The organism is Enterobacter cloacae complex sp. P12RS (genome assembly GCF_014895875.1).
Taxonomy (GTDB): domain Bacteria; phylum Pseudomonadota; class Gammaproteobacteria; order Enterobacterales; family Enterobacteriaceae; genus Enterobacter; species Enterobacter bugandensis.
This window is the reverse complement of sequence record NZ_JADBQO010000028.1, coordinates 55,196-143,678: the sequence shown is the minus strand read 5'-3', so window position 1 is coordinate 143,678 and position 88,483 is coordinate 55,196. Positions and strand designations below refer to the sequence as shown.

76 protein-coding genes, 1 tRNA gene and 1 other RNA gene (1 of these 78 only partly in view) are annotated in these 88,483 nt (G+C 56.0%); 25 read left to right on the top strand and 53 right to left on the bottom strand.

Annotation, left to right across the window (positions count from 1 at the left end; genetic code table 11):
* Window positions 1-107: 107 nt before the first annotated feature.
* Window positions 108-1,361, bottom strand: coding sequence for an N-acetylmuramoyl-L-alanine amidase AmiC (amiC, locus tag IM284_RS16595; RefSeq protein WP_014885071.1), 1,254 nt, complete (start codon window positions 1,359-1,361; stop codon window positions 108-110).
* Window positions 1,362-1,587: 226 nt separating this feature from the next.
* Between amiC and argA the strand changes: the two genes are divergently transcribed.
* The gene (gene argA / locus IM284_RS16590) at window positions 1,588-2,919 is read left to right on the top strand and encodes an amino-acid N-acetyltransferase (RefSeq protein WP_014885072.1); all 1,332 of its coding nucleotides are present in this window, start codon (window positions 1,588-1,590) and stop codon (window positions 2,917-2,919) included.
* Window positions 2,920-2,940: 21 nt separating this feature from the next.
* On the opposite strand, the gene recD is transcribed toward argA, so the two are convergent.
* The 12 genes from recD to rppH form a co-directional block, all read right to left on the bottom strand.
* The gene (gene recD, locus IM284_RS16585; RefSeq protein WP_045260899.1) at window positions 2,941-4,761 is read right to left on the bottom strand and encodes an exodeoxyribonuclease V subunit alpha; all 1,821 of its coding nucleotides are present in this window, start codon (window positions 4,759-4,761) and stop codon (window positions 2,941-2,943) included.
* Window positions 4,758-8,300 (bottom strand): exodeoxyribonuclease V subunit beta, encoded by a 3,543-nt coding sequence (gene recB / locus IM284_RS16580; RefSeq protein ID WP_047367468.1) that lies wholly within the window; start codon window positions 8,298-8,300, stop codon window positions 4,758-4,760. The genes recD and recB overlap by 4 nt, the downstream gene beginning before the upstream one ends.
* A complete protein-coding gene (ptrA, locus tag IM284_RS16575; protein WP_047367467.1) occupies window positions 8,297-11,179 on the bottom strand; it encodes a pitrilysin in 2,883 nt (960 codons plus the stop codon). The genes recB and ptrA overlap by 4 nt, the downstream gene beginning before the upstream one ends.
* A gap of 139 nt (window positions 11,180-11,318) precedes the next feature.
* Complete coding sequence (recC, locus tag IM284_RS16570) at window positions 11,319-14,693, bottom strand: exodeoxyribonuclease V subunit gamma (RefSeq protein ID WP_047367466.1); 3,375 nt, start codon at window positions 14,691-14,693, stop codon at window positions 11,319-11,321.
* A gap of 12 nt (window positions 14,694-14,705) precedes the next feature.
* Window positions 14,706-15,029, bottom strand: coding sequence for a prepilin-type N-terminal cleavage/methylation domain-containing protein (locus IM284_RS16565; protein ID WP_041908385.1), 324 nt, complete (start codon window positions 15,027-15,029; stop codon window positions 14,706-14,708).
* Window positions 15,014-15,415, bottom strand: a complete 402-nt coding sequence (locus IM284_RS16560) for a DUF2509 family protein (RefSeq protein ID WP_047367465.1) — start codon at window positions 15,413-15,415, stop codon at window positions 15,014-15,016. The genes IM284_RS16565 and IM284_RS16560 overlap by 16 nt, the downstream gene beginning before the upstream one ends.
* Entirely contained in the window at window positions 15,412-15,972 is a 561-nt protein-coding gene (locus IM284_RS16555) for a prepilin peptidase-dependent protein (protein ID WP_045260904.1), read from the bottom strand. The genes IM284_RS16560 and IM284_RS16555 overlap by 4 nt, the downstream gene beginning before the upstream one ends.
* Window positions 15,963-16,427 (bottom strand): prepilin peptidase-dependent protein, encoded by a 465-nt coding sequence (locus IM284_RS16550; RefSeq protein ID WP_047367464.1) that lies wholly within the window; start codon window positions 16,425-16,427, stop codon window positions 15,963-15,965. Before IM284_RS16550 ends, IM284_RS16555 begins: the two co-directional genes overlap by 10 nt.
* A 184-nt stretch (window positions 16,428-16,611) precedes the next feature.
* Window positions 16,612-17,406 (bottom strand): thymidylate synthase, encoded by a 795-nt coding sequence (gene thyA, locus IM284_RS16545; protein WP_047367463.1) that lies wholly within the window; start codon window positions 17,404-17,406, stop codon window positions 16,612-16,614.
* A 6-nt stretch (window positions 17,407-17,412) separates the two neighbouring features.
* On the bottom strand, window positions 17,413-18,288 hold the full coding sequence (lgt, locus tag IM284_RS16540; RefSeq protein ID WP_028014284.1) for a prolipoprotein diacylglyceryl transferase: 876 nt from the start codon (window positions 18,286-18,288) through the stop codon (window positions 17,413-17,415).
* Window positions 18,289-18,480: 192 nt separating this feature from the next.
* Complete coding sequence (ptsP, locus tag IM284_RS16535; protein WP_028014285.1) at window positions 18,481-20,727, bottom strand: phosphoenolpyruvate--protein phosphotransferase; 2,247 nt, start codon at window positions 20,725-20,727, stop codon at window positions 18,481-18,483.
* A gap of 12 nt (window positions 20,728-20,739) precedes the next feature.
* Complete coding sequence (gene rppH, locus IM284_RS16530) at window positions 20,740-21,270, bottom strand: RNA pyrophosphohydrolase (protein WP_013098553.1); 531 nt, start codon at window positions 21,268-21,270, stop codon at window positions 20,740-20,742.
* Window positions 21,271-21,953: 683 nt separating this feature from the next.
* On the opposite strand from rppH, the gene mutH reads away from it, so the two are divergent.
* The 3 genes from mutH to IM284_RS16515 all read left to right on the top strand — a co-directional run bounded on the left by mutH (window position 21,954) and on the right by IM284_RS16515 (window position 24,165).
* Entirely contained in the window at window positions 21,954-22,646 is a 693-nt protein-coding gene (gene mutH, locus IM284_RS16525) for a DNA mismatch repair endonuclease MutH (RefSeq protein WP_028014286.1), read from the top strand.
* Window positions 22,647-22,774: 128 nt separating this feature from the next.
* Window positions 22,775-22,993: a YgdI/YgdR family lipoprotein gene (locus IM284_RS16520; protein ID WP_014885085.1), complete on the top strand. Its 219-nt coding sequence runs from the start codon at window positions 22,775-22,777 to the stop codon at window positions 22,991-22,993.
* Window positions 22,994-23,124: 131 nt separating this feature from the next.
* Window positions 23,125-24,165 carry an NADP(H)-dependent aldo-keto reductase gene (locus tag IM284_RS16515; protein ID WP_028014287.1) on the top strand — a complete coding sequence of 347 codons (1,041 nt, stop codon included), beginning with the start codon at window positions 23,125-23,127 and terminating at the stop codon, window positions 24,163-24,165.
* 45 nt (window positions 24,166-24,210) lie between these two features.
* Here the strand turns inward: IM284_RS16515 and lplT are convergent, their stop codons facing one another.
* Both lplT and aas read right to left on the bottom strand, forming a co-directional pair.
* Entirely contained in the window at window positions 24,211-25,404 is a 1,194-nt protein-coding gene (gene lplT, locus IM284_RS16510; RefSeq protein WP_047367462.1) for a lysophospholipid transporter LplT, read from the bottom strand.
* On the bottom strand, window positions 25,397-27,556 hold the full coding sequence (aas, locus tag IM284_RS16505) for a bifunctional acyl-ACP--phospholipid O-acyltransferase/long-chain-fatty-acid--ACP ligase (RefSeq protein WP_047367461.1): 2,160 nt from the start codon (window positions 27,554-27,556) through the stop codon (window positions 25,397-25,399). Before aas ends, lplT begins: the two co-directional genes overlap by 8 nt.
* Window positions 27,557-28,179: 623 nt before the next feature.
* Here aas and galR point away from each other — a divergent pair.
* Complete coding sequence (galR, locus tag IM284_RS16500; RefSeq protein ID WP_028014290.1) at window positions 28,180-29,196, top strand: HTH-type transcriptional regulator GalR; 1,017 nt, start codon at window positions 28,180-28,182, stop codon at window positions 29,194-29,196.
* Here galR and IM284_RS16495 read toward each other — a convergent pair.
* Complete coding sequence (locus tag IM284_RS16495) at window positions 29,157-29,642, bottom strand: GNAT family N-acetyltransferase (protein WP_193055845.1); 486 nt, start codon at window positions 29,640-29,642, stop codon at window positions 29,157-29,159. The genes galR and IM284_RS16495 overlap by 40 nt on opposite strands.
* A 220-nt stretch (window positions 29,643-29,862) precedes the next feature.
* Between IM284_RS16495 and IM284_RS16490 the strand changes: the two genes are divergently transcribed.
* Complete coding sequence (locus IM284_RS16490) at window positions 29,863-30,900, top strand: LacI family DNA-binding transcriptional regulator (RefSeq protein ID WP_028014292.1); 1,038 nt, start codon at window positions 29,863-29,865, stop codon at window positions 30,898-30,900.
* On the opposite strand, the gene lysA is transcribed toward IM284_RS16490, so the two are convergent.
* The gene (gene lysA, locus IM284_RS16485; RefSeq protein WP_047367459.1) at window positions 30,870-32,132 is read right to left on the bottom strand and encodes a diaminopimelate decarboxylase; all 1,263 of its coding nucleotides are present in this window, start codon (window positions 32,130-32,132) and stop codon (window positions 30,870-30,872) included. The two genes, IM284_RS16490 and lysA, sit on opposite strands and share 31 nt — an antisense overlap.
* Window positions 32,133-32,254: 122 nt before the next feature.
* On the opposite strand from lysA, the gene IM284_RS16480 reads away from it, so the two are divergent.
* On the top strand, window positions 32,255-33,181 hold the full coding sequence (locus IM284_RS16480; RefSeq protein WP_045260912.1) for a LysR family transcriptional regulator: 927 nt from the start codon (window positions 32,255-32,257) through the stop codon (window positions 33,179-33,181).
* On the opposite strand, the gene IM284_RS16475 is transcribed toward IM284_RS16480, so the two are convergent.
* Complete coding sequence (locus IM284_RS16475; protein ID WP_047367458.1) at window positions 33,176-33,868, bottom strand: aspartate/glutamate racemase; 693 nt, start codon at window positions 33,866-33,868, stop codon at window positions 33,176-33,178. The genes IM284_RS16480 and IM284_RS16475 overlap by 6 nt on opposite strands.
* A 133-nt stretch (window positions 33,869-34,001) precedes the next feature.
* Between IM284_RS16475 and IM284_RS16470 the strand changes: the two genes are divergently transcribed.
* A complete protein-coding gene (locus tag IM284_RS16470) occupies window positions 34,002-34,325 on the top strand; it encodes a cupin domain-containing protein (protein ID WP_028014296.1) in 324 nt (107 codons plus the stop codon).
* 37 nt (window positions 34,326-34,362) lie between these two features.
* On the opposite strand, the gene wzz(fepE) is transcribed toward IM284_RS16470, so the two are convergent.
* The 6 genes from wzz(fepE) to IM284_RS16440 all read right to left on the bottom strand — a co-directional run bounded on the left by wzz(fepE) (window position 34,363) and on the right by IM284_RS16440 (window position 41,438).
* Window positions 34,363-35,487, bottom strand: coding sequence for an LPS O-antigen length regulator Wzz(fepE) (wzz(fepE), locus tag IM284_RS16465; RefSeq protein WP_028014297.1), 1,125 nt, complete (start codon window positions 35,485-35,487; stop codon window positions 34,363-34,365).
* 186 nt (window positions 35,488-35,673) lie between these two features.
* Window positions 35,674-37,089 (bottom strand): sugar porter family MFS transporter, encoded by a 1,416-nt coding sequence (locus IM284_RS16460; RefSeq protein ID WP_028014298.1) that lies wholly within the window; start codon window positions 37,087-37,089, stop codon window positions 35,674-35,676.
* Window positions 37,090-37,402: 313 nt separating this feature from the next.
* Window positions 37,403-38,164: a 2-dehydro-3-deoxy-D-gluconate 5-dehydrogenase KduD gene (gene kduD, locus IM284_RS16455; protein ID WP_003862835.1), complete on the bottom strand. Its 762-nt coding sequence runs from the start codon at window positions 38,162-38,164 to the stop codon at window positions 37,403-37,405.
* Window positions 38,165-38,227: 63 nt separating this feature from the next.
* On the bottom strand, window positions 38,228-39,064 hold the full coding sequence (gene kduI / locus IM284_RS16450; RefSeq protein WP_047367457.1) for a 5-dehydro-4-deoxy-D-glucuronate isomerase: 837 nt from the start codon (window positions 39,062-39,064) through the stop codon (window positions 38,228-38,230).
* Window positions 39,065-39,299: 235 nt separating this feature from the next.
* Window positions 39,300-40,478 carry an acetyl-CoA C-acetyltransferase gene (locus IM284_RS16445; protein ID WP_028014300.1) on the bottom strand — a complete coding sequence of 393 codons (1,179 nt, stop codon included), beginning with the start codon at window positions 40,476-40,478 and terminating at the stop codon, window positions 39,300-39,302.
* A 93-nt stretch (window positions 40,479-40,571) separates the two neighbouring features.
* On the bottom strand, window positions 40,572-41,438 hold the full coding sequence (locus IM284_RS16440) for a LysR family transcriptional regulator (protein ID WP_045629969.1): 867 nt from the start codon (window positions 41,436-41,438) through the stop codon (window positions 40,572-40,574).
* A 104-nt stretch (window positions 41,439-41,542) separates the two neighbouring features.
* Here IM284_RS16440 and IM284_RS16435 point away from each other — a divergent pair, with 104 nt between their 5' ends.
* Both IM284_RS16435 and IM284_RS16430 read left to right on the top strand, forming a co-directional pair.
* Window positions 41,543-42,004 carry a multidrug/biocide efflux PACE transporter gene (locus tag IM284_RS16435; protein WP_041908370.1) on the top strand — a complete coding sequence of 154 codons (462 nt, stop codon included), beginning with the start codon at window positions 41,543-41,545 and terminating at the stop codon, window positions 42,002-42,004.
* Window positions 42,005-42,123: 119 nt separating this feature from the next.
* Window positions 42,124-43,353: an amino acid permease gene (locus IM284_RS16430; RefSeq protein WP_047367456.1), complete on the top strand. Its 1,230-nt coding sequence runs from the start codon at window positions 42,124-42,126 to the stop codon at window positions 43,351-43,353.
* A 36-nt stretch (window positions 43,354-43,389) separates the two neighbouring features.
* Here the strand turns inward: IM284_RS16430 and IM284_RS16425 are convergent, their stop codons facing one another.
* On the bottom strand, window positions 43,390-43,662 hold the full coding sequence (locus tag IM284_RS16425) for a GNAT family N-acetyltransferase (protein WP_047367455.1): 273 nt from the start codon (window positions 43,660-43,662) through the stop codon (window positions 43,390-43,392).
* 10 nt (window positions 43,663-43,672) lie between these two features.
* Window positions 43,673-43,903, bottom strand: coding sequence for a 4Fe-4S mono-cluster protein YjdI (gene yjdI, locus IM284_RS16420; protein WP_041908367.1), 231 nt, complete (start codon window positions 43,901-43,903; stop codon window positions 43,673-43,675).
* A 178-nt stretch (window positions 43,904-44,081) separates the two neighbouring features.
* On the opposite strand from yjdI, the gene IM284_RS16415 reads away from it, so the two are divergent.
* The 6 genes from IM284_RS16415 to IM284_RS16390 all read left to right on the top strand — a co-directional run bounded on the left by IM284_RS16415 (window position 44,082) and on the right by IM284_RS16390 (window position 51,977).
* Entirely contained in the window at window positions 44,082-45,722 is a 1,641-nt protein-coding gene (locus IM284_RS16415; protein WP_047367454.1) for a sensor histidine kinase, read from the top strand.
* A complete protein-coding gene (locus tag IM284_RS16410; RefSeq protein ID WP_075206212.1) occupies window positions 45,706-46,401 on the top strand; it encodes a response regulator in 696 nt (231 codons plus the stop codon). The genes IM284_RS16415 and IM284_RS16410 overlap by 17 nt, the downstream gene beginning before the upstream one ends.
* 168 nt (window positions 46,402-46,569) lie before the next feature.
* Window positions 46,570-47,658 carry an ABC transporter substrate-binding protein gene (locus IM284_RS16405; RefSeq protein ID WP_047367453.1) on the top strand — a complete coding sequence of 363 codons (1,089 nt, stop codon included), beginning with the start codon at window positions 46,570-46,572 and terminating at the stop codon, window positions 47,656-47,658.
* 79 nt (window positions 47,659-47,737) lie between these two features.
* Entirely contained in the window at window positions 47,738-49,507 is a 1,770-nt protein-coding gene (locus IM284_RS16400) for an iron ABC transporter permease (protein WP_045260923.1), read from the top strand.
* On the top strand, window positions 49,500-50,570 hold the full coding sequence (locus IM284_RS16395; RefSeq protein WP_047367452.1) for an ABC transporter ATP-binding protein: 1,071 nt from the start codon (window positions 49,500-49,502) through the stop codon (window positions 50,568-50,570). The genes IM284_RS16400 and IM284_RS16395 overlap by 8 nt, the downstream gene beginning before the upstream one ends.
* Before the next feature lie 276 nt (window positions 50,571-50,846).
* Window positions 50,847-51,977: a PAAR domain-containing protein gene (locus IM284_RS16390; protein WP_047367451.1), complete on the top strand. Its 1,131-nt coding sequence runs from the start codon at window positions 50,847-50,849 to the stop codon at window positions 51,975-51,977.
* Window positions 51,978-52,454: 477 nt separating this feature from the next.
* Here the strand turns inward: IM284_RS16390 and IM284_RS16385 are convergent.
* Window positions 52,455-52,528 (bottom strand) — tRNA-Gly (locus tag IM284_RS16385).
* 80 nt (window positions 52,529-52,608) lie between these two features.
* Window positions 52,609-53,352: an amidase activator ActS gene (actS, locus tag IM284_RS16380; RefSeq protein WP_041908359.1), complete on the bottom strand. Its 744-nt coding sequence runs from the start codon at window positions 53,350-53,352 to the stop codon at window positions 52,609-52,611.
* A 163-nt stretch (window positions 53,353-53,515) separates the two neighbouring features.
* Here actS and idi point away from each other — a divergent pair, with 163 nt between their 5' ends.
* Window positions 53,516-54,058: an isopentenyl-diphosphate Delta-isomerase gene (idi, locus tag IM284_RS16375; protein WP_041908358.1), complete on the top strand. Its 543-nt coding sequence runs from the start codon at window positions 53,516-53,518 to the stop codon at window positions 54,056-54,058.
* A gap of 38 nt (window positions 54,059-54,096) precedes the next feature.
* On the opposite strand, the gene lysS is transcribed toward idi, so the two are convergent.
* From lysS to xerD, 5 genes are all read right to left on the bottom strand, one after another.
* Entirely contained in the window at window positions 54,097-55,614 is a 1,518-nt protein-coding gene (lysS, locus tag IM284_RS16370) for a lysine--tRNA ligase (protein WP_014885130.1), read from the bottom strand.
* Window positions 55,615-55,623: 9 nt separating this feature from the next.
* A protein-coding gene (prfB, locus tag IM284_RS16365) for a peptide chain release factor 2 (protein WP_100170824.1) occupies window positions 55,624-56,722 on the bottom strand; the annotation gives its coding sequence in 2 pieces (ribosomal slippage) (window positions 55,624-56,646 and window positions 56,648-56,722; 1,098 coding nt in all).
* A 90-nt stretch (window positions 56,723-56,812) separates the two neighbouring features.
* Window positions 56,813-58,546: a single-stranded-DNA-specific exonuclease RecJ gene (gene recJ, locus IM284_RS16360; RefSeq protein WP_047367440.1), complete on the bottom strand. Its 1,734-nt coding sequence runs from the start codon at window positions 58,544-58,546 to the stop codon at window positions 56,813-56,815.
* A gap of 5 nt (window positions 58,547-58,551) precedes the next feature.
* A complete protein-coding gene (dsbC, locus tag IM284_RS16355) occupies window positions 58,552-59,265 on the bottom strand; it encodes a bifunctional protein-disulfide isomerase/oxidoreductase DsbC (RefSeq protein WP_028014319.1) in 714 nt (237 codons plus the stop codon).
* A 28-nt stretch (window positions 59,266-59,293) separates the two neighbouring features.
* On the bottom strand, window positions 59,294-60,190 hold the full coding sequence (gene xerD / locus IM284_RS16350) for a site-specific tyrosine recombinase XerD (protein ID WP_028014320.1): 897 nt from the start codon (window positions 60,188-60,190) through the stop codon (window positions 59,294-59,296).
* A gap of 101 nt (window positions 60,191-60,291) precedes the next feature.
* Between xerD and fldB the strand changes: the two genes are divergently transcribed.
* Window positions 60,292-60,813, top strand: a complete 522-nt coding sequence (gene fldB, locus IM284_RS16345) for a flavodoxin FldB (protein ID WP_041908355.1) — start codon at window positions 60,292-60,294, stop codon at window positions 60,811-60,813.
* Window positions 60,814-60,819: 6 nt separating this feature from the next.
* On the opposite strand, the gene IM284_RS16340 is transcribed toward fldB, so the two are convergent.
* On the bottom strand, window positions 60,820-61,230 hold the full coding sequence (locus tag IM284_RS16340) for a protein YgfX (RefSeq protein ID WP_028014322.1): 411 nt from the start codon (window positions 61,228-61,230) through the stop codon (window positions 60,820-60,822).
* Complete coding sequence (sdhE, locus tag IM284_RS16335) at window positions 61,211-61,477, bottom strand: FAD assembly factor SdhE (protein ID WP_010435322.1); 267 nt, start codon at window positions 61,475-61,477, stop codon at window positions 61,211-61,213. Before sdhE ends, IM284_RS16340 begins: the two co-directional genes overlap by 20 nt.
* 294 nt (window positions 61,478-61,771) lie before the next feature.
* On the opposite strand from sdhE, the gene ygfZ reads away from it, so the two are divergent.
* Window positions 61,772-62,752 carry a tRNA-modifying protein YgfZ gene (gene ygfZ / locus IM284_RS16330; RefSeq protein ID WP_028014323.1) on the top strand — a complete coding sequence of 327 codons (981 nt, stop codon included), beginning with the start codon at window positions 61,772-61,774 and terminating at the stop codon, window positions 62,750-62,752.
* Between the two features lie 87 nt (window positions 62,753-62,839).
* On the opposite strand, the gene IM284_RS16325 is transcribed toward ygfZ, so the two are convergent.
* Window positions 62,840-63,499, bottom strand: coding sequence for a hemolysin III family protein (locus IM284_RS16325; RefSeq protein ID WP_023331242.1), 660 nt, complete (start codon window positions 63,497-63,499; stop codon window positions 62,840-62,842).
* A gap of 265 nt (window positions 63,500-63,764) precedes the next feature.
* Between IM284_RS16325 and IM284_RS16320 the strand changes: the two genes are divergently transcribed.
* Both IM284_RS16320 and bglA read left to right on the top strand, forming a co-directional pair.
* Window positions 63,765-64,496, top strand: a complete 732-nt coding sequence (locus IM284_RS16320) for a MurR/RpiR family transcriptional regulator (RefSeq protein WP_047367439.1) — start codon at window positions 63,765-63,767, stop codon at window positions 64,494-64,496.
* A 116-nt stretch (window positions 64,497-64,612) separates the two neighbouring features.
* Complete coding sequence (gene bglA / locus IM284_RS16315; protein ID WP_028014326.1) at window positions 64,613-66,046, top strand: 6-phospho-beta-glucosidase BglA; 1,434 nt, start codon at window positions 64,613-64,615, stop codon at window positions 66,044-66,046.
* Between the two features lie 51 nt (window positions 66,047-66,097).
* Here the strand turns inward: bglA and IM284_RS16310 are convergent, their stop codons facing one another.
* The 8 genes from IM284_RS16310 to IM284_RS16275 all read right to left on the bottom strand — a co-directional run bounded on the left by IM284_RS16310 (window position 66,098) and on the right by IM284_RS16275 (window position 76,120).
* Window positions 66,098-66,841 (bottom strand): SDR family oxidoreductase, encoded by a 744-nt coding sequence (locus tag IM284_RS16310; RefSeq protein ID WP_028014327.1) that lies wholly within the window; start codon window positions 66,839-66,841, stop codon window positions 66,098-66,100.
* A 68-nt stretch (window positions 66,842-66,909) separates the two neighbouring features.
* On the bottom strand, window positions 66,910-69,783 hold the full coding sequence (gene gcvP, locus IM284_RS16305) for an aminomethyl-transferring glycine dehydrogenase (protein WP_041908353.1): 2,874 nt from the start codon (window positions 69,781-69,783) through the stop codon (window positions 66,910-66,912).
* 118 nt (window positions 69,784-69,901) lie between these two features.
* Entirely contained in the window at window positions 69,902-70,291 is a 390-nt protein-coding gene (gene gcvH / locus IM284_RS16300) for a glycine cleavage system protein GcvH (RefSeq protein WP_008499718.1), read from the bottom strand.
* A gap of 23 nt (window positions 70,292-70,314) precedes the next feature.
* Complete coding sequence (gcvT, locus tag IM284_RS16295) at window positions 70,315-71,409, bottom strand: glycine cleavage system aminomethyltransferase GcvT (RefSeq protein ID WP_045260935.1); 1,095 nt, start codon at window positions 71,407-71,409, stop codon at window positions 70,315-70,317.
* A 397-nt stretch (window positions 71,410-71,806) separates the two neighbouring features.
* Window positions 71,807-73,009 carry an FAD-dependent 2-octaprenylphenol hydroxylase gene (gene ubiI / locus IM284_RS16290; RefSeq protein ID WP_047367438.1) on the bottom strand — a complete coding sequence of 401 codons (1,203 nt, stop codon included), beginning with the start codon at window positions 73,007-73,009 and terminating at the stop codon, window positions 71,807-71,809.
* A gap of 12 nt (window positions 73,010-73,021) precedes the next feature.
* Entirely contained in the window at window positions 73,022-74,200 is a 1,179-nt protein-coding gene (ubiH, locus tag IM284_RS16285; RefSeq protein WP_047367437.1) for a 2-octaprenyl-6-methoxyphenyl hydroxylase, read from the bottom strand.
* Window positions 74,197-75,510: a Xaa-Pro aminopeptidase gene (gene pepP / locus IM284_RS16280; RefSeq protein ID WP_120247341.1), complete on the bottom strand. Its 1,314-nt coding sequence runs from the start codon at window positions 75,508-75,510 to the stop codon at window positions 74,197-74,199. Before pepP ends, ubiH begins: the two co-directional genes overlap by 4 nt.
* Window positions 75,511-75,541: 31 nt before the next feature.
* Window positions 75,542-76,120 (bottom strand): YecA family protein, encoded by a 579-nt coding sequence (locus IM284_RS16275; protein WP_028014333.1) that lies wholly within the window; start codon window positions 76,118-76,120, stop codon window positions 75,542-75,544.
* 167 nt (window positions 76,121-76,287) lie between these two features.
* On the opposite strand from IM284_RS16275, the gene zapA reads away from it, so the two are divergent.
* The 3 genes from zapA to IM284_RS16260 all read left to right on the top strand — a co-directional run bounded on the left by zapA (window position 76,288) and on the right by IM284_RS16260 (window position 77,463).
* Window positions 76,288-76,617 (top strand): cell division protein ZapA, encoded by a 330-nt coding sequence (zapA, locus tag IM284_RS16270; protein ID WP_006811891.1) that lies wholly within the window; start codon window positions 76,288-76,290, stop codon window positions 76,615-76,617.
* A gap of 41 nt (window positions 76,618-76,658) precedes the next feature.
* Window positions 76,659-76,842, top strand: a non-coding RNA gene (gene ssrS, locus IM284_RS16265) — 6S RNA.
* Window positions 76,843-76,866: 24 nt separating this feature from the next.
* Window positions 76,867-77,463 (top strand): 5-formyltetrahydrofolate cyclo-ligase, encoded by a 597-nt coding sequence (locus tag IM284_RS16260; RefSeq protein WP_047367436.1) that lies wholly within the window; start codon window positions 76,867-76,869, stop codon window positions 77,461-77,463.
* A 96-nt stretch (window positions 77,464-77,559) separates the two neighbouring features.
* On the opposite strand, the gene serA is transcribed toward IM284_RS16260, so the two are convergent.
* Complete coding sequence (gene serA / locus IM284_RS16255) at window positions 77,560-78,792, bottom strand: phosphoglycerate dehydrogenase (protein WP_041908347.1); 1,233 nt, start codon at window positions 78,790-78,792, stop codon at window positions 77,560-77,562.
* A 266-nt stretch (window positions 78,793-79,058) separates the two neighbouring features.
* Entirely contained in the window at window positions 79,059-79,718 is a 660-nt protein-coding gene (gene rpiA, locus IM284_RS16250) for a ribose-5-phosphate isomerase RpiA (RefSeq protein ID WP_003860091.1), read from the bottom strand.
* A 127-nt stretch (window positions 79,719-79,845) separates the two neighbouring features.
* Between rpiA and argP the strand changes: the two genes are divergently transcribed.
* A complete protein-coding gene (argP, locus tag IM284_RS16245) occupies window positions 79,846-80,739 on the top strand; it encodes a DNA-binding transcriptional regulator ArgP (RefSeq protein WP_003860089.1) in 894 nt (297 codons plus the stop codon).
* 43 nt (window positions 80,740-80,782) lie between these two features.
* Here the strand turns inward: argP and IM284_RS16240 are convergent, their stop codons facing one another.
* The 7 genes from IM284_RS16240 to tkt form a co-directional block, all read right to left on the bottom strand.
* On the bottom strand, window positions 80,783-81,514 hold the full coding sequence (locus IM284_RS16240; RefSeq protein ID WP_028014336.1) for an oxidative stress defense protein: 732 nt from the start codon (window positions 81,512-81,514) through the stop codon (window positions 80,783-80,785).
* 92 nt (window positions 81,515-81,606) lie between these two features.
* Window positions 81,607-82,242, bottom strand: a complete 636-nt coding sequence (gene argO, locus IM284_RS16235) for an arginine exporter ArgO (protein ID WP_047367435.1) — start codon at window positions 82,240-82,242, stop codon at window positions 81,607-81,609.
* A 145-nt stretch (window positions 82,243-82,387) separates the two neighbouring features.
* Window positions 82,388-83,242 carry a small-conductance mechanosensitive channel MscS gene (gene mscS, locus IM284_RS16230; protein WP_003860082.1) on the bottom strand — a complete coding sequence of 285 codons (855 nt, stop codon included), beginning with the start codon at window positions 83,240-83,242 and terminating at the stop codon, window positions 82,388-82,390.
* 186 nt (window positions 83,243-83,428) lie between these two features.
* Window positions 83,429-84,508: a class II fructose-bisphosphate aldolase gene (gene fbaA / locus IM284_RS16225; RefSeq protein ID WP_008499731.1), complete on the bottom strand. Its 1,080-nt coding sequence runs from the start codon at window positions 84,506-84,508 to the stop codon at window positions 83,429-83,431.
* Between the two features lie 92 nt (window positions 84,509-84,600).
* Window positions 84,601-85,764 (bottom strand): phosphoglycerate kinase, encoded by a 1,164-nt coding sequence (pgk, locus tag IM284_RS16220; protein ID WP_028014337.1) that lies wholly within the window; start codon window positions 85,762-85,764, stop codon window positions 84,601-84,603.
* Window positions 85,765-85,813: 49 nt separating this feature from the next.
* Complete coding sequence (gene epd / locus IM284_RS16215) at window positions 85,814-86,833, bottom strand: erythrose-4-phosphate dehydrogenase (protein WP_047367434.1); 1,020 nt, start codon at window positions 86,831-86,833, stop codon at window positions 85,814-85,816.
* 325 nt (window positions 86,834-87,158) lie between these two features.
* Window positions 87,159-88,483, bottom strand: partial view of a transketolase gene (gene tkt / locus IM284_RS16210; protein ID WP_047367433.1) — the 3' portion only. Its footprint extends 667 nt past the window's final position; 1,325 of the gene's 1,992 nt are visible here — the last part of the coding sequence; its start codon lies beyond the right edge, outside the window — the gene reads right to left on this strand; it ends in the stop codon at window positions 87,159-87,161.

Sequence of the window (88,483 nt, the reverse complement as noted above, 5' to 3'; positions counted from 1 at the left end):
AATCCGGCCCCCGCAACCAACACTTCTAAAAACAATAAACACCCTTAAGGGTGTTTTTTTGTATCTGCCGTTTGTGAATTTGCCGGGCATTTCACCCGGCTAAAAACCTACCCGCGCCGCGCCAGCGTCGCCCCGTCTGAGAAATACGCCCGTATCCCCGCCAGAATCGACTCCGCCACCTCCTGCTGGAACTTTGCCGTCTTGAGCTTACGCTCTTCTTCAACGTTACTGATAAACGCGGTTTCTACCAGAATGGACGGGATATCCGGTGCCTTCAGCACCGCAAACCCGGCCTGCTCAACGCTGTTTTTGTGCAGCTTATTGATGTTCCCCAGCTTGCCCAGCACCGCTTTACCAAACTTCAGGCTGTCGTTAATGGTCAGGGACTGCACCATGTCGAACATGGTGTGGTCGACGTAGCGGTCGCCGCTTTTGCTCACGCCACCGATCAGGTCCGAGGCGTTTTGGGTGTCCGCAAGGTATCGCGCCGCGGTACTGGTCGCGCCCTTGGTTGAGAGCGCAAACACCGACGAGCCGCTCGGCTGGCGGCTGGTAAAGGCATCCGCATGGATCGAGACGAACAGATCGGCACGCTGCTTCTGCGCTTTCGCCACCCTCACCTTCAGCGGAATAAAGACATCCTCATTGCGCGTCATGTAGGCGCGCATATTGCCCTCTTTATCAATTAACGCCTTCAGACGACGGGCAATTTGCAGCACCACGTCTTTTTCACGCGTATGGTATTTCCCCACCGCACCGGAGTCTTCGCCGCCGTGGCCGGGATCGAGCATGATCACAATCGGACGATCGCGCCCTGCTTTCCCCGGCTGCGGGCCGCTTTGCGCAGGCGGCACCTGACGCTGAAGATCGCCTTTGTTGTAATCCTCCAGCAGGGCGAGAAGCGGATCCTGAATATCCGTCGCATTCGCCGGGTAAAGATCCATCACCAGACGCTCTTTAAACGTCGCGACAGGCGCCAGGGCGAACAGCTGCGGCTTAACGTTCTGCTTAAGCTCAAACACCATGCGCACGGTTTGCGGATCAAACTGACCGACGCGCGCCGATTTAATAAACGGATCGTCACCGCGGATCTGCGCCGCCATGCCTTTCAGCACGGAGTTGAGGTTCACCCCTTCGAGATCCACCACCACGCGTTCAGGGTTGCTGAGGGCAAATTGCTTATATTTCAGCACGCGATTGGATTCAACCGTCACGCGCGTATAGGTCGACGACGGCCAGACGCGCACCGCCACCACCTGACTCGTGGCGGCAAGACCGACCTGGCTGACGCTAAGCAACCACATTGCCCCGGCCCCTTTTAACAAACGGCGGCGGCTTATTGCTGAATTGGATCCCGACATGCTTCTCCCGAGCAAGAAAACAAACTGATATACAAAAGTGCAGATTGACCGAAAACTTTAACGAATGACGCATAAACTGTCATCTATAAAAGGGTAAACAATCATACGTTAACGCACGGATTACTTATTAATTTCTGTAGGTCGCAGAAAATTTGCACTTGCACACGCGCCCACAATCGAATAAAAATACATAAATTACGAATAAACATTCATTAAGGGTTGTGCCATGGTGAAGGAACGTAGAACCGAACTGGTCCAGGGATTCCGCCATTCTGTTCCCTATATCAACGCCCACCGGGGAAAAACGTTTGTCATCATGCTGGGCGGCGAAGCCATTGAGCATGAAAATTTTTCCAGCATCGTCAATGACATTGGCCTGCTGCACAGCCTCGGGATCCGCCTGGTGGTGGTCTATGGCGCGCGCCCGCAGATCGACGCCAACCTGGCCGCTCACCACCACGAGCCGATTTACCACAAACATACCCGCGTCACGGATGCCAAAACCCTGGAGCTGGTGAAGCAGGCGGCGGGTCTGCTGCAGCTGGATATCACCGCTCGCCTGTCGATGAGCCTGAACAACACGCCGCTACAGGGCGCGCATATCAACGTCGTGAGCGGCAACTTTATCATTGCCCAGCCGCTCGGCGTGGACGATGGCGTGGATTACTGCCACAGCGGCCGCATTCGTCGTATTGATGAAGAGGCCATTCACCGTCAGCTCGACAGCGGTGCCATTGTCCTGATGGGGCCGGTGGCGGTTTCCGTAACCGGTGAAAGCTTTAACCTGACGTCCGAAGAGATTGCCACCCAGCTGGCGATCAAGCTGAAGGCGGAAAAAATGATTGGGTTTTGCTCCTCCCAGGGCGTCGTAAACGATGAAGGGGTGATTGTGCCGGAACTCTTCCCGAATGAAGCGCAGGCCCGCGTTGAAGCGCTGGAAGCCGAAGGGGATTACCACTCCGGCACCGTCCGCTTCCTGCGTGGCGCCGTGAAGGCCTGCCGCAGCGGCGTGCGCCGTAGTCACCTGATCAGCTATCAGGAAGACGGAGCTCTGCTGCAGGAGCTGTTCTCCCGCGACGGTATTGGCACCCAGATTGTGATGGAAAGTGCAGAGCAGATTCGCCGCGCGACCATCAACGATATCGGCGGCATTCTGGAGCTGATCCGTCCGCTGGAACAGCAGGGTATTCTGGTTCGTCGCTCCCGCGAGCAGCTGGAGATGGAGATCGACAAATTCACCATTATCCAGCGCGATAACCTGACCATTGCCTGCGCCGCCCTCTATCCGTTCCCGGAAGAGAAAATCGGAGAAATGGCCTGCGTGGCGGTGCACCCGGATTACCGCAGCTCTTCACGCGGCGAAATGCTGCTTGAGCGCGTGGCGGCACAGGCGCGTCAGATGGGGCTGAGCAAGCTGTTCGTCCTGACGACGCGCAGCATTCACTGGTTCCAGGAGCGCGGGTTCACGCCGGTGGATATTGATTCTCTGCCGGAAACGAAGAAAGAGATGTACAACTATCAGCGCCGTTCGAAAGTGCTGATGGCCGACCTGGGGTAATCCTTTCTTTGCCGGCGTCGTTCATAGGGAGTCAAATATCGCGCTCAGCCCGCTTCGGCGTTCCGTGCGAGTGGCAATCGCCTGTACCAGCACCCGTTCATCGGTATACAGCGACAGGCGCTGACGCGCGCGCGTAATGGCGGTATAGATCAGCTCGCGAGTAACGACAGGGGAAAGCTGTGTGGGCAGGATAAGTGCCGCATGGTTAAACTCAGAACCCTGGGATTTATGCACCGTCATCGCCCAGGCAGTTTCATGCTCGGGCAAACGGCTCGGCTGGAAGGACTTCACGCTACCGTCCGGCATCTGGAACCAGACGCGAAGCCCCTGCCCGCGATCGAGCGCAATCCCGATATCCCCGTTAAACAACCCCAGCGCGCTGTCGTTGCGGGAGATCATCACCGGCCGGCCTTCATACCAGCGCGAGTGCGGAGTACGGTTGATTTTACGCTTTTGCGCCAGCAGCTGTTCCAGCCTGTCGTTCAGGCCGCTGACGCCAAAGGGCCCTTCCCTCAACGCGCAGAGCAGCTGGTATTCGCCAAACGCGGCAATGACCTGCTCCGGCGTGCTTTGCTGCTGTACGCCCGTCAGAAAATGTTGGTACCCCAGCAGGGCGTCATCCAGCATCGCCTGATACTCTTCCCCGGTTTGCAGCGATTTTTTCTCAATATCGGTAAAGGTACCGTCAAATACCGCACAGGTAGCGTGCCGGTCGCCCCGGTTCACCGCCGCCGCAAGCTGACCAATGCCGGAATCGCTGCCAAAACGGTAGCTTTTTTGCAGCAGACACAGGCTGTCGCGCAGCGCCCCCGCAAGTAAATGGTTTTCAGCCGCGAGCGAACATCCGGTCAGGCGCGCCAGCTCCTCAGCGCGTTCAGCGGTATACCCCAGGCTGGCATAGGTGCAGATATCGCCCAGCACGGCCCCGGCCTCAACGGAGGCAAGCTGATCGCGGTCGCCGAGGAAAATGACGCGCGCGTGCGGCGGCAACGCATCAATCAAACGCGACATCATCGTCAGGTCAATCATCGATGCTTCATCCACCACCAGCACGTCCAGATGCAGCGGGTTACCGGCATGGTAGCGCAGACGCTGGCTACCCGGCTGCGCGCCGAGCAAGCGGTGCAGCGTGCTGGCTTCGTTAGGGAAAAGCGCAAGCCGCTCCCCGGTGAGCGGCAGTTTTTGCAGCGCGCCGCCTAACGACTCCGTCAGACGTGCAGCCGCTTTACCGGTGGGTGCCGCCAGGCGGATACGACACTTTTGCTCACCCGATAACTGAATCAGCGCGGCAAGCAGCTTAGCCACGGTGGTCGTTTTACCGGTGCCCGGCCCGCCCGAAATCACCGATATCCGCCGCGTTAACGCCACTGCTGCCGCCACTTTCTGCCAGTCTGTCTCGTCGTCAGAGGTAAACAGCGTATCCAGCGTTTGCCGGAGCAGTGCTTCATCGCACGGGAGCGGAGCATTGGTCTCGCTGAAAAAGCGCGCCACCGTCAGTTCGTTACGCCACAGCCGGTTCAGATACAAACGTTCGCCCGTCAAAATCATTGGCGTACCGGTATCGGCGCTGCTGACGGCGGGAGAGCGGAGTAATATTTCTTGCCAGTCCACTGCCTCACCCAGAAGCGCGAAACACGCCTGTAAAGCCGGCGGCATTTTCTCATCCACCACCAGACGTGAAAGCGGCAGACAGACATGCCCTTCTCCCGCATCTTTACTCAGGATCGCCGCGGCAAGCATGACGGCAGGCTCTTCGCCCGCCACCATCATGGCAAATTGTACGTCCAGGTGGCGAAGTGCACGTTGTTCAATTGCGTCCAGCAGTAGCGCCTGCATCGTCATGCTACTTCCTCCGTGCTTGCAGCAAACAGGTTATCCATCTTTTCAATCAACTCCACAGCCGGGCGGGTGCTGAAGATACCCGAACGCGGGTCGTTAGCATCCACGCCGCGCAGAAACAGGTAAATGACGCCGCCAAAATGATCTTCATAGCGATAATCGGCCATGCGATGGCGCAGGTAACGGTGCAGCGCCAGGGTGTAAAGCTGATACTGCAGATCGTAGCGATGCATTTGCATCGCTGAGGCCATCGCCTGCTGGGTATAGGCTTCGCTGTTTGCCCCCAGCCAGTTCGATTTGTAATCCAGCAGGTAGTAGCGCCCTTCGTGGCGGAAAACCAGGTCGATAAAGCCTTTCAGCATCCCCTGCACCTGGCGAAAATTCAGCGGCGGACACCCGGCGGATAACGGATCGTACTCGCGGATCAGCGCATCAAGCGCCTCGGCCCTGAGCGGGCTGGCGATGGGGAGGTAAAACTCCATCTCCACCTGCTTATCTTTGGCGGTCAGCTGGCTCAGCGAGATCCCCTGCACCGTGAGCGGCGCGTGCAGAACAGCGCGGATCCATTCAGTGAGAACCGGCTGCCACTGTGCGTCGTAGCCGCCGCTCTGTAACATCTTCAGCACCCACTCTTCTGATACCGGCTGGGTAAAATCCAGCTCTTCAAACAGGCTGTGCAAAAACGTGCCCGGCGAGGCGCCGCGCGGAAACTGATGCGGCGTGAGCGCCGGCTCGACGGGCACGCTCCCGGCCCCAGCGGCATCCACGTCCAGTTTTGGCATCAGATCTTGCGCAATACTCTGTCCGTGCTGCTGTAAACCGGAGTAACTGGTGACGCGCCAGTCGTCAGTGATTGTGCGAGCCACCTCGCGGGCATGCAGCGCTGACTCTCCCTGCTCCGGCGTCTGCCAGCGGCTGCTGTCGGGCTGGGAGGGAATATGCAGGGCAACATGCTCTGAGCAAAGTGATTCGATGCACTGGCGCAGCCCTGCGGCATCTTTAGGCTCGCCGCGCTGAATAAGCCGCCCCAGCGCGCTCAGATGAAAATCACTCTCGCCGCTCTTTTCGCCACGGCGACGGAACAGCGGCGCGACGCCCAGGGAACAGTGCCAGACCGAACGGGTCAGCGCCACGTATAGCAGGCGCAGGTCTTCCGCGAGACGCTCCGCTTCGGCCAGCTCGACGCTGGACTCCGCGTTGCTGAGGTCGAGTACCGCTTCGAACGACTCGCGATCGTGGTAAAAAGCCTGGTCCTGTACGCGATAATTGGCGATAAACGGCAGCCAGACCAGCGGATACTCCAGGCCTTTCGACTTGTGAATGGTGACGATCTGCACCAGATGTTTATCGCTCTCGAGGCGCATCTGCTGGCTGGAAGAATTGCTGTTAGGGTCGGCAATCTGCTGGGCCAGCCAGCGCACCAGAGCATGCTCGCTCTCCAGCTGCGTACCCGCTTCCTGGAGCAGCTCGCTGATGTGCAAAATATCGGTCAGACGGCGCTCGCCGCCCGCTGTCGCCAGCATGTTTTCCGCAATGTGACGATGTGCCATGAGCTCGCGCACCATCGCCATCACGCCGCGCTTCTGCCATTTTTCACGGTAGCGCACAAACTCTTCTACCACAGCATCCCACGCGGATTCGTCAGTATTAAGCGCATCAATGTCACGCGCATTCAGCCCGAGCATCGCGCTCGCTAAGGCGCTGCGGAGCGTGCTTTCACGCTCCGGGGCCAGCACAGCCTGCAGCAGCCATAGCATCTCGAGGGCTTCCAGCGTTTCAAAAACGCTGTCGCGGTTGGAGAGGTAAACGGACGGTATATTCAATAGCGTCAGGGCGTCGCGGATAAGCGCGGCCTCCTGACGGCTGCGCACCAGCACCGTGATATCGGATGCCTTTACCGGGGCTGGTTTATCCTCCTTCCACAGCAGCGCATCGCCGCGCGCGCCTGCGCTGAGCCAGTCCCTAATTTGCGCCGCACAGTGCTGGGCCATAGCATTTTGATAGTCCGCGACGCCCCAGCCTTCCCCATCAAGTAGCCAGAAGTTCATGGCTGGCTGAGTTTCGCCATTAACCTCGAAGCGCAACGCGGTATTTTTAGGGGCGAACTTGACCGGCTGGAAAGGGATCTCCCGGAACATAAACGCCGTATCCATGCGGCTGAAGAGCGCATTGACGCTTTCCACCATGCCGGGAGAAGAGCGCCAGTTGGTTTCGAGCGTGTAGTGCGCGTTAACCTCGCTGCGGGCTTTCATGTAGGTGAAAATATCCGCACCGCGGAAGGCGTAAATGGCCTGCTTAGGATCGCCGATTAACAACAGCGCGGTGCCGGGCTGCTGGCGCCAGATACGGCGGAAAATGCGGTACTGCTGTGGGTCGGTGTCCTGAAATTCGTCAATCATTGCCACCGGGAAGCGGGTGCGAATCGCGGCGGCAAGCGCTTCGCCATTCTCACTGCACAGCGCCGCATCAAGTCGGCTCAGCATATCGTCGAACCCCAGCTCGCCCCGGCGACGCTTTTCACGCGCGACGGCGTCGCGGATCTCCGTCATGGCGCGAGCGATCATCAGATCGTTGAGCGTCAGGGGCTCCGCCAGCAGGGTTTCAATCGCCAGAAACAGGGGATGTTCAGGCACGATGCCGTCGGCTTTGGTCCGCTCAACCAGGAAACGCCGGGAGAATTTCTCCAGCGCATCCGGGAGCTGGTAACCGCGCGTCTCTTCCTGCGCCCACGCGCTGATCTTCTCGATCCATTTGCCCTGGTTGCCGCGATTGAACTTACGTCGATCGATCCCGGAATTCTCGATGATCCCGTCAATCTCACCGACTGACTCAATCCATTTTTGTTTGATGTCGGCAATTTTAGCGATGATTTTTTCATGGCGTGAGGCCAGGGTTTCATCCGCCGGGGGCGGAGATTTGATGACCGGCGCTTCCCCCTGAAGATAACGATCGATGGCGCGCAGCAGTGCTTCGGGCCCCTTCCACAACGCATGTACCGCTTCCGCAATATCCCGCTGTAACGGATAGCAGTGGCGACGCCAGAAATCCGCGCAGGCCTGATAGCGAAGCACGGATTCATCTTCAATAAGCTGCTGCTCAAACAGCATGCCGGATTCAAACGCATTCAGGCTCAGCATGCGCTGGCAAAAACCGTGAATGGTGAAGACGGACGCTTCGTCCATCTGCCTTTCTGCGAGGAGCAGCCACTGGGCTGCCTGTTGCTTATCGGCAATCTCTTCCAGAAGGCTCGCGTAGAGAGGGTTATCCGTGCTCTGGCGCAGACAGGCGATGCGCAGTTCGTGGATATTGGTCCGAATACGGCCGCGCAGCTCAGCGGTGGCAGCCTCGGTAAAGGTAACAACCAGTAGCTCTTCAACGCTCAAAGGACGAGGAAAAGCGGCGTTACCGCCAAGCCCTAACAGCAGGCGCAGATAGAGCGCGGCGATGGTGAAGGTTTTTCCCGTTCCCGCTGAGGCTTCAATCAATCGTTCACCCTGCAGAGGTAAACGTAAGGGATCAAGGGACTCAGCGGTATCGGTCATTCTTTCTTACTCCAGGGCATAGATTGCTGCAACGCGCTGACGCTCTTCCAGACTTTCCAGCCTTTCGGGTTCACGTAGTCCGTTTTCCCGTTCTGGCTACCGGAAACCTGAGACAGGATAGTGATGCCCTGCGGCTTAATCACGGCCTGATGGAAGAAATCGGCAGCCTTCTGCGGCGTCAGCTGTTTTATCTCGGCCACTACTTTATCACGCGAATCAAATTTCAGATTACCGCGATCGAAATCTTTGCTCAGCTGTGACGCCTCTTCGCCCAGCGTCTGCGGCGGCTGCATCACCTGCGCGATGACGGCCTGCTGGATCTGAGCAAACTCTTCCGGCTTCATGGCCCGCAGTTTTGCTTCCACCTGCGGGAAGAACGCCTGATAGCGGTGCCAGAGATAGGCCGGCTGTTTGTCGCTGCTTTGCAGCAGGAAGCCCAGCCCCCATTGACGCCCCACGTTCATTGAGAAAGCAAATACCGCATAGCCAAGCTGCTCTTCTGTGCGCAGCTGGTTATAGAACCACGGCTGAATAATCTGACCCAGAACGGCGCTCTGCGCAGAGCTTGCGAATTCATCATAGCCCGTTGGCACAAACACCGCGGCCAGCGCGGAATCAGTGCTGCTCCCCGCTTTTTCAAAGATCACATTCTGTTTTTTCTCAACCAGCACGTCCTGGTTACGGCACCACTCGTCCCCTTTCGAACCGAGCTGCGTGCGAACATTTTCTGCCAGCGTTTTGGCCTGATCTTCGCTCATGTTGCCGACGATAAGAAACTCCGGGCGCGTGTTGGTTTTTAGCGAGTCACGGTAAGCCAGCACCTCTTTTAATGAGATTGATGGCAGCAAGGCACGGCGTTCTTCACGCTGGAAATAAGGTATTTGCGACAGCATTTGTGCCGGCATAAGCGCCTGATCGTAAGCTTTGCCCTTTTCTGCAGAATCCATCATCTGCGCATACCAGGATTTAGCCTGCTCAAGCTGCTCCTCCGTTGGCGTGTAGCTGAAGTAACCCTCGAGCAGTGCCTTGAAAAGCTGAGGCAGACGCTGAGTATAGCCATTTGCATTAAGCATCAAACCGTTGTTGGCGTTGGTGGAGAAACTGATCCCACCCACGGCCGCCTGGTTGCTGAGCTGATCGAGCGCGATACCGGCCAGATAGTCATTGAGCGCGAACATCACCTGATTTTTGGCGCTGTTCATCGCTTTCGGGTTACGCAGGACCACGCTGACATCGGCCTTTGGCTCGCTCGCAAAATAACGGCTTGGGGTATACACCACGCGCAGCGTCGGTTCATCAATAATGAGCTCCGGGTGCGGATAATTCTTAGTCGTTTTGATCAGCGAGAAATCATCCGGGATATAGGGGTTCAGCTCCGGCAGCTTCAACGCAATCTCACCGGCCTTCTTCTGCCAGTCGGCGAAAGTCTGGTCGCTGATTTTGTCTACCTGATAAGGGGCATCAACAAAGTATGCCGTCTTGTTATGCGGTTCGTTCGGGCTGATGTACCAGATGCGGGCATTTTGCGGCGTCATCATCGCCAGGCGCGCTTTTACCGCCTCGGCATCATAACGATCGGCAATATTGACCGCGTCGAGCGTGTGCGCCACCGGCACGCGGATCATGGTATCCGCCAGCCACTCCACGTAATCCATATCGCGGGTAATGGACGGGTAACGGAAATCGAGATCCAGCACGTGCGCCAGTTCATCAAAATAGCGCTTATCGACGCCTTTCTCGCGCAGTAAAGAGAGGTAGCTAAAGATAGCCGCCACCACTTCATCACGGTTGGCCTGACCTTTGTCGGTCAGGGTGGCGGAGATCGCCAGCACACCGCTATTGCCGTTTACCACGGGATCGGAATCGGCGCGGATCCCTTCCACCAGCCCCTGTTTTTGCAGCCAGTCAGATAAGGTTCCCGGGCTGCGGTTACCAATCAGGTAGGTCACCAGCTCGTCGGTTTTACTGCGAAACTGGGCTGTGTTGTTATCAATGCGGAACTCAACGCGCAGCACTTTGCGGGGCATGGCAGGGACGTAGTGGATGACGATCCCTTTTTGCGCGTCCGTGACAACCGGTACGTCTATCTTCGGCAGGTCAATATTTTTATTCGGCACCCGGCCAAACGTTTGTGCCGCCAGTCCGGCAAGCTCCGGCAACGGTTTGTTGCTGTAAATAACCGCCTTCATCAGGTTGGCGGAGTAGTATTTGTCACGAAACGCATGCAGGGCGTCAATGACCGGGCTTCCCGGTTTATCGCTCAGCGTCTCCAGGTTACCGCCCGAGAAACGTGAGCCCGGATGCGCCGGGTTGATGGTCTCGGCGCTGACCTGCGCCATACGCATACCGTCCCGAGTACGGGCCATGGTCAGCTCCGCATTGACGGCATTGCGCTCGCGGTCGGCGTATTTTTTATCCAGCAGCGGCGCGGCGATAGCATCGGCAAGACGATCAACCGCCCCTTCCAGCGCGTCATTTTCGACTTCGAGATAAAAGGCCGTGCGGTACGGTGCCGTGCTGGCGTTGTGGCTGCCGCCGTGCATTTTCAGGAATTCTGAAAGGCTATCCGGCTGCGGATATTTTTTAGAGCCCATCAGCGTCATGTGTTCGAGGTAATGCGCCAGCCCCGGATGCGCCTCAGGATCTTCCAGCGATCCAACCGGCACCACTAACGCCGAGAGGGATTTCACCGCCTGCGGATCGGAAACCAGCAGCACGGTCATACCGTTATCAAGGCGGATAGCCTGATACTGACGGGTATCTTTTTCGCTCTTACGGATAGTTTCCTGAACGGGTTGCCAACCGGAGTCTGCGTGAGTGACGGGTGCCCAGAGGGCGAAAAACAAAACAAACGCTTTAAACAAGGTGCTGCCTGGCATTACGACCTCTTTATCACGGCTACATCATTAACAAACTGCGTGCTGGACACGCCAACATCTCATTCTTTGGGTACATCAGTCCGTGATAAGAAGTGCATCATAAATGAACACCCCATACTGCGCAATTTTTATACAGCGCTCAGGACTGATTAAACTTAAACAACGGTAACAGGTAGCGCTGTGCCTCTTCCGTAATAGCCTCGAAGTATTCTGGCTCAAGCGTTCGCCATAGACGTTGATACCAGACATCCTCACCTTCACCGCGTACCATCATGTTTCCTTCATAGGCCTGCATAAATTTACTGCGCGCTTTCTGCAGCGAAGCCTCATCCGTTAACATCGCATCATTCTGCGCGTCATAACAGGCTTTTATCCACGCTCCGCCACTTTCGGGCAGTAACAGGAGGGGTTTGTTCATTCCCTGAAGATAGCCCTCAATATACAAGGACAGATAGCGTAACGCCTGTTCTGCCTCCATAGGTGGGAAGCGCCATTCGCCCTCTTTGCGCACGAAGATCCGGCTTTCACCTTTATTCCCACCCGCACTGTAGACAAGATGTTCCAGCCAGAGTTGCAATCCTTGTGAAACGCTGAGCAGAGAAGGCCGCCAGCGCAGTAGCCCATCCGGTTGAACCTGGGTTAGCCAGCCCGTGAGCTGTATGCCCTTGCAACTGAGATCGATTTCGATGCTGTGTCCGGGCTGGCGGTGCTCCCTGACGCGCTCCGCCAGAGCGGTCATCTCCTGGCACTGCGCCTCCCAGACGATTTCCCCAAACGCACCGTAAGGTAGTTGCCCTGCGGCACGGTAGCGGCGGTAAAGTTTGTCTGCATCTTCCTCTTCAACCAGCGCATTAAGCAGTTGAAGGTTTAGCTGATAGCGCTCCAGCCCATCCAGAGTAAAGGGTTCTGCATCAGGAATTTCGCTCTCTTCAGAGCGGAAGTTGACCTGTAATCGCTGCTGGAAGAAGGCGCGCACCGGATGCGCCCAAAACCGCTGAAGCTGTTCGAAAGTCAGAGTGTTGATGGGCAGCGGATCAAGCGGCTGAATAAAATCCGTATGGGCTCTCCCCTCTTTTTTCGCTGCTGGCAGCCATTCGCGGGCATAGCTCTGCTGTTCGCTGACAATATAGTTTACCGGGTCAAACGGCATGCGGCTGTGGATACAGGTAATGTGCGCCTTCACCCGCTGCTCGCTTTCGTCGCAGTTAAGCGCCTCATCCCCAGCCAGATAGTGGCTCTGGCCGATATAGTCCACCAGTTCCTGCACCAGAACGGAGGGGAAGCGCTCGCTGTTGTCCTGAATGGAACGACCGATATAGCTGATATAGAGCTTACTTTGAGCGGAGATGAGCGCTTCAAGGAAGAGATAGCGGTCATCATCACGACGGCTACGGTCACCCCGCTTTGGATCTGCGTTCATCAAATCGAACCCCAGCGGTGCCAGGGCCCGAGGATAAATACCGTCGTTCATGCCGAGCAGGCAGACCACCTTAAAGGGAATTGAGCGCATTGGCATCAGGGTACAGATATTAATGGGGCCTGCCAGGAAACGCTGGCTGATTCGCTCCTGGTCAAGGCGCTGCGTCAACTCATCTCTCAGCAGCGACAAAGGAATCGCTTCGCGATAGTGGGAATTCACGCCCTCGTCAACGATAGCCTGCCACTGCGTTTCAATGAGCGCCATCGCCGCTTCGGTGTCGTTGTCTGGCAGGAAGAAATCATTAAGTAACGCCCTGCACACCGGGAGCCACTCTTCAAGCGGACGCGGCTGCATTAGTTCACGTCGCCAGCGGTTAAGCTGCATCAGCAGAGAAGCTAAATGCCCTACCAGGTCAGCAATCAAACCGCTGGACTCATCGTAAGGCAGCACTTCGTTCCACTCGCCCTGGCTGCTCTCCATGGCGTAGCCCAGCAGCATACGCGTCAGGCCAAACCGCCAGGTATGCTGGCCGGTTGGGGGAAGCTCGAACTCCTGGACGTTATCGTCATCGATGCCCCAGCGAACGCCTGATTCGTTTACCCACTGGCGAAGGTAGCGCAGCCCTTCTTCATTGATGTTGAAGCGGGCTGCCAGCACGGGAACATCCAGTAACGCCAGAACATCTTCGGAGATAAACCGGCTATCCGGCAGTGAAAGCAGGGTGATAAATGCCTGCAATGCCGGGTGCGACTGACGGGCACGACGGTCAGAGATAGCGTAAGGCAGATATCGCTCACCCGTCGCACTGCCGAAGACGGCCTGAATAAAGGGACTGTAGCTGTCGATGTCCGCCACCATCACCACGATATCGCGCGGCGTCAGTTCAGGGTCGTCCTGCAGCATCGCCAGCAGTCGATCGTGAAGCACTTCGACCTCACGCTGCGGGCTATGACAAACATGGATCGTGATACTGCGATCCTCAGCGTCCAGCTTCCGCTTGCTGTCGCTGCGCTCAAACTCTTTCGCCGTCACGCCCATGACGGCGCGGTTCTCCAGATCCAGAATATCTAACTGAATATTATGCAGCAGACTATCCGGGGCGATCTCGACAAAGGCGTCAACGTCACCTTCGCCTGATGATGTAATATCGGAGAGCATGTGAATGTAATCACGCCCCAGCTTCCCCCATGAGGCAAGCAGTGGATTGGGCAGGTTCTGGATGCCGTCTTCATCAAAAAGCTGCCCGGCAGTCGAGCCGTCTTTAAACAGCGGGACGGATCGTTCTTCAAAAAGGCGCTTTCGCTGGCGAGTCACCAGCCGCGCAAGCCAACGTTCGTCGAGGATATCCCCCCAATACTGTCGGCAAGGGTTGGTGAACAAAATATGAATATCGATATGTTTACCCAGCGCATTCAACGCTTTCAGATAAACAGGCGGTAATGCGGATATCCCACAGATAAAAACGCGTGACGGCAGTCGGGCTGGACGCGCCGACGCGTTCTCGAGTATTGAGATAAACCGATCGTACAGGTTGGCACGATGCCACTTAGGCTGCCCAAGTTTCTCCGTGTGCTCGACCAGCGCTTTCCAAAGCGGTGCCTGCCATATTTGCGCCTCCGGTAACCCTTCAACCAGTTCGCCCGCTTCCCAGCGAATTAACCAGTCAGAACGGTAAACAAGATATTGGTCGTAGAGATCGGCGGTGCGCGACGCCAGCTGGAACAGCTTGCGCTTATCGGTATCGTCATTAAGGTAGTGGCGCAGCATGGCGAATTCATCGTGCTGGAGCATCTCCGGCAGCAGCGCCATCAGCTTCCAGCTCATGCCCTGCTTGTTGAAGGCGCTCTGCTCGGGGATGTCCGGTAACACGCGAACAAACATCTCCCAGATAAAGCTCGCGGGCAGCGGGAAATCAATATTCGCGGCAATGCCAAACTTACGAGAAAGCGACATTTGCAGCCACTGTGCCATACCGGTGCTCTGCACCAGCACCATTTCAGGCTCAAAAGGATCGTCGAGCCGCTCGCGCTCAACGATAAATTCCATCAGTGCTTCCAGCACATCCAGACGATTTGAGTGGTAGACCCTTAACATAGACGCTCCCGACTACTGGCTAACCGGGCAATGCAGACGCGTTATTTCACCGCGTCGCCCCAGAGGAGAAATAAGTGTAACCGTGATGCTGACACATCCTGCGTGCGTTGTCTGCACCCGACTGGCCTGCCAGCCTGCGGGCAGAACATTTGTTGAGAGCTGAGCCTGATTCCAGGCGTGGTGCCAGAGCTGACGATACTGGTTAAACTGCGTAAACCGCGCCGCCAGCGCCCGATGATAGCCGGCCAGTGCTGTGACGATGATGACCAGCAGCATCATCGCCAGCAGAACCTCAACCATGCTAAATCCTTTTTCTTTGCTTACGGCAGCTGGCATAGCGAACGTTCCTTTAGTGGGCAAAAATCACTCCAGCCGTGAGGCGAAAAGCGAATATTACCGTCAATAATCTCTCCTGAACGCCAGAGCAGCAGGTCGTTGACTCCGGCAATCAGTAAAACAGTGGTCTCACTCAGCCGCCGCAAACACACTTGCCACGCGGGTGCCTTTTTGCACTGGACTTCAGGATCGGGTGACCAGCTCTGAACGCGTCCCCACTCAAGCGCTGACTGTACAGAAGCCTGCTGCTGCAGCGAACGGCTCTCGCCGCCAACGAGCGCGCTGAACGTTGTCAGCTGCTGGTTAAGGCCGGTGAGGATCAGCGTACCAAGCACCAGTAAAAGTAGAACCAGCGCCAGCGAAGACATACCGCGTTGACGGTTCACAGGTTATACCCCGTGACCGTATACAAAGCCTGATAAGGCTCTCCTTGATCGCCGTTGCGCAGGGCGGACAGTTCGATATTCAGCTCCGGCGCAAACCCGGTGTGTGTTACTTTCCTCACCACAAAATGCGCGATGGCGAGCCTGTCCGGGTCCGTGAGCTTTTCCCATCCCTGACCTTCACACGAGGTTGCCCCACGAAGCGTTTCCAGCGCGCCCGATTCCAGACGAAAACCGGTGCTGTCGTTTTCTGATGCACTGCGGTCCCAGCGACCGTTACTGTTGGCATCCCACCGAACAATGACGCAGCTGCCCTGCCTTGCGATCGCCAGCCCTTGCCCCTGGCAGTTCCCCGCACAGTAACCCGCACGCTGAAGCTGTTTGCCGAGAGCAAACAGGCGCTGCCAGACCTCTTCTTCCAGCTCTCTCTGGCCGGATTGCAGTAATACCGCCTGATGCAATCCGGGTAGAAAGCGCGATGCACCAATCAACAACAGGCTACTGATGGCCGTAGCAATCAGAACTTCTGTCAGCGAGAAACCGCGTTGTCTCATCGACATGAACCTCCTAGTGAGACCTTACACATTCTAATGCGCCCTCCGTCTGAGACCAGGATAAGCCATTCTCCGGCACGGCTTTGCAGGCGTATCCGCCCTGCCCATGCCGTATCCCTTAACCCATAGAACCCTAATGACGGTGTGACCTCGCTCACCGCGACCTCTGGCCAGAGTGGAATCAGAACAAAGGGGCTGCCTTTCTCACAGCCTTGCACGGGAGAGCTCACCAGACACTCTGTCTCCCCCAACCGCTGAAGGCTAATTTGATGGTCGCGGTTGTAGCGGTTGGCATGGTTGCGCAGAAACACCAGATAGTCGCGCACCTGGCTGGCGGTTTGCCACAGCCGCTGCTGCCGCTGCCAGCTGTCCCAGCCGTACAGACCTGAGGCGCTGAGTATGACAACCAGCGAGACTGCCACCAGCGTTTCGATAAGCGTAAAGCCGTTCTCTTTTTTCATGCGGGAAGTGTGGCGATTCGCCGTGGGCGTGGCGAGCGGTGAATAATGGTTTTACGAGGCGTTATCCGAAGTATCAGGAGAGTTGCAGCGCGTTGCACGTTTTCTGGATAACGCCTCGGAAAACGGAATAAAGACGAAAAAAAACCGGCGCTAAGCAGCACCGGTTATGTCACGCTTTACCGCATCAGATAGCGACGGGCGCTTTGATACCAGGGTACGGGTCGTACCCCTCAATCTCAAAATCATCAAAGCGGTAATCGAAGATCGATTCCGGTTTGCGTTTGATAATCAGCTTCGGCAACGCGCGCGGTTCACGAGTGAGCTGAAGATGCGTCTGTTCCATATGATTGCTGTAAAGATGGGTGTCCCCACCTGTCCAGACGAAATCACCCACTTCCAGGTCGCACTGCTGCGCCATCATGTGGACTAACAGCGCATAGCTGGCAATGTTAAACGGCAGGCCGAGGAACACGTCACAGGAGCGCTGGTAGAGCTGGCAGGAGAGCTTGCCGTCTGCGACATAGAACTGGAAGAACGCGTGGCACGGAGCCAGCGCCATTTTGTCCAGCTCGCCCACGTTCCAGGCGGAAACGATGATTCGGCGCGAGTCCGGATCGTTTTTCAGCTGGTTCATCACGGTGGTGATCTGGTCAATATGGCGGCCATCAGGCGTTGGCCATGCGCGCCACTGCTTGCCGTAAACCGGGCCCAGGTTGCCGTTTTCATCTGCCCATTCGTCCCAGATGGAGACGTTATTTTCGTGCAGATACGCAACGTTAGTGTCGCCTTGCAGGAACCAGAGCAGTTCATGAATGATCGAGCGCAGGTGGCAGCGCTTCGTCGTCACCAGAGGGAAGCCTTCTTGCAGATTGAAGCGCATCTGGTGGCCAAAAATGGAGAGCGTACCGGTACCGGTACGGTCGTTTTTCGGCGTGCCCTCATCGAGCACTTTTTTCATCAATTCAAGATACTGTTTCATGGTTCCTCAGGAAAGTTGTTGCTGTGGACGACGACGATACGCCCAAATCATCATAATGGCACCCGCGACAATCATCGGAATGGAGAGGATCTGCCCCATGCTGATGTACTGTACCCATTCGCCGGTAAACTGCGCATCCGGCTGGCGGAAGAATTCAACGATGATGCGGAACGCGCCATAGCCAATCAGGAACAGTCCGGAAACAGCTCCCATCGGGCGCGGCTTGCGAATAAACAGATTGAGGATGATAAACAGCACCACGCCTTCCAGCGCCAGCTCATACAGCTGGGACATATGACGCGGCAGCACGCCGTAGGTATCGAAAATGGACTGCCACTCCGGGTGCGACGGCAGCAGGGCGATATCTTCCGCGCGGGAGCCCGGGAAGAGCATCGTGTACGGTACGCTTGGGTCAACGCGGCCCCACAGCTCACCGTTAATAAAGTTGCCCAGACGACCCGCCCCCAGACCAAACGGGATCAGCGGTGCGATAAAATCTGACACCTGGAAGAAGTTGCGTTTGGTGCGTTTGGCAAAAATCACCATCACCAGGATCACCCCAATCAGGCCGCCGTGGAAGGACATGCCGCCGTCCCAGACGCGGAACAGGTAGAGGGGATCGTTCAGGAACACCGGGAAGTTATAGAACAGTACATACCCAATACGGCCACCGAGGAACACGCCGAGGAAGCCCGCGTACAGCAGGTTTTCAACTTCGTTTTTGGTCCAGCCGCTGCCAGGACGGCTGGCGCGACGGCCCGCGAGCCACATGGCAAAAATAAAGCCCACCAGGTACATCAGACCGTACCAGTGAAGCGAAACAGGTCCTACTGAGAAAATGACCGGATCAAACTCCGGAAAATGCAGATAACCACTGTTCATCTGTCACCACAAGATGTTGTTATTCCGCTGAAAGTGGACAGCGGTAGACATGCGATTCTGCCTTAAGCAGAGGCTCCAAAGTTGCGAATCATAGCATAAGGCGGGCGCGGAGGATGCGCCAGAGATGTAAAAGATGTGTATAGGTTTTTGTGCGCACTGGCGCCCTCTCCACAAGGAGAGGACGAAAGACGATTAGCGACCACCGCGGATCAGGCCGCCCATGCCGCGCCGTTCCATAAATGCCGCCACCTGGTGACGAACCTCTGCGGCCAGCTGCGCCTCAAGGCTGCGCTCAGCCAGCTCGCGGGCATCATTGATGTCGATATGCCGCAACAAATACTTCACGCGCGCTACTGCGCGGCCGTTCATTGACAGATGACGATACCCCAGACCAATCAGGATCGCGACGCACATCGAGTCTCCGGCCATTTCACCGCACAGGCGGAGATCAATACCGTACTGTTCAGCCTCACGGGCAATCATCGCCAGCGCGCGAATGATCGCCGGGTGCAGGCTATCGTAGATACTGGCGACGCGGGTGTTGTTCCGGTCGACGGCCAGAATATATTGCGTCAGGTCGTTGGTACCAACCGAAATAAAATCAACGCGATTTGCCAGCTGCGGCAGCATAAAGACCATAGATGGCACTTCGAGCATGACGCCGATCCGTGGTTTCGGGATCGCATAGCCAATCATCTCTTCCACTTCACGACCAGCACGTTCGATCAGGCGCCGCGCTTCGTCGATTTCATCTATGCTGGTGACCATCGGCAGCAGGATACTGAGATTGCCCGTCGCGGCGTTGGCGCGCAGCATCGCGCGCACCTGGATCAGGAAGATCTCCGGCTGATCGAGCGTAATACGGATCCCGCGCCAGCCCAGACACGGGTTCTCTTCGCTGATGGGCATATACGGCAGCTGTTTATCCGCCCCGACATCCAGGGTTCGCAGGGTGACAGGCTTGTCGTTGAACATCTGCAACATCCCCTGATACTGCGCCACCTGCTCCTCTTCGGAGGGGAAACCGCTCTGCAGCATGAAGGGGATTTCAGTACGGTATAAACCGATCCCGTCGATGCGGCTGCCAAGCTTCTCTTCGTGCTCGGGGCTTAAGCCGGCGTTGAGCATAACTTTGATCCGCTCTCCGCTTTTCAGCTGCGCGGGCAGGTTAACGTCATCTTCCGCCAGCTTGCTTAATTCATTCTCTTCGCTGATGAGACGCTGATATTCCTGGAGCAGAACCGGCTCAGGATCGACCAGCAGTTCACCGCGGTAACCATCAACCACCAGCGTGCGGCGGTGCAGCACCGAGGGCTGAATATCCGCCCCCATGACGGTGGGGATACCGAGCGCGCGCACCATAATGGCGGCATGGGAGTTCGCTGCACCATCACGTACGACAACCCCGGCGAGTCTGTCCTGCGGCAGCTCGGCCAGTGTTGTTGCCGAAAGTTCATCGGCCACCAGCACAAACCGTTTTGGCCAGGCATTCGGCCCCTGAATGGTATCATCGAGGTGGAACAGCAGGCGCTGTCCCAGCGCGCGGAGATCTCCCGCCCGCTCTTTCAGATAACCGTCGGTCAGGGCAGCGAACTGCTCGGCAAATTTTTCGATGACCTTTTTAACCGCCCACTCCGCGACTGCGCCTTTATCAACCTCAGCAAAAAGCTCACGGCGCAGACGCGCGTCGGAAAGCAGGTGCGAGTAGAGGTCGAAGATGGCCGCCGTCTCTTTTTGCGCACCAGCGGCAAAGCGCTTGCTGTAGCGACGGAACTCATTGGCCGCCTCTTCCAGCGCGGCGGTAAGACGCTCGCGCTCCAGCGCTTCATCAAGCGTAGAGGCTTCGTAGACCTGCTCCATCAATGGCAGCGTGGCGTCCATCCAGCCTTCCGCAATCGCCACCCCTGGTGATGCCGGAAGGGCGCGAATGCGCGTATGGCGGTACTGACCAAAGAGCGCAGCAAGCTGAGACTGGGAGAGGATCGCCGCCATCTGTGTCGCCAGCGTGACGAGGAAGGACTCTTCGCTTTCATCATACTGACGCAGCTCGCGCTGCTGGACGACCAGCACACCGAGTAGCTGACGACGCTGAATAATCGGCACACCCAGAAACGCGCGGAAGCGTTCTTCTTTTACGGAAGGGATGTATTTAAAGCTGGGATGTTTTTGCGCGTCGGCAAGGTTGATAGGTTCAGCCAGCCGCCCAACCAGACCGACGATACCTTCATCAAATGCGAGCGTTACGGTGCGCCCCCGCGGCTTTTTCAAACCGCGAGTCGCCATCAGGTAATAGCAGCGCCGATCGTGGTCGGCCAGATACACCGAACAGACCTCGGTCTCCATCGCAAGACAGATGTCAGTGACCAGAATATTCAGCGCCTCGTTGAGGCGCGGAGCGCTGGCCACCTTCTCGACTATTTCTCGCAAGCGGGTGAGCATGATTTGCGTAGCTTAACCTCTTTTACGTCGCCAGGCAGGTGCGCTCTGCGGCTTAGGCGGGATCTCCTGAAGCTGCATCACCACACTTGCAAACTCTTTCATCACCCTACGGTAAACATCGCGCTTAAATGACACGACCTGACGAACAGGATACCAATAGCTCACCCAGCGCCAGCCATCGAACTCCGGCGTACTGCTGGTTTGCATATTGATGTCCGAATCGTTGCCCACCAACTGCAGAAGAAACCACTTCTGTTTCTGGCCGATACAAACCGGCTTTGTGTCCCAACGCACCAAACGTTTCGGTAACTTGTAACGCAACCAGTTGCGGGTCGAGGCAAGGATGCGAACATCTTTTCGGCTTAAACCGACCTCTTCAAAAAGCTCCCGGTACATCGCTTGTTCTGGGGACTCTCCCGGATTGATCCCGCCTTGCGGGAACTGCCAGGAGTGCTGACCATATCGACGGGCCCACATGACCTGGCCCTGACGATTACAAATTACTATTCCTACGTTCGGGCGGTAGCCATCGTCATCAATCACCGGACTACCCCAAACTAAACCTTATATATGAATGATTGTTTCACACTACAGTGAGGCGGTAAACCACTCTCTTACAGGCCTGCAACCTAATAACATTTGAATAACTCACAAATAAGCGCAGAGTTATAAACAGATATGCGGTCTCAAGGGCAATTTTATTCACCTTTTCTGTGGATATAGTTGTGAAGAAGTGTCTGATTACCGATGAACAACCTGAAATGGCCTCTGCCCTCCCGTTTCTCACCTTCATCATAAAGCTATATTTTTCATGATGTTATATTCATACCGACAAACAAAATGCAGAATAGCGTGACGATCGTCACAGCAGGGATCGTCGTGCTGATGAAAGATCGAACAGCGTCGGTTTTATCCACAGATTGTGCCAATAAGTTAGGCACAATTTGTCTGAAATTTGGATTTTCGTCGCACGTCAAGGCTGTAAATTGAAACAGTAGTCAGGGTTATGCCCAGTTATCCCATTTTTCTGTGGATAACATGGTGTAAGATCCTGTTTATTGTCAGTGACCAGATTTGAACAACCCGTTTTGCGTCCCTGATGAAACCGTGAAAAATTCATAAAAAAACCTATAAATCATGCACATGGAATATTGGTACAGAAAAAGTTAAACTCTATCCACAGGGGACTGTTTCTTCGTTTATTTTTTAATCAAAAGGTTATCGTCATGCATCCGCTTTCACCCTTGCTCTCACCGCCTTCGAGCGAAAGCCAGTTGCTACAGCAGGCTCAGCGCCTTGCAGGCTTCTCGCTGGGCGAACTGGCGGCGATGGCAGGGCTACAGATCCCGAAGGATCTGAAACGAGATAAGGGCTGGATCGGCATGCTTCTGGAGCTGTGGCTGGGGGCAAGCGCCGGGAGCAAGCCAGAGCAAGATTTCGCGGCCCTTGGCGTAGAGTTAAAAACTATTCCTATCGACCGCCAGGGTCGGCCCCTGGAGACTACCTTTGTCTGCGTTGCGCCCTTAACCGGCAATACCGGCGTAACGTGGGAAACCAGCCACGTGCGCCATAAGCTGAATCGCGTGCTTTGGGTTCCGGTTGAAGGCGAACGGCAGATCCCGTTAGCTGAACGCCGCGTTGGCGCGCCGCTGCTCTGGAGCCCGGATGAAGAAGAGGAGCATCAGCTGCGCCTGGACTGGGAAGAACTGATGGACATGATTGTGCTCGGTCAGGTCGAGCGAATTACCGCCCGGCACGGAGAAGTGTTACAGCTGCGCCCGAAAGCGGCAAACAGCAAAGCGCTTACCGAGGCGATCGGCGCGATGGGCGAACCCATACTGACGCTACCGCGCGGTTTTTATCTCAAAAAAAATTTCACCGGCGCGCTGCTTGCTCGTCATTTCTTACTTAAAACATAGTTTTTTACTTATTTTGCGAGCTCACAAACATAATCGCCTGGTTTTTAAGATTTTACCGCTTCACCCTGTTGCTATAACGGGTTAATACTACACTATGATTTGATACGAGCCAGATGAGGACGATAACGATGAAAAAATGGGCGGTGTTAATTTCAGCAGTCGGGTTGGCGTTTGCCGTTTCGGGCTGCAGCAGTGATTATGTCATGGCGACGAAAGACGGCCGGATGATCCTGACTGACGGTAAACCTGAAGTCGACGATGATACTGGTCTGGTCAGCTACCACGACCAGGCAGGCAATAAAATGCAGATCAATCGCGACGAAGTCTCGCAAATTATTGAGCGATAACAGTCGGAGGTCAGTAGCCTACTGGCCTTTTTGATTTTTTTCTTCCCCTTTTGCTTCCCCTCTGCCATGTTTATATTCCTTTGTCGGGAGGTTCCTGACGCGGTCTACATGTCTATTGAAGGAAGCCGGCTATGCATTATCACCGTATCCCCCACAGCGCTCTGGAGATAAGTCAACTGGGGTTGGGCACGATGACATTTGGTGAACAAAACAGCGAAGCCGATGCCCATGCACAACTCGATTATGCCGTCAGCCAGGGGATTAACCTGATTGATGTCGCAGAGATGTACCCTGTGCCTCCACGCCCTGAAACGCAGGGACTTACCGAAACCTATGTCGGTAACTGGCTGGCAAAACGCGGTAACCGAGAAAAGCTGGTTATCGCCTCGAAAGTGAGTGGCCCCGCGCGAAACAACGATGCCGGGATCCGCCCAAACCAAATCCTCGATCGCAAAAATATCCGCGCCGCGCTGGACGCGAGCCTGAAGCGCCTGCAAACCGACTATCTCGACCTTTACCAGGTCCACTGGCCGCAGCGTCCAACCAACTGTTTTGGCAAGCTCGGCTACAGCTGGAATGAGAGCGCCCCCGCCGTTACGCTGCTGGAAACGCTGGAGGCGCTGACCGAATGCCAGCGCGCGGGAAAAATCCGCTACATTGGCGTGTCCAACGAAACGGCCTTTGGCGTAATGCGCTATCTGCACCTGGCGGATAAACACGATCTGCCTCGCATCGTCACCATCCAGAACCCGTACAGCCTGCTTAACCGCAGCTACGAGGTGGGGCTGGCTGAAGTGACGCAATATGAGGAAGTGGAACTGCTCGCCTATTCATGCCTCGGTTTCGGCACCCTGACGGGGAAATACCTGAACGGAGCGAAACCGGCCGGGGCGCGTAATACCCTCTTTAGCCGCTTTACCCGCTACAGCGGCGAGCAGACGCAAAAAGCCGTTGCTGCCTATGTGGATATCGCGAAGCGCCACGGCCTGGATCCGGCGCAGATGGCGCTGGCCTTCGTGCGCCGTCAGCCGTTTGTTGCCAGTACCCTGCTTGGCGCGACGACCATGGAACAGCTGAAAACTAACATTGAGAGTTTCCATCTGAACCTGAGTGAAGAGGTGTTAGCGGAGATTGAAGCGGTGCATCAGGTTTATACCTATCCTGCGCCGTAGCTGATGCTTTTGCCGGGTAAGGCGAAGCCGCCACCCGGCTACTTATTAACGGCGACGCTGCCAGATCCACAATCCCGCAATCGCCGCCGCGAACAGCCCACCAAATCCGACGCCAATCGCCACCACCGGGACACCCACTTTTACCGCCAGCGAGTAGAGCCCCAGCATTAACAGCATGGCCAGGTTTTCACCGAGATTTTGAACCGCAATGGCATTCCCCGCCCCGACGGTCTGCTTGCCACGCGCCTGGAGTAACGCATTCAGCGGTACCACAAAGAAGCCCCCCAGAATACCAATCAGGATCAGCAGAGCATAAGCGGGCAATAACGCATGCTGCAGCGAGAAGATAAGCACCACGAGGCCAATCAGGATCCCCGCTGGCATGCAGCGTGCGACCGTTTCAAGCGTCACCAGCTTCGCCGCCGCGCCCGCGCCAGCCACAATCCCGATAGCCACCATCGCATTAAGATAGGTCGGCGTCGCATTGTCCGTAATTCCCAGCGCCACCGGTACCCACAGAACCAGCAGGAAGCGCAGCGTGACGCCTGCCCCCCAGAACATACTGGTTCCCATCAGGGAGAAACGCGTTTCCCCGTTACGCCACAGCACGCGGCACGCGTTAAAGAAACTGCCGGTCATCGGTTTAAAGCGCCAGGACTGGCCCGGACGAGCCACCGGCAGCTTCGGAATAAACAGGTTAGCCACGACCGCCCCACCATACACCACTGCACACACGCCCAGGGCAGCCAGAACATGCCAGTCGGCCAGCACGCCACCCGCGACGGAGCCGAGGAGGATAGCGGCAATCGTTGACGACTCCATCAGGCCGTTGGCCTTCACCAGCTTATCGCCCGTGGTCAGTTCTCCGAGAATGCCATACTTCGCTGGGGAGTAGGCGGCAGCACCGATGCCCACCAGCGTATAGCCAATAAACGGATTGAAGCCGAAGCAGATACTGGCAGCGCCCAGCAGCTTGAGACCGTTGGCAAACATCATCACCCGGCCTTTGGGGAAACTGTCCGCCACCTGCCCCACAAACGGGGCAAAGATAATGTAAGCGCCCACAAACACCATCTGCAGGATCGGCTGACTCCAGTCAGGGTAAAACTCGGCTTTCAGCAGCGCCAGCGTGGCAAACAGCAGCGCGTTATCACCGAACGCAGAGAGAAACTGCGCGGCGATGACCGCCATCATGCCTTTTGAACGCAGCGAGGTGTTAGTGTGTACTGACTCACGCATTTTGCTGTTCCGCCTCTTCAACCATACCTTTCAGGGTCACGAAATCGGGCTTCCCGCTTCCCAGCACCGGAAGCTGCTTCAGGTGGCGAATATCGCGCGGCACGGCCAGTTCAGGAATACCGTGTTCACGCGCATAGCTCAGTAACCTGTCGCGCTTAAGCTCAGCATCAGTGGTAAACAGCACCAGCGCCTCGCCTTTGCTGGCATCGCTCTTCACGACCGTGGCGTGCAACTTCTCGGCGGACACGGCCGTCGCCAGCTGTTCAACCATTTCCAGAGAGACCATCTCACCGGCGATTTTGGCGAAGCGTTTTGCGCGCCCCTGAATCTGTACAAAGCCTTGCTCATCGAAACGAACGATGTCACCGGTGTCGTACCAGCCGGTTTCAATCTCGCCGTTGACGTTTTCCGCCGTTGGCGCTTCCAGCACGCCTGGGTTTTCCACGCGCAGGTAACCGTTCATCACGTTCGGCCCTTTCAGCTGCAGGCGGCCACCGTCCTCAATGCCCGGCACCGCCAGCAAGCGCGCATCCATCCCCGGCAGAATTCGCCCCACCGTTCCCGGTTTCGCCGCCATCGGCACGTTAATCGAGACCACGGGCGCACACTCGGTAACGCCATAGCCTTCGAGGATGCGCAGGCCAAACTTGTCCTGCCAGATCTGACGCGTGCTCTCCTGCAGCTTTTCCGCACCGGCCACCACGTACCGAACGCGGAAGAAATCATACGGATTGGCGAAACGGGCATAGTTACCCAGGAAGGTTGAGGTCCCGAACAGGACGGTGCAGTTACGGTCATACACCAGCTCCGGCACGATGCGGTAGTGCAGCGGGCTGGGATAGAGGAACACCTCGGCACCGGTCAGCAGCGGCGTGAACAGCCCCACCGTCAGGCCAAAGGAGTGGAACAGCGGCAGCGCCGACATAAAACGGTCATTCGCGGTAAAGTCGGCAATGCTTTTGATCTGCTCAACGTTCGCCAGAATACTCTTGTGGCTGTGGACGACGCCTTTCGGGTTACCCTCCGAACCCGACGTGAAAAGGATAATCGCGTCATCTTCCGGCTGCTGTTTGACCTGAGCCAGATGCGGCACCAGCAGATGCGCAAAAATCCACAGCTTGTCGCCGGTGGTCACGTCCGCTTTTAGATCTTCCAGGAAGACCCAGCGTACCTGGGTCAGCTGTTCCGGCAGATGCCACAGCTTGCCTTTGTCCAGGAACTGTCGGGAGGTAAAGATGGTATTGATTTGGGCGGCGGTAATGGCGCTGGTCAGCCCCTTCACGCCCGCCGTGTAATTCATCATCGCCGGTATACGGCCACGGGAAACCGCACCAAAAATCACCGCCGCGCTGATGCCCGCGTTTGGCAGCATCAGGCCGATCTTTTCGCCCTTTTTGCTGTACTTCTCAAGAATGCGGCCCACGAACAGCGTCTTGGTCAGCAGTTTACGATAGGTATCCGGGGTAAAGTTGATGTCTTCAATGCAGTTTTTCTTCGCGCCGTAGCGGTACTGCGCCGAAAGCAGGGATTCATACAGCGTTTCACGCGGACGAACGGCCATGCGCGCTTCCATCATAATCTGGTGCAGCATTTCCCCGGCGATTTTACGGCGATCGCGGGCACGCGGCGCTTCCGGCATCGGTAACGACGTTGGCGGCAGGATATGCAGCGTGATTTTGGGGAACAGACGCTGCTTTACCAGCCCCTTAAGGCGGCTGAAATGGGTCAACTCTGCGCCTTCAATGCGCAGCGGCACCACGGTCGCGTTTGATTTCGCCGCGACAAACCCCGCGCCGTCGTAGATTTTCATCAGCGAACCGGTCACTGAAATGCGCCCTTCCGGGAAAATGACCACCGGACGCCCCTGCTCTACCAGACGTACCAGGTGTTTAATCATCATCGGCTTTGTCGGGTCAAGCGGTACGAAATCGATCAGTGGGGTGAGCCAGCGCATATACCACTGCTGGCTGATGGAGGTATAGACCGCAAACACCGGACGCACGGGCAGAAACAGCGCAAGCAGGATGCCGTCTATAAAGGAAACATGATTGGGTGTGATAAGAACGCGCTCGCCACGAAGCGCCTGGGCATCGCCAGTGACGCGGATGCGAAAAAGAATACGGAACAGTGTACGGAAAAACCCAAATAGCATCTCAACTCCCTTTGCCAGACAGTGTGGTGGGTTGACAGTAAATGGTGGCAGATTACACGAGAAGTGATATGGGAGCGACAGCAAAAATGGAGGCGAAAAAAAACCTGCGCATCCGCGCAGGTTGGTGCAAGAGATGAGTACGAAACCGTACTAAGAATTCTCACCAATCAATACCTCTGGGATCTTGATTGTGGCTGTTGACCCTGCGCTTCGCCAGCAGGAAAACGCAAGGGAATGAGCCGAAATGCAACCAGGTGTGAATATTCTCTTTTGCTGTTACAGGTTGAACGATCAGGCAAAAAAAACCTGCGTAAGAACGCAGGCTGGTGTAAGTCGTGTTAATCAACCGGAGTTGATTCCACCTATCAATACCTCTGGGATCTCGACTCTACCAACCTCTTTAACGTCATCGCCACCGGACAATCGCAACAGCCTGAGGCAAAGTGTAACTAAAGGTTCAGAATGACATTCTTCTGACATGACCAGGCGTGTAACGATTACACTACCAGGGTTGGTCTGCGTCACGTTTGTGGCGCGCGGAAACCGGCTTCCCTTGAATGGACGTCACTTTTCCGCAACACTATTCAGTGTGTAAACGCTTACCCCAAATAAGAAGGTTATAAATGGCGACAATAAAGGATGTGGCTCGTCTGGCAGGTGTGTCGGTAGCTACCGTCTCCCGCGTGATTAATGATTCACCCAAAGCCAGTGACGCATCACGCCAGGCGGTACAAAGCGCCATGGAAACCCTGAACTACCATCCGAATGCCAACGCCCGCGCGCTCGCCCAGCAGTCAACAGAGACTATTGGGCTGGTGGTGGGAGACGTTTCCGATCCCTTTTTCGGTGCCATGGTAAAAGCGGTTGAACAGGTCTCTTATCAGACGGGTAATTTTTTGCTGATCGGCAATGGCTACCATAATGAACAAAAAGAACGCCAGGCCATCGAGCAGCTGATCCGCCACCGCTGCGCTGCGCTGGTGGTACACGCCAAAATGATCCCGGATGCCGAGCTAATTCACCTGATGAAGCAGATGCCCGGCATGGTGATTATCAACCGTATTATCCCCGGCTTTGAAAAACGCTGTGTAGCCCTCGACGACCGCTACGGCGCCTGGCTTGCGACCCGTCATCTGATTCAACAGGGTCATACCCGGATTGGCTATCTCTGCTCCAATCACCCCATTTCTGATGCGGAAGACCGCCTGCAGGGCTACTACGACGCCCTGCGCGAAAACGGTCTGCCGTGCAATGACCGTCTGGTGGCCTACGGTGAACCGGATGAGAGCGGCGGCGAACAGGCCATGACGGAGCTGCTGGGTCGCGGACGGAATTTCACCGCGGTCGCCAGCTATAACGATTCGATGGCTGCCGGGGCAATGGGCGTCATGAATGACAACGGGATCGAGGTGCCAGCGGAAATCTCGCTGATTGGCTTCGACGATGTTTTGGTCTCCCGGTACGTGCGCCCGCGCCTGACCACCGTACGCTACCCCATCATCACGATGGCCACCCAGGCCGCAGAGCTGGCGCTGGCGCTGGCCGAACAACGCCAGCCGCCGGAGATTACCCATCTCTTCAGCCCAACGTTAGTGCGCCGTCACTCCGTTGCTGCGCCCGCTGACGCGCAGAGCGAATAGCGATACAGGTGTACCGTTTTATCCGGATATTCCAGCGCATCGCCAATATACTGCCAGCCGTAACGTTCATAGAAGTCGCGGCAGGCAGACCAGAGATGAAGTTCCTCGTACCCGGCCCGTGCGGCGAAGCGAATAACATGCTGCTGTAACTTTCCTGCCAGCCCCTTGCCGCGCGCCGCGTCGTCAACGTAGAGCGCCGCCAGCCAAGGACAGAGATCCTGACGGGTAATCAAATCACAGCGCCAGAGTCCCACCGTCCCGAGAAGCCGTTCATCCTCTACAGCGATAAAGGTCAGCGGCAGGGCACCCGGCGTCTGGCTGTGCTCGACGATGCTATGGAAAAAATCCCGCGCAAGCCCCTCGCCAAAGGCCTGCCAGAGCCAGTCGGTGACCTGCTCCGCATAGCGCGGTGCTGCGTAAAGCGGGAGAATGACGGTCTTTTTCACGTTTCACCTGCGTTTTTAATGAATATGCTGGTCTGACGCCTCCAGCCCGGTTTGGCGATTATTTTACCAGAGTCAGACTATTTAGTTTTACTTCCGGCAGGCCAGGCGAATCGTGACCAAAAAGCGTGATCGTGGCAGAAGTTTTGCGCTTCCCGCATCGCTTATACGCTGTCAGGTCTGTGTTAAACTGCAAACCATTACGTGGAAGCAGGAATGTAGAATGGCAACAATGCTGGATGTCTCACTGCGCGCGGGCGTGTCGAAGGCTACCGTCTCGCGCGTGCTGAACGGCACAGGTCAGGTTAAAGAGAGCACGCGTCAGCAGGTCTTTGCTGCGATGGAAGAGCTGGGCTACCGCCCAAACTTTCTCGCGCGTTCGCTGGCTAACCAGACCAGCAACAGCATTGGTCTGGTCGTCTCTACCTTCGACGGCTTTTACTTTGGTCGTCTTTTGCAGCAGGCGTCGCGGCAGACCGAAACCCACGGGAAACAGCTTATCGTCACCGACGGTCACGACGCGCCAGAGCAGGAAGAGCAGGCGGTGCAAATGCTGGCCGACCGCCAGTGCGATGCCATCGTGCTTTACACGCGCTATATGAGCGAAAAAGCGATCATCAAGCTGATTAATACCGTGCAAACGCCGCTGGTGGTCATCAACCGTGAAGTCAGTCAGGCACCGGAGCGCTGCGTGTTCTTCGAACAACAGGATGCCGCGTTTAAGGCGGTGGATTACCTGATCAATCAGGGCCACCGGGAGATCGCCTGCATTACCGTTCCGATCCACACCCCCACAGGTAAAGCACGGCTGATGGGCTACCGTAAGGCGCTGGAAAAGCACGGCATTCGTCTGGACGAGCGTCGAATAAAGTACGGTGATGCGGGAATGACGCGGGGCTATGAGCTGTGTAAGGAGCTGATTGCTGAAGGGGTGTCGTTCAGCGCGCTGTTTGCCTGTAACGATGATATGGCGCTGGGCGCGTCCAAAGCGCTGCATCAGGCAGGGCTTAAGATCCCGCAGGATATCTCCCTGTTCGGCTTTGACGATGCCCCAAGCGCAAAGTGGCTGGAGCCTGCGCTGTCGTCGGTTTATCTGCCGATAGATAACATGATCGTCACGGCTATCGATCAGGCGATCCGGCTGGCGAAGAACCAGCCGGTCGATGCGATCCCGCCGTTTACCGGCACTCTGGTATTACGCGATTCGGTCACAACGGGGCCGTACTTTAATCAAACGAGTTCCAGCGCCAGCAGTTCCTGAATGGTCTGGCGACGACGGATCAACCGCGCCTTGCCGTTATCAAACAGCACTTCCGGCAGCAGCGGACGGCTGTTGTAGTTCGAGGACATAGACGCCCCGTACGCCCCGGTGTCGTGCAGCACCAGGTAATCGCCCGGCTTCACCTCGGGCAGCGCGCGGGTTTCAACTTTGCCACCTTCCTGCTGGGTAAACACATCACCGGATTCACACAGCGGGCCTGCGACCACCGTCTCGCGGCGCGGCGCGTGCGTTAAATCGCGGCCATCAGCAGCCAGGGCGGTAATGTGATGGTAGCTGCCGTACATGGACGGACGCATCAGGTCGTTAAAGCCCGCATCAATCAGCACGAAGTGGCGGGAGCCCATCTCTTTGACGCTGCGTACCTGCGCCACCAGCACGCCGGCTTCGGCTACCAGGAAACGACCCGGCTCAATTTCCAGCTTCACGGCATGGCCCAGATGCGCGGCAATTTGATCGCGCGCGGCGCTCCACAGGCCGTAATAGTGATCGGTGTCGATCGCCTCTTCCCCTTCAAGATAAGGAATGGAAAGACCGCCACCGGCGGAGATCGCCTCCAGATCCTGACCGAAGTCGACAACCTGGCGCACCATCGCCCCGCACACCTGCTCCAGGTGCCCGTAATCGACGCCGGAGCCAATGTGCATATGAATACCGACCAGCTTCAGGCTGTAGCGCTGCAGTACCTCAAGCGCGGCAGGCATATCGGCATACCAGATCCCGTGCTTGCTGTTTTCGCCCCCGGTGTTGGTTTTTTGGCTATGGCCATGTCCAAAGCCCGGGTTGACGCGCAGCCAGACGCGATGGCCGGGTGAAACCTGCCCAAGCTGCTCCAGCATATCCACAGAACCGGCGTTCACCGGCACCTGCAGTTCATGCACGCGCGCAAGCGTGGCGTCGTCGATCACATCCGCGGTAAAGACGATCGCGTCAGGATCGGTTTTCGGATCAAAGCCTGCCGCCAGCGCACGCTCGATTTCACCCAGCGATACGGAGTCAACCTTCACGCCCTGCTCGCGCATCAGGCGCAGAATATGAATATTGGAGCAGGCCTTCTGGGCAAAACGCACCACGTCAAACTGATGCAGGGCGGCGATCTTCTCGCGAACGATCTGCGCGTCGTAGACCCATACCGGGCAGCCAAACTCGGCGGGCAGGCGCAGCAGGTTTTCAGCGTTCAAATCGGTATCCGTCTGGTTGAGCGGGCGTGGCATGGTCTTCTCCGGTTCAATTCATTTTTTATGATTACGCCACAGCGGAAGCAGAATAAAAAATATCGTTTTATCGCGAGTCTATGCAAAAATGATATGGACAGTTCCTTGCTTTCAGGTGCCCTATGCCCGCCGTCAATTTACGCCACATCGAGATTTTTCACGCCGTGATGACCGCCGGCAATCTCACCGAAGCCGCACAGATGCTGCATACCTCGCAGCCGACGGTCAGCCGCGAGCTGGCGCGCTTCGAGAAAGTGCTGGGGCTGAAGCTGTTCGAACGCGCCCGGGGCAGGCTTCACCCGACGGTGCAGGGGTTGCGCCTGTTTGAGGAAGTGCAGCGCTCATGGTACGGGCTGGACAGAATCGTCAGCGCGGCGGAAAGCCTGCGCGAGTTTCGTCAGGGCGAGCTGTCGATTGTCTGCCTGCCCGTCTTCTCTCAGTCCTTCTTACCGACGCTGCTCCAGCCTTTTCTGGCCCGCTATCCTGAGGTCAATCTCACCATCGTCCCGCAGGAGTCGCCTCTGCTTGAAGAGTGGCTGTCGGCACAGCGGCACGATCTCGGGTTAACCGAAACCCTCTCGACACCCGCAGGAACGGCGCGCACGGAACTGCTCGCGCTGGATGAAGTGTGCGTTCTGCCCGCCGGGCATCGGCTTGCCCACAAAGCAGTGCTGACGCCCGCAGATTTTCATGGTGAAAACTACATTAGCCTGTCGCAAACGGACAGCTACCGGCAGCTGCTGGATACGCTTTTTTCTGAGCATCAGGTGAAGCGGCGGATGGTGGTTGAAACCCACAGCGCGGCGTCAATATGCGCGATGGTGCGCGCGGGCGTTGGCGTTGCGGTCGTCAATCCGCTTACGGCGCTGGACTATGCAGGAAGCGGGATCGTCATCCGCCGTTTTAGCGTTTCCGTCCCGTTCACCGTAAGCCTTATCCGCCCGCTGCACCGTCCGGCTTCCGCGCTGGTGGACGCATTCACCGAACACTTAGTTGAGCATGCGCGTCAGGTGGCGCTTCGCTTACCTGACCTGCAAAACCCGTTATGACAGCATAAATTCCACGGCATCTGCCGCGTGAATGGCCGCGGTATCAAACACCGGGATGGGGCTTCGTTCGGCCGGCACCAGCAAACCGATCTCCGTGCAGCCGAAAATCACCCCTTCAGCCCCCTGCTGCGCCAGTTTATCTATTACGCTGACGTAATATGCGCGGGAGGTTTCGCTGAAAGTTCCGAGGCAGAGCTCGTCGAAGATAATCTGATTGATGCGCGACCGGTCCCCCTCATCCGGGATCAGGCTTTCAATCCCAAACTCGCTGTGCAAGCGCCCGCGATAGAAATCCTGCTCCATAGTGTAACGTGTGCCCAGCAAGGCCACGCGCGACATTCCCGAAGCGCGAATGGCGCGTCCGGTGGCGTCCGCGATGTGCAGGAACGGCAGCGAACAGCGCGCTTCAATGTGCGAGGCCACTTTGTGCATCGTGTTGGTACACAGCAGAATGCCCTGCGCCCCCGCACGCTCCAGCCCCAGCGCGGCATCAGCCAGGATTTCTCCGGCTTTATCCCATTCGCCGCTCGACTGGCAGGCTTCGATTTCATGAAAATCAACGCTGTGCAGCAGCAGGCTCGCGGAGTGCAGGCCGCCCAGACGCTGCTTTACGCCTTCGTTAATCAGGCGGTAATAAGGGATTGTCGATTCCCAGCTCATCCCACCTATCAGGCCAATCGTTTTCATCATCGCTCCTTATCTGTTTAAGCCAGTGAAGCAAACTTGTGATCCTGTTTCCAGTTCTTTATTACGTCGTTTTCTTTTTAAGCTGGCCAATGTAAATTAAATAAAACACTGTTTTATTATGAAGGGCAAAGCCATGTTTATGTTCCACAAAGAGACCGCGTCTGAAGATCTGGGGAACGGCGTTACGCGTCGCGTGCTGGCCCACGGCGGCAGGATGATGGCGGTTGAAGTACAGTTTGAGCAGGGCGCGATTGGCCCACTGCATAACCACCCGCACGAACAGTTAACCTATGTTCTCTCTGGTGAATTTGAGTTTACCATTGGTGAAGAGAAGCATGTCGTAACGGCGGGAGATACCCTCTACAAACAACCACATGTGATGCACGGCTGCGTCTGCCTCAGGGCCGGCACGCTGCTGGACACCTTTACGCCTGTTCGCGAGGATTTCCTGAAATAAAAAAGGCGCTGTTGCAGCGCCTTCATGTGTGCAGAATTTATTCCGTTACCGGCTCTGGCAATGGGTTTCGGCTGAGCATGGCCTCACGGAGTAATACGCTGCCGCAGGCAAACAGAGCGCCAAGGATCGCCGCCAGAATGACAATCATGCCTTTGCCCGGGCCGTCTTTTTTCACCGGCATCGATGGCGAAAGCTGATACCTGAATGGCTCAAGCTTAACGTCTGCGAAGGAGAGTTTTTTCAGCTGCGCCAGGTAATATTCCCGGTTCTGGAAGTCCGCGTTCAGCTCCGTCACATCCTTAAGATTTTTTTCAATCCTTAGCTTTTCCGCGATACCGTCAGCCCCGAGCGCAACGGAGTAATCCGGATCGTCTTTTATCCCTTGTCCGTTGCTATAAACGGGCTTCTTAATGCCCGCCGCATTCGCCACTTCCAGCGAATAGTTCAGCCGCTGCAGGTTGGTGTTATGCACATTGGTCAGACGAACGCGGTCGAGCGTCAGCTGCTGCTCTACCTCGTTCGTTTTGAGGGCGATCTGGTTGCGGATATTCTGCACCGTTTCTTTCTCAACAATTGCCGAGATATAGTTGATATACCCCTCCAGAACGGATTGGGCATCGGCTGCGGTCGGCGCAGTGAAGCTCAATGTCCAGGAGACGAAAGGCGCTTTATCCGCATCTTTTCCCTGAACATCATTCACCGCTTTCATTTTGTCTGCAATATTGACAACCGCACGGTGCAGTTCAAGCGGGTCCACTTGCGCATTCTTGAGCTGCGCCATCACGTAAGGGGAAGAGGTCATATACTCTTCAAGCAATGACTGCGACTGGAATTTTTTAATAAACAGGTCAAAGACTTCCTGACGGGTAACCGGCACCTTCACATCAAGAACCTGCAGCGCAACCATCATCTGGCTCAGCGGGTTCCACTGTGTCTGTTCCGCCGGAGTGATCACCGCTTTACTGGTCCATTTTTGCGGCAGTAGAAGCGCAATTGCCAGACCTGCCAGCGCGAAAACAAAGATAATGGTGGCAATACGTTTTTTCGCGGTAATCAGAATATCTAACAGGCCCAGAAGATCGATCTCTTTTGAACTGACTGCTGGAGGAGCATATGAGGGAAAATCGAGGTCCGTATTTTTTTTGAAATCCATTGCTGACATAGCCGTTCTTCTGTTTCGGGTGCAGTAAATTCCTGCCGGGTGAGTTCAGTTGCCCGATAATACAAGAAACTAAGAATAATCTGAACGCGAGAATGGACTATCTGAGGAATTGCTATCAAAGTTGGTAGTTATTCAGCATCACGCTAACAAAACGCCGGGTGGCGCTGCGCTTACCCGGCATTAACCTTACACGCCGATATTTCGCAGTTTCTCCCCGCTCATCAGCTTGCGTTCAATATGTTCCAGCGTCACGCCTTTGGTTTCTGGAATTAGCCAGAATGTCACGCCAATAAACGCCACGTTCAGCACCGTATAGAGCCAGAAGGTTCCCGCCGCGCCAATCGCATCCAGCAGCGTCAGGAAGGTCGCGCCGATGATCATGTTCGACACCCAGTTGGTGGTGGTGGAACAGGTGATACCAAAATCGCGACATTTCAGCGGCTGAATTTCAGAGCACAGGATCCACACCACCGGCGCGGCGCTCATCGCGTAGCCAGCAATACACATCATGGTCATGCCCACGGAGAGCCAGGAAAGGCCGCTGGACGCCGTGCCGTTATCAAACTGCATCAGGCAGTAGCCGAGGATCAGGGTGCCAAGCGCCATCACGCTAAAGCCAATTTTCAGCGCAGGCTTACGACCGGCCTTATCGACGGTGAACACCGCGATAAAGGTGGCGAACATAAAGGTCAGCCCCACCACCAGCGTGGCGATCATCTGCTGTTCGGTGGTGGTAAAACCGGCCATTTTGAAGATGCGCGGGGCGTAATACATGATGATGTTCATCCCCGTGAACTGCTGCATCGCCTGCAGCAACATGCCGAGGAACACCGCGCGGCGCACGTTGCGGTTAGCCTTAAACAGCGACCAGCCGCCCTGCTTCAGCTTCAGGCTTTCGCGGATCTCGTTCAGCTCTTCACGCGCTTTCTCAGACGTGTCGCGCAGCATGCGCAGCACCTCTTCCGCTTCCACGTGACGCCCTTTTTGCGCCAGCCAGCGCGGACTGTTGGGCAGGAAGATCACTAAAACAATCAGCACTACCGCAGGCAGCGCCAGCACGCCGAGCATCGCCCGCCAGTTACCGCTGTAGCTGAAGTACGTATCGGACAGGAACGCCAGCACGATGCCCAGCGTCACCATCAGCTGGTACATGCTAATCATCTTGCCGCGCACGTTCTCGCTCGCCATTTCGGAGAGATACAGCGGCGCGGTGTAGGAGGCAATCCCCACCGCCACGCCCAGCAGCACGCGGGAGAGCAGCAGCACTTCAACGTTAGTGGCAAACGCCGAACCTATGGACCCGGCAACAAACAGGACCGCCCCGACCATCAGGCTGTATTTACGCCCAAGGCGGAACGAAAGCCAGCCGTTAAACAGCGCACCGATGGCCGCGCCGAGCATCATGCTGCTCACCACCCACTCCTGCAGGCGGTTACTCAGCGTAAAGTGATCGGTAATAAACGGCAGCGCCCCGGCGATAACGCCGATATCCAGGCCGAACAACAAACCGGCCACGGCTGCCGCAATGGAGACAAACTGGTTCATGCGGCGGGTATCGCGCAGCGCGGCGGGCATCAGGGTAGAGTCATTTATAGATGTCATATTTTTCCTGCCTCAACAGCAAAATTCGTTAAATGAAATTACGAGATAGCGGGGAAAAGTGTCAGGCCGGAATTCGTGAAGATATGGATTATTTCGCTATGGCATAGCGATCTGTGATGGACATTACAATTTCAACTAATGCTGGATAATCACCTTATTTTACTAACACCTTAATTTTTCAGTAATAAAAGTGTGATGGCAGTCATCTATGATTTTTAAGTATGGATTTTTCGTGTTTATCAATATGGACTTTGACAAATTTTAAGCAAAAAAAACCTCCGCCGAAGAGCAGAGGTTTTTGTCATAAGTAGGGTTATCGCGCCAGCCAGCCGCCATCAACCGCGACGGTATAACCATTGATATAGTCCGATGCCGGGGAAGCCAGGAACACTACCGGCCCCATCAGATCGCTCGGCAGCCCCCAGCGGCCCGCCGGAATACGCTCCAGGATCGCCGCACTGCGTTCTTCGTCCGCGCGAAGCTGCTGGGTGTTGTTGGTGGCCATGTAGCCCGGCGCAATCGCGTTGACGTTGATGTTGTGCTGCGCCCATTCGTTCGCCAGCAGGCGGGTCACGCCCATCACCGCGCTTTTCGACGCGGTGTAAGACGGCACGCGGATGCCGCCCTGGAAGGAGAGCATCGAGGCGATGTTAATGATCTTGCCGCCCTTGCCCTGCGCGATGAAGTGCTTCGCCGCCGCCTGGGACATAAAGAATACGCTCTTGATGTTCAGGTTCATGACATCGTCCCAGTCGGTCTCGCTGAAGTTAATCGCGTCTTCACGGCGGATCAGCCCCGCGTTGTTGACCAGAATGTCGATATGGCCAAATTCCGCCACCGCGCGATCCAGCAGCTCCGGAATAGCGTCGATTTTACGCAGGTCGGCGGTCAGGCTGAGAAAACGGCGGCCCAGCGCGGTTACGCGTTCGATGGTTTCCGTGGGCTCAACGATGTTAATCCCGACGATATCACAGCCCGCTTCCGCCAGGCCTAACGCCATCCCCTGGCCCAGTCCGGTGTCACACCCGGAAACCACGGCCACTTTACCCTGCAGAGAAAATGCATCCAGAATCATGTTTGTTCCTTACTCTTTCAGCGCCTGTCATCAACAGGCAGATGTATGCTTAACTGCCCGCGACTAGCGCAGATCCTTAACCGCGACGTGGTCCATATCATCGAAGACCTGGTTTTCTCCAACCATCCCCCAGATGAAGGTATAGGCTTTCGTCCCCACGCCGGAGTGAATAGACCAGCTGGGTGAAATCACCGCCTGCTCGTTATGCATGACGATATGACGGGTTTCCTGAGGCTGTCCCATCATGTGGAACACGCAGGCGTCTTCATCCATGTTGAAGTAGAAGTAGACTTCCATGCGGCGTTCGTGGGTATGGCACGGCATGGTGTTCCACAGGTTGCCTGGCGCAAGCTCGGTCAGCCCCATGCTGAGCTGGCAGGTTTCCAGCACATCCGGCACGAAGTATTTATTGATGGTGCGACGGTTGCTGGTGAGGTTGTCGCCCAGCGTCACGGGCGCAACGTCCGCGGGCGTTACTTTTTTGGTTGGATAAGCGGTATGCGCCGGGGCGCAGTTGTAGTAAAACTTCGCGGGTTTACTGCCGTCGATGCTGGCAAAGACCACCTCTTTCGCCCCTTTGCCGACGTACAGCCCGTCGCGATGGCCAATCTCGTAGCACTGGCCGTCCACGGTAATCGTGCCCGGCCCGCCAATATTAATCACGCCCAGTTCACGACGCTCCAGGAAGTAGCTTACGCCCAGCTGCTTGCCTACTTCACCGCCCACGGAGACGGTTTTCGCCACCGGCATAATGCCGCCCACGATAATGCGGTCGATGTGGCTATAGACCATGGTGTACTTATCGGCTTCGAACACCTGCTCAATTAAAAACTCGCTGCGCAGTCCCTGAGTATCCAGCGCTTTGGCGTGCGCGCTGTGGATGCTTTGTCTGACGTCCACGGTAACCTCCAGATGTGGTCATGCCCGAAGGCAGAAATTAAACGAAACGACGTTTCGTTTTATGATGAGCACATACTAGCGGCATAAAATAGGGTTTTCAATTGCAATTAAAACAACGTTTCATTTTTTATTTTTGTTTATAACAGAAATGACGCGCGGATCACGATTACTTCCCATGAAGAGAAGAACACGATAAAAAAAACCTCCCGAAGGAGGTTTTTTAAGTGAGGAGAAATTAGCGTTCGATGGCGAGCGCCACGCCCTGTCCGCCGCCTATACAGAGGGTAGCGATCCCTTTGCGCGCGTTTCGCTTTTTCATTTCGTGGACCAGCGAAACCAGGATTCGGCAGCCGGACGCGCCGATGGGATGCCCTAACGCAATTGCACCGCCGTTCACGTTGACCCGCAGCGGATCCCACTCCAGCATTTTGCCGACCGAGATCGCCTGCGCGGCAAAGGCTTCGTTCACTTCGATCAGATCGACATCCGAAAGTTGCCACCCTGCGCGCTCCAGGCAGCGACGGGTAGCGTAGACCGGCGCAATCCCCATCAACGCTGGATCCACGCCCACGCTGGCAAACGCCTTAATGCGGGCCAGCACGGGGAGATCGAGCTCAAGGGCTTTGCTTTCGCTCATCATCATCACGGCGGCGGCACCGTCGTTAATGGACGAGGCATTGCCTGCGGTGACCGAGCCCTGTGTTTCAAACGCGGGGTTCAGTCTCGCCAGGCCTTCCGCGCTGGCATCCGTGCGCGGCTGTTCATCGGTATCGACGACGATCGCCTCGCCGTTCTGACGCTGCGTGCTGACCGGGACAATCTCGTCGCGAAAGCGACCGGAATCAATCGCGGCACGCGCTTTTTGCTGCGAACTGAGCGCATAGGCGTCCTGCAATTCGCGGCTAATGCCGTACTCGCGCGCCAGGTTTTCTGCCGTCACGCCCATATGATAGTCGTTGAACGCATCCCACAGCCCGTCATGCACGAGGCTGTCGAGCAGTTGGCTGTTACCCAGCTGCGCGCCGGTTCGGCTATCGGTGAGAACGTGCGGCGCGCGGCTCATGTTCTCTTGTCCGCCAGCTATAACCACATCCGCTTCACCGCACTGAATGGCCTGGGTGGCGAGATGCAGCGCTTTTAACCCTGAACCACAGACGTCGTTGATGGTAATGGCGGAAACGGTGTTGGGCAGCCCGCCCTTCAGCGCCGCCTGACGCGCAGGGTTTTGCCCGGCACCGGCCGTGAGAACCTGCCCCAGGATCACCTCATCAACTTCATGGGCTGCGATCCCGCTACGTTCCACCAGCGCTTTAACGACCACGCTCCCCAGGTCAACCGCCGAGTGACGCGCAAGCGCTCCCTGAAAACAGCCGATAGCCGTACGCAACGCACCCACTATTACGACATCTTTCATCACGACCTCTGTGTTAAATGACATGACGATAGTAGAGGATTGTTACTGGCAATTATCTTAATTGTTTAAAAATAGTGAGTTTAATCACAAGGATTAGCGTGCATCCTGCAGATACTGCCGCAGCCAGCTTCCGGCCACGCCGGGAGGGGATCGTTTATTCCACAGCAGATCGATGCCGATCGCCCGTGGCCAGCCGGGAACATTGAGCTGTACCAGCGACTTCGCAGCGGCGAATTCATCCACCAGCGCGCACGGCAGCACGCACCAGCCGAACCCCTGGACGGCCATACTCAACAGTAACAGGTAGTTCGGCGCTGACCAGACGGGCCCGCGCGCGATCTCAGCCTCGCGCTCAAGGTAGGTGCTGAGCCTCAGCTCCCGCCAGCCGTGCAGCTCGTCGCTCTGCACCTCGTGTTGTCCGGCGAGCGGATGCGTGGTCGCGGCATATATCGCCATTCGGGTCTGCACCGGCAGCCGGGTAGCGCCAATATCCGTAGGATAACCGTCTCGCGCTTCCGTCAGCCCCACCTGCGCGCGCTCCTTTTGCAGCAGATCGATCACGTCCTCTTCCTCGCCAATCAGGCATTCGAACTCCGTGTGGGGAAAGCGAGCGTCAAACTGCTTCATCAGATCTTCAAGCACGTCGGGGTTGAGGGTATCGGAGAGGACAAACGTCAGACGCGCCTCCGTTTGTGCCGTTAACGACACCGCCAGCTCATCCAGCCGCGTGCTGGCGGCGAGGATGGCCTGCACATATCCCAGCACCTGTTCTCCCTGGACCGTTAACACCGGCTGGCGCGCCGAGCGGTCAAACAGTTCGAAACCCAGATCGGCTTCAAGGTTGGCAATGGAGGTGCTGATCGTCGACTGGCTTTTACGCAGCCTGCGCGCGGCAGCAGAGAAAGAGCCTGCCGCAACGGTCTCAACAAACGCGGTAAGAGCTTCAGGTGAATAGCGCATAGACTATCTACTTTATCGATGGATACTATCTTTAATATATCAGCTTTAGCGATAAAAATAGGCTGCATCAACGCCCATACCGGTGAATAAATGAGGTCTACACTATGCAACATCAGGATGCACTCCAACGTAAGCTGCCGGAGCGGATCTTTCATGCTGTCTGTTTCGAAGGGATTGCCACGGCAATTCTCGCCCCCACGGCGGCATGGCTGATGCAGCGCTCGGTGGTGGAGATGGGTGGGTTAACCATTATCCTGGCTACCACCGCCATGCTCTGGAACATTATCTATAACTTCGGCTTCGACCGTTTCTGGCCTGTCCAGCGTGTAAAACGTACGGCAAAAGTGCGCGCGCTGCACGCCCTGGGGTTCGAATGCGGGTTTATTGTAATCGGCGTGTCGATTGTCGCCGCCGTGCTGGGCGTGACCCTGCTTGAGGCATTCACGTTAGAAATTGGTTTCTTCCTGTTCTTCCTGCCATACACCATGTTCTATAACTGGGCATACGATAACCTGCGTGAGAAATTCCTTAAGCGTCGCCAGCAACGACGCGCTCTGGCAGGCTAAACCCCCGCTGGCCGGACGCCTGTTCCGGCCAAACTCCGTCGAAGCAACTGCGCTCTTCAGGCATAACTATGGTAAATTGCACGCCATTCTGATGGTTTGTTAGTTGAAACGTTGCTCTAATGTCGAAAATTTGGTCAAAAGATGAGACTCTCTGGAGTTTCGCTCTCTATGGCACGGCCGTGGGCGCAGGAACGCTGTTCTTGCCCATTCAGCTGGGCTCCGCAGGCGCTATTGTCCTGTTTATCACCGCCCTCGTGGCCTATCCGTTAACCTACTGGCCGCACCGGGCGCTGGCGCAATTTATTCTCTCGTCAAACACAAAAGGTAATGAAGGGATCACCGGCGCCGTCTCCCACTACTATGGTAAGAAGATTGGCAATCTGATCACCACGCTCTATTTCATCGCCTTTTTTGTGGTGGTGCAGATTTATGCGGTGGCCATTACCAACTCGTTAACCGAGCAGTTGGCAAAACACCTGACGGTGGATACCGCCGTTCGCGTGCTGGTCAGCCTGGGGGTGGTGCTGGTATTGAATCTGATTTTCCTGATGGGACGGCATATCACGATAAAAGTGATGGGCTTCCTGGTGTTTCCGCTGATTGCCTATTTCCTGTTTGTCTCGATCTATCTCACCGGAAGCTGGCAGCCCTCGTTGCTCACCAGCCAGATGGCTTTCGATCGCCAAACGCTGCATCAGGTATGGATTTCAATTCCGGTGATGGTGTTTGCCTTTAGCCATACCCCGATTATCTCAACGTTTGCCGTTGACCGTCGCGAGAAGTTTGCCGACGGTGCCATGAATAAATGCAAGAAGATCATGAAGGTGGCGTACCTGATTATCTGCCTGAGCGTGCTGTTCTTTGTCTTCAGCTGCCTGCTCTCTATCCCACCGTCTTATATTATGGCCGCCAAAGAGCAGGGGGTGACGATTCTGTCAGCGCTGTCGATGATGCCGTCTTCCCCAGCCTGGCTCGGCATTTCCGGGATTATCGTGGCGATCGTAGCGATGTCGAAATCGTTCCTCGGCACCTATTTTGGGGTGATTGAAGGGGCGACGGAGATCGTGAAGTCGTCGCTAAATCAGGTGGGGATTAAAAAGAGCCGCGCCTTTAACCGCGCGATTTCCATTATGGGAGTGTCGTTAATCACCTTTGCGGTCTGCTGCATTAACCCGAACGCCATCTCGATGATTTACGCCATCAGCGGCCCGCTTATCGCCATGATCCTGTTTATCATGCCGACGCTGTCGACGTATCTGATCCCTTCTCTGAAACCGTACCGCTCAATTGGCAGCCTGCTGACGCTGGTCGTCGGCGTGCTGTGCGTGTCGGTGATGTTTGTTGGCTAGACGTACTCGTGCCCGGCGTGCTGCCGGGCGCGTTATTTACGCCCGAATATCGTCATATTCCCGCGTCTTATCAAACTCATGCTTCGCAAACGGGCACAGCGGAATAATTTTGCGGTTCTCACCGCGCATCTTCTCCACCACTTTCGCCACCAGCTGTTTACCGACGCCCTGCCCTTTCAGGCTCTCATCCACATCAGTATGCTCGATAATGCTCAGGTGCTCGCCGGTCGGCACGAAGACAACCTCTGCGACCTGGTTGCCGTTCTCATCATTCACGTAAAACTTGTTATGGCCTTCCAGAATATCCATGGTTCCTCGCTTATTTTTGGCGATACTTCAGCGCACCGCTCGGGCAGGTATCAATCACGCGTACAACCGTTTCAACGTCCACTTCATCGGGAATGATCCACGGCTTACGTTTCAGATTAAACAGCTTTGCGCTCCCACGCACGCAGTTACCTGAGTGTTTGCAGATCCCGGTATTAAAGTAAACGTCAATTTTCTCGCCGGTATAGGCCCGGTACCCCTCATCCAGTAGTTCTTTATCCATGACATTGCCTCTGTAATTATTATCGTGCTGAATGAAGCATAGCCTTACGGGATCCTGATGGCTATAACGCCGAAAACGAAAAGCCAGGTCACAACTCTTTTCTCGCCAGATTGCGTCCGCTATTGGCACATGTCAGGCTCCGCAAATCTCTCACTTTCATAGGGCTAGCACAGGTTGAATGAAACGCAGACTCTCTTTTCAGGTAAAGCTGTTTTTAGCGCTGGTGTGCTTCTCCTGCCTGCTGTTAGTTCTGCTGGGAACGATCCTGTTTCATTTTATTGACCGACAGCTACACCACGATTTGGGCCAGCGCGCCCGGGTACAGGCCAGTGAAATCGCCCTGATACCGGGTCTGGCGGAAATGGTGGCAGCCAGAGATATCCCCGGTATCGCCCGCTTAATACAGCCGCTGCGTGCCGAAAGCGATGCCAGCTATATTGTGATTGGCGATACCCGGGAACAGCACCTTTATCATTCGGAATCACCGGAGCGCATTAATTTACCGATGATTGGAGGGGATAATGCGGAGGTGTTAAAAGGCAAAACCATTATTTCCGTGCGTCAGGGCGGGATTGGGGTGTCGCTGCGCAGCAAAGCGCCAATCTTTAATGCGCAGCATCAGGTCATTGGCATCGTCTCGGTCGGCTATCTGACCTCGTATATCGCCAATATTAACGCCCGCATTCTCTGGCAGGCTGGACTGTACGGTATTGCCCTTCTGCTGTTGCTGTTTATTTTCTCCTGGCTGTTTACCCGCAATCTTAAAAAGCAGATGTTCCGCCTTGAGCCGAAAGATATCGCCCAGCTGGTTTTGCAGCAACGCGCGTTATTAGAAGCGATGTACGAGGGGGTATTTGCCATCAATGAAGAGAAGCTGCTGATTTTAATTAACCGGGCAGCCAGGGAGATGCTGGATATTCATCAAAGTGAGAAAGAACTTATCGGCAAACCGCTGGAAGACGTTCTGCAGACGTCACCGGGCTTTTTATCCCAGCGTTACGCCTCGGTAAGCGCTGGTCGCCACGACCAGATCGCAGTGCTTAACCAGCGAGAGGTGATCGTTAACCGCGTGGCGATTGAGGTCGAACCCGGCGTTGAAAGCGGCTGGGTGTACAGCTTTCGCGACAAAAACGACATTAACACCCTCAGCAGCCAACTGAGCCAGATCAAGCGCTATGCGGACAACCTGCGCATTATGCGCCACGAGCAGCTGAACTGGACCGCGACGCTGGTGGGGCTGCTGCAGATGAAACATTATGACGAGGCGATCCGTTACATCCAGGTGCAGTCAGAAGGCGCGCAGCGCGTGCTGGATTTTGTCTCCGCCCATTTTGTCTCTCCGGCCCTGTGCGGGCTGCTGTTAGGAAAATACGTCAGCGCGCGCGAAAAAGGCGTTGAACTGCAATTTGACCCGGCCTGTCAGCTCACCCGCATGCCCGGCACGCTCAACGAAACGGAGCTGATGTCCATTATTGGTAACCTGCTGGATAACGCGGTGGACGCGACCCTTAAGGCACCGGTCCCCGCGCCGGTGGAACTCTACATTTCTGACCGCAACCAGGAGTTGTTGATAGAGGTGGCAGACAGAGGCTGCGGTGTGGATGAGGCGGTGAAGCCACACATTTTCCGCCAGGGGTTCAGCAGCAAACCGGAAAGTGAAAACGACATTGTGGGTACCGAGCACGGTATTGGCCTGTTTCTGGTGGCAGGCTATATCAGGAAAGCGGGCGGCAGCATAGAGATCGCCGACAACACGCCGCAGGGCACCATTTTTTCTGTGTTTATTCCCAATGGACAACAGCATGACCCAACCACTTGACGTTGTGATCGTTGAAGATGAACCGCACCTGGCGGAACTGCATCGCGAGTATATTGAGCAGAATTTCCACTTGCGCGTGGTGGGCATCGCCGCGTCGATTGAGCAGGCATGTAGCCTGATTCGTCAGCATCAGCCGCGGCTTATCCTGCTGGACAACTATCTCCCGGACGGTAAAGGCGTGGAGCTCATCGATAACCCGCTGCTGAAAAGCTATGAATGCTCGGTGATCTTCATCACCGCCGCCAGCGATATGCAGACCTGCAGCCATGCCATGCGCAGCGGCGCGTTTGACTACCTGATCAAGCCCGTCTTTTTCCAGCGCCTGCACGCCTCGCTGGAGCGGTTTATGCGCTTCGTCCACACCGTGCAGCAGGTGAAGGTGGTCGACCAGCACGCGCTGGATCGTCTGTTTAATCTGCCTGCCGCGGAAGCCTCCATTACGCCGTCAACAAAGGGCATTGAACCCCAAACGCTGGAAAGGATTAAACGCCTGTTCGCCGAACATCCCGACAGCGCGATGTCGGTTGAAGAGGTGGTGGAAAACGTGGGGATCAGCAAAACCACGGGGCGTCGCTACCTGGAATACTGCGTGGAGAGCGGGTTAATCATCGTCGAAATGCTGTATGGCAATATTGGTCATCCACGGCGGCTATACCGCAAAGCCGACGATAAACCGTAATCCGAAACCGTTCGCAGGCAAACGTTCGCGGATTTTATGGTGTTAATTGCTGAAACGATGGTGACAGTCACACTTCGGAATCATTGCCCGCGCCTCCCTATTGTCGGAGGCGCGCTTTACGCTATGTTGACAATTAGTTCCTCAAATGTAACTAAAAGGTTAACTATAATGTCGAACACGTTCCGAATTTCTCTGCTTACCGCTACCGTACTGTTCTCTGCTTCTGCACTCTCTGCCCTGCCGCAGGGCTATCCTGCTGAGTATCAAAAAGTTGTCGATGCCGCCACCAAAGAGGGCAAGGTGGTGATTTACTCCACCACCGACACCAAAGCCGCCGGGCCGCTGATTGCGGGCTTCGAAAAAACCTACCCGGGCATCAAAGTTGAATACAACGACATGAACAGCACCGAGCTGTACAACCGTTTTATCAGCGAACAGGCCTCCGGTGGCGGTAGCGGCGACGTGGTCTGGAGCTCCTCAATGGACACCGGGCTGAAACTCGCCACCGACTACGCCATGGAGTACAAATCGCCGGAGCAAAGTCAGCTGCCGAAATGGGCAGTCTGGAAAGATAAGGCATACGGCACCACCTATGAGCCAGTGGTCTTTATCTACAACAAGCGCCTGATCCCGGCAGGCGACGTGCCGGATTCTCACGCCGCGCTGGCGAAGCTGATTGCCAGCCAGACGGACAAATTCAAGAGCAAAGTCACCACCTACGACATCGAAAAATCGGGTCTTGGCTTTATGCTTTCCGTGCAGGATCACAAGGCCGATCCAAACTACTTTAAAACCCTGGCCGAAGTCGCCAAAGGCGGCTTAGCGGTGCAGTCATCAACGGGCACCATGATGGAGAGGGTTTCCTCCGGTGAAAACCTGATCGGCTTTAACATCCTCGGATCCTATGCTGAAGCCCGTGCGAAGAACGATCCTTCTCTCGGCATTTCGTACCCGAAAGATTACACGCTGGTGCTCTCGCGCGTGTCGTTCATCAGCCAGCAGGCGCAAAACAGCAATGCGGCAAAACTGTGGCTGGACTATGTGCTGTCTGAAAAAGGGCAAAGCATTCTGGCCAGTCAGGCGGATATTCCCTCCATCCGTAACGATATCGAAGGCAAAAATGATATTGACGGCCTGACCAAAATCCTCGGTAACGCGCTGAAGCCGATCCCGGTTGACGAAACGCTGCTGGAGTACCTGCAGCCGAAAAAACGCCTGGAGTACATCAAAGAGTGGCGTGCAGCCGCCGCCAAATAAGCGTTCGGGCGCGGCGCACGCCGTCGCGCTCCCTGTCGACTGAGTTCGTTTTATTGGGCTGCAACACCAGGGATACCCCATGAATACATTACGCAGAAAGTGGCAAAGCCTGCCGCGCGGCATCGTCGTGCTGATAACCGCTCTGGTTATCTACACGCCGCTGTCATTTATCGTGATACAGAGCTTCCTGTCCGCTCCGTTCTTTTCTCCGGCAAAAGAGTGGAGCCTTGAATCATTTGGCTTTATCTTCACCGACCCTGATTTCTATAAGGCCCTGAGAAGCGGCTTTATTCTCGCCTTCGGGCTGGTCATTATCGCCATTCCGCTGGGTGGCGTACTGGCGTTTCTGATGGTTCGCACCGACCTGCCCGGCCGCCGCCTGATTGAACCGCTGATCCTGGTCCCCATTTTCGTATCGCCGATGGTGCTCGGCTTTGGCTATGTGGTGGCCGCCGGTCCGGTGGGCTTTCTGTCCCTGTGGGCGCAGGCGCTGATCGGCTTTGTGCCGTGGAACATCTACGATATGTCGAGCATCGTGGTCATTGCTGGCCTGACGCACGTGCCGCATGCCTATCTCTATATTTCATCCGCGCTGCGCAGCGTCGGCTCTGATGTGGAAGAAGCCGCGCGCATTGCGGGTGCCTCTCCGCTGCAGGTGATGACCTCCGTCAGCCTGCCGATGGTGCGCCCGTCGATCCTGTACGCCATCGTGCTGCTGTTCTTCCTCGGGCTGGAAGTATTTGGCCTGATGCTGGTGCTCGGCGATCCGGAAGGCAATATGGTGCTGGCAACCTACCTGTACCAACTGACGAACAAGCTCGGCACACCGTCATATCACCTGATGGCGGCGGTTGCCGTGGTGCTGATCTGCATCACCATCCCGCTGGTGATGCTCCAGCGTCGTCTGATGCGCACCGCCAACCGCTTCGTCACGATGAAAGGGAAAGCCTCACAGGCTCGCGCGTTACCGCTGGGCAAATGGCGCTGGGTTGCCGGGGCGGTGGTTGCCTTCTGGCTCACCGTCACCATCGGCGTGCCGCTGCTCGGCGTGGTGCTGCGCGCGTTTATCTCCAACTGGGGTGTGGGCGTTTCGCTGTGGGATGAGCTTTCGCTGAGCACTTTCCGCACCATCTGGGCACAGCCCAACCTGCTGCGCGCCATCGTCAACTCCATGGCAATTGGGGTGATTGGCGGCGCGCTGGCCGTGGCGTGCTACCTGTTCGTCGGGATTGCGATGCACCGTAAGCCGGATAACACCACGCGCTTCCTGGACTACAGCGTGCTGGTGCCGCGCGCCGTGCCTGGCCTGCTTGCCGGTCTGGCGTTCCTGTGGGTGTTCCTGTTCCTGCCGATGTGGCTGGACAACTCGCTGAAATCCGGCTGGCTTTCCGGGTTCGCCTGGACCGACTGGATGCGCGAGAACGTCATCGTCTGGCTGCGTTCGCTGCGCAGCACCATTTTCAGCGTCTGGCTGGCCTATACCGTGGTGTGGATGGCTTACGGGCTGAGGCTTATCTCTTCCACGCTGCTGCAGGTGGGGCCAGAGCTTGAAGAAGCCGCGCGCAGCACCGGGGCGACGCGCGGGCAGATCACCCGCCATGTGACCATTCCCCTCTCCCGCTACGGTCTTATTGGTTCGTGGCTGCTGATGTTTCTGATCTTTGAGCGCGAATACTCAACGGGTGTGTATCTGCTTTCCCCCGGCACGGAGACCATCGGTTCAATGCTGGTTTCCCTCTGGGCCGCGGGTGCCATTGATATCGTGGCGGCGCTCTCTTTCATTAACATCCTGCTGGTCGTGGTAGGTCTGGGCATTGCCCTTCGTTTCGGAGTGAAAATACATGATTGAATTAGCGGTTGACGATCTGCACTTAACCTACGGCGACAATCCTGTTTTAAAAGGTGTCTCCATGAACCTGAAGCGCGGCGAAGTGGTCTCCTTGTTAGGCCCCTCCGGCAGTGGTAAAACCACCCTGCTGCGTGCCGTCGCGGGTCTGGAAAAACCGACGCAGGGGTCGATTGTCATTGGCAACAATAAAGTTTACGACGGCACGCCGCGCAGTGAGATCCCTGCAGAAGAGCGTAACCTGGGGCTGGTGTTCCAGTCCTATGCCCTGTGGCCGCACAAAACCGTGTTTGAGAACGTGGCCTATCCGCTCAAGCTGCGTAAAGTTCCGGCCAAAGAGATCCAGCAGCGCGTACAGGACGTGCTGGACCAGCTGGGTCTGGGCCATCTTGGCAAACGTCACCCGCACCAGCTCTCCGGCGGGCAACAGCAGCGCGTGGCGATTGGCCGGGCGCTGGTGTACAACCCACCGGTGATTTTGCTGGACGAGCCGCTTTCCAACCTCGACGCCAAGCTGCGCGAAGAGGCCCGCGTGTTCCTGCGCGAGCTGATTATCAAGCTCGGGTTATCCGCGCTGATGGTGACGCATGACCAGAACGAAGCGATGTCCATATCCGACCGCATCCTGCTGCTTAACAACGGCAAAATTGAGCAACAGGGCACGCCGCAGGAGATGTACGGCTCGCCAAAAACGCTGTTTACCGCCGAGTTTATGGGCAGCAACAACCGCCTGCACGGCAAGGTCACCGAAGTGCGCGACGGCAGAGCGCGTATCGAAGGGAAAGGCTGGGTGCTGTGGGGCCAGGCGGGCGAAGGGGTACAGAGCGGTAATGACGCTACGGCGGTGATCCGGGTCGAACGCGTGGCGGTGGTTGAGGGGCCAGGGGAAAATCAGCTTGAGCTGCCGCTGCTCACCAGCATGTATCTTGGCGACCGCTGGGAGTACCTGTTCCGCACGCCGGGAGATGATTTTGTCATTCGCGCGTACGGGCATGAGGTTCGGGATCCGCAGCACTGCCATCTTTCGCTGCCGGAGAAGCATGTTTGGGTGTTCCCGAAAGGGTGAATTTTAAAAGGCTGCGTAATGCAGCCTTTTACGTTAGAAAACATGAACAGCGTACCAAAGGTCCTCACTTTTTTAGATAGAGCAGGCTCGTCTGCCGGGGCGGCAGTAAATCTATGAATGACTTTGAGGTCTATGTTAAACCCGTTGTGATTTATGACTTAACTAAAATCCACTCACAGTTACGCTTTGTTTGTGTTCGATTTGCTCATTTACTCGCCAGCACCAAAAGCCTACACTTTCCACATGGACTTACAAGCAATACAAGGATAAGGACGAATGGCTATTGGTCATTTTTTATTTAGGGGTGATAAGACAGCTTGCGGTGGTAGGATTCTTGAAGGATGCCCCGACCATCAATTTTTCGATAAAGACATGGCATGTGAAGGCCATAAAGTAACCTGTGGCAAACACCCAGGCTATTATCGTATCTGCGGCGGTCTTGATAGTGATGACATACATGGTAAAAGGGTAGCCGGAACACTGCACAGCCGTAGTTCCTGCCCCTGCAAATCACGTTTTATTCCTTCCATCGATGACACTTACGAATTTTCTACAAAGGCAGCGAATGCCGACACAGCCCAATCTCACGTTGTGGAATTTCCCGTTCTTCCCGGCCCGATTGACGATCCCCAAACTAATAACTTTGCTGAAACCTGCAAACCCAAAGATAACCCGTTATTGAACGGCGTTTACATCTGGACTGAAACCAAAAACGCAGGTCACGCTTTCGTTTCGGTGCACGAGAATAACAATATCTTTCTCTACACGTATGGTCGCTATGGCAGAACCAATCGTTTAGGCTTTACGGGAGATGGTGTTCTTAACTTCCTGCAAGATGAAGACGCAAGGGTTTACTATCGTTCTGAACTCTATGAGATGGGTGCTCGTGTTTTCCGCATAGACGATGCAGACCCTGTGAAGACAAGAGCATTTTTCGAAGGCTTATGGAACAGCAGTAAACCATCGTTCCAAACGTCAAACATGAAAGCAACCACGAGGAGAAGAGGCCGCACCATTGACGGGTATGATGTAACTGGCAGAAACTGCACCACACATTCAGTCGAAGGGATCAAGTATGCAGGCTCAAGAATATTCGAGCATGGTTACACATCGAAGACAACACAGCTACCTATCGATGCCGAGGAGGATTTCACCATTCCTGTATCTCTGCAAAAATTTCTCATCACAAAAGGTGGCGACATGTCCTCAATGCTTGTCGTTGAGATGACAAGCACATTCAAAGAGCAATTCCCTAATTCAGGCAATTTGCAGCCATTCCAGGAGACTCCCGGTGGGAAATTTCAACATCTCGTTGCAGATGGAGCCGCTATTGGAGATTCATTGTCTCCGTATTCAGGCGGCACTGTGGGCGGCGTATTAGGTGGTTCTTATGATAATGACGAATAGAACTAAAACTATTCTCCGCTGGGGCGGAATTGGCATTGTATCGTTTTGCTACTTTATCGGGTTGGCGCTGGCTACATTCTCATTTTCTGCTTTCAGCGAGAATGAAAGTATGCAATTTTCTAACCCAGTACCGTTGAATGAATACCATGCTTCGATTGATTCTATCCTTCAAGCGACAGGCATAGTTTTCGATGCAGCAATTTACGGATTTGTGATTTGCGTACCCCTAATCTTACTTATTTTTAAAAAAGTGAGATGATGAATAAGAAATTCTGGCTCAGGTGACGAAGTATCGCGCTGATCTGCCTAGCGTATTACGTTATCGTGCTGTATTTAGATCTGGTCTTCGCCGTTAACTTCTCAGAAACCGTTACCAAGGGCGGATCACACTGGTAGAACCGATAGGCGACTAAAATAGGTAAATATTTAAGCTGCTGAAAGAGAAGGCTTTTAAGGCTTGTCCACAAGGGGAAAAACTGGAGCGGGCGAAGGGAATCGAACCCTCGTATAGAGCTTGGGAAGCTCTCGTTCTACCATTGAACTACGCCCGCTTTGAGGTGCGTAAGGCATTATAGACCTTACGCACCTTCATACAAGCCTCTTCACAACTAACCGGCGATTAAATAATCACTTAGCACTTCGGTTTGCTGCCGGGCGCAGGAAGATAGCGTTGCGGATCGATGGCCGTCGCCTTATAGCGGATCTGGAAGTGCAGCTTCACCGAATCGGTACCGGTACTGCCCATGGTGGCTATCTTCTGCCCCGCCTTCACGTTCTGCCCGTTGTTGACCAGCATCGTGTCGTTATGCGCGTAGGCGGTGATGTAATCTTCACCGTGCTTAATCATGATGAGGTTACCGTAGCCGCGCAGCTGGTTACCCACATAAACCACCTTCCCTGCCCCGGAGGCATAAACCGGCGTACCGCGCGCAGCGGCGATATCAATACCCTTGTTGCCACCTTCAGAGAGTGAGTAAGGGGCGACCACTTTACCGCTGGCAGGCCAAATCCAGCAGCGCTGTCCAACCGGCGGCCATGACGATTGCGGTACCTGATAGGACGGCGTCACTTTGGCGGTTTTGCCTTTCGATGAGGATTTTTTGCCCGAGGACGAACTGCCGTTCACCTTGAGCTTTTGCCCCACTTCGATGGTGTACGGCGGAGAGATGTTATTCAGGCGCGCCAGATCCTTCACGCTGGTTCCCGTTGCGCGCGAAATCCGGTACAGCGTATCCCCGCGCTTAACGGTATAGACCGAACCGGAATAGCTACCCATATCCGACGATTTGCTTCCTGAACAGCCAGCCAGGAATAGCGTCAGCGTCAGGCAAAAGATGGCGATGATGGGGTTTCTCGTCAGGCTTCCTGCAAACAAAACAGATCCTCGGTCAACGTGAATGGCGCACTATGATACCAGCCCGGAGAGATATGGGTCAGCCCTTTTCCGCTCCTGGAAACAAACCGTTCGTATAAGATTGCCGTATAATGCTCCCTGTTGATGGTGCAGAACCATCCGCATCGTTGGCACTGGAGCATGAATGAGTATTCAAGAACACGTTATTTTGGTTAATGACCAGGGAATGGTGATTGGCACTCAGGAAAAATACGCCGCGCATACTGCCCAAACCCCGCTGCATCTGGCGTTCTCATCCTGGCTGTTTAACGCCGAAGGCGAGTGTCTGGTAACCCGGCGCGCACTAAGTAAAAAAGCCTGGCCGGGCGTCTGGACGAACTCCGTCTGCGGTCACCCTCAATCTGGTGAACGGACGGAAGAGGCAATTATCCGTCGCTGCCGCGATGAGATTGGCGCAGAAATTACCGCGATTACGCCTGTCGCCTCAGAATTCCGCTACCGCGAAACGGATCCTTCCGGGATCGTGGAAAACGAGATTTGCCCGGTCTTCGCTGCCCGCGTCACCAGCGAACTGCGAATTAACCATGATGAAGTGATGGCATTTGAATGGGTGACGCTGGAGTCGTTATTCCGCGCGCTGGACGCCGCCCCATGGAGCTTTAGCCCGTGGATGGTGCAGGAAGCAACGGTCGCGCGAGACGCGCTGAGAGCGTTCGCAGCGCAATAAAAAAGCCCCTTTCGGGGCTTTTTTAGCAACATAACGCCTTATTTCACCGGGCGCATTGCCGGGAACAGGATCACGTCACGAATGGTGTGGCTGTTGGTGAACAGCATCACCATACGGTCGATACCAATACCCAGACCTGCGGTTGGCGGCAGGCCGTGCTCCAGCGCGGTCACATAGTCTTCATCGAAGAACATCGCTTCGTCGTCGCCTGCTGCTTTCGCGTCAACCTGATCCTGGAAACGCTGCGCCTGGTCTTCCGCATCGTTCAGCTCGCTAAAGCCGTTACCGATTTCACGGCCGCCGATGAAGAATTCGAAACGGTCGGTGATTTCCGGGTTCTCGTCATTACGACGCGCCAGCGGAGAGACTTCCGCCGGGTATTCGGTAATGAAGGTCGGCTGAATCAGGTGCGCTTCTGCCACTTCTTCGAAGATCTCGGTCACGATACGGCCCAGACCCCAGCTCTTCTCAACCTTGATGCCGATGCTTTCAGCGATGGCCTTCGCAGAGTCGAAGTTATCCAGATCCGCCATGTTGGTTTCCGGACGGTATTTCTTGATCGCTTCGCGCATGGTCAGTTTTTCGAACGGCTTGCCGAAGTCGAAGACTTCTTCACCGTAAGGAACCTGCGTGGTGCCCAGAATGTCCTGCGCCAGGGTACGGAACAGGGATTCGGTCAGCTCGATCAGATCTTTGTAGTCTGCGTACGCCATATAGAGTTCCATCATGGTGAACTCTGGGTTATGGCGAACGGAGATACCTTCGTTACGGAAGTTACGGTTGATTTCGAACACGCGGTCGAAACCACCGACCACCAGACGCTTCAGGTACAGTTCCGGTGCGATACGCAGGTACATGTCCAGGTCCAGGGCGTTGTGATGGGTGATGAACGGACGCGCAGACGCGCCGCCAGGGATCACCTGCATCATCGGGGTTTCCACTTCCATAAAGTCGCGGTTGACCATGAACTGGCGGATACCGGCCATGATCTGGGAGCGAATTTTGAAGGTCTTGCGGGATTCATCGTTAGAGATGAGATCAAGGTAACGCTGACGATAGCGCGCTTCCTGATCCTGCAGGCCGTGGAACTTGTCCGGCAGCGGGCGCAGGGCTTTGGTCAGCAGACGCAGTTCGGTGCAGTGGATAGACAGTTCACCGGTCTTGGTTTTGAACAGTTTACCTTTTGCGCCCAGGATATCGCCCAGGTCCCACTTCTTGAACTGCTCGTTGTAGATGCCTTCCGGCAGGTCGTCACGGGAGACGTACAGCTGAATACGGCCGCCGACGTCCTGCAAGGTCACGAAGGAGGCTTTACCCATGATGCGACGGGTCATCATACGGCCTGCAACGGCCACTTCGATGTTCAGCGCTTCCAGCTCTTCGTTCTCTTTACCGTCGAAGTCAGCGTGCAGTTGGTCTGAGGTGTGGTCACGACGAAAATCGTTCGGGAACGGCACGCCCTGCTCGCGCAGCGCTGCCAGCTTCTCGCGGCGGGTTTTCAGTTCGTTGTTAAGATCGACTACCGCGTCAGCGCCCTGTGCTTGTTGTTCAGACATGTTGGTTCCTCATAACCCTGCTTTCAAACTTGCTTCGATAAATTGGTCCAGGCTGCCGTCCAGCACCGCCTGCGTGTTGCGGGTTTCAACCCCGGTACGCAGGTCTTTGATGCGGGAGTCATCAAGGACGTAAGAACGGATCTGGCTGCCCCAACCGATGTCGGACTTGTTGTCTTCCATCGCCTGTTTCTCAGCATTTTTCTTCTGCATCTCCAGCTCATAAAGCTTCGCTTTCATCTGCTTCATGGCCTGGTCTTTGTTCTTATGCTGGGAACGGTCGTTCTGGCACTGTGTTACCAGTCCGGTTGGAATGTGGGTAATACGCACCGCAGATTCCGTACGGTTAACGTGCTGACCACCCGCGCCGGACGCGCGGTAAACGTCAATACGCAGGTCCGCCGGGTTAATTTCGATATCGATATCTTCGTCAACTTCCGGGTAAACAAACGCAGAGCTGAAGGAGGTATGACGACGGCCACCGGAGTCAAACGGGCTCTTACGCACCAGGCGGTGAACGCCGGTTTCGGTACGCAGCCAGCCGTAGGCATAGTCGCCAATGATCTTGATAGTGACGGATTTAATACCGGCCACTTCACCTTCAGACTCTTCGATAATTTCGGTTTTGAAGCCGCGCGCTTCCGCCCAACGCAAATACATACGCGTCAGCATGCTGGCCCAGTCCTGCGCTTCGGTACCGCCAGAACCTGCCTGAATATCGAGATAGCAGTCAGCGCTGTCGTATTCGCCGGAGAACATGCGACGGAATTCCAGCTGTGCCAGCTTCTCTTCCAGCCCGTCGAGTTCTGCCACGGCTTCGTTAAAGGTTTCTTCGTCGTCTGCTTCGACGGCCAGCTCCAGCAAACCGGAAACGTCTTCCAGCCCCTGAGCCATTTGATCCAATGTATCTACGATAGCTTCGAGAGAGGAACGCTCTTTACCCAGCGCCTGTGCGCGTTCAGGTTCGTTCCAGACGTCCGGCTGTTCCAGCTCGGCGTTTACTTCTTCAAGACGCTCTTTCTTGGCATCGTAGTCAAAGATACCCCCTAAGAACGTCAGAGCGCTCCGTGAGGTCCTGAATACGGTTTTTTACCGGATTAATTTCAAACATGGTCTGTTTTCTTTTATGGACTTGTCAAAATGCGGTGATAAGAGCGGGATTGTACCGAATCCACGCCCTTTTTTATAGAGATTACTGCCGCTAAATTGGCCAGATATTGTCGATGATGATCTGAAGGGTGCGGTTACCGCGAAACTCGTTGATATCCAGTTTGTACGCCAGCTCGACCTCGCGCACGCCGTTGTCCGGCCAGATGGAGGTGTCAACGTTGAAGGCGATGCCATCCAGCAGCGGTCCGCCGCCCACCGGCTCGACCATCACTTTCAGGTGACGTTCGCCGACGATACGCTGCTGCAGCAGGCGGAATCGCCCGTCGAACAGCGGTTCCGGGAACATTTGCCCCCATGGACCGGCATCGCGCAGCATCTGCGCGACCTCCATCGTCATTTCGGAGACAGTCAGCTCACCGTCAGAGACCACTTCGCCCTGCAGCAGCGCCGGGTCAATCCACTCGGTGACCAGCTCGCCAAACAGGCGCTGGAACTCGTCGAACTTTGCCTCTTCCAGCGACAAGCCTGCCGCCATCGCGTGACCGCCAAACTTAATCATCAGACCGGGATAAAGCGTATCCAGACGCTCCAGCGCATCGCGCATGTGCAGCCCCTGAATCGAACGGCCAGAGCCTTTCAGCGTGCCGTCACCCGCAGGCGCAAACGCGATCACCGGACGGTGGAAGCGCTCTTTAATGCGCGACGCCAGAATGCCGACCACGCCCTGATGCCACTCGGGGTGATACATTGCCAGCCCGCCCGGCAGCGTATCGCCGCTGCGCTCAAGTTTTTCGCACAGGGTCAGCGCTTCGGCCTGCATCCCCTGCTCAATCTCTTTACGGGTCTGGTTCAGGGCGTCCAGCTCGTTGGCCAGCACACGCGCTTCACCGATGTTGTCGCACAGCAGCAGCGCCACGCCGACGGACATATCGTCCAGCCTTCCGGCAGCGTTCAGACGCGGCCCGAGGGCAAAGCCCAGGTCGCTTGCCGCCAGCTTGAGCGGATCGCGGTTGGCAATCTCCAGCAGCGCCTTAATTCCGGGACGGCACTTGCCCGCGCGAATACGGCTTAAGCCCTGCCAGGTCAAAATGCGGTTATTGGCATCAAGGGGCACCACGTCCGCCACGGTGCCCAGCGCCACCAGGTCGAGGTATTCGGCCAGGTTTGGAACGGCAATGCCGCGGGATTCGAACCAGCCCTTATCGCGTAAGAGAGTACGCAACGCCAGCATCAGATAAAACGCCACGCCCACGCCGGCGAGGGATTTCGACGGGAAATCGCAGTCGCGCAGGTTGGGGTTAATAATCGCTTCTGCTGCGGGGAGCGTATCGCCGGGCAGGTGATGATCGGTGACCAGCACCGGGATCCCCAAAGCGTGAGCATGATCGACGCCCGCATGGGAGGAGATCCCGTTGTCGACGGTCATGATCATCTGCGCACCGCAGGCATGGGCCTGATCGACCACCTCCGGGCTGAGGCCATAGCCGTCTTCAAAGCGGTTCGGCACCAGATAGGTGACATTATCGCAGCCCAGCGCGCGCAGGCTGAGTACGCTCAGGGCGGTGCTGGTTGCGCCGTCGGCGTCGAAATCCCCTACCACCACAATGCGCGTTCCCTCACGAAGCGCGTTGTAGAGCATTTCAGTGGCTTTTTCGATACCGTTCAGCTGCTGCCAGGGCAGCATCCCTTTCACGCTGCGCTCAAGATCCTCTGCGCGACGCACGCCGCGGCTGGCGTAGAGGCGCTTTAGCAGCGGCGGGAGATCGTCCGGTAAATCAACGTGTTCAACCGCCTCGCGGCGGCGCAATTTGATGGGGGCTTTCACGCGAATTATTTACCACCAAACTGTTTCTGGTGCGCGTCGAGGAACTCTTTCATCTCTTTCGGTCCCTGATAGCCCGGAACAACATAGCCGTTACTCAGGACAATCGCTGGCGTACCGCTCACGCCAAACTGCACGCCCAGCGCGTAGTGGTTAGCAATGTCGATGTCGCAGGAGGCAGGCTTAACGTCTTTACCGTTCATCGCGTCATCAAACGCTTTGTTGCGGTCTTTGGCACACCAGATCGCTTTCATGTCCTGCTCTGGCTTGCTCTGTACGCCTGCGCGCGGGAAGGCCAGGTAACGCACGGTAATGCCCAGCGCGTTATAGTCTTTCATCTGTTCATGCAGCTTGTGGCAGTAGCCACAGGTGATATCGGTGAAGACGGTAATCACATGTTTTTCCTGCGCCGCTTTATAGACGATCATCTCTTTTTCGAGCGCGTTCAGGTTTTTCATCAGCAGCTGGTTGGTGACGTTCACCGGCTGCGCGCCACTCACGTCGTACAGCGGTCCCTGAATAAAGTGTTTGCCGTCTTCGGTGACGTACAGCACGCCGCTGTTGGTCAGTACGGTTTTCATACCGGCAACCGGCGCAGGCTGGATGTCGCTGCTGGTGACGCCAAGCTTAGCCAGAGACTGTTTGATGGCGGCGTCATCCGCATGGGCGAAGCCGGTAAATGAGGCTGCCAGCAGGGTGAACAGCACGAAAGACTTTTTCATAATTGATCCTGTTACAATTTGTCGGCACTCACGCACGAGGGTGGTGCTGTTGGTGTAGCTGCCGCAGGCGTTCCGTCGCGACATGGGTGTAAATTTGCGTCGTTGAAAGATCGCTGTGTCCCAGCAGCATCTGCACCACGCGTAAATCTGCGCCGTGGTTTAACAGATGCGTCGCGAAGGCGTGACGCAATACGTGCGGCGAAAGCTTTTCACTGTCGATACCCGCCAGTGTGGCGTAATGCTTGATGCGATGCCAGAACGTTTGTCGTGTCATCTGCTGCGCGCGCTGGCTCGGAAACAGGACGTCGATAGACGCGCCATTGAGCAGCCAGGGGCGGCCATGCTCAAGATACGTCTCCAGCCAGTAAACCGCCTCTTCTCCCAGCGGAACCAGCCTTTCCTTGTTTCCTTTACCGATGACGCGCACCACGCCCTGACGCAGGCTGATGTCGCTCATCGTCAGGCCAACCAGTTCCGAAACGCGCAAGCCGGTAGCATACAATAGCTCAAGCATGGCTTTATCGCGTAACTCCAGCGGCAGGTCAACAGCCGGTGACTGTAATAATCTCTCAACTTGTGCTTCGCTGAGATCTTTCGGCAGCCGCTGCGGGAGTTTCGGGGACGCCAGCAGCGCGCTGGGATCGTCTTCGCGAATCTTCTCCCGGTAAAGATGCTGGAAAAGCCGACGCATTGCGCTGAGCAAGCGTGCAGAGCTGGTGGCTTTGTACCCTCCTTCTACGCGTTCAGCGAGCAGCGCCTGCAGGTCGTCGCTTTGCGCGCTCGCAAGCGATAGCTCCCGACGCGCCAGCCACTCGACCAGCATGGTGAGATCGCGCCGGTAGGCACTGAGGGTATTCTCGGCCAGATTTTTCTCCAGCCACAGCGCGTCGAGAAACTGTTCAACGAGTGCGAGATCCTTTTCCACATCAGCCCCTTTGATTTTGCAGTCAGGCCATTATGCCTGATTGCGACCGATTTCTGGTACACTACGCGCAAAGTCATAGCAAGAATTGAGATAGTTACGCGATGAATATTGGTCTGTTCTATGGTTCCAGCACCTGCTACACCGAAATGGCGGCGGAGAAAATTCGCGACATCATTGGCCCGGAACTGGTGACGTTGCATAACCTGAAAGATGACTCGGTCGCCTTGATGGAGCAGTACGATGTGCTGATTCTGGGCATCCCAACCTGGGACTTTGGTGAGATACAGGAAGACTGGGAAGCCATCTGGGATCAGCTCGATTCAGTCAATTTCGACGGTAAAATTATTGCGATGTACGGCATGGGTGACCAGTTAGGCTACGGCGAATGGTTCCTGGACGCACTCGGCATGCTGCACGATAAGCTGGCACCAAAAGGGGCGGCGTTTATTGGCTACTGGCCAACCGAAGGGTATGAATTCACCAGTAAAAAGCCGATTATTGCCGACGGCGAGCTGTTTGTCGGGCTCGCGCTGGATGAAACCAATCAGTACGATCTCAGCGACGAGCGCCTGCAGGCCTGGTGCGAGCAGATCCTCGGCGAAATGGCAGAAAAATTCAGCTAACGCGCGTTACTCCTGCGTCGGCTGTTGCAGCAACATCCGGCGCAGATCCCGCCATTCTGATGCGTCCATACTGTCCGCCGCCAGCCACAGGTGCTGGCAACGTCCGCCCCCCACTTTGCGTAACCGTAACATCATCCCGGCGTTAAGCATCCAGGGTACACCGAGAATATCCCACTCTTTTCCCTGCCAGCGCAGGCGGGAATCCATCAGCAGCTTAATCTCGCCCTGACGCGCGTTAATGCGACGCTGGCTGCGTACGCTGTCAAAAACAACAAACGAAAGTAATAGCAGCCACAGCGGCGTATAGCTGAGCGGCCACGGCATGAGTAAAACGATGGCCGCAACCAGCCCGTGGAGCAATAAAGACATCCACTGCGAGCGCCACGAGACGCGAAGATCAGATTGCCACAGGACCACGTTCCCGATTCCGTGTTTGAATTAATTGCACCATCCGTTGCAACTCGGTGTCGGCGGGTTTGCCGTGGTTCATCAGCCAGTTGAATAAATCCGGATCGTCAGACTCAAGCAGGCGAACAAACAGACGCTTATCATCATCGCTTAAGCTGTCGTACTCATATTCGAAGAAAGGCATGATGGAAATATCAAGTTCACGCATTCCGCGACGGCATGCCCAGTGAATACGGGCCTTGTTGTTAATATCCATGTTCAGTTTCCTGCATTACGTTTGGCACAGTCGGTACCCCGTTTTCTGTTCTTAATTTCTCTACGGGGACACCAGCTAGTGTAACGTGTTTTTGACCGTTTCATTACTGGAATATTGCGTTTGACGAGCTGGCTTCCAGAATAATCCCTACATAGACAGCGGATTACACTATTTTGCGTAGCGTTACGCATAACCCGTTTATGGCACAAATGGTCTGCTGAAAGCGCTTGCAATGCCTGCAGGCTCTTTTACCATTAGGCATTATCAAAGCGTTAAGCAATTCAGGATACCGTTATGGCCTTTACACCATTTTCTCCTCGCCAGCCCGCCGCCTCTGCGCGTCTGCCGCTGACGCTTATTTCTCTTGATGACTGGGCGCTGGCAACCCTCTCCGGCGCCGACGCCGAAAAATACTTGCAGGGTCAGGTGACTGCGGATGTTGCGCAGTTGACTGAACACCAGCATCTGCTGGCCGCGCACTGCGATCCTAAGGGCAAAATGTGGAGCAACCTGCGTCTCTTCCGCCGTCAGGACGGTTTTGCCTTTATTGAGCGCCGCAGCCTGCGCGATGCGCAGCTCAAAGAACTGAAAAAATACGCGGTCTTTTCCAAAGTCACCATCGCCCCGGACGACGAACATGTTCTGCTGGGCGTGGCGGGCTTCCAGGCGCGTGCGGCGCTGAAAAATCTGTTTGCTGAACTGCCGGATGCAGAAAAACAGGTGGTCAGCGAGGGCGCGACTTCCATCCTGTGGTTTGAACACCCGGCAGAGCGCTTCCTGTTAGTCACGGATGCCGCAACAGCCGAACGCGTGACCGAGGCGCTGCGCGGCGAAGCGCAGCTCAACAACAGCCAGCAGTGGCTGGCGCTGAACATCGAAGCGGGTCTGCCGGTAATTGACGCAGCCAACAGCGCGCAGTTTATTCCTCAGGCAACTAACCTGCAGGCGCTGGGGGGAATCAGCTTTAAAAAAGGCTGCTACACCGGTCAGGAAATGGTCGCGCGTGCAAAATTCCGTGGGGCAAACAAACGCGCGTTGTGGACACTGGCAGGCCATGCCAGCCGCGTACCGGAAGCAGGAGAAGACTTAGAACTGAAGATGGGCGACAACTGGCGCCGCACCGGTACCGTGTTAGCCGCAGTCCAGCTGGACGATGGCCGTCTTTTGGTACAGGCTGTAATGAACAACGACATGGAAGCGGACAGCGTGTTCCGCGTGCGCGACGACGCGAATACGTTGAGTATTGAGCCGCTACCGTATTCACTGGAAGAGTGATGCTCTATCGCCCGGTGGCGCTGCGCTTACCGGGCCTACGGGTGCAAATCCAGGTCGGGTAAGGCGAAGCCGCCACCCGACAACAAACTAAACCTGCCCCACGTACAAATAAATCGCCAAAAAATGGCACACGCTGCCGCCCAGCACAAAGCCGTGCCAGATGGCATGGTTGTATGGGATGCGCTTGCAGACGTAGAAAATAACGCCCAGCGAGTAGACCACACCGCCCACCGCCAGCAGCGTTACCCCGCCGACCGCCAGCTTAATCGCCAACTGATACACCACAATCAGCGACAGCCAGCCCATCGTCAGATAGGTGACCAGCGACAACACTTTAAACCGGTGCGCAATGGTCAGCTTGAACAGGATCCCCAGCAGCGCCAGGCTCCAGATAACAATCATCAGGCCGCGCGACAGCGGTGAGTTTAGCCCCACCAGCAGGAAAGGCGTATAGGTACCCGCAATCAGCAGATAGATAGCGCAGTGGTCAAATTTCTTAAGCCATATTTTGGCCCGCTGATGCGGAATCGCGTGATAGAGCGTCGAGGCCAGGAACAGCAGGATCATACTTCCGCCATACAGGCTATAGCTGGTAATGGCCATCGCGCTGGCATTGGTATCCACCGCCTGTACCAGCAATAACACTAAACCGACAATCCCAAACACCAGGCCAATGCCGTGGCTGATGCTGTTGGCTACTTCCTCAGCCAGCGAATATCCCTGTGCGATTAATGGTCTGCTCGCCATACTAAACTCCGGGAAAACTAAAGATGATTATTCATCGCATGACTATGCTAACTGAGAATGATTCCAGTGAACACCTGTTAGCTAAAATAATTTTAAAGTAAATTTTTATAATAAAAATCAAAAACATAAGCGAACAATTCACCTGACATTTGTTCACATAAAAATTTAAGCGTTACTAATCAATGGCATAAAATTGGCTCCTGCCGTCTGGCTGCATGATATGATGGATAAATGAGGTCTGAATGAGAGTTTTGCCACTGTGAGTATGTTCACCCACTCCGCCATTGCCAGTCTCAATAACCTGGAAATGATGGTCTACAACTATGTCATCAAAAACCGGGACAAAGTGATGTACATGACCATCCGCGAGCTGGCGGATGCGGCCGGCGTCTCAACCACCACTATCCTGCGCTTTTGCCGCAAGCTCAACTGCGAAGGGTATTCTGAATTTCGCGTGCGCTTTAAGCTCTATCTTGAGCAGAACGAGCCCCAGCAGGCGAATTTCGGCGCCAGCGAAATTATCAGCTTCTTTAAAAGCGTGAATAATGAAGAGTTCGACGCGCTATTAAATGACGCGGTAAAAATCATTTTGTCTTCCGAGCGAATTATATTTGTCGGGGCGGGAACGTCAGGCTCACTGGCGAAATATGGCGCGCGTTTCTTTTCAAATATTGGTAAATTCAGTAATCATATTGATGACCCTTATTTCCCGGTCACCAATGATATGGCGAAAAATGCGCTGGCGATTGTGCTCTCCGTCTCGGGCGAAACCGAGGAGATCCTGCGCTTCGCCAGCCAGTTCAGCCTGCATCACTGCAAGGTGCTCTCTATCACCAGCCACGAGCACTCGCGCCTCGCAAAACTGGCGGACTTTAATCTCTCCTGGCACGTTCCCCAGACGCGAATTGGCGGCGTCTACGATATCACCACGCAAATTCCCGTCATTTATATTCTGGAATCTCTCGGACGCAAGCTGGCGAAGAAATTGACGGAATAAAACACCCTGTTTTTTCGATGTGACAAATCACAATTTTCGCAAATTGTTATATCGTGACATTCAATTTCGCTTTGCTAGACTCAATGCCAATAAGCCATTTAATGAGAATAGCAGCGATGAAAAAAATAACCTTACCGAAAGATTTTTTATGGGGCGGCGCTGTTGCCGCTCATCAGGTTGAAGGCGGCTGGAACAAAGGCGGCAAAGGGCCAAGCATTTGCGACGTGCTGACCGGCGGCGCACACGGCGTGCCGCGCGAAATCACGCAGGAGGTGGTGCCGGGTAAATACTACCCAAACCACGAAGCCATCGACTTCCACGGCCACTATAAAGAAGACATCAAGCTATTTGCCGAGATGGGCTTCAAGTGTTTCCGTACCTCTATCGCCTGGACGCGCATCTTCCCGAAAGGTGACGAAACGCAGCCAAACGAAGAAGGGCTGAAGTTTTACGACGACATGTTCGATGAGCTGCTGAAGTACAACATCGAACCGGTGATCACCCTCTCCCACTTCGAAATGCCGCTGCACCTGGTGCAGGAGTACGGTAGCTGGACCAACCGCAAAGTGGTCGATTTCTTCGTGCGCTTCGCGGAAGTGGTGTTTGAGCGCTACAAGCACAAGGTCAAATACTGGATGACCTTCAACGAAATCAACAACCAGCGCAACTGGCGCGCCCCGCTGTTCGGCTACTGCTGCTCGGGCGTGGTCTACACCGAACATGACAACCCGGAAGAGACCATGTACCAGGTGCTGCACCACCAGTTTGTGGCCAGCGCCCTGGCGGTGAAAGCCGCGCGCCGCATCAACCCGGAGATGAAAGTCGGCTGCATGCTGGCGATGGTGGCGCTCTATCCGTTCTCCTGCAAGCCGGAAGACGTGATGTTCGCCCAGGAATCCATGCGCGAGCGCTATGTCTTTACCGACGTCCAACTGCGTGGTTACTACCCGTCCTACGTGCTGAACGAGTGGGAGCGCCGCGGCTTTTCCATCAAAATGGAGGCGGGCGACGAGCAGATCCTGCGTGAAGGTACCTGCGACTACTTAGGCTTCAGCTACTACATGACCAACGCGGTGAAGGCGGAAGGCGGCACAGGTGACGCCATTTCCGGCTTCGAAGGCAGCGTGCCGAACCCGCACGTGAAGGCGTCCGACTGGGGCTGGCAGATTGACCCGGTGGGCCTGCGCTATTCCCTGTGCGAACTTTACGAGCGTTACCAGAAGCCGCTGTTTATCGTTGAGAACGGGTTCGGTGCCTACGACAAGGTGGAAGAAGACGGCAGCATCAACGATGACTATCGCATCGACTACCTGCGTGCCCACGTGGAAGAGATGATCAAAGCCGTCACGCATGATGGCGTGGATCTGATGGGCTATACGCCGTGGGGCTGCATCGACTGCGTGTCGTTCACCACCGGTCAGTACAGCAAGCGCTACGGCTTTATCTACGTCAACAAGCACGACGACGGCACGGGCGACATGTCGCGCTCCCGTAAGAAGAGCTTCGAGTGGTATAAAGGCGTGATTGCCAGCAACGGCGAGAAACTTTAACGCCGGGCGCCGTTCCCTCTCCCCTTTGGGGAGAGGGTTAGCATGAGGGGTTTACTTCCCGCCAGCCAGCTCGATAAAACTGCCCGTCACGTAAGACGCCTTCTCGCTCAGCAGCCAGACAATCGCCTGCGCCACCTCTTCCGGCTGGCCGCCGCGCTGCATCGGCAGTAACGATTTCACACGATCCACTCGCCCCGGCTCTCCGCCGGAAGCATGGATATCGGTATAAATCAGCCCAGGCCGCACGCAGTTCACGCGAATGCCCTGCGCCGCCACCTCCAGCGATAGCCCGGTTGTCAGCGAATCTACCGCGCCTTTGGAAGCAGCGTAATCGACATACTCACCCGGCGCGCCCAGACGAGACGCGGCGGAAGAGACATTCACAATCGCCCCGCCCTTGCCGCCATGCTTGATGGACATGCGTTTCACCGCTTCACGACAGCAGAGGAAGTAACCCGTGACGTTGGTCGCCAGCACGCGGTTAATGCGCTCTGCGGACAGATTCTCGATGGTGGATTGCTCAAACAGAATGCCTGCATTATTGACCAGCGCGCGAAGCGGCTCACCTTCACGATCGATGCTGTCAAACATCGCCAGCACCTGAGCTTCATCGCTGATGTCCGCACGCACGGCAAACGCTTTACCGCCGGCCTCAACGATCTGATTGATAACGTCCGTCGCGGCTTTAATGTTGTGGTGATAGTTCACCGCCACGGTGTAGCCTTCACGTGCCAGCTGCAGCGCGGTGGCTTTCCCAATGCCCCGGCTCGCGCCGGTGACCAGTGCAATTGCCATTCACAACCTCCAGATAAAAAAAAGCCGGGTGGCGCTTACGCTTACCCGGCCTACAGTATGGCAAATAATTACTGGTATTCGCTCATCGGCACGCAGGAGCAGAACAGATTACGGTCGCCGTAAACGTCATCAAGACGCTTCACGGTCGGCCAGTATTTGTTTGCCACGCCAGCCGGGAAGACCGCCAGCTCGCGGGAGTAACCGTGGTTCCACTCTGCCACCATCTCGTGCTGGGTGTGCGGGGCGTTGACCAGCGGGTTATCTTCCAGCGTCCATTCGCCGTCCTGCACGCGGTCGATCTCCATGCGGATGGCCAGCATCGCGTCGATAAAGCGGTCCAGCTCGGCTTTGCTTTCAGACTCGGTCGGCTCCACCATCAGCGTCCCCGCAACCGGGAACGACATGGTTGGCGCGTGGAAGCCGTAGTCGATCAGACGCTTGGCGATATCCAGCTCGCTGATGCCGGTCTGCTCTTTCAGCGGACGAATATCCAGAATGCACTCGTGCGCCACGCGACCGTCGCGGCCGGTATAGAGCACCGGGAAGGCGGACTTCAGGCGAGTCGCAATGTAGTTGGCGTTCAGAATAGCCACCTGGCTCGCCTGCTTCAGCCCTTCCGCGCCCATCATGCGGATGTACATCCAGCTGATTGGCAGGATTGATGCGCTACCGAACGGTGCCGCAGAGACCGCGCCCTGACGGGTCAGCATGCCTTCAATCTGCACCACGCTGTGGCCCGGCACAAACGGCGCCAGGTGCGCTTTCACGCCGATTGGTCCCATGCCCGGGCCGCCACCGCCGTGCGGAATGCAGAAGGTTTTATGCAGGTTCAGGTGCGACACGTCCGCGCCGATAAAGCCCGGAGAGGTAATGCCCACCTGAGCGTTCATGTTCGCGCCGTCGAGGTATACCTGACCGCCAAACTGGTGCACCACTTCGCACACTTCACGGATGGTCTCTTCGTACACGCCGTGGGTGGACGGGTAGGTCACCATGATGCAGGAGAGCTTGTCGCCCGCCTGCTCGGCTTTCGCACGCAGGTCGGCCAAATCGATGTTGCCGTTCTTATCGCACGCGACCACCACCACTTCCATGCCCGCCATCTGGGCTGAGGCCGGGTTGGTGCCGTGGGCGGAGCTTGGGATCAGGCAGATATCGCGGTGGCCTTCGTTACGGCTTTCGTGATAGTGACGGATCGCCAGCAGGCCCGCGTATTCACCCTGCGCGCCGGAGTTCGGCTGCATGCAGAGCGCGTCGTAACCGGTCAGCTTCACCAGCCAGTCTGAAAGCTGGTTGATCATCATGTGATAGCCTTCCGCCTGTTCTGGCGGGCAGAACGGGTGCAGTTCGGAGAATTCAGGCCAGGTAATCGGGATCATCTCTGCCGCAGCGTTCAGCTTCATGGTGCAGGAGCCCAGCGGGATCATCGCCTGGTTCAGCGCCAGATCCTTGCGCTCCAGAGAGTGCATATAGCGCATCATCTCGGTTTCGCTGTGATAGCGATTGAACACCGGGTGAGTCAGGATCGCGTCATTGCGCAGCATGCTTTCCTGAATGGAGCGGCTGTCGAGCGCGACCTCTTTGTCGAGCGTATCAACGTCCAGACCGTGAGCGTCGCCCAGCAACACGCTGAACAGATTCAGGATATCGTCGCGAGTGGTGCTTTCATCCAGCGTAATGCCGACCGCGTTGTGGATGTCGCTGCGCAGGTTGATTTCTGCTGCATTCGCGCGCGCCAGCACGGCGGCTTTGTCTGCCACTTCCACGCACAGGGTGTCGAAGTAGTGCGCGTGGCGCAGCTTGAGGCCCTTCTGCTGCAGGCCGCAGGCCAGAATATCGGCCAGGCGGTGAATGCGGCTGGCAATGCGCTTCAGGCCAGCCGGACCGTGGAATACCGCATACAGGCTGGCGATGTTTGCCAGCAGTACCTGGGAAGTACAGATGTTGGAGTTCGCTTTCTCGCGGCGGATATGCTGCTCGCGGGTCTGCATCGCCATGCGCAGCGCGGTATTACCGGCAGCATCTTTTGACACGCCAATGATACGGCCTGGCATGGAGCGTTTGAATTCATCTTTCGCGCCGAAGAACGCCGCGTGCGGGCCGCCGTAGCCCATCGGCACGCCGAAGCGCTGCGCGGAGCCGAATACAATATCCGCGCCCTGTTTGCCCGGCGCCGTCAGCAGCACCAGCGCCATAAAATCGGCGGCAACGCTGACAACCACTTTGCGGGATTTCAGCTCGGCAATCAGCGCGCCGTAGTCGTGAACTTCGCCGGTGGTACCCACCTGCTGCAGCAGCACGCCGAAGACGTCCTGGTGATCCAGCACTTTGTCGGCGTCGTCGACGATCACCTCAAAACCGAAGGTTTCTGCACGGGTGCGCACCACGTCCAGCGTCTGGGGATGCACGTCCGCCGCCACGAAGAAGCGGTTAGCATTTTTCAGCTTGCTTACGCGTTTTGCCATCGCCATCGCTTCGGCAGCGGCGGTCGCTTCATCCAGCAGAGAGGCGGAAGCGATATCCATACCGGTCAGATCCAGCGTCACCTGCTGGAAGTTCAGCAGCGCTTCCAGACGCCCCTGGGAAACTTCTGGCTGATAAGGGGTGTAAGCGGTGTACCAGCCCGGGTTTTCCAGCATGTTGCGCAGGATAACCGGCGGTAACTGCACGTTGGTGTAGCCCATGCCAATGTAAGACTTATAGCGCTTGTTGAGGCCTGCAATAGCCTTCAGCTCCGCCAGCGCGGCGAACTCCGTGGTGGCTTCCCCTACCTGAGGCGGCGTGGCAAGCTGGATGTCTTTTGGCACAATCTGGCCGATCAGTGCGTCTAATGAATCCGCGCCAACCGTCTTCAGCATCTCCTGCTGTTGCTGAGCATCCGGCCCAATGTGACGTTCAATGAAGGCGCCACGGTTTTCAAGCTGGCTTAAAGTCTGTGTCATGAGCGATGGTTCCTGATACGTGCAGTGAATCGTAGTTATCTGTAACGCTGTTGCCCGGTGGCGCTACCGCTTACCGGGCCCTGTAAGCCGGATAAGCGCAGCGCCATCCGGCACAACGTTATTCGTCTTCCAGTAGTGCTTCGTACGCGGTTGCATCCAGCAGCGCGGCAACTTGCGATTCGTCGCTGGCTTTGATCTTGAAGATCCAGCCGCCTTCATACGGCTCGCTGTTGACCAGCTCTGGCGAATCGCTCAGCGCGTCGTTGACCGCAACAATCTCGCCGCTGACAGGTGCATAGATGTCAGACGCCGCTTTTACGGACTCCGCCACGGCGCAGTCGTCGCCCGCGCTAACGGTCGTGCCCACGTCAGGCAGGTCAACAAACACCATGTCGCCCAGCAGCTCCTGCGCGTGCTCGGTGATCCCTACGGTGTAAGTGCCGTCCGCCTCTTTGCGCAGCCACTCGTGTTCTTTGCTGTATTTCAGTTCTGCTGGCACATTGCTCATTGAAGTTCTCCTGATAAAAATAGTTAGGCGACCGGCTTACCGGCGCGAACAAAAATCGGTTTGGTCACGTGGACCGGCATTTCGCGGTTGCGGATTTGCACTACCGCCGTGTCGCCAATGCCCGCCGGCACGCGAGCCAGTGCAATACTGTAGCCCAGCGTCGGGGAGAAGGTACCGCTGGTGATCACGCCTTCGCGATGATTGCCGTCAGCATCGGTAAAGCGCACCGGCAGCTCGCCGCGCAGCACGCCTTTTTCCTTCATCACCAGGCCAACCAGCTGTTCGGTACCCTTCTCGCGCTGCATCTCCAGCGCTTCACGGCCAATAAAATCACGGTCAGCCGGTTCCCACGCGATGGTCCAGCCCATGTTGGCCGCCAGCGGAGAGACGCCTTCATCCATTTCCTGACCGTAGAGGTTCATGCCCGCTTCCAGACGCAGCGTATCGCGCGCGCCCAGACCCGCAGGCTTCACGCCCGCCTCTACCAGGGCACGCCAGAAATCGGCAGCTTTCTCGTTCGGCATCGCAATTTCGTAACCCGCTTCACCGGTATAGCCGGTGGTGGCAATAAACAGATCCCCCGCCTGCACGCCGAAGAACGGCTTCATGCCTTCGGTGGCGGTGCGCTGCTCGTCGCTGAACAGAGACGCGGCTTTTGCCTGCGCGTTCGGCCCCTGCACGGCGATCAGCGACAGATCGTCACGGACGGTGATGTCGATGGCATAAGGTTCGGCGTGTTGGGTGATCCAGGAGAGGTCTTTTTCGCGGGTGGCGGAGTTTACAACGAGGCGGAAGAAATCTTCGGTGAAGTAGTAGACGATAAGGTCATCAATCACGCCGCCCGAGGCATTCAGCATGCCGGTATAGAGCGCTTTGCCCGGCGTCTTCAGTTTGGCGACGTCGTTTGCCAGCAGATAACGCAAAAACTCCCGGGTGCGGCTACCGTGCAGATCGACAATCGTCATGTGGGACACGTCGAACATACCGGCATCGGTGCGCACCGCGTGGTGCTCATCAATCTGCGAGCCGTAGTGCAGCGGCATCATCCAGCCATGGAAGTCCACCATGCGGGCGCCGCATAACACGTGTTGTTCGTACAAAGGAGTCTGTTGAGCCATCTTGTCCTCGTTGAAAAATTCACCGTGAAACCCGGTATCGGCCTCGTTCGCGAATGCCGACGCAAACGTTCTCTTTTACCTGAACTTACCACCGAAACCGGCGGTTAACCATAAGGTAAAACGGGTCATCACATTAGCTTATGACCAAAAAACGCTGAAAAGCCTACAGAGTTATTCACTGGAAAAATGCGATTAACCCCGCACAAAATTAACAATGATCTAACAGGATTTAGCACATGGTGATATTTCGTGCGGAAAAACGGGCCGAATTTCCGTCACGTAAAAATCACGACATGAGAATAACTAATGCGAAAAATGGCGTGGAATTAGAATATTTCAAACGAGGGGATTTCCCCGACGCAGAGGCCGGGAAAATAAAGTGTGACGGGGATCGAGGTTAGCGTAACCAGTCGGGAAGATCGTTAAGACCCATTGCCTGACGAAGAAGTTGAGGTTTGACGCCGGGAAGGGTGTCGGCCAGCTTGAGGCCGATATCGCGCAGCAGTTTTTTCGCCGGATTTGCCCCGGCAAACAGCTCGCGGAAGCCCTGCATTCCTGCCAGCATCATCGCCGCACTGTGCTTGCGGCTGCGCTCGTAGCGACGCAGATACAGATGCTGGCCGATATCTTTACCTTCACGGTGCAGGCGACGCAGTTCTTCCACCAGTTCCGCCGCGTCCATAAAGCCGAGGTTAACGCCCTGCCCGGCCAGCGGATGAATGGTATGGGCCGCATCCCCCACCAGCGCCAGACGGTGCGCGGCGAACTGACGCGCGTAGCGGCCGGTTAACGGGAATACCAGCCGCTCGCTTTCAAGCGTGCACAAGCCAAGGCGGTTATCAAACGCCACGCACAGCGCCTGGTTAAAGGCCTCCGGCGTCGCATCCTGCATCTGCTGCGCTTTCTCCGGCACCAGGGACCAGACAATCGAGCACAGGTGCGGATCGGCAAGCGGCAGGAACGCCAGTATGCCGTCGTTGTGGAAAATCTGCCGCGCAATGCCGCCGTGCGGCTCTTCGGTGCGGATCGTTGCTACCATCGCATGATGGCGGTAATCCCAGTACGTCAGCGGGATATCGGCCTTGTTGCGCAGCCAGGAGTTAGCGCCGTCGGCACCGACCACCAGACGCGCGGTCAGCATGTCGCCGCTTTGCAGGGTGATAAACGCCTCGTTTTCGCCCCATGCCACCTGCTGGATCTGCGCAGGCGCAATTAGCGTCACGTCGCTGCACTGCTCTGCTTTCTGCCACAGCGCGTGGTGGATCACCGCATTCTCTATGATATGCCCCAGATGGCTATAGCCCATGCTTTCATCATCAAAGGCAATATGGCCAAAGCTGTCTTTGTCCCACACTTCCATTCCGTGATAGCAGCTGGCGCGCTGGGCGACGATATCTGACCAGACGCCGAGACGCGTCAAAAGCTTTTCGCTGGCCGCGTTAATCGCCGACACGCGGAGTTCCGGCGGGGCATCTGATGCGACAGGCTGGGGCTGCTTTTGCTCCAGCACGGCCACGCGCAGGCCGCTGCCCTGTAATCCACAGGCCAGCGCCAGCCCAACCATTCCGCCGCCAACGATGGCAACATCAACATTTTGCACAGTGATAACTCCTTAACGCGCGACCCAACCCAGGGTCCGCTGCGCCAGCACGTCACGTGCCGGAATGAACAGTTCCATCGCCATCAGCCCGAGGTTGCGGCCAACAACCAGCGGCGCCCAGCGATTGGCAAAGAGATGGACTAAACCATCGGTGACGCCAATTGTCGCCTCTTTATCGGCCTGACGTCGCGTCTGGTAATGGCTTAGCACCGGGTAAGCGCCACAGTCTTTTTGTTCGCTCCACGCCTGCGAAAGCGTTTCGGCCAGGCTCATCACATCCCGCAGGCCAAGGTTAAAGCCCTGACCGGCGATGGGGTGGAGGGTTTGCGCCGCGTTGCCGACCAGCGCCACGCGGTGAGAAACAGACTGTGATGCCGTGGTTAACGACAGTGGATAGACCGCACGTTTCCCGGCATGGGTAATACGCCCCAGCCGCCAGCCAAAGGCTTTCTGCAGCTCGGTACAAAAACGTTCGTCGGACCAGGATTTAACCTCTTCGGCCTTTTCCTGCGGGTGGCACCAGACCAGCGAGCAGCGCCCGCCCGTCATCGGCAGCATCGCCAGCGGGCCGTGCTGGGTGAAGCGCTCAAACGCCCGGCCGTTGTGTTCTGCTGCGGTCGAGACGTTCGCGATGACCGCGACCTGCCCGTAAGGCTGCTGCCGCCACTCTACGCCGCACTGGGTGCCGAGCGCCGAGCGCGACCCGTCAGCCGCCACCAGAAGCTGTCCGTCAAGCACGGTGCCATTGTTCAGCGTTACGCTGACCGCGTCTTCACTGCGGGTGAAACTGGCAACGCGTGCCGGGCAGTGCAACGTGACGCCCGGCGCGTCCTGTAACAGGCGGAACAGGCGCAGGCCAATATCGTGCAGTTCAACGACCTGACCCAGCGCGTCAATACGGTAATCATGGGCATCCAGCGTCACAAACCCGGCATGACCGCGATCGCTCACGTGCACGGTATTAATGGCGGTAGCGCAGTCGGCGATGGCCTGCCAGATGCCAATGCGGGATAGCTGCTGGCAGGTGCCCTGCGCCAGGGCAATGGCGCGGGAATCAAACCCAGGGTGATTCTTCGCCTGCGGCGCGACGGCTTCAACCAGATGCACCGGAAGCTGCCCCTTCGTCAAATGCGAGATGGCTAACGCCAGCGTGGCGCCAGTCATGCCGCCGCCAACGATAATCACGCTCATACGCGCGCCGCTGCCATCAGCGCCTCGATATCGTCCGCTTTTTTCACCACGCTCGCGGTCAGGTTTTCGTTGCCGGTTTCGGTGATGACGATGTCGTCTTCAATACGAATGCCAATTCCGCGGTATTCCTCTGGCACGTCGGCATCCGGCGCGATGTACAGGCCCGGCTCGACGGTCAGCACCATGCCCGGTTCAAGCACGCGCGAACGTTCAGGGCCGTACGCGCCCACGTCGTGCACGTCCAGCCCCAGCCAGTGGCTCAGGCCGTGCATAAAGTACGGGCGGTGAGCATTCTCGGTAATCAGGGTATCGACATCCCCTTTGAGGATCCCAAGCTTAACCAGCCCGGTAATCATGATGCGCACCACCTCACCGGTCACCTCCTGAATGGAGGTGCCCGGGCGATACAGCTTCAGCGCCGTCTCGAGTGATTCGAGAACGATGTCATAAATCGCCCGCTGCGCTGGCGAAAACTTGCCGTTCACCGGGAAGGTACGCGTGATGTCGCCCGCGTAGCCCTGATATTCGCAACCGGCGTCAATCAGCACCAGATCGCCGTCGCGCAGCGCGCTTTCGTTTTCGGTGTAGTGCAGAATGCAGCCGTTTTCCCCGCCGCCAACGATGGTGTTGTAGGAGGGATAACGCGCGCCGTGGCGGTTAAATTCGTGGTGAATTTCGCCTTCCAGCTGGTATTCAAACATTCCGGGACGACATTTTTCCATCGCGCGGGTGTGCGCCAGGGCGCTGATTTCGCCCGCACGGCGCAGCACGTTCAGCTCTTCTTCAGATTTGAACAGACGCATCTCGTGCACCACCGGACGCCAGTCCGTGAGGGTTGCGGGCGCGGACAGGTTCTGCCGCGAGCCTTTACGCAGTTTTTCCAGCGCGTTGAAAACAATCTCATCGGCGTAGGCGTATTCGCCCTGCGCGTGGTAGAGCACGTCGAGGCCATTAAGCAGCTGATAGAGCTGCTGGTTGATTTCGCTAAACGCCAGAGCGCGGTCAACGCCCAGCTTTTCCGGGGCGGCCTCTTGCCCTAAGCGGCGGCCAAACCAGATCTCAGCGGTTAAGTCTCGTACGCGGTTGAAAATCACGCTGTGGTTGTGGGTGTCATTGCTCTTAATCAGCACCAGCACCGCTTCCGGCTCGTTGAAGCCGGTGAAGTACCAGAAATCGCTGCTCTGGCGATAGGGGTATTCGCTGTCGGCGCTGCGCGTCACTTCCGGCGCGGCAAAAATTAGCGCCGCGCTTCCCGGCTGCATGTTTGCCAGCAGCGCCTGACGACGGCGCAAATACTCTTGTTGCGAGATAACCATGACACCCTCCTGTGCGTTATTTTTCTTAATGTAAGGTTGGCTTGCGAACTTCCGGCGCGGTCGGCTGCGAGCGCGTAAAGTTGTCGTGGCACAGCAGCGCCGCCACGCGCACGTACTCGATGATCTCTTCGAGAGACATTTCCAGCTCTTCCTGATCTTCCTCTTCATCGTAACCAAGCTGGGCGATGTTGCGCAGATCGTCAATCGCTTCACCCGCTTCGCCGGTTACTTTATCAAGCTTAGGCTGGGTGACGCCCAGGCCAAGCAGATAGTGGTTTACCCACCCCGCGAGCGCATCGGCGCGATCGAAGACGCTGACATCGTCGCCTTCAGGCAGATAAAGCTGAAAAAGGAAGCCATCGTCTTCCAGCGAATCGCTGGTTGCCGCGTGCATTTTTCGCAGCGCTTCCGCCAGTTCGTGGCCAAACGCCAGCCCTTCGTTGGTGAGGTCGTGGATCAGCGGCTGCCATGAGCTGTCGCTGTTTCCGCCGCACAGTATGCCGCTGATCAGACCGTGCATTTCGGCAGGGGTAAGACCGACGCCCTGCTGGTTCAGTAACTGGTTTAAATCCTTGTAACCAGGCATTTCGTTCTGTATAGACATACGCATTCGTCATCAAAGGGAGGATATTCATGATATGCTACCACTTTGGACCCTGGTGATACCAGAAAAGGGCTTGTATCTTCACATCAGGGTAGCTATAGTGTCGCCCCTTCGCAGCCCCCGGGGCAGTAAGCGAAGGCAGCGCAGTCAATCAGCAGGAAGGTGGCATGTCTGCACAACCCGTCGATCTCCAGATTTTTGGCCGTTCACTGCGAGTGAATTGTCCACCTGAACAAAGGGATGCTTTGAATCAGGCTGCGGACGATTTGAATCAGCGGTTGCAAGATCTAAAAGAACGCACTAGAGTCACAAATACTGAGCAGCTGGTTTTCATCGCCGCGTTGAACATCAGCTATGAACTGACTCAGGAAAAAGCGAAGACCCGCGATTACGCGGCTAGCATGGAGCAGCGCATTAAAATGCTCCAGCAGACCATTGAACAGGCGTTGCTTGATCAAGGTCGCAATCCCGAAAGACCGGGACCAAAGTTTGAATAACACTTCGCAGTTGACTATGGTAGAGTAACTGTGAAGACAAAATTTCTCTGAGATGTTTGCAAGCGGGCCAGTCCCCTGAGCCGATATTTCATACCACAAGAATGTGGCGCTCCATGGTTGGTGAGCATGCTCGGTTCGTCCGAGAAGCCTTAAAACTATGACGACACATTCACCTTGAACCAAGGGTTCAAGGGTTACAGCCTGCGGCGGCATCTCGGAGATTCCCTCTCTCTTCTTCTACCGACTACCATGACTCAATTCCCTGAAGTTTCTGCTTCGCGCCAGGACATCCGTCAGCTCATTCGCCAGCGTCGTCGCGCCCTTACGTCCGAACAACAAGCACACTTTGCGCAGCAGGCCGCTGCCCGCATGATGGCCTATCCGCCCGTGGTGATGGCAAACACCGTCGCGCTGTTTCTCTCGTTTGACGGCGAACTGGACACCCAGCCGCTTATCGACCAGCTCTGGCGCGCCGGGAAAAAAGTTTACCTGCCGGTACTGCATCAGTTCAGCCGGGGCAATCTGCTGTTTCTGCACTACCATCCGCACAGCGAGCTGGTGGTGAATCGTCTGAAAATCACCGAGCCGAAACTCGACGTGCGCGACGTATTACCGCTGTCCGAGCTGGACGTGCTGATTACGCCGCTGGTGGCGTTTGATGAGCAGGGACAGCGCTTAGGCATGGGCGGGGGGTTCTATGACCGAACGCTGCAAAACTGGCAGCAGTACAGGCTGCAGCCGGTAGGCTACGCGCATGATTGTCAGTGCGTGGAGGCGTTGCCGGTGGAGAAATGGGATATTCCGCTGCCTGCGGTGGTAACGCCAGGTAAAACGTGGCTTTGGTAGCATAAAGCCGGGTGGCGCTTACGCTTACCCGGCCTACAAAAGCTCAACGTAGGTCGGGTAAGGCGTAGCCGCCACCCGACACCACAGACCGCACCATCAGTACAGCAGGCGCGCGCGAATCGTTCCCGGTATGGCCTTCATGCTCTGCAGCGCTTTCTCAGCAACATCTTCATCGGCTTCAATATCGATAACCACATAACCCATCTGCGAGTTGGTTTGCAGATACTGGGCGGCAATGTTAACGCTCTGCTCGGCAAAAATCTGGTTGATGGCGGTCAGCACGCCAGGACGGTTTTCGTGGATGTGCAGCAGACGACGACCGCCGTGCAGCGGCAGAGATACTTCCGGGAAGTTCACCGCAGAGAGCGTTGAACCGTTGTCGGAATATTTGCTCAGCTTACCCGCCACTTCCAGACCGATATTCTCCTGCGCTTCCTGAGTAGAACCGCCGATGTGCGGCGTCAGGATCACGTTGTCGAATTCGCACAGCGGAGAGTTAAACGGATCGCTGTTGGTGGCCGGTTCCGTCGGGAACACGTCGATGGCCGCCCCCGCCAGATGCTTACGCTTCAGCGCATCGCACAGCGCAGGGATATCGACCACCGTACCACGCGCGGCGTTGATCAGCAGAGATCCCGGCTTCATCAGCGCCAGCTCTTCCGCGCCCATCATGTTTTTGGTGGAGGCGTTTTCCGGCACGTGCAGGCTGACCACGTCGCTCATGTTCAGCAAGTCAGAAAGATGCTGTACCTGCGTCGCGTTACCCAGCGGCAGCTTGCTTTCGATATCGTAGAAGTAGACGTGCATCCCCAGCGATTCCGCCAGGATCCCCAGTTGGGTACCGATGTGGCCGTAGCCGATGATACCCAGCTTTTTCCCACGAGCTTCGTATGAGCCCGCGGCCAGTTTGTTCCACACGCCACGGTGCGCTTTGGCGTTAGCTTCCGGGATACCGCGCAGCAGCAGCAGCAGCTCGCCAATTACCAGCTCCGCCACGGAACGGGTGTTAGAGAACGGGGCGTTAAAGACCGGGATACCGCGTTTTGCGGCAGCGTTCAGGTCGACCTGGTTGGTGCCGATGCAGAAACAGCCAATAGCAACCAGCTTTTCTGCCGCGGCAATCACGTCTTCAGTCAGGTGGGTACGGGATCGCAGGCCAATGAAGTGGGCATCACGGATGGCGGCTTTCAGCTCTTCCGTGTCCAGCGCGCCTTTGTGAAATTCGATGTTGGTGTAACCCGCCGCACGAAGGCTATCAAGCGCTTTCTGATGCACGCCCTCGACCAGCAGGAATTTAATCTTGTCTTTCTCCAGTGATACCTTTGCCATTTCCCCGACCCTGTTTTTATCTGAACTGATGTTGTGCTGGATTGAAATCCGCTGTAGCCAACATATCAAAAAAAACTATTGCAGCAATATGAACGTTTGCGTCGGCACTCTGAAGAAAAGTCATACAGGGCAAAATGACAGAGTAAAATGCTGAGGAAATTTACAAACGTGGCAGGATCGGCAAAAGAGGCGGAAAAGCGTGACACAAGTCACCAAATTTAGCTTTTCAAAAATTTTTTAGCGGGGGGAGCACTCCCCCCGTCAGATCATTTTACGATGGTTTTCACACCGTCAGCCGTACCGATCAGCGCCACATCCGCGCCGCGGTTGGCAAATAACCCTACGGTGACGACGCCTGGAATGCCGTTGATGGCGTTTTCCAGCGCAATCGCGTCGAGAATCTCCAGACCGTGAACATCGAGGATGACGTTACCGTTGTCGGTGACCACGCCCTGACGGTATTCCGGACGGCCACCCAGCTTCACCAGCTGACGGGCAACCGCACTGCGCGCCATCGGGATCACTTCAACCGGCAGCGGGAAATTACCCAGAATGTCGACCTGCTTGGAGGCATCCGCGATGCAGATGAACTTGTCCGCCACGGAGGCGATGATCTTTTCACGGGTCAGCGCCGCGCCGCCGCCTTTGATCATCTGCATATGGCCGTTGATTTCATCCGCGCCATCAACGTAAATGCCCAGACGATCCACTTCGTTGAGATCGAAAACGGTAATGCCGAGGCTTTTCAGCTTTTCCGTGGACGCATCGGAGCTGGAAACCGCGCCCTCGATCTGCCCCTTCATCGTGCCCAGTGCATCGATAAAGTGCGCCGCCGTTGACCCCGTACCAACACCGACAATGGTCCCTGGCTGTACGTACTGGAGAGCGGCCCATCCTACTGCTTTTTTCAGTTCATCCTGCGTCATGATCGTTTTGCCTGTGGTGTGAAAACTCAGGGCGCATTATAGAACACGTCGAATGGATTTCGTCTGCCAGGAAGGGAAAATTGTGTCATAGTGCAGATTAAGCAAAATTTAGGAGCCAGCCAGAGCAATGAAACGTCCGGACTACAGAACACTACAGGCACTTGATGCAGTTATTCGTGAACGCGGCTTTGAGCGCGCAGCGCAAAAGCTGTGCATCACCCAGTCCGCCGTATCACAGCGTATCAAACAGCTTGAAAACATGTTCGGGCAGCCGCTGCTGGTGCGTACCGTACCGCCGCGCCCAACGGAGCAAGGGCAAAAGCTTCTCGCCCTGCTGCGTCAGGTTGAACTGCTGGAAGACGAGTGGCTGGGTGACGAACAAACGGGTTCCACGCCGCTGCTGCTCTCGCTGGCGGTGAACGCCGACAGTCTGGCGACCTGGCTGCTGCCGGCCCTTGCGCCGGTGCTGGCCGACTCCCCTATCCGCCTGAATCTTCAGGTCGAAGATGAAACCCGCACCCAGGAGCGCCTGCGTCGCGGCGAAGTGGTTGGGGCGGTCAGTATCCAGCCTCAGGCCCTGCCAAGCTGTCTTGTCGATCAGCTGGGCGCGCTCGACTACCTGTTTGTCGGTTCAAAAGCCTTTGCGGAGCGCTACTTCCCGAATGGCGTCACCCGCGCCGCGCTGCTGAAGGCGCCTGCCGTGGCGTTCGACCATCTGGACGATATGCACCAGGCGTTTTTGCAGCAAAACTTCGACCTGCCGCCGGGCAGCGTGCCGTGTCATATCGTTAACTCGTCCGAAGCTTTCGTGCAGCTGGCGCGTCAGGGCACCACCTGCTGCATGATCCCGCATTTACAGATTGAGAAAGAGTTGAAAAGCGGTGAGTTGATTGACCTGACGCCGGGGCTGTATCAGCGCCGGATGCTTTACTGGCACCGTTTTGCGCCAGAAAGCCGCATGATGCGCAACGTGACTGATGCGCTGCTGGCGTTTGGACATAAGGTGTTGAGACAGGATTAAAATGAAAAGCCGGGTGGCGGCTACGCCTTACCCGGCCTATTGATTATTGTGCAGGTTTCGGCTGTGCTGCAACGGGTTCCAGCTGGAACACCACATCAACCTGATCGTCGAACTGAATCGTTGGCTGCTCGTAGGTTTCCTGAGCAGAAACCGGCGCGGCGTCCGCCTTCATCATCCGAACCATCGGGCTTGGCTGGTAGTTAGAGACGTGGTAACGCACGCTGTATACCGGGCCAAGCTTGCTCTTGAAGCCAGACGCCAGCTGTTCCGCCTGATGAATGGCATCATCAATTGCCGCTTTACGCGCTTCGTCTTTGTATTTCTCCGGTTGCGCAACGCCCAGCGACACGGAACGGATTTCGTTCAGGCCGGCCTTCAGCGCGCCGTCCAGCAGAGAGTTCAGCTTGTCCAGCTGACGCACGGTCACTTCCACAGTGCGCACGGCGCGATAGCCTTTCAGGATACTTTTGCCGTTCTGGTAGTCGTAATCGGGCTGGGTACGCAGGTTCGCAGAGCTGATGTCTTTTTTAGCAACACCGTTCTGTTCCAGGAAAGAGAGATATTGCGCAACACGATCGTCTGCCTGTTTTTTGGCGGAAGCGGCATCTTTCGCCGCCACATTCACTTCAATTGCCAGGGTTGCAACATCCGGTACCGCGTCCACGCTTGCGGTGCCTGACGTGACGATGTGCGGGCCATCCGGCAGTTCACTTGCCTGCGCCGACACCGCACCGAAACTTACTAATGCCGCGAGGGCCATCACTTTAAACTTCACTGTCATTCCTCCATGTTGCGAAGAGTGCCCTAACAACAGGGCTCATGCCAGCAAGCTTAGCGGGTCTTGCTCAGTTGTCCATAAGACAAGGATTAGTTGAACAATTCCTGGACGTGGTGAATGCCCTCTTTTGCCAGCTGAAAAGCAATAAACCACATCACCAGCCCCACCAGGGTATTAATAATGCGCTGGGCTTTGGCAGTCCGCAGACGAGGCGCCAGCCATGCCGCCAGAATTGCGAGACCGAAGAACCAGAGGAAAGAGGCGCTGACCGTGCCGAGCGCAAACCAGCGTTTCGGCTCAACGTCCAGCTGTCCGCCCAGGCTGCCCAGCACTACGAAGGTATCGAGATAAACGTGCGGGTTAAGCCAGGTGACCGCCAGCATGGTGACGATAATCTTCCAGCGGCCCTGCTTCATCACTTCGGCGCTTGCCAGCTCAATGTTGCTGCTCATCGCCGTTTTCAGGGCACCGAATCCGTACCACAGCAGAAACGCCACGCCGCCCCAGGTCACCAGCGCCAGCAGCCAGGGGGACTGCATCAGCAGCGCGCTGCCGCCAAAAATGCCGGCGCAAATCAGCAGCAGATCGCTCACCGCGCACAGCAGGGCAATCATCAGATGATACTGGCGACGAATGCCCTGATTCATCACGAAGGCGTTTTGCGGGCCGAGCGGAAGGATCATGGCCGCACCTAAGGCAAGCCCTTGAAAATAATAAGATAGCATGACGATTTTCTCGCAGTGTTGTTCTGAAGGCTGACTATACTGCGCGAATCACATTAGAGGAAATGGATAATATTAATTGGGTATTAGCGGAGCTTATAAAAGTTAAACCCGGTGGCGCGAGCGCTTACCGGGCCTACGGGTGACGTTATTCTGCTTCTTTGACTTTTTTGACGTTTACGTCCATCTGCGGGTAAGGGAAGCTGATGCCGTTGGCGTCGAAATCGCGCTTGATGCGCTCCAGCACATCCCAGTAAACGTTTTGCAGATCGCTGCTTTTGCTCCAGATACGCACCACGAAGTTAATAGAGGAAGCACCCAGTTCGTTCAGGCGAACCGTCTGCTCGCGGTCCTTCAGAATGCGGTCGTCAGAGGCGATGATATTTGCGATCAGCGACTTCACCTGATCGATATCGGAATCATACGCCACGCTGATGATGAGCTCGTTACGACGCACCGGCTCGCGGGAGAAGTTAATGATATTGCCCGCAATGATTTTCCCGTTCGGTACCACCACAATACGACCATCGACGGTACGCAGGGTGGTAGAGAAAATCTGTACCTGCAACACGGTACCGGCGATGCCGCCAAGGTCAACATACTCACCGGAACGGAACGGACGGAAAGTCACCAGCAGTACGCCCGCCGCCAGGTTTGAAAGCGAGCCCTGCAGTGCCAGACCAATAGCCAGACCGGCGGCACCAAGAACGGCAATCACGGAGGCGGTTTGCACCCCAACACGGCCCAGAGCGGCAATCAGCGTGAAGGCGATAATGCCGTAGCGCACCAGTGCGGAGAGGAAGTCAGCCACCGTGGCGTCAATGTGTCGTGCGACCATCACACGGTTGACGGCGTTCGACACGATACGCGCCACGATCATCCCGACGATGATGATGGCAATCGCCGCGACAATGTTCACGGCATAGCTCAGCAGCAGGGCCTGGTTGCGCACCAGCCAGTTACCGGCGTTATTGATGCTGTCTACAACATCGAGTTGTTCCATTTATTCTTCCTTTTGTTAAACCAAAACACAAAATCCATCCCCCATGGAGACAGGCAGGTCAGTAAAGGGTAAACAAAAAGCACCGGCTTTGCCAAACAGATCACAAAAACAGGTATTGCAGGATATTGAAAAAGCATAAAAAAAGGCCCGCATTTGCGGGCCTTCTGATGCTGTCAGCAGCTTAAATTACAGAACGTCGATCGCGTTCAGTTCTTTGAAAGCCTGCTCCAGACGGGTCACCATGGACGTCTGAGCAGCGCGCAGCCATACGCGTGGATCGTAGTATTTCTTGTTCGGCTGGTCTTCGCCTTTCGGGTTGCCCAGCTGGCCCTGCAGGTAAGCTTCGTTCGCTTTGTAGTACTGCAGAATACCGTCCCAGGTTGCCCACTGGGTGTCGGTATCGATGTTCATTTTCACTACGCCGTAGCTTACGGAGTCTTTGATTTCCTGAGCAGAAGAACCGGAACCGCCGTGGAAGACGAAGTTCAGGCTGTTGTGCGGCAGGTTGTGTTTCTTGGACACGTATTCCTGAGAATCGCGCAGGATGGTCGGGGTCAGAACCACGTTACCAGGCTTATAAACGCCGTGCACGTTACCGAAGGACGCTGCAATGGTGAAGCGTGGGCTGATTTTGCTCAGCTCGGTGTAAGCGTAATCAACGTCTTCTGGCTGGGTGTACAGGGCAGAAGCGTCCATGTGGCTGTTGTCCACGCCGTCTTCTTCACCACCGGTGCAACCCAGTTCGATTTCCAGGGTCATGTCCATTTTGGCCATGCGCGCCAGGTACTTAGAGCAGATTTCGATGTTTTCGTGCAGTGACTCTTCAGACAGGTCGATCATATGAGAAGAGAACAGTGGCTTACCGGTTGCCGCGAAGTGTTTTTCACCCGCGTCCAGCAGACCGTCGATCCACGGCAGCAGTTTCTTCGCGCAGTGGTCAGTGTGCAGGATAACTGGAACACCGTAGTGTTCAGCCATCTGGTGAACGTGGTGCGCACCAGAGATAGCACCCAGGATAGCAGCACCCTGAGGAATGTCAGTTTTCACGCCTTTACCTGCGATGAACGCAGCGCCGCCGTTAGAGAACTGAACGATAACCGGTGCTTTAACTTTTGCAGCGGTTTCCAGTACGGCGTTGATGGAGTCGGTACCTACGCAGTTAACTGCTGGCAGAGCGAAGTTGTTTTCTTTAGCTACCTGGAACACTTTCTGTACGTCATCACCAGTGATAACGCCAGGTTTTACGAAATCAAAAATTTTAGACATGTTGCTTAGTCCTGTATCTTCGGCCGTTAGAAAAGGTGCGAGCTTTTAAAAGCGCGCTGAAAATTGGGCAGGTTTCCCTGCCCTTGAATGGCTTACTTCTTAGCGCGCTCTTCGAGCATTGCTACTGCTGGCAGTACTTTGCCTTCCACGAATTCGAGGAATGCGCCGCCACCAGTGGAGATGTAGGAGATCTTGTCAGCGATACCGAACAGGTCGATTGCTGCCAGGGTGTCACCACCGCCTGCGATAGAGAACGCTTCGCTGTCTGCGATTGCGTTAGCCACGATTTCAGTCCCTTTGCGGAAGTTCGGGAATTCGAACACGCCAACAGGACCGTTCCACAGGATAGTTTTTGCGTTTTTCAGGATTTCAGCCAGTTTCTGTGCAGAAACGTCGCCCAGGTCCAGAATCTGCTCTTCGTCTTTGATGTCGTTTACAGATTTCAGGGTCGCGGTTGCGGTTTCGGAGAACTCGGTCGCCACGCGAACGTCAGTTGGAACCGGGATATCACAGGTACCCAGCAGGCGTTTGGCTTCGTCAACCAGGTCTGCTTCGTACAGGGATTTACCCACGTTGTGGCCCTGAGCGGCAACGAAGGTGTTCGCGATACCACCGCCAACGATCAGCTGGTCAGCGATTTTAGACAGGGAATCCAGAACGGTCAGTTTGGTAGACACTTTAGAACCACCAACGATAGCGACCATTGGGCGAGCAGGTTCTTTCAGTGCTTTACCCAGTGCTTCCAGTTCGTCAGCCAGCAGAGGACCCGCACACGCGACGTCTGCGAATTTACCGATGCCGTGGGTAGATGCCTGCGCACGGTGCGCAGTACCGAATGCATCCATCACGAATACGTCGCACAGTGCAGCGTATTTTTTGGACAGGGTTTCGTCGTCTTTCTTTTCGCCTTTGTTGAAGCGAACGTTTTCCAGAACAACCAGCTCACCTTCGGCAACGTCTACGCCGTCCAGGTAATCTTTCACCAGGCGAACCGGGTTGGACAGTTTGTCTTTCAGGTAATTAACAACCGGCAGCAGAGAGAACTCTTCGTTGTACTCGCCTTCAGTTGGACGGCCCAGGTGGGAGGTGACCATCACTTTAGCGCCCTGCTTCAGAGCCAGTTCAATGGTTGGCAGAGATGCACGGATACGCGCGTCGCTGGTCACTTTGCCATCTTTAACCGGTACGTTCAGATCGGCACGGATGAAAACGCGTTTACCTGCCAGATCCAGATCGGTCATCTTAATTACAGACATGGTGAATCCTCTCGTTGATTCTTAAAGTTTTGCAAGCGCAAGGTGCGCTCTACCTGAAACCTTTTGCGGCCATGGCTAACGTGGTGTCGAGCATTCGGTTAGCAAAGCCCCATTCGTTATCACACCAGACCAGCGTCTTGATAAGGTGCGCACCACTGACTCGCGTCTGCGTGCCATCCACGATGGCGCTGTGCGGGTCGTGGTTAAAATCTACTGAGACCAACGGTAATTCCGTATAGTCAACTATACCATGAAATGCTCCCTGTGCCGCTTTTTGCAGCAACAGGTTGACTTCACAGGCTTTTACCGGTTTTTTCACCGTCACGCTGAGGTCGATTGCGGTGACGTTTATCGTCGGAACACGCACGGCAATCGCTTCGAAACGGTCATTAAACTGCGGGAAAATTCGGGTGATCCCTGCAGCCAGTTTCGTGTCCACCGGGATGATTGACTGGCTCGCCGCGCGAGTGCGTCGTAAATCCGGGTGATAGGCGTCGATAACCTGCTGATCGTGCATGGCGGAGTGAATCGTGGTTACGGTGCCGGATTCAATGCCATACGCATCGTCTAACAGTTTGATGACCGGAATAATGCAGTTGGTGGTGCAGGAGGCGTTGGAAACAATGCGGTGCTCGGCTTGCAGCTCATGCTGGTTGACGCCAAACACGACGGTCGCGTCGAGGTCGTTACTTCCGGGATGAGAAAACAGGACTTTTTTCGCGCCTGCTGTCAGATGCGCTTCGCCGTGTTCGCGGTTGCCATACACACCGGTACAGTCAAGCACGACATCTACACCCAGTTCACGCCAGGGTAGCCCGGAAATGCTGTTCTCATGCAGCACACGAATAGCGTCATCACCCACAAAAAGCTGATCTCTTTCCTGGCGCACATCCCAGGCGAAGCGTCCGTGGCTGGTGTCATACTTCAATAAATGCGCCATGCCAGCAGCATCCGCCAGTTCATTGATTGCCACCACGGTGATTTCCGCCCGACGTCCGGATTCATACAAAGCACGAACCACATTACGCCCGATGCGACCGAAGCCATTAATCGCTACGCGTACGGTCATAGATCTCCTGCAAAGCAATCCCTGAGTTTGAGGTGGCTGAAAGAGTAATCCAGCGACGCCCGAAGGGGAATCTTTGCTATCACAAACTGCGATTGATTGGTCAATTGTCGAACATTTAATCGACTGAAACGCTTCAGCAAGAATAAGCGAATCGGGGAATAAAAGGAATGTCTGTCCAGATGAATAAGCGAGCTATATGACTTGCGTCACATTTTCATTCGAATAATGACGCAAAAAAAGCCGGGTAAGCGCTAGCGCTTACCCGGCCTACTTTTGAGCCATTTGTAGGCCCGGTCAGCGTAAGCGCCACCGGGCAAAACGGCGATTACAGCAATTCTTTCGCCTTAGCGACAACGTTCTCAACGGTGAAGCCGAACTCTTCGAACAGCTGTTCTGCCGGAGCAGACTCACCGAAGGTGGTCATACCGACGATAGCGCCGTTCAGACCCACGTATTTGAACCAGTAGTCAGCAATACCCGCTTCCACCGCCACGCGAGCGGAAACCGCTTTAGGCAGTACGGATTCACGGTAAGCCGCATCCTGCTTGTCGAACGCATCGGTAGACGGCATGGAGACCACACGCGCCTTCACGCCTTCGGCAGTCAGGTTTTCCCATGCTGCTACAGCCAGTTCAACTTCAGAACCGGTCGCGATAAAGATCAGCTCAGGCTGGCCTGCGCAATCTTTCAGCACGTAGCCACCGCGGGCGATGTTTGCCAGCTGCTCAGGGGTACGCTCCTGCTGCGCCAGGTTCTGACGGGAGAGGATCAGCGCGGTCGGGCCGTCCTGACGCTCAACGCCGTATTTCCACGCCACCGCAGATTCAACCTGGTCACATGGACGCCATGTGCTCATGTTCGGGGTTACGCGCAGGGAAGCTACCTGCTCTACCGGCTGGTGAGTTGGACCATCTTCGCCCAGACCGATGGAGTCATGGGTGTAGACCATCACCTGACGCTGTTTCATCAGCGCAGCCATACGCACGGCGTTACGTGCATATTCCACGAACATCAGGAAGGTAGAGGTGTATGGCAGGAAACCACCGTGCAGAGCGATACCGTTCGCGATAGCGGTCATACCAAACTCACGTACACCGTAATGGATGTAGTTACCGGCACTGTCTTCGTTGATTGGCTTAGAACCAGACCACAGGGTCAGGTTAGAAGGCGCCAGGTCAGCGGAGCCGCCCAGGAATTCCGGAAGCAGCGGACCGAACGCTTCAATCGCATTCTGAGATGCTTTACGGCTGGCGATTTTAGACGGGTTCGCCTGCAGCTTCGCGATGAATTCGTTGGCTTTCGCGTCGAAGTCAGACGGCATATCGCCTTTCATACGACGGGTGAATTCAGCCGCTTCCTGTGGGAACGCCTTCGCATAGGCAGCGAATTTCTCGTTCCAGGCCGCTTCTTTCGCCTGGCCCACTTCTTTAGCATCCCACTGAGCATAGATCTCAGACGGGATTTCGAAGGCAGGGTGTTTCCAGCCCAGTGCTTCACGGGTCAGTGCGATTTCCGCGTCGCCCAGCGGTGCGCCGTGGGAGTCATGGGTGCCCGCTTTGTTCGGAGAACCGAAGCCGATGATGGTTTTGCACATCAGCAGGGACGGTTTGTCGGTGACTGCGCGAGCTTCTTCTACTGCACGTTTAATCG

Excerpts from the sequence above, each read along its gene's own strand:
- IM284_RS16470 (WP_028014296.1), top strand. The coding sequence starts at position 34,002 with ATGTTTATGTTCCACAAAGAGACCGCGTCTGAAGATCTGGGGAACGGC.
- gcvP (WP_041908353.1), bottom strand. The coding sequence starts at position 69,783 with ATGACACAGACTTTAAGCCAGCTTGAAAACCGTGGCGCCTTCATTGAA.
- ygfZ (WP_028014323.1), top strand. The coding sequence starts at position 61,772 with ATGGCCTTTACACCATTTTCTCCTCGCCAGCCCGCCGCCTCTGCGCGT.
- mscS (WP_003860082.1), bottom strand. The coding sequence starts at position 83,242 with ATGGAACAACTCGATGTTGTAGACAGCATCAATAACGCCGGTAACTGG.
- lysS (WP_014885130.1), bottom strand. The coding sequence starts at position 55,614 with ATGTCTGAACAACAAGCACAGGGCGCTGACGCGGTAGTCGATCTTAAC.
- IM284_RS16430 (WP_047367456.1), top strand. The coding sequence starts at position 42,124 with ATGTCGAAAATTTGGTCAAAAGATGAGACTCTCTGGAGTTTCGCTCTC.
- argO (WP_047367435.1), bottom strand. The coding sequence starts at position 82,242 with ATGCTATCTTATTATTTTCAAGGGCTTGCCTTAGGTGCGGCCATGATC.
- fbaA (WP_008499731.1), bottom strand. The coding sequence starts at position 84,508 with ATGTCTAAAATTTTTGATTTCGTAAAACCTGGCGTTATCACTGGTGAT.
- IM284_RS16405 (WP_047367453.1), top strand. The coding sequence starts at position 46,570 with ATGTCGAACACGTTCCGAATTTCTCTGCTTACCGCTACCGTACTGTTC.
- IM284_RS16425 (WP_047367455.1), bottom strand. The coding sequence starts at position 43,662 with ATGGATATTCTGGAAGGCCATAACAAGTTTTACGTGAATGATGAGAAC.
- lysA (WP_047367459.1), bottom strand. The coding sequence starts at position 32,132 with ATGCCACGCCCGCTCAACCAGACGGATACCGATTTGAACGCTGAAAAC.
- argA (WP_014885072.1), top strand. The coding sequence starts at position 1,588 with ATGGTGAAGGAACGTAGAACCGAACTGGTCCAGGGATTCCGCCATTCT.
- IM284_RS16325 (WP_023331242.1), bottom strand. The coding sequence starts at position 63,499 with ATGGCGAGCAGACCATTAATCGCACAGGGATATTCGCTGGCTGAGGAA.
- pgk (WP_028014337.1), bottom strand. The coding sequence starts at position 85,764 with ATGTCTGTAATTAAGATGACCGATCTGGATCTGGCAGGTAAACGCGTT.
- dsbC (WP_028014319.1), bottom strand. The coding sequence starts at position 59,265 with ATGAAAAAGTCTTTCGTGCTGTTCACCCTGCTGGCAGCCTCATTTACC.
- gcvT (WP_045260935.1), bottom strand. The coding sequence starts at position 71,409 with ATGGCTCAACAGACTCCTTTGTACGAACAACACGTGTTATGCGGCGCC.
- IM284_RS16475 (WP_047367458.1), bottom strand. The coding sequence starts at position 33,868 with ATGAAAACGATTGGCCTGATAGGTGGGATGAGCTGGGAATCGACAATC.
- IM284_RS16310 (WP_028014327.1), bottom strand. The coding sequence starts at position 66,841 with ATGGCAATTGCACTGGTCACCGGCGCGAGCCGGGGCATTGGGAAAGCC.
- IM284_RS16415 (WP_047367454.1), top strand. The coding sequence starts at position 44,082 with ATGAAACGCAGACTCTCTTTTCAGGTAAAGCTGTTTTTAGCGCTGGTG.
- bglA (WP_028014326.1), top strand. The coding sequence starts at position 64,613 with ATGAAAAAAATAACCTTACCGAAAGATTTTTTATGGGGCGGCGCTGTT.
- kduD (WP_003862835.1), bottom strand. The coding sequence starts at position 38,164 with ATGATTCTGGATGCATTTTCTCTGCAGGGTAAAGTGGCCGTGGTTTCC.
- fldB (WP_041908355.1), top strand. The coding sequence starts at position 60,292 with ATGAATATTGGTCTGTTCTATGGTTCCAGCACCTGCTACACCGAAATG.
- rpiA (WP_003860091.1), bottom strand. The coding sequence starts at position 79,718 with ATGACGCAGGATGAACTGAAAAAAGCAGTAGGATGGGCCGCTCTCCAG.
- recD (WP_045260899.1), bottom strand. The coding sequence starts at position 4,761 with ATGACGATGCAGGCGCTACTGCTGGACGCAATTGAACAACGTGCACTT.
- IM284_RS16520 (WP_014885085.1), top strand. The coding sequence starts at position 22,775 with ATGAAAAAATGGGCGGTGTTAATTTCAGCAGTCGGGTTGGCGTTTGCC.
- IM284_RS16460 (WP_028014298.1), bottom strand. The coding sequence starts at position 37,089 with ATGACATCTATAAATGACTCTACCCTGATGCCCGCCGCGCTGCGCGAT.
- IM284_RS16490 (WP_028014292.1), top strand. The coding sequence starts at position 29,863 with ATGGCAACAATGCTGGATGTCTCACTGCGCGCGGGCGTGTCGAAGGCT.
- IM284_RS16400 (WP_045260923.1), top strand. The coding sequence starts at position 47,738 with ATGAATACATTACGCAGAAAGTGGCAAAGCCTGCCGCGCGGCATCGTC.
- IM284_RS16555 (WP_045260904.1), bottom strand. The coding sequence starts at position 15,972 with ATGTCGATGAGACAACGCGGTTTCTCGCTGACAGAAGTTCTGATTGCT.
- IM284_RS16395 (WP_047367452.1), top strand. The coding sequence starts at position 49,500 with ATGATTGAATTAGCGGTTGACGATCTGCACTTAACCTACGGCGACAAT.
- argP (WP_003860089.1), top strand. The coding sequence starts at position 79,846 with ATGAAACGTCCGGACTACAGAACACTACAGGCACTTGATGCAGTTATT.
- lplT (WP_047367462.1), bottom strand. The coding sequence starts at position 25,404 with ATGCGTGAGTCAGTACACACTAACACCTCGCTGCGTTCAAAAGGCATG.
- IM284_RS16515 (WP_028014287.1), top strand. The coding sequence starts at position 23,125 with ATGCATTATCACCGTATCCCCCACAGCGCTCTGGAGATAAGTCAACTG.
- IM284_RS16565 (WP_041908385.1), bottom strand. The coding sequence starts at position 15,029 with ATGCCAGCTGCCGTAAGCAAAGAAAAAGGATTTAGCATGGTTGAGGTT.
- IM284_RS16550 (WP_047367464.1), bottom strand. The coding sequence starts at position 16,427 with ATGAAAAAAGAGAACGGCTTTACGCTTATCGAAACGCTGGTGGCAGTC.
- IM284_RS16480 (WP_045260912.1), top strand. The coding sequence starts at position 32,255 with ATGCCCGCCGTCAATTTACGCCACATCGAGATTTTTCACGCCGTGATG.
- yjdI (WP_041908367.1), bottom strand. The coding sequence starts at position 43,903 with ATGGATAAAGAACTACTGGATGAGGGGTACCGGGCCTATACCGGCGAG.
- ptsP (WP_028014285.1), bottom strand. The coding sequence starts at position 20,727 with ATGCTCACCCGCTTGCGAGAAATAGTCGAGAAGGTGGCCAGCGCTCCG.
- lgt (WP_028014284.1), bottom strand. The coding sequence starts at position 18,288 with ATGAACAGTGGTTATCTGCATTTTCCGGAGTTTGATCCGGTCATTTTC.
- IM284_RS16410 (WP_075206212.1), top strand. The coding sequence starts at position 45,706 with ATGACCCAACCACTTGACGTTGTGATCGTTGAAGATGAACCGCACCTG.
- IM284_RS16445 (WP_028014300.1), bottom strand. The coding sequence starts at position 40,478 with ATGAAAGATGTCGTAATAGTGGGTGCGTTGCGTACGGCTATCGGCTGT.
- gcvH (WP_008499718.1), bottom strand. The coding sequence starts at position 70,291 with ATGAGCAATGTGCCAGCAGAACTGAAATACAGCAAAGAACACGAGTGG.
- amiC (WP_014885071.1), bottom strand. The coding sequence starts at position 1,361 with ATGTCGGGATCCAATTCAGCAATAAGCCGCCGCCGTTTGTTAAAAGGG.
- IM284_RS16435 (WP_041908370.1), top strand. The coding sequence starts at position 41,543 with ATGCAACATCAGGATGCACTCCAACGTAAGCTGCCGGAGCGGATCTTT.
- idi (WP_041908358.1), top strand. The coding sequence starts at position 53,516 with ATGAGTATTCAAGAACACGTTATTTTGGTTAATGACCAGGGAATGGTG.
- IM284_RS16260 (WP_047367436.1), top strand. The coding sequence starts at position 76,867 with ATGACTCAATTCCCTGAAGTTTCTGCTTCGCGCCAGGACATCCGTCAG.
- thyA (WP_047367463.1), bottom strand. The coding sequence starts at position 17,406 with ATGAAACAGTATCTTGAATTGATGAAAAAAGTGCTCGATGAGGGCACG.
- zapA (WP_006811891.1), top strand. The coding sequence starts at position 76,288 with ATGTCTGCACAACCCGTCGATCTCCAGATTTTTGGCCGTTCACTGCGA.
- IM284_RS16275 (WP_028014333.1), bottom strand. The coding sequence starts at position 76,120 with ATGTCTATACAGAACGAAATGCCTGGTTACAAGGATTTAAACCAGTTA.
- ubiH (WP_047367437.1), bottom strand. The coding sequence starts at position 74,200 with ATGAGCGTGATTATCGTTGGCGGCGGCATGACTGGCGCCACGCTGGCG.
- IM284_RS16390 (WP_047367451.1), top strand. The coding sequence starts at position 50,847 with ATGGCTATTGGTCATTTTTTATTTAGGGGTGATAAGACAGCTTGCGGT.
- serA (WP_041908347.1), bottom strand. The coding sequence starts at position 78,792 with ATGGCAAAGGTATCACTGGAGAAAGACAAGATTAAATTCCTGCTGGTC.
- recC (WP_047367466.1), bottom strand. The coding sequence starts at position 14,693 with ATGTTAAGGGTCTACCACTCAAATCGTCTGGATGTGCTGGAAGCACTG.
- sdhE (WP_010435322.1), bottom strand. The coding sequence starts at position 61,477 with ATGGATATTAACAACAAGGCCCGTATTCACTGGGCATGCCGTCGCGGA.
- ptrA (WP_047367467.1), bottom strand. The coding sequence starts at position 11,179 with ATGCCAGGCAGCACCTTGTTTAAAGCGTTTGTTTTGTTTTTCGCCCTC.
- recB (WP_047367468.1), bottom strand. The coding sequence starts at position 8,300 with ATGACCGATACCGCTGAGTCCCTTGATCCCTTACGTTTACCTCTGCAG.
- IM284_RS16440 (WP_045629969.1), bottom strand. The coding sequence starts at position 41,438 with ATGCGCTATTCACCTGAAGCTCTTACCGCGTTTGTTGAGACCGTTGCG.
- mutH (WP_028014286.1), top strand. The coding sequence starts at position 21,954 with ATGCATCCGCTTTCACCCTTGCTCTCACCGCCTTCGAGCGAAAGCCAG.
- galR (WP_028014290.1), top strand. The coding sequence starts at position 28,180 with ATGGCGACAATAAAGGATGTGGCTCGTCTGGCAGGTGTGTCGGTAGCT.
- aas (WP_047367461.1), bottom strand. The coding sequence starts at position 27,556 with ATGCTATTTGGGTTTTTCCGTACACTGTTCCGTATTCTTTTTCGCATC.
- epd (WP_047367434.1), bottom strand. The coding sequence starts at position 86,833 with ATGACCGTACGCGTAGCGATTAATGGCTTCGGTCGCATCGGGCGTAAT.
- IM284_RS16320 (WP_047367439.1), top strand. The coding sequence starts at position 63,765 with ATGTTCACCCACTCCGCCATTGCCAGTCTCAATAACCTGGAAATGATG.